This window comes from Acidiphilium sp. C61 (genome assembly GCF_905116885.1).
GTDB lineage: Bacteria > Pseudomonadota > Alphaproteobacteria > Acetobacterales > Acetobacteraceae > Acidiphilium.
Window position 1 is genome coordinate 1200196 of record NZ_CAJHNI010000005.1, and the last position, 112794, is coordinate 1312989.

Here is a 112794-nt window from a genome sequence, read left to right on the forward strand (position 1 = left end):
GCCCCGATGCCAGCCTCGCCGCGCTGACCGGATCGGTGCGCCGCGCCGTCCCCGCCGTCTTGAACGCTGCCGGCACCGGCGGGCTCATCGCCATCGGCCATTCCGCCGGCGCCCATCTCTCCGCCGAGCTCGCGCTGACCGACTGGGACGGTCCGAGCCCGGTCACCGCCATCATCGGTCTCAGCGGCGTCTATGATCTCGACCCGCTGCGCGCGACACCGCTGAACGACCGCCTCGGGCTCGACGCCGCCGCCGCCCGCGCCGCCTCGCCGGTGCATCGCGTGAAGCAGCTCATGCCGCCGGCGATCTTCGCCGTCGGCGGCGACGAAACCCCCGCCTTCCGGGCGCAGACCGGCGCGATGCACGCGGCCTGGCGCGCCGCCGGCAACATCGCCCACGAGATCATCGTCCCCGGCGCCGATCATTTTTCTCTCCTGCGCCACCTGGCCGATCCCGCGTCGCCGCTCTTCGCCGCCATCGCGCCGCTCGCCGCTCGCCGCTCGCCGCCCCGGGCCGCTGATCCGCCCCGCCGCGCAATGATCGAGATCAATGCGCCGCCGACCATCCCCTGTCGTCCTTCCGGCCTCATGCTTTAGGGGAATGTCCAATGATGAGAGCCGATCTCCTGGCCGAGGCGCCACCAGCCGATGACGGCCGCGCGCCCTGGTCGCACGCCGAATTCGAGGCGAAGCTGCGCGAGGCCGGCAGCGCCTACCACATCCACCATCCGTTCAACGTGATGCTCAACACCGGCAAGGCGACGCCGGAGCAGATCCGCATGTGGGTCGCCAACCGCTTCTATTACCAGATCGCGATCCCGGTGAAGGATGCGGCGATCCTCTCCAACTGCCCCGACCGTGAGATCCGCCGCGGCTGGATCCGCCGCATCCTCGACCATGACGGCTTCGACTACGAACTGCCCGACGGCACCCATCTGCGCGACGATGGCGGCATCGAAGCCTGGCTCCGCCTCGGCATCGCCACCGGCCTTCCGCGCGAGGAGATGCTCGACCTGCGCCACCTCCTGCCCGGCGTGCGCTTCGCGGTCGACGCCTATGTCAATTTCGCCCGCCGCGCGCCCTGGCAGGAGGCCGTCTGCTCCTCGCTGACCGAGCTTTTCGCGCCGGACATCCACCGCCAGCGCCTCGCCACCTGGCCCGGACACTATCCCTGGATCGAGAGCGAGGGGCTGGACTATTTCCGCAACCGCACCAGCCAGGCCCCGCGCGACGTTGTCCACGGCCTGCAGATCACGCTTGCCCATTTCGCGACGAGGCCAATGCAGGAGCGCGCCCTGCAGATCCTCAAGTTCAAGCTCGATATCCTGTGGACGATGAACGACACGATGGGACGGCATTACGGCGTCACCGCCTGAGCCTGCCTGCAAGCCAGAGCACGGCCCGATCCCGATGGATCGGATATGGCGCCCTATCATACTGATAAAACAGAATCTTTATCCGATCAGACAACCCCGTCTGATCGGACGATGCTCTGGCGCCGGGGGCCATTGCCGCGAGGCCGGGCGCATCCTTAGAGCACTTTCCGATCCGGCTGGATCGGATGTAGTGCTCTAGGGTTTGTGGGGATTCATCGTGAGTTGATGACGGCTGCGGCGAGGTAGATCATTGCCTGGAAGCTCTGGTCTGTTTTGCAGGCGCGCAGGGCGATGCGTTTGAACTCTTTGAGCTTGCAGAAGAAATTCTCGACCAGATGACGCCATTTGTAGATTTCGCGGTCGATTTTCAGCTTCAGTGCCCGGGCCGGATGCTGGGAAATGACGACCCGGGCGCCTCTTTCGTTGAGTTCTGCGACCAGAGCGTTGCTGTCGAATGCCTTGTCTGCGATCAATCCACCGAATTCGACGTTGTCGATCAGTGGCGGGACCTCGATGCCGTCATGGCGATTGCCCGGCATGAGACGAAAGCGCACAAGGTTGCCCAGGGCATCCGTCAGCGCCAGGATTTTGGTTGTCATGCCACCTTTGGAACAGCCTATGGCCTGGCTTTGAGTCCCCCTTTTGCGCCCTGGCCGTGACGGTGGACCTTGACGATCGTGGCGTCGACCATGGCGTATTCCATATCGGGTTCATCAGATACCGCGTCGAAAATCCGTTTGAAAACATCAGCGCGGCGCCAGTCGTTGAACCGGCGGTAGGCCGTGCTCCAGTTGCCAAACATCGAAGGCAGATCACGCCACGGACTGCCAGTGCGGACAATCCAAAGTACCGCTTCCAGAAACAGCCGATTGTCCCGCCCGCTGCGGCCAGGGTCACTCGCCTTGCCAAGACAATGCGGTTCCATCCTCGCCCATTGGGCGTCCGTCAGTACAAATCGTTCCATTCACAGCTTGAATCACAGCAACACCCAAATGGGAATCCCAAATCCCCACAAACCCTAGTATATTGATAAATCGAGCATCTTTATCCGATCAGATGGTTCCATCTGATCGGATGATGCTCTAGCAGCCGCACCCAATCCCGTATTCCGAACTTTCGCGCGTGAATGAATAATTGTATGGAAAAATTAAATGCGTATAAGGAATTGATCATCTTTTGTCTGGACTTTCATATTTCCGGGCGCAAGGCGCTGCACGAAACGCAGGGATGGGGATGCTATGAGCAGAATTCACATGATCGCGCGGACGATGCTCGGTGGGCTGGGTTTTGCCGTTATGATCCAGGGGGCGGCAGACGCCGCGACGCCAGAGACCGCCGCCCGAATCCGTGAACTGAACGACCGGCTGAACCATCAGGCTGCGGTGTTGCAGAAACAGAAATCGAGCCTGGTCGCGCAGATGGATGCGATCCGCACCGAACTCGAGTCGATCCGGCGTGAGCGCGCCGAACTCGCGGCACTCAACGGCGGCGCGCCGCCACCCGCCCGCCGGCGCGTCGCACAAGCCCCGGCTACTACGGTACCGGCCGCGGCGCCGCGCGAGACAACAGCCCCGGCCGCCGAGGCTGCCGCCTCGAACCAGCGCGAGCAGGCCGACGCCAACCGTAAGGCGCGGGCCAACCTCGTGCTGCAAACAAACTCGTCCCTCGCCCAGTCCGGCGGTGTGCTGACGCCGAAGGGGACGCTCGTGATCGAGCCGTCGCTGCAATATTCCTATTACAACAGCAATCAGGTGAACGTCAGCGGGTTCACCATCGTTCCCGGCATCACCTTCGGGAACATCAACATCAACAAGGTATACGAAAATCTGCTCACCGAGCAGCTCACCCTGCGCTACGGCCTCACCGGACGGTCTGACATCTATGTGCGGATTCCCTTCGACACCGGGTATAACACCACGATCACCTCGCCGGTCCTGGTCGGCCAGAGCGTCGGGCCGCTGACCGTTTCGGCGCACGCCTTCAACCTCGGCGATGTCCAGTTCGGCGGCAGCTACCAGCTCAACAGCGGCTCGGAATCGGTGCCGACCTTCGTGGCCAACCTCAACTTCAAGACGATGACCGGAACGAGCCCGTTCAGCGTGCCGATCTTCACCACGAACTCGCCCCAGGGGATCTATCTGCAAGGCGTGGACAAGCGCCTGCCGACCGGCACTGGCTTCTATCAGCTCCAGCCGAGCCTGACGATGCTGTATCCGACCAGCCCGGTGATCCTGTTTGCCAATCTGAAATACGTCTATAATTTCGGCCGCACCGTCAGCATCCAGAACCCCGGTGGCGGCGCACCGATAAAGGCGAAGCTGCAGCCGGGCAACGGTATCGGGCTGTCCTTCGGCATGGGCTTCTCGCTCAACAACCGCGCGTCGTTCAGCGTCGGCTACGAGGAAGACCAGTATTTCGACGAGCAGCAGAACGGCCAGAGCATCAAGGGCACGGCGTATGACGCGGGCGCCTTCGATTTCGGCCTCGGCTACCAGATCACCCATAATGCCAGCCTCAATGTCGGGGTCAGCATCGGCGTTGGCCCCAATTCGCCCGCCGCACAGATCGTCGTCCGCCTGCCGATCAGCCTGAACATTCTCTGACCGCCGCCGCCGCGAAACGCGGCGGGGCATTTCGGCTCCGGGCGGGTTAAACCCTCGCTTGACCGTGATCGGCGAATGGTGTTTGCTCCGCTGGTCTGCTGGCTGGGCCAGTGGACAAGCGGGAGGATAACAGACGTGCCGCAAGGCGCCTTTTCCGTGATCGGGCATCTGCCGGATCTGCGCGATTCCGTCATGCGGCGGACGACGCGCGAGCTGGTTGCCGAGAAGATCGCCGGGCTGATCGCTGCCGGGATCGTCAGGGTCGGGGATCCGCTGCCAAGCGAACGCGACCTTGCCTCGGCGTTTCAGGTCAGCCGCGAAACCGTTCGCGGCGGCATCCAGATCCTCGCGGCACGCGGCGTGATCGAGGTATCGCAAGGCGCGCGGACGCGGGTGATCAGCACCGAACTCGGCCCCATGGCGCCCGGCGTGACCGAAACCCGGCGGATCAACGAATACGATATCGAGACCGTTCATGCAGCGCGCATGCTGGTCGAGCGCGAAGTGGTCGCGGCGGCGGCGCGGGAAATCACGCAGGACGATCTCAACTTCCTGCGCCGCTGCCTCGAGACGCAGAAATCGGCGGAGACCGACCCGGTCCGGTTCCTGATTTCCGACCGCGAATTCCACCTCGCGATCTATCGCGCCTGCGGCAATCCCGCGCTCGCCGATTTCGTCAGCGATCTCTACACGCACATGATGGAAATCCGCCGCCGCGCGGTGGCACAGGAGCAGGCCGTGGCCCGGAGCGTTGCCGATCACGAGGCGATCCTCGACGGGCTGACACGGCATGACGAGGCGGCGGTGGTCGCCGCCTTCGACGTGCATCTCGACCGGATCTACCAGACCACCCGCCACGTGATCGAGGGCGGCAGGCCGCCGCCCCGCGCCCGAACGGGTAACAGCTGAACCGACAATCCCAAACAAACCGGAGGAAACCATGACCGACGACATCATCATCCACGCCAAACCTCGCCTGATCACGAGGCGAACCCTCGGCAAACTCGCCGCACCGACGGTCTTTGCCGCGGCAATGGCGCCCGGCCTTGCCTTCGCCAAGGGCAAGCGCCTCGCCTACATCACCCCGGGGCTCGACCTGCCCTACTGGCGCACCCTCTCCAACGGCATCGCCGCCGAGGCAAAGAAGCACGGCGCGAGCTCGGTCACCTATGACAGCCACAACTCGGCGCAGACCCAGCTGACCAACGCGCAGGACGCGATCGCCAAGAATGTGGATGGCATCATCCTCTCGCCGACCGATACCTCGACCGCCCCCTCCGTCCTCGCCGCCGCCGCCCGCGCGCGCATCCCCGTCGTCATCGCCGATATCGGCACTTCGGGCGGCGAGTATCTCTCCTTCGTCATCTCCGACAACCGCAAGGGCGCCTACGGCATCGGCAAGGTGCTGGCCGCCGAACTCAAGGCGACCGGCCGCAAGCAGAACACGGTGGGTCTGGTGACGATCTCGCTCGCCCGCCAGAACGGCAAGGACCGCACCGCCGGCTTCATGCAGGCGATGGACGAGGCCGGGATCAAGCGCGTCGCCCTCTCGCAGATGCAGACCTATACGGCCGATGAAACCTTCAAGTTCGTGCAGGACATGCTGACCGCGCATCCCGAGATGGACGGGCTCTTCGTCGAGACCGACGAGCCGACCATCGGCGCCCTGCGCGCGATCCACGCCGCCCACCGGCAGAAGACGATGAAGGTCGCCGCGTTCGATGGCATCCCGGAATTCATCAAGATGATCGAGGACGACACCATCGTCGGCTCCGGCATGCAGCAGCCCTACCTGTTCGGCACCGAATCGGCGAAGGCGCTGTTCCAGCATTTCGCCGGCACGACCCCGCCGAAGCGGATCGAAATCCCGATCATCGTGGTCGACAAGTCGAATGTCGCCAAGGAAGCGCCGATCGTCCGCAAGACGACATTCGGCCTGAGCTGAGCGATCGCCGTGGCCCTGCTCGAACTGCGCGACATCTGGAAGCGTTTCGGGGTTACCCAGGCGCTTTCCGGTGCCGCGTTCGATCTCCGCGCGGGAGAAATCCACGCTCTTGTCGGCGCCAACGGCGCCGGCAAGTCGACCCTTTCACGGATCATCTCGGGCCATATCAGGCCCGATTCCGGAGACATCCTGCTGAACGGGGCACGGCTGCGCCATGCCGGCGCGCGCGATGCCATCCGCGCCGGCATCACCATGGTGACGCAGGAAACCTCGCTCGCGCCCGATCTATCGGTGCTCGAAAACATCATGCTGCCGCGGATCGCGATGCCCGGCCGGCTCGACTGGCGCGCCCTGCGGCGGCAGGCGCAGGCGCTGATCGGCGAGATCGGCCAGAGCGAGGTGCTGCGGCCCGACATGAAGGTGAGCGAGCTGAGCATCGGCCAGCGCCAGCTGGTCGAAATTCTCAAGGCACTGGCGCTGGACAGCCGGATCATCATTTTCGACGAACCGACCGCTTCACTCTCGCCACACGAGGCGGAGCAGCTGTTCGGGCTGATGCGCAGCCTCGCCACACGGGGGCACGGGCTGATTTTCGTGTCGCACCGGCTGGAGGAGATTTTCGCCGTCACCGACCGGGTGACGGTGCTGCGCGAGGGGCGGATCGTCGCCAGCGGCCTTGCCACCGAAACCTTGCAGCAGGGCGAGCTGGTGCGCCTGATGGTGGGGCGCGAGCTGCAGGACATCTACAACCGCGGCGGCCGGAGCCGGCGGCGCACGGATGGCGCGGTCGTCCTTCGGGTCAACCATCTGAGCTGCCCGCCGATGGTCCGCGATGTCTCCTTCGAGGTTCGCGCCGGCGAGGTGCTTGGTCTCGCCGGGCTGGTCGGCGCCGGACGCTCGGAGACGATCGAGACGATTTTCGGCCTGCGCCAGCCGGTCTCCGGCACGATCGAGCTCGACGGCAAACCATTCCGGGCTCGCTCGCCGCGGGATGCGATAAGGGCGGGTATCGGCCTCATCCCGGAAGACCGGCGAGGCCAGGCGATCGTGCCGGATTTCTCGGTGCGCGAGAACCTGCTGCTCGCGCATCTCGGCGCGCGCTCCGCCGTGACGCTCGGCTATGGCACGCGCGGCGCCGCGGTGCGCGCGCTGCTCGAACGGCTGGAACTGCCGGAACGGCGCCTGCTCGACGCCAACATGCTCAATTTCAGCGGCGGCATGCAGCAGAAGGTGATCCTGGCGCGCGGTCTCGTGCTCGCGCCACGGTTGCTACTGCTCGACGAACCGACACGCGGCGTCGATATCGGCACCCGCAGCAGCATCTACGCAATGTTGCGCCGGATCGCCGATGAGGGTGTGGCCTGCGTCGTGGTATCGTCGGATTTCGAGGAAGTGATCGGCGTGTCGGACCGCATCGCCGTGCTCAGCGATGGCGCAAGCGTCGCGGAACTGCCCGCGGAACTGATTGATATCGAAAAGCTCGGCATGTTCGCCGCACCGCGCAGCTCGGCGGAAAAGACCCACACCGTGCTCGCGGAACTGGTGGCGCGGTATGGCGGCACGGCCTACTGGATGGCCGCCGAGGGCGGCCGGCTGTTCTGCTTCGACAGGGTGGGCGACGATCCGTCGGCCGATCCCGGCTTCGTCACCGGTGGCTTTCCGGAAATCGCGGCAACGGCAATCGCCCATGCGGTGGGCGCGCCGGCCGGCGCACTGCACCGGGCCGCGGATGGCGCGCGCCCGACCCTGCTGGTGCCGATTTCCGGCAAGCGCGGCCACAGCCTCGGGATTGTCGGGCTGACCTTCGGGCGGGCGCCGGCCGATTTCGACGCTGCCGCGGTGACGCAACACATTCTCGCAGCGCTCGGCGAGCGGCGGGACGCTCCAAACGAGACCAGGATCGAGGCATGACCCCCATGAACGGACCCGCCACTTCCCTCACCGGGCAGACCGGTACCGCGCCGCGCCGCACGCTGCTCACCCTGCTCGCGACCCAGATCGAGCTGCGCATGTCGCTCGTCGTCGTCGCGGTGATGGCGGTGCTGTCGCTGATCTCGCCGTATTTCCTCACCCTCAACAACATGCTGAACCTGCTGAGCCAGTCGGTCGTGGTCGGGCTGCTGGCACTCGGGCAGACGCTGGTGATCCTGATCGGCGGCATCGATCTGTCGGTAGGCTCCCTGGTGGGGGTGACGGGGATCGTGCTCGGCCTCTCGCTGCACCATGTCCCGATGCCGGTTGCGTTCCTGTTCTGCCTTGCGGCGGGCGCCGCGGCCGGGCTGGTCAACGGCCTGATCATCACCTACGGGCGGGTGGCCGCCTTCGTCGTCACGCTCGGAATGATGTCGATCGGGCGCAGCCTTGCCTATGTGCTGAGCGGGGCGAACTCGATCAGCGGATTGCCGGCCGGCCTCGGCGCGCTTTCGGCGGACTCGCTGTTCGACATTCCGGTGGACTTCCTTGTGCTGATCGCGTGTTACGCGCTGTGCTGGTGGTTCCTGAACCATACCAAAGGCGGGCGGACGCTGTACGCGCTCGGTTCGAACGCCGAGGCGGCGCGGGTCGCGGGGCTGCGGATCGGGACATGGAGCGTGCTGGCCTATGTGATCTCGGGCCTGATGAGCGGGGTTGCGGCGATCTTCATGGCGTCGCGAATTCTCTCGATCGACCCGATCGGCGGCCAGGGCCTGGAACTCGACGCGATCGCAGCGGTCGTGATCGGTGGCGCCAGCCTGTTCGGCGGCCGCGGCTCGATCATCGGCACCCTGTTCGGCGTGTTCGTCATGCTGTTCATCCGCAACGGGCTGAACCTGCTCAACGTCTCGCCCTACTGGCAGGGCACAGCGATCGGATCGGTCATCATCGTCGCGGTGCTGGCGGAGCGGCTGCTGAGCGGCGCCCGCCGCCGCGGCTGAACCGCTCAGAACCGATAGTGCAGGCCCGCGGAAATCAGGTTTTCGGATTCCATGCCACCGGTGCGGTCTTCGGTTGCCGTGAAGTACGTATCCTGCAAGCGAACGAACCAGGAGCTGCCGAGCGGCAGATCGACCCCGAACCCGCCGTCAAGCCCGTATTTCCCCCAGCCGGCCACCGCGCCGAACTTGGCGAAGAGCGGATACCCCGGAAGATAGACCAGGCCGTCGAGGCTGAATTCTGGCCCCGGCCGCACCGCCCGCTCTTCCTTGCCGGTGGTGATCAGGAAAGCGTCGAGGCCGAACGTGGTCAGGCCAGGAACCGTATGGCGGTAGCCGAGCGAGACATAAGCGGAGCCAGGAATGAAATTATACCCGGCGCCGACGTTGAGGTTCCGCGCCTGTGCGACAGAACCGAGCGACGCCGCGAGCAGGATGCCGGCAACGGAAAGCCAGCGGCAGGCTTTCGATGCGATTGTTTGCATTATCAGTCCAAGCGCCTCCTGAGCCGGATCGTTTTGCTGATGCCCGCAGCCCCGGAGCGCGGCCGGCATGCGCGGACGGGAGGCTTCGAACGGCAGGGTAACCTTGGGGACAGGCTCAATCAAGCGACCCATCAAGCGTTCCGGGATATCTTTGAGGGGCGGGCCGGCTGTCTTGCCCGGGAAGACCCGGCATCATTATTTGCATGAACGAATATATTGTACGACGCGCGGCGCGAGGCAAATATTGCGATTAGGTAAATTTTTTGCTAACAAAAGAGCTGGTTGCTTTTTTGAGAAATTGACAGCGGAGAAATATCTTTTTGATTTAAAATTCTCAAAATAATTCTCTTGATCTTTTATTTACACAAGTCCGATGCAGTGATGGAAATACCCGCTAAACTCGCCATTAACGATTCTGATATAGTCAATCCGTAGCGGCGGCAGGTTCGTCCATGTTTCTCAGGTCGGCTGATTTTACCGGATCATTCTCGAAGCTTTCTGATTTGTCACCGTTCAAGAATGCCATGACTGTCATCGTCCAGGCCGCGCGCTTCCGGAACGAAGCGCCTGTGCGGCAACGCGACCCGGCTTCATGCTGAGTGCGCATCCCCTGCTGGATCTGATGAAGGCGCCGCTGCTCGGCATCGGCGCCGCAGGGGTTGTTTACGCGATTGCAGCACGCACCGGGCGGATGCCGCCGCGGGGACGAATTGTCCTCGTTGGCCTTCTCGGCACGGTGGCGGCGGTCGGTGGCTGGCTGGTGTTCCTGGTCAGTCTGCATATCTACTTTCCGCATGTCCGCGATGCGATCCCCCTCGCGGCACGGCTCGAATCCTTCAGCTTCATGGCGGGCGGCGCGTTTATCGCACTGTTCATCACGCTGTTCCTGACGCGCAACAGCCGGAACATGGCGCTCGCCAGTTCGACGATTGCCGCGGGGGCGTCGTGCATGGTGTTTGCCGCCGTCAGCGGCATCGCGCAGCCCTTCACCCTCGCATACGAACTCAGCCGGGTCGTCGTCACGATGCTGGCCGGCGGCCTGTTTGCCGCAGTCGGAATCCGGTTTGCGAATCGCCCGGACAGTTTCCCCCTGCTCAGCATTCCCGCACTGGGATTTTCGGTCGTGGTGCCGATTTTTGGCGCGCTCTCGGCGATTCTGCCATTTGCCGACTGGGTAACGGCAACACGCCAGCAGAACTCCTTTGCACTGCACCCGCTGCAACTCGTGTTCGTTTCAGAACTCGTCGTGATGCTGACATTCGCATTGGCCGGCGCCGGCGTCGACCGGCAGAACGCGCTCAGGGTCGCCAGCGAAAACACCCGCCTGCGCGAACTGACGGACAACATGTTCGAGGCGCTGCTGATTCATCGCAAGGGCGTCATCGTCGAAATCAACCAGGTATGTTCGAAGCTGTTCGGCTGGCCCGCCGAGGTGCTGGTCGGCAGCCCGATCGACCGCTTTCTGCCAGGACTCGCAACGATCGACCGGGCCGATCTGGAGGGACCGCATGCCGGCGAGACCACGATCATGACGGCAGGCGGCGAATCCATTCCGGTCGAAACACTGTCGCAGATGATCAGTTTCGGGGGCAACAAGGCGCAGGTCACTGCGCTGCGCGACATCAGGAGCCGACGCGCCGCGGAAGAAAAAATCCGGTTTCTTGCGCATCATGACGCGTTGACGAAACTGCCGAACCGGCTGTTGCTGCAGGAGGCGCTGGCACGGGAGATCGCGGCAATTCGTGCCGGTGGCCCCGGACTTGCAATCTTCTACATCGACCTCGATCGCTTCAAGTCGGTGAACGACACGCTAGGGCACCAGATCGGCGATAAGCTGCTCCAGATGGCCGTGGCCCGTATTCTGTCCAATATCCGGGACATCGATCTGCTTTGCCGGATTGGCGGCGATGAATTCGTGCTCCTCCAGCCGCGCGTCGAGAATCCCGAGATCGCGGGATCGCTGGCAACGCGCATCAATCACGCGATCAGCCAGCCCTATCAGATCGACGGTCATGCAGTGAATATCGGGGCCAGCATCGGGATCGCGCTCGGACCGCAAGATGGCACGGAAGCCGACAAGCTGATCGGCAAGGCCGATGTCGCGCTCTACCGCGCCAAGGCAGACGGGCGAAACCGGCACTATTTCTTCCGGCCCGGCATGGACACCGTGCTGCGCCGACGGCGCGTGCTTGAACAGGAACTGTCAGCCGCAATCGAGCACGAAGATCTCACCATCAACTACCAGCCCGTGGTGACGGCAGACTGCCAACTGGTTGGGTTCGAGGCGTTGTTGCGCTGGACATCTCCGACGCGCGGCAGCATCTCGCCTGACGAGTTCATTCCGATTGCCGAAGAAACCGGACTGATCGTGAAGCTCGGCGCATGGGTTCTCGATGCCGCGTGCCAGCAGGCGGTGAGCTGGGGTGGGCGATACTGGGTGGCCGTCAACGTGTCTCCACGGCAACTCACCGAGGAGGACTTCCCTCGACTGGTGGCGGAAACCATGACCCGCGCCGGGCTAGCCGCGCATCTTCTCGAACTCGAAGTCACCGAAGGCGTGCTGCTGCATGACAACGCCCAGGCGCTCAAAGCGCTTGCGGAGCTGAAACATCTCGGACTGCGCATCTCCCTCGACGATTTCGGGACCGGGTATTCCGGACTGTCCTCCCTGCACCACTACCCGTTCGACAAAGTCAAGATTGACCGCTCCTTCATCGCCAGGATCGCGGATGGCGACCGTGCGCGGGCAATCGTGGCGGCCGTGCTGGCGATGAGCCGCCAGCTCGGCCTTACCGTGACCGCCGAGGGGATCGAGACGGCGACCGAATTCACGGTGATGCGCGACAGCGGATGCGATCTCATGCAGGGCAATTTCCTGAGCCCGCCGATCTGCGACAACGACCTCGACCTCTACATCAAAGCCCAGGGATGCCGCGATGCCGCACATGCTTGAGCGCAGAGACCGGCGACCAGCACGGGACCGCAAATCTGCCGTAGCTGTGCAGCTTGTCTGCGCACTGACCCTCGGACTGGCGCTTGTTGCCGGGACTGCCCATGGCCAGACCCCATCGTCCGTGCCGTCCTTTACCGCAACGGATATCAAGGTTCTCAACAAGCTGTTGATATTCCTGCGCCCGGCAGTAAAAGCCAACGGAATCATTGCAATCGCGTATCGCTCGGGCAATGCAGCGTCGAAAGCCGACGCTGAAGCGATCGCAGCAATGATCGGCCATGGCTTCATGACAGGCACCGCCCATCTCCGACCGGTTCCGGTCCCGGCAAACCGGCTGTTGGCAGACAAGTTCGAGATCATAATCCCGGCCGATGAAACGCCGATGCAGGAGGTGGCAGCGGCATCGGCGTCGCATCACGCGCTTTGTGTTACCTCGCACGTTGCGCGGGTGCGGGCCGGAACATGCACGCTTGGTATCGTGTCGCAACAACGGGTGACAATCGTCCTGAACACGAAAGCCGCACATCGCGCCGGAGTGAGTTTCGCTGCCGCGTTGTTATTGATGATCGAGGAAGTATGATGCGGCAGCAACATCGCAGATCGGCTCGTGCGATCATTCAGGTAGCCCTGCTCGCCTCTCTGGCTCTCATGGGACGGGCCCATGCGCAGATCTTCCCCTATGGCCAGCTGGAACAGGTATTCGGCGCACCCGTGACCGCGGCTGCAACAGGCACACCTCAGCTCGCGAGCGATGCTCCCGCCAATGTAGTGATTATTACCCAGCGACAGATCAGGCATTCGGGAGCGATTTCGATCCCCGGGGTTCTGAAATATGTCGTCGGACTCAACGTGCGCCCCTATACCATGACCTCACCCGAAATAGGGGTTCGAACCTACAACCAGCCATACAATCCGCGCCTCCTCGTGCTGCTGAATGGCCGACAGGTTTATCTCGACGATTTCGGCCACGTCGTCTGGAGTTCGATTCCGGTTCAACTCTCGGAAATCCGGCAGATCGAGGTTATCAAGGGGCCGGCGACGGCACTGTATGGGTTCAACGCCGTTGACGGCGTGATCAATATCGTGACCTACGACCCTCTCGACGATCGGGTGAACAGAGCCGACGTATACGGCGGTACCCAGAGCCAATACGGAGCCTCCCTCGTTGGTACTGCCCATGTCGGGCGAATGGGTATTCGCCTCTCGGCTGGAAGCTATCTGGCCGAACCAAAATACAGTTCCGCCCTGCAACGTCCCGACACCGTCTCGCTGCTCAAGCCCCAGAACGAAGAGGTTCACCTTTCGACGCGCACGGCGCTCAGCCCCGGCGTCAGTCTTTATGCCAGCCTGAGCTACAGTTACGGCAAGATCCCGAGCGAGACTGTCGCGCCGATTTTCAGCACGCTCTTCCTCTATACAAATTCGCAGAGGGTCGAGCTTGATGCGGATACCAGGATCGGGCGGATCAGCCTGAATGCCTATCGCAACGGATTGCAGGCAAATATCGCAATTCCGTTATTTGTTTTGCCCAACAATCTGATGCAGCAGCGCGTCTATGTCCTGCAAGCGACTGATTTGATCAGGGCATCCCGCAATCACGTCATCAGGCTGAGCCTCGAATATCGAAACAACGCCGCGCATTCCCTTGGCTTTCTCGGCGGGACAGTCCGCTACCAGGACATCGCCGCCGACGCGACCTGGACATGGCACCTCGCTCCCTCAATCTCCCTGACGAACGCGGTACGGGTTGATGATCTCTGGCTGGGATATGATGGCGTGCCAATCCCGACTTCCGGCCTGACTGCACAGCAGATCGGCCACGGCGGTTTCACGGCACTCAGCTTCAATTCCGGCCTCGTTTACAAGCCGACGACGGTTGATACGCTCCGCCTCCTGCTCGGCCAGGGTGTACAGGCGCCAAGCCTGGTCGATTCCGGCCTGCAAATAGGCACGGGGCCGCTAGGTCTGGTGGGAGCGACCGGCAATCCATATCTAAACCCGATGATCGTCGATAACGCCGAACTCGATTGGACCCGGGAGCTTCCCGCCCTGCATTCGGCGCTCCATACCGCGCTTTTCATCGAGCGTGACAACAACATCATCAGTTCGCCGGCCAGCGGTGTCATTGCGCCGATATCCTCATCCTCGGTGATCCTCGCGGCCGAGAATACCGGCTGGTCCGAAGCGGGGGGTGGGGAAATCTCGCTGAAGGGCCATACGAGATCGGGCTGGCGCTGGTCGCTTGGATTCGCCTACGAAGACACGTTCGCCCGAAAGATCGGTAACTACCACATTGCATTCGCGAGCAACAGCAATCTGTTTTCGACCGTTCCACGTGACAGCGTGGTCGCCCATCTCGGGCGCACATGGGGCCGCTTCGATTTCGATGCCTACGGAAGCTGGCAGTCTTCCTATCGCGACATCACCTTAACAACGACGATGACGCCTTTCGTCCCGGTAACGATCGGAAGCAATTTCACCTTCGACGCGCGGGTGGCCTATCATCTCACCAACCATGTCACCCTGTCGGTCGTCGGACAGCAGCTCAATGCGATCCGCATTGCCTCGACCCCGGGGCCTTACACAAACCGCCAGGTTATCGTTCAGCTGACAGCCCGTTATTAACGCTTCATCCGATCAGATGGAGGCACCTGATCGGATAAAGATGCTTTGTTTATCGATGTGGAAGAGCACGACATCCGGCCCAGCAGGATCGGAAATTGCTCTAACTCCCTGCCCCCGATATTCGTTCGTGAACATCAGGGGCGGACCGGCAGAGGCAGGTCGTTTGCATGCCCCGGCCTTACTGCCGAGGCGGCGTCAGAGTTGAGCCTCGGCGAAAATGCGGGTGGTGTCGCCGTGCCAGGCGCCGTGATAGCGACCTAGCCAGTGTTCGGCCTGGGTCGGCCCGCCATGGGCGATCGCATCGAGCGGGGCAAGATAGATGCGCTCGTCCTCGCCCGCCGCATTGGTTCGCGCACGCGATTTCAGCCCCTCGGCGGCGATGGCGACAACGTCGCGCGCGAGGTCGCGCAGGGTGCCGGCACCGAGCGCGATATCCAATCCATGCCGAGGAACCTCGTCACGCAGATGGATCATCTGCTCGTAGGAGAGATCCCGGATCAGGGCGCAGGCCGCATCGAGTGCCGCGGCGTCGTAGAACAGGCCGGTCCAGAGCGCAGGCTGGGCCAGCAGCATCGCCGGGTTTCCGGCATCGGCACCGCGGGTCTCGATGAAACGCTTGAGACGGACATCGGGGAAGGTGGTGGTGGTATGATCGGCAAAGTCGCCGATCGTGGCAGGCTCGGTGCCGAGCCCCTCAAGTCGCCCGGCGATGAAATCGCGGAAGGACTTGCCCGAGACGTCGATATATTTTCCATCGCGGTAGACGAAATACATCGGGATATCGAGCATGTAGTCAGCGTAGCGCTCGAAGCCGAAGCCCTCCTCGAAGACCATGCGGGGAATGCCGGCGCGGGCGTTATCGGTATCGAGCCAGACAAGGGCGCGATTGGACAGCAGGCCGTTCGGCTTGCCTTCCATGAAGGGACCATTGGCAAACAGCGCGGTGGCCAGCGGCTGTAGCGCAAGGCCGACGCGCATCTTCTTCACCATGTCGGCTTCGGAGGAAAAATCGAGATTGGCCTGAACGGTGCAGGTGCGCAGCATCATGTCGAGCCCGCGCGTGCCGACTTTCTGCATGTAGGCGCGCATGATCGCGTAGCGGCCCTTGGGCATCCAGGCAAAATCCTCGCGCCGGGCCGTCGGGTGAAAGCCGAGCGGCGCGAAACCGAGACCGAGTTTCGCACCGACACGGTGGACGCGGGCGATATGATCGTCGATCTCGCGCTTTGTATCGTGGATCGAGGCGAGCGGCGCGCCGGACAACTCGAACTGACCGCCGGGCTCGAGGGAGATCGAGAACCCGTCGCCCTTCAGCCCGATCGGGTTGCCGGAATCGTTGATCGGCTCGATGCCCTCATCGGCGGCGATGGTCTCGAGCAGCGCGCGGATTCCGCCCGGTTCGTAGGGCGGCGGAGCAAACGTATCGCGGCGAAAGCCAAAGCTTTCATGCTCGGTACCGACGCGGAACGCATCGCGCGGCTTGCAGCCCGCGGCAAACCAGTCGGCGAGTTGCCGGGCTGCTGGCTGCGCGGGATCGATCGGGGTGGCGTCGGCCTCTCCGGGGTTGGACAAATTCGGCTCCTGAACTCAGCTGGGCGCGGAACCCGCGAGCAGGCGCGCGAGCCCGGCGATGGCGGCAGTCTCGGCGCGCAGGATGCGCGGCCCGAGTGTTACCTGTGACACAAACGCATGGCGGGCCATCGCGTCAAGCTCTTCCGGTGCAAAGCCGCCTTCGGGACCGACCAGCAGGGCATGGGGTTGAAGCGGATCGGCCGGCCACAGGGGAGCGGCATCGCGACGCTCGGCGGCGACAAACAGGCGGCGCGCCGGCGGAAAGGCGGCGAGAAAGCCCGCGAGCGGCAGCGGCTCGGCGATTGCGGGGATGGTCAGGCGCTCGGATTGCTCGGCCGCCTCGGTCGCGATGGCGGCAAGACGGTCGCCACGCAGCCGGGCGGGCTGGGTGCGGGCGGTGAGCACCGGAACGAGGCGGGAGACGCCCAGTTCGGTGGCCTTCTCGACAACGAGTTCAGTCATGTAGCGCCGGATCGGGGCGAAGCAGAGCCAGCAATCAGGCTCGGGCGCGGGGGCGCGTATGCGCTCGCCAAGAACGAGGTGGGCGGCGCGGCGGTCGAGCGCGTCGATCGTCGCGGCAAATTCGCCGGAATCGGCGTTGAAGACCAGCAGGGGATCGCCGGCGCGGCGGCGCATCACGGCGCCGAGATAGTGCGCCTGAGCCGCGGATGTGGCAAGGATCGCGCCGGGCGACAAGGGCAAGGGAAGGTGCAGACGGATGAGCGAGGCCATGGCTGACCCTGTAGCAGGCGGAACGGGTTTTACCGATATCCAGGCCGGGGGATGGGTCGCGCGGCTGCCGGCGCGGCTCAGACCCTTCGCGCTGCTGGCACGGCTGGACCGGCCGATCGGCGTATGGCTGCTGTTCCTGCCGGGCCTGTGGAGCATCCTGCTGGCACGGGCGGGGGTGTGGACGACACTCGGCCTCATCGTTCTGTTCGCATTTGGCGCCGTGGTAATGAGGGCCGCGGGGTGTGTCGTGAACGATTTGTGGGATCGCAAGCTCGACCGGAAGGTGGCACGGACGGCGGCGCGCCCGCTTGCCTCCGGCGCCGTGTCGGTCCCCGCAGCGCTCGGGTTTCTGTTCCTGCTGCTCCTGGCGGGGCTGGCGGTGCTGCTGATGCTGGGGCGGACGGCGCAGATCCTCGGCGTCGTCTCGCTGGTGCTGGTGGCCCTCTACCCGGCGGCGAAGCGGGTAACCTGGTGGCCGCAGGTGATGCTCGGCTTCACCTTCGGCTGGGGCGCGCCGATGGGCTATGCCGCGGCGCACGGCGCGCTCGGCTGGCCGGTGCTGCCGCTCTATGCCGGGACGATTTTGTGGATTCTCGGCTATGACACCATCTATGCGCACCAGGACCGCGAGGACGACGCGCTGGCGGGCATCAAGTCCTCGGCACTCAGGCTTGGCGGGCGGACGCGGCTGTTCGTCGCGCTGTGGTATGCCGGGATGCTGGCGCTGCTCGCCGCCGCGATGGCGATGGCAGGGATCGGGCGGGAGGGGCTCGCCGCGCTCGCGCTGCCGGGGGCGCTGCTGGCCTGGCAGGTGGTACGGCTCGATATCGACGAGCCCGCGCGTTGCCTCGCGCTGTTCAGGCTGAACCGATGGGTCGGGCTGCTGGTGGGGCTGGCGATCCTGATCGGACGATGAAGGACGCATCCGCCTTCATCCGCGCGAGCACGGCGCGGACGACGCCGGCACTGGTGCCGGAAATCGAACTGCATCTGGCCACCGAGATCACGCCGATCTGGCAGGCGACCGAGGCATTCCTGGCGGAAAGCGGCATCGCGCCGCCCTACTGGGCCTTTGCCTGGCCGGGCTCGATCGCGCTGGCGCGGCACGTGCTGGACCACCCGGAGAGCGTGCGCGGCAAGCGGGTGATGGATTTCGCCGCCGGGTCGGGACTGGCCGCGATCGCCGCGGCAAAGGCGGGGGCGGCGCATGTGACGGCCGTGGAGATCGACGCGATGGCCGGTGCCGCGATCCGGCTCAACGCGGCGGCGAACGACGCCGGAGTCGAGATCGTGATCGGGGATGTCACCGGCAGCCTGCCGGCACAGGATCTCATTCTCTGCGGGGATGTCTGCTATGAGAAACCGATGACCTCGCATATCTGGCCGTGGCTGCAGCGCTGCGCGACGACGGCCGAGATATGGATCGCAGATCCCGGCCGCGCCTACGTCCCGCGCGCAGGGCTGGTTGAATTCGGACGCTGCACGGTTCCGACCCTGCACGAACTCGAAAGCAGGGCCGCGCGCGAGACCGTATTGTACCGGATCGCGAACGCTTGACAGTGAATTGACCCTCGCCACCTCGGGGACTAAGCAAGTGCAGCATTTCAATTTCGTCATGTGGCGATATTCGGTTCCCGTCATGCGACGACCGTCAGAAAGGTGATGACGAACATGCAGGATGTGCGTGAGGCGCTCATGCAAGGGCGCAACTCTGCAGGCGGAACGGTCCGCCGGCCCCTGTCGCCCCATCTTCAGGTCTATCGTCCGCAGATCACCTCCACCCTGTCGATCCTGCACCGGATCACCGGAGTTGCGCTGTCCGCCGGGGCCATCCTGCTGTCGCTCTGGCTCGCGGCGGCGGCGACCTCGTCCGGCGCGTTTTCCGTGGCACAGGCGGTCGTCGGCTCGGTGCTCGGCATGATCGTGCTGTTCGGCTTCACGCTCGCCCTCTTCTACCATTTCTGCAACGGCATCCGGCATCTGCTCTGGGATGCCGGGTTCGGGTTCGATCTGCCGAGCGTGCACCGCTCGGGCACCGCCGTGATGCTGGCGGCGGCAGGGCTGACGGTTCTAGTGTGGCTGATCGGGCTGGTGGTGCTGTGAGCGCCGGGGGACCTGCTGGTGAAGGAGTTTCATCGATGAAGATCATGCGGTCCGCACTCGGCCGCGCCCGGGGCATGGGCGCCGCCAAGGCCGGCGTGCATCACTGGTGGGTGCAGCGGCTCACCGCCCTGGCCCTGCTGCCGCTCGCCCTCTACGCCGTGCTCTCGGTGCTGCTGCTCAAGGGGGCAACCCAGGCCGAAATGCTGCGCTATATGGCCGAGCCCTGGAACGGGGTATTGTTCCTCGCCCTGGTCATCGCGCTTTTCTATCACCTGCAGCTGGGTTTGCAGGTCGTGATCGAGGACTACATCCGCTCTGAAGGCAAGCGGCTCACGGTCATGCTCGCGATGCGGGCAACGGCCGGGTTCTTCGGGCTGCTGGCCGTCATCTCGGTTCTGAAACTGTCCTTCTGATCCGCCTGGGGAAATCATCGTCATGAATGCAATGTCGAAGCCGTCGCTCGGCGCCTACACGATCATCGATCACACCTATGACGTCATCGTCGTCGGCGCCGGCGGCTCCGGCCTGCGGGCGACGCTCGGCATGGGCCAGGCCGGGCTCAAGACCGCCTGCATCAGCAAGGTGTTCCCGACCCGCAGCCACACCGTCGCCGCACAGGGCGGCATCGGTGCCGCACTCGGCAACATGGAGCCGGACGATTGGCGCTGGCACATGTATGACACGGTCAAGGGCTCGGACTGGCTCGGCGACCAGGATGCCATCGAATACATGTGCCGCGAGGCGATTCCGGCGATCCACGAGCTCGAGCATTTCGGCGTGCCGTTCAGCCGCACCGAGGATGGCAAGATCTACCAGCGGCCGTTCGGCGGGCACATGAAGGATTTCGGCCAGGCTCCGGTGCGCCGCGCCTGCGCCGCGGCCGACCGCACCGGCCACGCCATCCTGCACACGCTCTACCAGCAGAGCCTGAAGGCGGATGTGGAGTTCTTCGTCGAATATTTCGCCACCGACCTCATCATGGACGACGAGGGCGCATGCCGCGGGGTGATGGCCTGGTGCCTTGAGGACGGGACGATCCACCGCTTCCGCGCCCAGCTCGTGGTGCTGGCGACCGGCGGTTATGGCCGCGCCTATCTCTCCTGCACCTCGGCGCACACCTGCACCGGCGATGGCGGCGGCATGGCGCTGCGCGCCGGGCTGCCGATGCAGGACATGGAGTTCGTGCAGTTCCACCCGACGGGCATCTTCCCGGCCGGCTGCCTCATCACCGAGGGTGCGCGCGGCGAGGGCGGATACCTGACCAACGCCGAGGGCGAGCGCTTCATGGAACGCTACGCGCCGACGGCGAAGGACCTCGCCTCGCGTGACGTGGTGTCCCGCTCGATGACGATCGAGATCATGGAAGGGCGCGGCTGCGGGCCGAACAAGGACCACATCCTGCTCCATCTCGAAGGGCTGAAGCCGGAGCAGCTGCATGAACGGCTGCCGGGGATTTCCGAAACGGCGCGGGTGTTTGCCGGCGTCGACGTGACCAAGGCGCCGATCCCGGTGCTGCCGACCGTGCATTACAACATGGGTGGCATTCCGACGAATTATCGCGCCGAGGTGCTGCGCCCGACCAAGGACAATCCGGACGCGACCGTGCCCGGCCTGATGGCGGTTGGCGAGGCGGCCTGCGTTTCCGTGCACGGCGCGAACCGGCTCGGCACCAACTCGCTGCTCGACCTCGTGGTGTTCGGCCGCGCGGCGGCGCATCAGGCGGCAAAGGTGGTCACACCGGGCGCCACCCAGCCGGCCCTGCCCAGCCGCGCCGGCGAGGCCTCGCTCGACCGTCTGGACGCGACGCGCCACGCCAAGGGCGGCACCACCGTCGCCGCTCTCCGCGACCAGATGCAGCGGACGATGCAGAACCACGCCGCGGTGTTCCGCAACTCCAAGACCCTGAAGGAAGGCGTCGCGAAGATGTCCGGCCTCTGGCAGGGGCTGAAGGACATCTCGATCGCCGATCGCGGGCTGATCTGGAATTCGGACCTGATGGAAGCGCTCGAGCTGCACAACCTCATGGGCAACGCCATCACCACCATGGCCTCGGCCGAGGCCCGGCACGAGAGCCGCGGGGCGCACGCGCATGACGACTTCCCCGAGCGTGAAGACGCCGAGTGGATGAAGCATTCGCTCGCCCATTGCACGGATGAAGGCGATGTGGCGCTCGATTATCGCCCGGTGAGGATGCAGACGCTGACCAACGACGTGTCGGTGTTCCCGCCGAAGAAGCGCGTCTACTGAGAAAGGGTTTCGAACCATGGCCGAACTGACCCTCCCGAAGAACAGCCGCGTCACCCAGGGCAAGACCTACAAGGCCGAGCCGGGGGCGACCCGGGTGAAGAGCTTCAAGGTGTATCGCTGGAACCCCGACGAGGACGCCAATCCGCGCGCCGACACCTATGAGATCGACCTCGACAAGTGCGGGCCGATGGTGCTGGACGCGCTGATCAAGATCAAGAACGAGGTCGACCCCACCCTCACCTTCCGCCGCTCCTGCCGCGAGGGGATCTGCGGCTCCTGCGCGATGAACATCGACGGGACCAACACGCTCGCCTGCCTCAAGCCGATCGAGGAGGTGAAGGAGGCGGTGAACATCAACCCGCTGCCGCACATGCCGGTGGTCAAGGACCTCGTGCCCGACCTCAACCAGGCCTATGCGCAGTATCGCTCGATCGAGCCGTGGCTGCAGGCCGAAACCCCGCCGCCGCCGGATGGCGAGCGCAAGCAGAGCGTCGAGGAACGCGCGGAGCTGGACGGGCTGTGGGAGTGCATCCTGTGCTTCTGCTGCTCGACCTCCTGCCCGTCCTACTGGTGGAACGGCGACCGCTATCTCGGCCCGGCCGTGCTGATGGCGGCGTATCGGTGGATCGCGGATTCGCGCGACGAGGCGACCGGCAAGCGGCTCGATGCGCTGGAAGATCCTTTCAAGCTCTATCGCTGCCACACGATCATGAACTGCACGCAGACCTGCCCGAAGGGGCTGAACCCGGCGAAGGCGATCGGGAAGATCAAGCAGATGATGGTCGAACGCCAGGGGTGACCCCGGCACGCCTTCGGATCGGAAAAGGGTCGGCATAGCGTGCCGGCCCTTTTTTATGGGCGGAATTATCCCCGCGGCAGGCGGATGACGAAGCGGGCGCCGATGACCGCGCCCTCGGGGTCGCGGCGGTTCTCGGCGGTGATGCGGCCCTGATGGGCCTCGATGATCTGCCGGGAGATCGACAGGCCGAGGCCGGAATGGTTGCCGAAGCCCTCGCCCTGCGGGCGCTCGGAGTAGAAACGGTCGAAAACGTGGTCGAGCTTGGCGTCGGGGATGCCGGGGCCTTCGTCCTCGACGGCAAGTTCGACGATGCTGCCGGTGACGCGGCCGCGCAGCCAGATCTTGCCGCCCTGCGGGCTGAAGGAGATCGCGTTGCCGAGCAGGTTTCGCAGCACCTGGACAAGCCGTCCCTCGGCGCCGCGGACAACGAGGCCGGTCTTCGGCGCGTCGAGCACCATCGCCGGCGCGTCGTCCTCGCGGGTGGACTGGTGGATCTCGGCGAGGGCGGCGAGGATGGGGGCGAGGTCGACCGGTTCCAGCGCGGTGCGCGACATTTCGGAATCAAGGCGCGAGGAATCGCTGATGTCGGAGATCAGCCGGTCGAGCCGGCGGACATCCTGCGAAATGATGTCGAACAGGCGGGCGGCGCGGGCGGGATCGTCCATCCGGCGGACGGTCTCGACGGCGGAGCGGATCGAGGAGAGCGGGTTCTTGATCTCGTGCGCGACATCGGCGGCGAAGCGCTCGATCGCGTCCATCCGCGCCCAGAGGGCATGGGCGGATTCCTCCAGCGCGCGGGCGAGGATGCCGATCTCGTCATCGCGGGCGGCGATCGGCGGGGGCACCGGCTCGGTCATCGCGCCGCGGCCCTCGCGCAGGCGGCCGGCCGAGGCGGCAAGGCGGAGCAGCGGGGTCGCGATGGTTCGGGCGAGATAGACCGAGAGCAATACTGTCAGCACCAGGGCGAGCACGAACAGGCCGAGGATCGACACCCGCACGGCAAAGACCGCGCGGTCCACTTCGGTCGCCTCACGGGTGAGGAGTACCGCGCCAACGGTGTTCTTGGCGCGGACGATGGGCTCGGAAACCGTGATCAGCAGCCGGCCATCGGCGGCGCGGCGGATGAAGGGCGGCGCCTCGCGCGCCGGCTGGGCGCTGGTGAGTTTCAGCACCTCCCGCACGCTCGGCTGCCAGCCAAGACCGGAAGCGCCCGGATCGTGCCCGGCGGAAGTTACCTCCGCGCTGGGGAGAAAGGCCACGAACTGGTCATAGAGAAAGCTGACGGCGCGGGCGAAATCGCCGCGCGGGCGGACCGGCGGCAGCGGTTCGGTGATGATGGCGCCGCCCGGCCCCTGGCGGATGCGCGAATTGGCGATCACCCGGCCATCCGGCCCGTAGACCAGCGCCTGTGCGTTCGGCGTCGGCTCGATCAGGCGGTAGAGCAGCGGGCGGGCGAGATCGGGCTTGAGTGCCGGCTGGTTGGCCACATCGGTTTGCACCGCCGATTCGGCGAGCGCGCCGGCATAGATCCGTGCCTGCTCGCGCAGCGCGGTCACCTCGGCGGTCAGCAGACCGTGCTGGTATTGGTCGAGATAGAGCAGGGCGGCGACGATGAGGGCAAGCGGCAGCGCATTGACCAGCAGGATCCGGCGCAGCAGCGGCGAGATCCGCCGCCAGCCGAGCATGGCCGCACCCGGACTGGCGAGGCTCATGCTTCCTTGTAGCGGTAGCCGATGCCGTAGAGCGTCTCGATCTGGTCGAACTCGTCATCGACGGCGCGGAACTTGCGGCGCAGGCGCTTGATGTGGCTGTCGATCGTGCGATCGTCGACATAGACGCTCTCGCCATAGGCGGCGTCGATCAGCTGGTCGCGCGACTTGACCATGCCGGGGCGGGCGGCAAGCGCCTTGACCAGCAGGAATTCGGTGACGGTGAGCTGGATATCCTGCCCCTTCCAGAGACATTGATGCTTGGTCTCATCGAGCGTGAGATCGCCCCTGCCGATGACGCCGGTGGGCGCCGCACCGGAACCTTCGGCGCGGCTCGTCTCGTTGCGACGCAGCAGGGCGCGGATGCGCTCGATCAGCAGGCGCTGGCTGAAGGGCTTGGTGATGTAGTCATCAGCGCCGAGACGCAGGCCCATAAGCTCGTCGAGCTCGTCATCCTTGCTGGTGAGGAAAATGACCGGCATCGCCGAGCGGGCACGCAGACGCTGGAGCAGTTCCATCCCGTCCATGCGCGGCATCTTGATATCGAGCACGGCAAGATCGGCCGGGCGGGTCAGCAGGCCCTGCAGGGCCGACTCCCCGTCGGTATAGGTACGAACGGCATATCCCTCCTGTTCCAGTGTCATCTGCACCGATTCGAGGATGTTCCGGTCGTCGTCGACAAGAGCGATGGTCTGTTTCATGAAAATTTTTGCCTTGCAGCGGACTTCGTCGCATTATCCCGACATGACGTGACGGGAATATGGCGCCAAATGCAAGAGCACCGTGAAATCCAGAATGACATCCACCGCGATGCGCGGCTCCTGCTGCGGGCGGCGCGGTCAGCCAGCCTCGCAGTGATCGAGGATGATTACCCCGCAATCGCTCTGGTCACCCCGGCCGTGCTTCTGGATGGTGACGTGGTGGTGCTGCTCTCGCAGCTTTCCGCCCATACCAGGGCGCTCGACCGCAATCCCGCCTGCGCGTTGATGGTCAGCGGCGAGGCCACCGAGGCAAACCCGCAGACCAGCCCGCGCCTGTCGCTGGTATGCGACGCCGAGCGGTCGGACGCGCCGGAGGACCGGGAGCGCTATCTGACCCTCCATCCCTATGCCCGCCCCTATGCCGGGTTCAGCGATTTCGGAATCTACCGGCTGACACCCGTTGCGGCGCGGTTCGTCGGCGGCTTCGCAAGGGCTGCGACGCTGGATGTCGACCGGCTGACGCCGCGCACGCCGGCGCTGCAGGACGAACGGGCCTGTATCGAGGCAATGGCGACCGTGAACCGAACCCTCGGCGCGCGGCTGGACGAAGCGGCGTTGGCCGCGGGCGGCCAGGGCACCGGATGGACGATGGTGACGCTCGACCCGGACGGGTTCGATCTGGCGCGGGAGGACATCGTGCTGCGGATCGGCTTCGAGCGGATGCTCCGCGTCTATGCAGATGTGTTCACTGTTCTGGCCGATAGCGCGGCGCATGGTTGAGTTTCGCTGAACGCGGTCATATTTTCGCTTTTCAGGTTTGGAAAAACCCGAAAGGGACGGCATAAGGCTTAAATCGAACATCAAAGCCGAGCCAAGAAAGATCAGAGCCGTGACGCCAACGACGACGAACACCGACTCCGCCGCCCGCAACGCGGCGATCCTGGCCCATGCGGGCATTACCCGCGCCGCCACCGTGCATGCGAACCTGACCGCGCCGGCGCTGGTGACCCATGCGCTGCGCCGCGGCGAAGGCCGACTTTCCGCAGATGGTGCGCTGATGGTCGAAACCGGCGTGCATACTGGCCGGTCGGTCGCCGACAAGTTCGTGGTGGATGAGCCGGAAACCACCGCCGAGATCTGGTGGGGCAGCGTCAACCAGAAACTGTCCGCTTCGCATTATGCGACGCTGCGCGGCCGGGTGCAGGCCTTCCTGCAGGACCGCGAACTGTTCGTTCAGGACCTGTTCGCGGGCGCTGATCCGAAAAACCGCATCCGCGTCCGGCTGGTCACCACCAATGCCTGGCAGGCGCTGTTTGCCCGCAACATGTTCATCCGCCCCGCCGAGGCGGAGCTGGAGGGGTTCGAACCTGATTTCGTGATCCTGCACGCGCCGGACTTCGAGGCCGACCCGGCGATCGACGGGGTGCGCTCATCGACGGCGATCGCCCTGTCCTTCGCCGAGCGGCGGATCGTCATCGCCGGAACGCAATATGCCGGCGAGATCAAGAAATCGATCTTCACGGTGATGAACTGGCTGTTGCCCGCCCGCGGCGTGCTGCCGATGCACTGCAGCGCCAATATCGGCCGGGATGATGACGTAGCCCTGTTCTTCGGCCTGTCGGGCACCGGCAAGACCACCCTCTCCTCCGATCCAGCGCGCCGGCTCATCGGCGATGACGAGCATGGCTGGGGGCCGGATGGCGTATTCAACTTCGAGGGCGGCTGCTACGCCAAGGTGATCGATCTCTCCGCCGAGGCCGAGCCGGAAATCCATGCCGCAAGCCATCGCTTCGGCACCGTGCTGGAGAACGTGGTGGCAGATGCGCGCGGGGTGGTGAACCTCGCCGATCGCAGCCTGACCGAGAACACGCGCTCGTGCTACCCGATCGAGTTCATCCCCAATGTCGAGCGCAGCGGCCGTGGCGGCATGCCGCGCAACGTGGTGATGCTGACGGCGGATGCCTTCGGCGTGCTGCCGCCGATCGCGCGGCTCACGCCAGCCCAGGCGATGTATCATTTCCTGTCCGGCTATACCGCCAAGGTGGCCGGTACCGAGAAGGGGCTCGGAAAGGAACCTCAGGCGACGTTCTCCACCTGTTTCGGTGCGCCGTTCCTGCCGCGACCGCCGCGGGTTTACGGCGAATTGCTGGCGAAGCTCATCGCCGAGCATGGAGTGTCGTGCTGGCTGGTGAACACCGGCTGGACCGGCGGCGCGTTCGGCACCGGTCATCGGATGTCGATCCGTCACACGCGCGCCTTGCTCAATGCGGCATTGTCCGGCGCGCTCGATGGCACGAGCTTCCATCCCGACCGGGCGTTCGGGCTGATGATCCCCGATGCGGTCGAGGGCGTGCCCTCTTCGGTGCTCGACCCGCGGGAAGCCTGGGCCGACAAGGCAGCCTATGACCGTCAGGCCGCCGAGCTGGTTGCACGGTTCGAGGAGAATTTCGCCCGTTTCGCCGAAACGGTCGATGAGGATATCCGCGCCGCGGCAATCCGCACGGCGGCCTGACACGGCCAAATCAGGGAGCCCCACCGTCTCCGAAACAACGGAGACGGTCAGCCTTACCGTCTCCCGAACAACCGAGACGGTCGTGACGCAAACAAAACGCCCCTGAAATTCGTGGAAGAATTTCAGGGGCGTCGTTCAGCTTATCGTCACCGGCCTTGCCGCCCGCCGCATGCAGCGGGGGGCAAGATCGGTCAAGTTGCCTCAGTTGTTATGCTGGGCCTCGGCAGGAGCCGTCTGGCCAGCCGTATGGCCGGTCTTGAACTGGGTGCCATAGGCGTTGTTGATCTTCTGCACGAGCTGGTCGTGGGTATTGCCGAAATTGGCGGCATTGGCAGCGGCCGGGGCAATGGCGCCAAGGGCGGCGATGATGGCGATGGTGCGGGTCAGCTTCGTCATGGGAGTCTTCCTTTCTGATCTGGCTTTTCAGCCTTGCTATTCCGGAGCCTCGCTCCGTCTGACCCTCCATATAGACCGTTTGCTGCACCGCAATAACGGGGCGGGAACACCTATCACCCATACGTCAGGCGCATGAAACCTCTCGCCGGCGCGGGTCGGAGCGAAAATCGCGGCATGGGTGACGGCGCCGTGGTTTTGGCCTTATTCTTCCCGCCATGACGATCGACGAGCAGCTCCTGGCCTGGGCGCCGGAATTCTCCGCCTGGCGACGCGACTTCCATGCCCATCCGGAACTCGGCTACCAGGAACGCCGCACCGCGGCGCTGGTGGCGGAACGGCTGACGGCGTTCGGCCTTGACGTCACCACCGGTGTGGGCGGCACCGGGGTCGTCGGCACGCTGCGGGCGGGGTCCGGGAACCGGGCGATCGCGCTGCGCGCCGACATGGATGCACTGCCGATCGAGGAGGCGGGCGATGCGCCCTGGCGCTCGACCACGCCGGGGACGATGCATGCCTGCGGGCATGACGGGCACACCACGATGCTGCTTGCCGCGGCGCGCTACCTCGCCGCGACACGGCGGTTTTCCGGCACCATCCATTTCATCTTCCAGCCTGCCGAGGAAGGCGGCGCCGGCGCGCGGGCAATGCTGGAGGACGGGCTGCTGGAACGCTTCCCCTTTGATTCGGTGTTCGGCGCGCATAACGACCCGCTCCTGCCGATCGGCGTGGTTTCCGCATCCCCGGGCACGGTGAATGCGGCGTCGGACACGCTGATGATCCGGCTGAGCGGCAAGGGCGGGCACGCGGCCCGGCCGCACCAGGCGATCGATCCGATCGTCGCCGGGGCGCAGATCGTGGTCGGCCTGCAGAGCCTGGTGGCCCGGCATGTTGCACCGCTCGAATCGGCGGTCGTCTCGGTCTGTACCTTCCATGCCGGCAGCGCCACCAACGTGATTCCCGAAACGGCGACGCTCTCGGGCACTGTGCGGACGCTGACGCCGCAGGTGCAGGACCAGATGGCGCGCGAGATCCCCGTCCTGGTGCGTGGCCTTGCCGCCGCCGCCGGCGTGGGCGTGGAGGTGGGCTACGAGCGGGGCTATCCGCCGGTCGTCAACGATCCCGCCGCCGCTTCCGCCTTCGCCGAGGCCGCGCGGGCGGTGGTTGGCGCCTCGCAGGTGCGGACCACCATGCCCGCCTCGATGGGTGGAGAGGATTTCGCCTTCTACGCGCTGGAGCGGCCGGGCTGCTTCTTCCGCATCGGCCAGGCGGATGGCGCGCGCGGCGCGGTGCCGCTGCATCATCCGCGCTACGATTTCAACGATGCGATCATCCCGCTCGGCGCGGCGCTGTTCGCCGCGATCGCCGTGCGGGAACTGCCAGCTTGAGCCTGTTCGGGCCTGGGCTGCACGCCTTCCTGCTCGGGTTTCCGGCGCTGCTGTCGATCGTCAATCCGCTGGCCGGGGCGATCATCTTCAACGAGATCACCAGCAATGCGAGCCGGCCGGTGCGGGCGACGCTGGCGCGCAAGGTAGGGCTGAACAGCGCCGCGGTGATGCTCGTCTCGCTCTGGGCAGGCAGCTATATCCTGAATTTCTTCGGCATCACGCTGAACGCCCTGCGACTGGCCGGCGGCGCCGTGGTGGCGAGCCGGGCGTTCCAGATGCTGAACGCACCGGAAGTGACCGAGGCGCGGAAACAGGCACAGGCGGCCAGTTCCCTGCCAGCACCGGACCAGGACCCGGACGATATCGCCTCGATGGCATTCTTTCCGCTCACCCTGCCCTTCACCACCGGGCCGGGAACCATTGCGGTCGCGGTGACGCTGGGGACGGAGCGCGGCGCCTATGGCACGCCGCTCGGCGCGTTCTTCGCCGGCATGTCGCTCGCGGCAATCGCGATCGCGGCGATCACCTGGATCAGCTATGCGGCGGCCGACCGGCTGGACGTGATTCTCGGCGCGAACGGGCGGCGCGTGCTGTCGCGGCTCGCGGCGTTCATCCTGCTGGGAATCGGCGTACAGATCATGATGACCGGCGCCATTCCGGTGTTGCACGAAGCGCTGGCTGGGTGAGCACCCGAACCCGGCGCGGGACGCGCAAGGGCATGAAACGGGGACCGGCCTCTGCGAAAAACGCAGAACTGCGGCAGTAGCACTTACTCGTAACGCACCTTACTATCTCAGGTGCTATGTCCCAATTGCCCACCGAACCCGACCTGCTACTGCTGCTGCACGATGTGGCGCGGCTGCTGCGGCTCGAAACCGATCGCCGCGCCAGGCTGCACGGCATGAACCGCGCGCAATGGGCGATGCTGATCAAGCTGTCCCGCCATCCCGGCCTATCGCAAAAGGATCTAGCCGAATTGCTCGAGGTCGAGCCGATGAGCGTCGCGCGGCTGACCGACCGGCTGGCGGCGCGCAACCTGGTGGAGCGGCGGGCCGACCCGCGTGACCGGCGGATCTGGCGCCTGCACCTGACCGAAGCGGCGCAGCCGCTCCTCGCCGAGATCGAAACCCAGCGCGGCGCGGTCGCCGCACTGATCGGCAACGGCATCCCGCCCGAGACGATGGACACGCTGGTTACGGGATTGCTGCGGATCAAGGCGACCCTGCTCGGCGCGGGCCGCTGCGGGGCCGCGACACATGACGAGACCGGCGCGGCAGATCACGGCACGATGGCCGGCGACGCGCCTTCCGAAAATACCACGGCAGACGCCGAACAGGAGATGGTTTGATGTCCCATACGAGTACAGCCACCGGCCCTGTGGCCCGCGAGGCCGAGACCCGCGAGGGGGCGACGCGGAGTCGCCGCTCGGGCCGGATGCTGCGGCCCTTGCTCATGATCGGCGGCGTGGCGGTGATCCTCGGCGCCATCCTTGTCTACTGGCTGGTGAGCGGTGGGACGGTGAGCGTGACCGACACCTATGTCCAGGCGGGCAAGGTGGCGCTGTCCACCGACGTGTCGGGCCTGGTGGAAACCATCGATGTTCACGATAACGAGGCGGTGACGAAGGGCCAGAAGCTGTTCACCCTCGATCCCTCGCGCTTCGAGGTGGCAATCGCGCAGGCGAAGGCCAATCTCGCCGAGGTCACCCAGCAGGTCGAGGCAACGCGGGCCGGGTACAGCGCCGAGATCGCCAAGATCCGCACCCAGCAATCGGTGGTCGATAATGACAGGCTGAACTTCAAGCGCTACGCCGCGCTGGTGCATACCGGCGGCGTGACGCGCACCGCCTATGACGATGCGAAATACAAGCTCCAGGGCGACGAGGCGACGCTGGATGCGATGACCGCGCAGGCGGGGGTCGATCTCGCGAAACTGTCGGGCAATCCGAAGATCAAGGTGGAAGACACGCCGCAATACAAGGCGGCGAAGGCAGCTTTGGCCACCGCCGAGCTGAACTACCGCCATTCCATCGTGCGCGCGCCCTTCGCCGGGGTGGTCACCGAGACCGACAAGTTGCGTCCGGGCATGTTCCTGCCGGCCGGCACCGCCGCCTTTGCCCTGGTCTCGAACACGGATGTATGGATCCGCTCGCAGCCGAAGGAGACCTCGCTGACCTGGGTGAAGCCGGGGGACAAGGTGAGCGTGCATGTCGATACCTATCCGGGCCGGACCTGGCAGGGCGTCGTCGCCAGCATCGCGCCGGCCAGCGGATCGAGCTTCTCGATCCTGCCGGCAGAGAATTCCTCGGGCAACTGGGTGAAAGTCGTGCAGCGCATTCCGCTGCGGGTGAACATTACCGGCGGGCCGAAGAACCTCGTGCTGCGCAACGGCATGACCGCCGAGATCACGATCCATACCGGGCATCAGAACCGGCTTGCGGACCTGTTCTGAGCCGGATTGACCGAGGAGCGCTGAACCATGGCAGGGCCGGCTGCGCACGAGGAGGAAATGCAGCTCAGCGGGCTGCCACGAGCGATCGTGACGATCGGCTGCATGATCGGCACGCTGATGCAGGCGCTGGACGCGACCATCGCCAACGTCTCGCTGCCCTACATGCAGGGCTCGCTCTCGGCCTCGTATGACGAGATCACCTGGGTTCTGACCTCCTACGTGATCGCCGCCGCGATCATGACCGCGCCGGTCGGCTGGCTCGCCGCGCAGTATGGGCGAAAGAACATCTTCCTGATCTCGCTGATCGGCTTCACCGTCAGCTCGATGATGTGCGGCGTTGCCACCTCGCTCGGCGAGATGGTACTGGACCGGCTGCTGCAGGGCATGTTCGGCGCAGCACTGGTGCCGCTCAGCCAGTCCACCATGCTGGACATCTACCCGGTCGAGAAGCGCGGCTCGGCAATGGCGATCTGGGGCGTCGGCGTGATGATCGGGCCGATCCTGGGGCCGACGCTGGGCGGCTATCTCACCTATTTCTATGACTGGCGCTACGTGTTCTTCGTCAACGTGCCGTTTGGCATCGCCGCCCTGCTGGCGCTCGGCGCCTTCATGCCGAAGCGGGCGAAGCGGCCGGCAAGCGGGCATTTCGACTGGACCGGCTTTGCCGTGCTGTCGCTCTTTCTCGGCTCGCTGCAGATCATGCTTGACCGCGGGCAGGAAAAGGACTGGTTCGGCTCGCCGGAAATCGTCACCTTCGCGGTGCTGGCTGTCATCGGGCTCTACCTCTTCATCGTCCACATGATGACGGCGAAGGCGCCGTTCATCCCGCGCGGCGTGTTCGCCGACCGCAACCTTAATGCCGGACTGATCACCATGTTCGCGGTCGGCTCGGTGCTGCTCTCCTCGGCAACATTGATGCCGCCCTTCCTGGAAAAGCTCGGCAACTACCCGGTGGAGACCGCAGGCCTCGTGATGGCGCCTCGCGGCATCGGCACGATGGGGGCGATGATGCTGGCCGGGCGGCTGGCCAACAAGATCGATCCGCGGGCGCTGATGGCGGCGGGCTTTGCGCTGCTCGTCATTTCCTTCTGGATGATGCAGCAATGGCTGCCATCATCGCCGCAGGGCTACATGATCGAAACGCTGATCGTGCAGGGAATGGGGCTCGGCTTCGTGTTCACGCCGCTTCAGGTGGTCGCCTTCTACACCCTACCGCAGGCGCTGCGCACACAGGGAACTTCGCTGCTCAGCCTGATGCGCAATATCGGCATGGCGGTCGGTATTTCCGTCACCGAGGCGGTGCAGGTGCAGATGGCGCAGGTGAACCACGCGACACTGGCCGACCACGTGACACCGTTCAGCCGCAACCTTCAGGTTGGGGGCGCGGTATCGCACATGCTCAATCCCCTCACCCATGCCGGCGCCGCGCTGCTCAACGCAACCCTTGACCAGCAGGCGCAGATCATCTCGTTCATCGACTCGTTCAAGTTCATGATGATCGTGAGCATTCCAACCATGTTCTGCCTGTTGCTGATGCGCCGCCCGCCGCGCGCCGCCATGGCCGGAACGGTGGAAAAGCCGGAAATGGCGGTCATGGAATAGAGCAGGTTCCGATCCATCCGGATCGGATGCCGTGCTCTATCTTGCTGGTCATTTCGTGCCGAACAGACGGTCCCCGGCGTCGCCAAGGCCAGGGCGGATATAGGCATGCTCGTCGAGCTGCCGGTCGATCGCCGCAGCAAAGATCGGGACATCGGGATGGGCGGCGCGCAGCGCGGCGATGCCTTCCGGGGCTGCGATCAGGCAGACGAACTTCATCGCCCCCGCTCCTGCCCGCTTCAGCCGTGCGAGGGCCGCCGCCGCCGAATGGCCGGTGGCGAGCATCGGGTCGACCACCACGGTCAGGCGCTGGTCCATGTCGTCCGGTACCTTGAAGTAATATTCGATCGGCTCGTGCGAGATCGGATCGCGATAGAGGCCGATATGGCCGATCCGCGCCGAGGGAACGAGATCGACCATGCCATCGAGAATGCCATTGCCGGCGCGCAGGATTGAAATGAAGCAGAGTTTCTTGCCGGAAACCTGCCGGGCCGTCATCGGTTCCAGCGGCGTTTCGATATGGACCGGCTCGGTCGGCAGATCGCGCAGCACCTCATAGCCCATCAGCAGGCTGATCTCGCGAACGAGCCGGCGAAAATCGCCGGTTGGCGTTGCCGCGGCGCGCAGCAGGGCCAGCTTGTGCGCGACCAGCGGATGGTCGATCACCATGACATCGTCAGGCTTGGCCTGCATCGCGGACTCCTGCCGCCCGGAGGTTCAGCGCCGGTGCGCGGCCGCCCGGGGCTTCGCGGCCGCCGCTTTCCTTACGGCGGTCGGCCTCGCTGGGGAAGCTTTCGCATCGGCTGGCTTCCCCTTGGCGACCTTCGCGACGCGCGCAGGCTTGGCGCCAGAGCGCGGCGAACGCACCTCCGGCACGATCTCACGGCCGGCGATGCGGGCCATCTCGGCGCGGAAATCACGCAGATACTGGGCGAGATCGAGATTCGCGACCGCATAGGCATGGGCGTTTTCGCCAAGGCGCGCGGCAAGATCGCGCTCCTCCAGCATACGCAGCACACTGTCCGCCACCGAATCGGGATCTAGATTCCCGGCAACGAGGCCGGTCTGCCCGTCATCGATGAATTCGGTGATGGTTCTGGTGTCGCCGCCGATGATGGGCGCGCCGATCGCCATCGCCTCGCGCAGGCTCCAGGACGCGACGAAGGGATACGACAGATACACGTGCGCATCCGACCGGCGGAGCAGCGCGACATGATCCTCGTAGGGAACGCGACCAAGGAAATGCACCCGCGACAGGTCGATCCGGTCGCCAAGTTCGTTCATCATGACGCTGCGCCAGGTGCCCTGCTGCGGCGGCGCGCCATAGCTGATCTCGTCACCGCCGACGAGGGAAACCACCACGTCCTTGCGGGCTTCGAGGATGCGCGGCAGGGCGCGCATGAAGGTATGATAGCCGCGATAGGGCTCGAGATTGCGGGCGACATAGGTGACGAGTTTCTGCCGTGGCGAGACGCTGAGCGGGCCGACCTTGAGCGTGCGGCGACGCTGCGCCGGATCGGGGCGGCAGATGTCGAGATCGACCCCCTCGCGCACGATGGACAACCGCCCCTGCATCCAGTCGGGGTAGGTGCTGCGCTGCCAGTCGGTCGGGGTCTGACCATGCTGGCCAAGGGCGAAGGCGAGGTGGTTCACCCCGTTTTTCGCCCGCACCATGCCGAAGCGCTCGGGCGGCATCGGGAATTCGGGATCGTAATTCACGTCGGTCCCGTCGATCCGGTAATAGAATTCGAAATAGCCAAGAATCGGTACGCCGGGAAAGACATCGCAGAGATTGAGCATCTCCCCCCAGCCGTGATGGCCGACGATGATGTCCGGCTGGAAGCCGAGGTTGCGGATCTGCATCGCCCCGGCATAGCCGGCCTCGGCGCGGCGCATCGCCATGTCGTATTCGCGGGCGGCGGGATGCACGATGTCCGGGCTTTGGGGCGGCAAAGCATAGGTGACCTTGCGCACGCCGGATATCTGATTCCGGTTCGGTTCGGTCATGAACACGATCTCGTGCCCGCCCTCGGCCAGGAGATCACGCACGATGTGCAGGTACTGGCCCGGAAAATTCTGGTGGACGAAAAGGAACTTCACGTCACTCCCCCAGTCAGCGGCGGGCGCGCGTGGCTGATTTCGCCGATTGTCGGGGCAGCAGGGTGATGCGCACGGCCTCGAGGGCTGACAGGCTCTCGGCCTCGCAGGTTTCATCGCTGCCGAGCGGACCGGCTTTGGAACCGTCAACGAAGCTGGCCTCGCATTTCAGGTCGAACTGCTTGGCTGCCTCGCCCTGCAGGCGCACGCGGAAGCCGAGCAGCGGCAGAGCCATGCCGCGGCTGCCGCAATACTGGCCAGCATCGACCCAGGGCGAGAGCCAGCCGCGGCCGAGCACCGCCTGATACGACAGATCGGCCGGATCGAATCCCTCGGGTGCCGCGATGGCGATGCCTTCGATCCAGGCGCCTGACCCCGCCTCGCCCAGCCAGTCGCCAAAGCGGGCGCCGACATCGCCGCGGGTCTGGATATGGGCGAGCAGATCCATGCGTTCCGGCGCGGCCGGCGTGGCAGGCTGGGAGGCGGCAGGCGCGGGAGCCGGCGCAGCGACGCCGCCGGCAAGGCGCAGAACCTGTAACCGGGGAGCGGAATCGGCCTGGCCGGCCTGCTGGTAGACCGTCACCATCACCTGGGCGGGGCCGCGCGACACACGGATGAGGGCAGCGTCACCCACGCCGGACAGCCAGCCATCCGGGCGAAAGGCGAGGATTTCGACGGTATCGGGTGCCTGCGGCGGCGGCGAAATCCGCACGCCCGGCAGTCCGCCGCGCTGCGCAGCGCCGGGACTGGCCTCGTTGACGAGACAGAACAGACCGGCATCCAGCGTCATCATATGCGCGGATACCTTGAGTTCCTCGATCCCCGCGGCACGCGCGCTGGTGGGGTCCGGGGCAGCCTGCTGCTGCGGCGCGGCTGGCGCGGCGGCGCGGGAAGGGGTTTTGCGGGCAGGCGCCAAAGGCTTGGACGGCTTGGACGGCTTGGACATTCTGGGTCTCTCCATGGTCAGAACGGTCGGAAAAGAGGCGATGGCAGCGCCGGGGCACCGATGGTCCGGGGCGGCGGCTGCCAGGTCAGGAGCACATCGTTGATCCGAGCCGGCGGAAGGCCGAGCGGCAACACGGCACCCCAGCCGGTGGCGCGGATCCGATCGGCCGGGGCACCGATATCGAACCCGATGACGTTCAGGCCGGCGCGCCAGAGCTCGCCCAGGGCGAAGCACCAGGTTTCCGGCCAGATCGAGGGAAGAAAGCCCAGCACGGCACCCGAACCGCGCAGCAGCGCCTGCGCTTCGCCCTCGCGATATGTTCCGGTGATACGCACCCGGCCGGTGGCGATCAGCGCGGTGTCGTCCTCGCTTGCCCCGGCGAGCAGGAAGGAGAGCGGCAGGTCGCGGGCAGCGGCGTCACGCGCGCAGTCGATCAGCAGGTCATACCCCTTGGGCGCGCCGATCCCCCCCGCGAGCGCGACCAGGCGGGGCACGCCACGGGGCGGCGGCGCCGGCGGCGGCAGGCCGGCATCGTCTTCCCATGGGCTTATAGTGATGGCGATCCCCGGGAAATGGCGGCGCAGCCGGGCAGCGGTATCGGCGGAAGGCACGATGATCTGCCGCGCGGTGGCGAACTCCCTGGCCGATCGGGCGCGCAGGGACGCGGGTGCGATCGGGTCGTTCAGATCGCTGCCCGCGGTGGCGACACAATCGGCACAGCCCGCAGCATCGGGCTCGCCGCAATAGCGGCGATGCGGGCCGACGAGATGAACCCGCTTGCAGAAGGGGGAGTAGTCGTGAACCACATGATCGGTCGGAACGCCGAGGCGCGTTGCGAGGGTGCGGATCGCCGGTGCATGCCCGAGCGTGTGGTGGAACTCGACGTGACGCACATCTTCCCGGCGGAGCAGGTCGACCAGCCCGGCCATTTCACGGCTGAGGTCGAACGTCAGGTTCGGATAGGCTGCGGAACTGCCATCGGCGAGGCGCGTGGGGCCGGTCTTGCTGATCGTGCCGTCAGGACCGACCAGGTCTGGGCTGAGCAGGATGGGCCGCAGCCCCGCCTCCCGCAGTGCGGCCACCCGAGCGTCGACGACACGGGCGATGCCGCCGCCATGATCATGGGTGACCAGCGCCACGGCGCCGCGTCCGCAACGCCCGGCGGCGAAGCGGGCGATATCGAGGCGCCGCCGCGCGCCGTGCAGCGGATCCGTCGTCTCATGTGCGGCGACCAGCGTGGCATAGCCAGGATGACGGCGCTCGAGCAGCGCGAGGTTACGGGCGCGCAGGCCCGCCGCACCTGGCCCGAAAGATACGCTGCCGCGATGCGCGACGAAAATTCCGGGCGCGCCGACATGACGCCATCCCCGGCGCGCCGCGCGGCGGCACCAGTCGTTCTCCTCGCCATAGCCCTGGGCGAAAAGCGTGGCGTCAAACCCGCCGACGGCATCCAGAGCGTCATGACGGATCGCCATGCAGAAACCGATAGCGGTGGGGATGTCGATCAGGGTGCGCCCATTGGTGCGGCGGCACAGCGCGTCGAACTCAACGGTCGCGGCTTCGTCGGGTACGGGATTGCCGCCCGTACGGGCCGGATAGCTCATGATCGTCGCCTCGTTCGAGAGCGGCGTGACGCTGGCGATATCGGGGGCGCGATACAGCGCGTCATGCAGTCGAGCTGGGGCGGATGGCGGCAGCAGGATGTCGGCGTTGAGCAGCAGGATGTCACAGCCGGCAGCAAGGCGCCGGGCAATGGCGATGCCGGCATTGGCGGCAGCGGGAAAACCGCGGTTGCGGCGGTGGCGCCGCAGCACGATGCGTCCGGCGGCGGCCTCCCTATCCAAAAGGCAAACAAGCGCGGGTTCGGGCGATGCGTCATCCACCACAACCAGCGGGCATCGCGGAGCTGCGCGTCGGAACGTGGCAATGGCGTCGGCCGTTGCCACGGCGTCACGATAGGCCGGCATTACGGCGCAGAGCGGAGCGCGGGGTGGCAGGACGGGAGCGCGCCGGCGAGCCCGGTCCGGCTTCAGGGCAGCGAGGGCTGCGGGATCGATCGGCGTGCCGGCCAGGACGCCGCCATACTCGGTCTCGATCGTGAAGGGCGGAACAAGGCCGGCAAGGCGGGCAGGGCCGATGCGAAAGCCATGGCGCTCCCCGAACGGCATGTGCTCCGAAGGGCCGAGGCGACGACCTGGCGTGACGGTGCGGCGGGCACCGTTCCGATCCACAAGGGTGAGGCGCGGCACCCGCCACGCCGCTGCGGGATAGGCAACCCAGCCCTTGATCCCCTGCCCCGCCGGCAATGCGACGCCTTCATGGCGGCAAATCGCGACGAGGTCCGGCGCGCCGAGAAGGCCAGCACCATCCGGACCTTCGCCGACGATCTGGCCTCCGGCGGCGCCGCGCCAGCCGGCACGGCCGGCGCCAAACGCAATGCCGCGGGCAAATGCTTCGAAACTGCCCCCGTCCTTGAGGACCGGCGGCACCTCATGACGGGACAGCAGGGCGGCCAGAGCGGCGGCAGCCTCCTCATGCGCGCCTTCGGCGTAACGAAGGCGGGCCAGGGCAATCCATGCATCGGCGTGATCGAAGCGCTCGGCGATCTCGGCGAGGGCGGTGGGGGCGGCAGAATCCCCGGTCGCGGCCAGAAGGAGGGCGCGCTCAAACCGCGGCCGTCCATCATCGGGCGCCAGGCGACAGACGCGATCGAGCCAGAATGCCGCGCCAGCGGCATCCCGCGCGGCAAGGGCGAGGCCAGCCCGGCGCCACGCGTCGACCGCCTCCGCATTGCGGCGGCGGCGTATATCCGCAAGGGGGGACTTAGCCGCCTGCGGCACGGACGGAAGCGGGGTCTGACCCGGCAGGCGTGGAGGCGTCGGAGGCGTCTGCAAGGGCTTCGAGGTCAGCGCGGGCATCCTCGATGCCCTGGGCGAGGGCACGGACCAGCCAGGCTTCGGCTTCTACCGGATCGGGCGGACCGGCCAACCCCTTGCGGAGCCAGCGGCCAAGCATCAGCTGCGCGATCGGATGGTCTGCCTCGGCGGCGCGGCGATACCAGTACAACGCCGCCGCGCGGTCGACCGGGATGTCATGCCCGCCGCCATGCAGTGCGCCGAGCGCGAACATCGCGCCGGAATGGCCGGCTTCGGCAATCCTCAGAAAAATGTCGCGCGCGCCCTCATGGTCGCGGGAAGTGCCGCGGGCATGCAGCTTCATTTCGGCCTGCTCGGCGAGAGCATCGACCATGCCGGTGTCAGCAGCGCGGCTGATCCACTCATAGGCCGCAACCGGATCGGCGGCGACACCCCTGCCCTGAAGCAGCATCACCCCGTACAGGTACTGGGCATTGACAATATTGTCGGCGGCACGGCGCAGCCACGTCATCCCCTTCGTGTCGTCGCGGGCGATTCCGACACCCTCGAGGAGACAGACCGCGTAGTTGAACGCGCCGATCGCGTCGCCGGAACTCGCGGCACGTTCGAACCATTCATGGATCGGCAGACCATCGACCGAGGCGTTGCGGACCTGCCGGCGCAGAACAAGACTCGCAAGATCGATCTGGGCATCGGTATCGCCGCCGCTGGCCGCGCGGGCGAGCCAGCGGGAAGCTTCATCGGCATCGCGCGCCACGCCGGCGCCGGTCAGGTAAAGCATGCCGAGGGCGCGTGCGGCGGTGCGGTGGCCGGCTTCGGCCGCGGCGTGGAACCAGATCGCGGCTTCGGCGTAGTTCGGCGGCAGATCTCCGCCGCGGGCGTAGAGGTCGCCGACGAGGGCGGCGGCTTCCGGATCGCCGGCAACGGCGGCCCGACGCAGCCAGGACTCCCCCTCGACAGGGTCCGGCGCGCAGCCCTGCCCGGACAGCAGCATCACACCCAGCTTCGCCTGCGCGTTGCGGATGCCGTGGATCGCCGCCTTGCGGTAGTGGGCCAGGGCGCGTGGCAGATCGGGCAGGATGCCGACCGCCTGCTCGTTGATGACACCGAGCAGGAAATGCGCGCTGGGCAGCCCCGCATCGGCGGCACGCTCGATCGGCCGGATCGCCTCGACCGTCTTTTCCGCCGTATCCGCGCGGTTCATCAGCAGCATGCCATAGCCGAGATGGCCGGATGGCCAGTCCTGCGCCGCGGATTTGCCATACCATTCGAGGGCGGCGTCCCGGTCGAGAATGCCATCGGGGCCGTTGGCCAGGATGAAGCCGAGGAGCGACTGGCCGTCGGCGGAGCCAGCCTCGGCCGCCTTGCGGGCCCAGACGAGTGCCGCCGGATAATCCGCAGCGGCGGTGTCCGTCGTCCAGTGATCGTCGGGGAACAGGCCGACGCCGGAAGCAGGCGCCGAAACGCCAATCAGATACAGGCTGGCAAGACGGCACATGCTCGGAACATGCCCGGCCTCGGCGGCGGCAAGAAACCAGCGCGCGGCCTCGCCGGGGTTGCGGGGAAACAGGGTGCCGGCGAGATAGGCGTGAGCCACCTCGTGCTGCGCCTCGACAAGGCCGGCAGCTGCGGCTGCGCTGAGGAGCCGCGCAGCTCGGACGCTCTGCCCGCCGGCAGCCAGCCGGCGCGCCCGCCGCAGCGCGCGGGCCGGCGAGCGGGACACAAGGTGGTCGATGAGCTTCATCGCCGCAACGGCCTCACGGTTCGCGCATGCTGTCGGTTGCGACGGGAAGCAGCTTGGTCAGGAAATATGACAGGACGGTGCGTTTGCCGGTCTTGATGTCGGCGGTGATCGGCATCCCGGGGGTCAGCCGCAAGCCAGACGGAACACCATGCAGCTTGAGCCGGTCGATCGAGATGCGGGCCTTGTAGTAGAGAACATGTGGCCGGTTGGGCAGAGGCGAGGTGCCTTCGGCGGGGAGCTGCTCGGGGCTGAAACTGTCCGCACTGACCGAACGCAGCGTACCAACGGCAGTGCCGTAGCGCAGATAATTGAAGGTGGCGAATTTCACCGTGACCGGATCGCCGACATGAACATGGCCGGATTCCGTGCCGCTGATATCGGCCTCGACTTCCAGCGGTGCATCCATCGGAACCAGGGTGATGAACTTTCCGCCGGATGGCAGCACGGAGCCGACCGAAACACCGGCGATGGTCAGCACCACCGCGGCGCGCGGCGCGCGCATCACCACCAGCTGGCTTTGCAGCCGGGCCTTCGCGAGGTCCTGCTGGGCAGCAATCAGTTTGCTCGACGTCTCGACGAGTTTCTGCTCGACATCGGCAGCCCATTTCTTCTCATACGCATCGCGCTCGGCCTGCTGGGCGGCGAGGTCACGCTCGCCGGCGGCCGCGGTGGCAACGGCGCCGGACAGCGAATTCGATACGGAAAGCCGGTCGTTCATCGCCAGCAGCGAGTTGAGCTTGCTGCCGACCTGCATGTGCTGGAGCTGGTTACGCATATGCTCGACATCGGTCGCGACGCCAACCTGCTGGCGATAGATGTGGGCCGCCTGCTCGTTCTTGGCGACGACCATGCGCAGCTCGGCGATCTTCTGGTTGAAATTCTCGATCGTGTAGGTGCGCTCGGCCTTGCGGCTCGCAAAGATCGCCGCCTGCAGCCGCTGGGGCGCGTCGGGATGCGCGGGGGCGTAGGTGGTGCCACTGGCTTCGGCGGCAAGGCGGTCGCGCTGGGCGGACAGCTGCACGACCTCCGCGTTGAGGGCCCGGAAATTCGCCCGGGCGAAGGTGGGGTTCAGCGTTGCAAGGATCTGCCCCTTGTGGACGATCTCGCCCTCATGGACATCGATCGACTGGACGATCGAGGTGCCGAAGGGTTGCAGCAGGATATTGGGGGAGGTGGAGACGAGTCGGCCGGGCGCCGCCACCACCTTGGGAATGCGGACCACGGCCGAAACCACCAGCATTGTTGCGACAAGCAGCGTGACAATGAGCATGGTCTGGCGCGCCACCGGCGTGACCGGCGAGGCAACGATTGCGGCCGTGGGCGACTGGAATTCCAGAAGCGGCATCGGCATGTCCGCCAGTGCGGCCGAATCGGCCAGAGCGAGATTGCCGCCGGCAGGCGGCCGGCGCTCACGCCCCTTGGGCGAGGGTCGGGGTTGGCGCATGGCGACCTCCTTCGGGATTCATGTGACGGTTTTGCTGCAGCCAGAGATGGCGGTAGATGTCGCAGCGCTCGATGAGGTCGCCATGCCGGCCGATATCGACAACCCGGCCGGCATCCATCACCAGGATCTTGTCGCAGTCGACCAGAGAGGCGAGGCGATGGGAGACGATCACCATCGTCCGGCCACGGGCGATGCGCAGCAGGTTGGCATTGATGAGCGCCTCGCTCTCGGGATCGAGCGCGCTGGTCGCCTCGTCGAGGATCAGCAGGCGTGGATCGGCGACGAGCGCGCGGGCCACCGCCAGGCGCTGCTTCTGCCCGCCTGAAAGGTTGGGAGACCCTTCTTCGACAAAGGTTTCGTAGCCCTGCGGCAGACGCTCGATGAATTCCTCGGCGCCGGCAAGGCGGGCGGCGCGGATCGCGTCCTCGAACGTGAGGCCGGGGCGGCCGGCAATGATATTGTCGCGCACCGAGCCGCGGAACAGGAAATTGTCTTGCAGGACAACACCGAAACTCTTGCGCAGGTGACGGAGATTGATCTCGCGCAGTTCGGTATTGTCGATCTTCACCGCCCCCTGATAGTCGCGGTTGATCCCCTGGAGCAGGCGGGTGATCGTGGATTTGCCTGAGCCGGAACGGCCGACGATGCCGAGCATGGTGCCCTCAGGCACCGCGAAACTGACTTTGTTCAGCGCCGGTGTCTTGGCACCTTCATAGGTGAACGTCACATCCTCGAACGCGATGGCGCCGCGAAAGGCGGGACGCAGGCCGGTGTTCATTGCGCGGCGTTCGGTCGGTCGGTTGAGCACCTCGCCGACGATGGCAAAGGCGGCGCGGGCTTCCTGCGCATCCTGCACAAGACGGGCGAAAGACACCAGCGGACCCGCAACGCGCCCGCCAAGGAGCATGAACCCGACTAGCGATCCGGCGGCGAGCGGGTTCTGCGAGGTGAGCGCGACATAGCCGCCCAGCAGCAGAACGCCGGTCGTGGCATAGCGGTCGAACGGCAGGGAAAGCACCTGCGGCCAGGCAGAGAGTTGCCCCATTCCCAGGTTCAGCCGGCTGGTGAGCGCGACGCGGCCATCCCAATCATCCGCGCGGACCTTTTCGAGCGCCAGCGATTTCACCGTCCGCACACCGTAGAGGCTCTCGACGAGAACCGCGCCCTTTGCGCTCTCGGCCTCGATGATGCGCCCGGTCAGGCGGGCGATCGCGGGGAGGAAGGCGGTGATGATGATGGCGATGATTGCCGAGGCGATCAAAACCGTCCAGGCGAGGAAGGCATTGAGGTAGAACAGGATCGGCAGGACCAGCGCGATCATGAATATGTTGATGAACGTCGTCAGCAGGCGGCCGGTGATGAAGTCGCGCACACGGTAGATCTGGGAAACCTTGTAGGCGATCTGACCCGCCTGGTTGCGCTCGAAGAATTCGATCGGGATTGTCATCAGCCGGTCGAAGATCATCAGGTTCAGCCGGGCATCGATCCTGGTCGAAAGCGTGACCAGCATCATCTGCCGGCCCCAGGTTAGCAGCGCTTCCCACAGGACGCTGACGCCGAAGATGATCGACATCAGCGCCAGCGTGTTCATCGCGTGGTATTCGATGACGCTGTTGAGCACGACCATGACGAGAAGCGCCGGAATGATCTGCAGGATCGTCAGGGTGATGGAACTCACTGCGATGTCGCGCAGGAGGCGCTTCTCGTGCCAGACCATCCGGAACAGCAGGGAAAAGTTGAAGACCGGATCAGCGTCTTCTTCGGCGCGCTCGCCACGGATCAGCAGCACCGCACCGTCCCAGATCTGAGCAAGCTGCAACTCGTCGATCGGGACCGGCGCCGCTCCCTGCGGGGCTCGAGGGTCACGCAGGAGGACAACGGCACGCTCGCGGTCGCTGGCGATCATCAGCGCGGCGCCGCCATCCTTCATCAGGAGGATTACAGGAGCGGTCGTGTCGGTCTTGAGGAGTTGGCGGAAACCGACCCGTATGGCCCGGGCCCAGAGCCCGGCTTCGCGCGCCCATTCGACAAGGGCGGGAGACCCGGGTGCGGCGGCGGGGTCCGCGTCCTTGCGCAGCAGTTCAGGGTCGAGATCGACCCCGTGAAAGCGCGCCGCCGCCCTGACCGCGAGGATACGGACGTGAGGAATCACGCCGCTCTGCGGCGCAGCGTCGATCGGCTCGCTGGTATCGTGCATCAGACAAGTTCTTTCCCCGTTGCGATGGATCTTTCGCCCGGGGCGTACGTGCCGGTCTGCTGCGCCGATAAAAGACGCCGCGGGGTGCAAAAAACGCACCCGGTTACGAAATAAAATATCCAATCAAACATCTAACGATTGTCTACCACAAAATCTGATCATTTGCCATAGATCGTTCTCTCCGGTGAACGGGTCTTGCGTTTCCGAACCGGCGGTGCTGGATCAGGGACCGACCTGCCAAGGAATCGCGCCGATGGATATCCGCCCCGCCACGCTGGAAGACCTGCCCGCCTGCCAGGCGATATACGCCCACCATGTGCTGGAAGGGACCGGCACGTTCGACGAGGTGCCGCCTGCGCTCGAAGCGGTGACAGCACGGCACCGCGAGATCACCGGCAGGGGGCGAAGCTGGGTGGTCGCCACGGATGCGACGGGCATTCTCGGATATGCCTATTTCGACCAGTATCGCGACCGCTCGGCCTATCGGTTCACGGCCGAGGACAGTGTCTACGTCCGCGAGGATGTCAGGGGCCAGGGCGTGGGCAAGGCGCTGGTGGCACGGTTGCTCGATGAAGCGCGCGAAGCAGGGTTCCGGCAGATGCTTGCAGTGATCGGAGATTCCGACAATGTCGGCTCGATCGGCGTGCATGCGAGTCTCGGCTTCCAGCGCGTCGGCACGCTCCGCGATGTGGGGTTCAAGTTCGGCCGCTGGATCGACGTGGTTCTGATGCAACGGCATCTCGTCGGTCCTGGCTAGAGCATCATCCGATCGGATGGAGCCATCTGATCGGATAAAGGTGCTCTGTTTATCAATAGGATAGAGCACGACACCCGATCCAATCTGATCGAATGTCGTGCTCCAGGATCAGTGATTGCTCCCGTGACGATCAGGTTGCGATCTTGAGGGATTCGATCGACTCCTCAAGCTCACTGAATGTCGGCATCAGGGGGTTCGGTACCATTTTCCGGCCAACCTCGACGCTGACCTGTGGCGCGTTGCCGTGCAGATGGGCAACCAGAACCGCGCGTATCACCTCGAGATAGCGAGCTTCCTCCTCGACCACGCCACGCAGCCGCGTGGAGAGCGGCCCAACCACGCCATAGGCCAGCAGCACACCCAGAAACGTGCCTGTCAGGGCATCGCCGATCATCTCGCCGAGCACGGCGGGTGGCTTGCTGATGTCGGCCATGGTCTTGATCACGCCGAGAACGGCGGCGACAATGCCAAGCGCGGGCAGGCCGTCCGCCATGTTCTGCAACGAATGCGCGCCGTGCAGTTCCTCGGCGAGGGTCTTGCGCAGTTCACGGGCCATCACGTCCTCGATCTGGTGCGGATCGTCAGCATTCATGCCAACCATCCGCAAATAATCGCAGATGATGCCTGTAGCTTCGTGATTTTTCAGGATCGTGGGGAAATGCTTGAAGACCGGACTTTCATCTGGACGCTCGATATGCGGCTCCAGCGCCATTGCGCCGCGTGTCGCCGCGAGGCGAACAAGGTAGAACAGCAGGCACAGCAGATCGGTATAGTCGTTCTTCTTGAAGGCGCTGCCGCGCAACACCTTCTTCAAGCCAACCAGCGTGTGTTTGATGTTGTGCATCGAGTTGCTGGCTACAAACGTGCCGATTGCAGCGCCGCCGATCGTGATGAGTTCGAAGGGCATCGACTTGAGCAGCGGGACGATGGCCCCGCCAGTTACGATGAAGACTCCAAACACACAGACGAGCAGGAACGCAACGCCTCCCAGAGTGAGCATAAATCACCGAAATTCCAGAATATTGCTTCTCCGGTCGGGTCATGGCGCCGCGGCACCAGCTGTTTTGACCCCTTGAGGCAGTGCCGGACGCACCACCAGTATCCCCACCCGCCGATTGGCAGCCGCCATAGGGTCGGATGAGATGAGCAGCTTATGGTCGGCATAGCCGCTCACGCGCGCGATCAGCCGCTTCGGAAAACCGGCCTTGACGAGAACCTGCCGCGTCGCGTTGGCACGCTCGACAGAGAGATCCCAGTTGTCTTTCGGACCGGCAACGTACGGTCTCGCATCGGTATAGCCGGCGATGCGGATGTTATCGCCAAGGCCACTCAGGATCGGTGCGATCTTGGTGAGCAGTCGAAGTGTCATGGGGTTGGGTTGAGACGAACCCAACGCGAACATCGGCCGCTTGTGCGCGTCCATGATCTGGATGCGCAGGCCTTCCGGCGTGACGGTGACGCTGATCTGTTTGGACAGCGAGGCAAGATTGGGATCCTGCGCCACAATATTCTTGATCTCGGTGCCGGCGATTTTCAGCTTGGCGATCCCGAGATTGCCGGGCGCAACCCCGCCGAACGCGCCCTGCATGGCAGAGCCGGCCGAGCCGGCCGGCTGCGGCTTCTGCAAGACAGTTGCGGGAGGGGACGTGGATGACGATGCCGCGCTGTCGGCTCGGGGCTGATGGCCGGAACCCGGCGAGGTATTCACCATGTCTTTCCCGGTCGGATGATCGGGACGGATTTGACGGCCCTGCGGGGTGTGCGGCACCCGATAGGAGACTGGATTGTGCCCGACGGTCACACGCACCGCACCGAGATCGGATGCGAGCGACCCCTTGTCGAACGGAGTCTTGCCGCCAAAGGGCTTGCCCTCGCCGGAAGCACCGCGATTGAGCACGTTGGCCTGGCTGAAATAGTCGGCAAGGCCAATGCGCTGCGCCTTGGTGGTGGCGCTGATCAGCCACATCAGCAGGAAGAATGCCATCATGGCCGTCACGAAGTCGGCATACGCGATCTTCCAGGCCCCGCCGTGATGGCCGGCCTCAATGATCTCTTCGCGACGGATGACCAGGTTGACCGCCTGATCGCCACCCTTGCCGCCTTTCTTCTTGCGCTGCGCCATGAACTCCAAGCTGCCTTTCGGAGCCGGAGTATCGGGGGTAGGGGTTAAAAAAGCCTGAATCAGACCGTCAGGAGGTGACTCCAAGGACGCGGGTCAGAAGTTCCGGATCGGCGTTTCCGCCCGACAGCACAACACCGACCGACAATCCCTCGAGCGGCAGCGCCTCGGATAACACCGCCGCCAGCGCCACGGCGCCGCCGGGCTCGACCACCAGCTTGAGATGGCGCAGCGCGAAGCTCATGGCGGAAAGCACTTGCGACTCGCTGACCGCGAGGGCACCGGCAAGGCGCGGCGCGTTGAGCTCGAATGTCAGTTCGCCGGGGGTCATCGCCATCAGCGCGTCGCAGAGCGCGGAGCCCGTGCCATCATTCGCAAGCCGCACGCCGGCGGCGAGCGAACGGCCGGTATCGTCCCACCCCTCGGGCTCGACGGCAATCAGCCGGGTCTCAGGCGAGGCGTGTTCGAGAGCGAGGGCGCAGCCGGCAGTCAGGCCGCCGCCGCCGGTGCAGACGAAGACGAGATCGAGCGCAGCACCCGCCGCCCGCGCATCCTCCACCAGTTCGAGCGCGAGCGTGCCCTGCCCCGCGATCACGTCAGGATGGTCGAAAGGCGGGATCAGCGCGGCACCGGTGCGCGCGGCGATCGTGGCGGAGATTGCGACGCGGTCTTCGGTGCGGCGGTCGTACTGGACGATTTCGGCGCCCCAGGCGGCGGTCGACTCGCGCTTGATGGCAGGCGCGTCGCGCGGCATCACGATCGTCGCCGGAATTCCGAGAGCCGCCGCAGCGCAAGCCACCGCCTGGCCATGATTGCCCGAGGAATAGGCGACGACGCCTGCTTCACGCGCCGCGGGGGCAAGCCTCAGGATGGCGTTTGTCGCGCCGCGCAGCTTGAAGCTGCCGGTGCGCTGCAGCGGTTCGGCCTTGATGAAGACCTCCGCGTCGGTCCGGTCGTCGAGCGCGGGAGAGCGCAGCGTCGGGGTACGGACGATATGCGGGGCGATCAGGGCGCGGGCGGCGAGAACATCCTCGGCGGTGGGCTGGCGGGTCATTGCTTGGGCCTCATGAGTGCGGCGGGGGCGGGGGCGAGCCGGGCGGTGGACAGGACGTAGGATTCGATCGCGATGCCGGCGCGGCGGCGGGCGACGTGGCCCGCGGGAACGGCGGCGGCGACCTCGCTTGCGGCGAAGCCAGCGAGCCAGGACGGTTGGACCAGCAGGACCCGCGTGCCGGGCGCGGCCGGCGGGGCGGCGAAGAACCGCCAGCGCGGGCCAAGTCCGACCACGGTGAAGCGGGGCGGCAGGTCGTGCGCGAGTTCGGACAGGGTGCTGTAGTCGGTGCTCGCGATCACGGTGAGATGGCGCGACGCGGCGGCGCGGGCAACATCGCGCGCCAGCGCCTTCCAGCCGGCGAGGCGGATCGCGGTCGGGTCGCGGTGCGGGGGCAGCGGAAATGGTGCGGCGGCGGCCTGGAGCCAGACGATCGCGGCCAGCAGGAAACCAAATGCCGCGGCGGCGCGCAGCCAGGCGCGGCCGATGCGCGGGGCGATGGCGCCGGCGGCAAGCGCGGCTCCCGGGTAGAGAATGGCGGGCCAGTTCGCCTGCACCGGGCCGGAGAGCGTGTGCTCGACGAACACGGCGGCAGGCACCAGCACCGCAAGCAGGACGAGGCGGGCGGCAGCGGAGCGGTCGCGCCGCAACGACCAGACACCCCACGCCATCAGGCCAAGGACGAGCGGAGTGGCAAGGCCCATCTGCCCGCCGACCAGCCCGAGCAGGTGGCCGGGCATACCGGCAAGATCGAGATGCGCGGAGCGGCCGCCCTGCTTGGCGAAGCTCGCCCAGCCATGCGCCGCGTTCCACATGACGACGGGCAGCATCGCCAGCAGGCCCATCAGCAGCCCGAGCCAGGGCAGCTTCCGGCGCAGCCCCGCCCTGCCCTCGCTGGTGACGAGCACGAACAGGCCGATGGCAACGAAGATCAGGGCAGCGGTGTATTTGGCCTCGAAGCCGAGCCCGGCGGCGAGGCCGGCGGCGAGGACCCAGCGATCGTCGCCGGTGGCGAGCCAGCGCGCCATCGCCCAGAGCGAAGCCGTCCAGAACAGCAGGAGCGGCGTGTCCGGCGTGGTGATGATGGCGCCTGCGTTCAGCACCAGGGTGGCGTTGAGCAGGAGCGCGGCGGTGAGACCGGCACGGCGGTTGGGAAAGAGATCCTCACCGGCCCGCCAGATCAGCAGCGTGCCGATGGCGGCGGAGAGCGGCGAGAGCAGGCGAATGCCGAGCGCGCCGTTGCCAGCAATCAACGTGCCCGCCCGGATCCAGAGCGCGATCAGCGGCGCGTCGTCATAATAGCCGGTGGCGAGGTGCTTCGACCACAGCCAGTAATAGGTCTCGTCCGGCGAGAGCGGAATGAGGCCGGCGAGAACAAGGCGAAGGAAAGTGAGGCCGCCCAGGGCCGCCAGCCAGGCCCGGCGGCTCATCGCCCGGACCGGTCCGGCACGCTCATCGCACGCATCGACCTGGCGCGCTCATCGCACGCATGATTTGTGCGCGCTCATCGCACGCGCCACACCAGCGTGGCGGAGACCGCGTAGTTCCAGACCACGCCGATCGCCGAGCCGGCGGCGCTGGCGGCGAGGCCGTTCGCATCGGCGCCACGATAGAGCGCGCCGGCGATGCCGATATTGGCAATCGCGCCAAGGCCGCAGACCAGCATGAAAAGCACGAGCCCCTGCCAGTAGCGCGCCCCGCGCAGCTTCATCGTGCGGTAGGTCAGGCGATTGTTCATCTCGAAATTGGCGACCATCGCGACGATGGTGCCGAGCGTCTGCGCCGGGCCGAAATCGAGCCCGGCGGCGCGGCTCGCCTGCATCGCGGCAAGATTCACGAAAATGCCGAACAGCCCGACCAGCGCGAAGGCGATGAAGCGCAACGGCACCACGCCCCCCAGCGCGCGGTCGACGAACTGGCCGGCGAACTGGACCATCACCAGGATGTCGAGCTTGCTCTCGCCGGCGGCGCGGGGGCGGAAGCGATAGGGAAGTTCGGCAACTTTCAGCGGTACCGGCGCGGAAAGCAGCAGATCAAGCAGGATCTTGAAACCCTGCCCGTTCAGCCGATGCGCCAGATCCTCGAACAGCGCCTGGCGGAGCAGGAAGAAGCCGCTCATCGGGTCGGAGATCGCCACACCGGCGAGTTTCTGGGCAAGGCCGATTCCGGCGCCGGAGAGGCGCTGGCGCAGCGGCGAGGCGAGGCCGGCGGCGTCGCCGCCGCCGACATGGCGGCTGCCCACCGCGATATCCGCCCCTGCGCGCACCGCGTCGAGCATGGCGGGGAGGATGGTCTCGTCGTGTTGCAGGTCACCGTCGATTACCGCGACGAAGGTCGCGGAACTCGACAGCGCCCCCTCGATCACGGCCGAGGACAGGCCACGCCGGCCGATGCGGCGGATGCAGCGCACCCGGGTATCGGTGCGGGCGAGCGCGCGTGCCGCAGCGGCCGTGCCATCGGGGCTGTCGTCATCGACAAAGATCACCTCCCAGTCGATGCCGGCGAGTGCGGCATCGAGGGCGGCGACCATGGGCGCGACATTCGGCTCCTCACGGTAGCAGGGGACGACGACGCTCAGCGTCGGGCCGCAGCGTGGCGTCACGCGGAAAGGCTCAGCCGCCGAGCGACTCCAGCACCGCCTCGGCACGGCTGACGTCGAAGCCGCCGGGCTGCTCGATGGCGAGATGCGTCACCACGCCATCCTTGGCGACAAGCGCATAGCGCTGGCTGCGCACGCCGAGGCCGCGGGCAATGAGGTCAAGTTCGAGGCCGATGGCGCGGGTGAAGGCACCGGAGCCGTCGGCGAGGAAGGTGATCTTCCCGGCGGCTTTCTGGTCCTCGGCCCAGGCGGACATCACGAACACGTCGTTCACCGCGATGCAGACGATTTCATCGACGCCCTTTGCCTTCAGCGCATCGTGATGCTCGAGGAAGCCGGGCACATGCTTCGCGCTGCAGGTGGGGGTGAAGGCGCCAGGAACGGCGAAGAGCGCCACCGTCTTGCCGGCGAACAGCTCGCCGGTGTCGATCTCCTGCGGCCCCTCGGCGCCGGGGGTCATCAGCTTCATGGCCGGGAGCTTGTCGCCCACCTTGATCATCGAGTTTCTCCTGAGTTGGATACCCTGTTCGAGCCGACTGGTAGCCGAAGCCGGGGCCCGCGTGAAGGCGGGGGGGCTCAGGCGTAACGTTCCTCGGCCCAGGGGTCGGCATTGTTGTTGTAGCCACGGGTTTCCCAGAAGCCCTTGCGGTCGGCCACGGCGAAGGTGATGCGGCGGACCCATTTGGCGGATTTCCAGAGATAATAGCGCGGCACCAGCACCCGCACCGGCCCGCCATGCTGGCGGGTCAGCGGCTTTCCCTCCCAGCTGTGCACCAGGTAGCAATCCTCGGCCGCGAACTGGTCGAGGCGGAGATTGGTCGTGTAGTCGTCATAGGATTCGAAGAGAACGTGGGTCGCCTCCGGGTGCGGCTGCACGAGGTCGAGAACGGTGGCGATCGACACGCCGCGCCAGTGATTGTCGTAGCGCGACCAGGTGGTGACGCAATGCATGTCCGACACGCTGTCCTGCTGCGGCAGCGCCATGAACCCGTCCCAGTCGAGGGCGACCGGGTTGGCGACGGCGCCGTCGATGGCGAGGCGGAAGGCGGATTTCGGCACTTCGGGCTGGACGCCGAGATCGAGCACCGGCCAGTCGGTGACGAGGCGCTGGCCGGGCGGAAGGCGCTGCGCCGGCGGCGCGGTGGTGCCGGTCAGGCCCCGCCCCTCACGCGACCAGTCCTGCTTGCGGCCGATCAGCTTGTCGCGGATCTGGCCGATCAGGCTGATGTCCGATCCGTCTTTGCCTTGCTTGTCCGCCTCGTCCATCGCCGTTCTCCTTCCGGGGTGGGGGATGATAGAGGGGGAACGGGCGCGCGGTCCAGCGCGCGATGAGGTCAGCGGTTCTTGAGGATGCGGGCCTTGTCGCGTTCCCAGTCGCGCTTGGCGATGGCCTGGCGCTTGTCATGCTGCTTGCGGCCCTCGGCGATGCCGAGCGTGACCTTGGCGAGCCCGCGCGGGTTGAAATGCACGTCGAGTGGGACGACGGTCGACCCCTGCCGGGCGATGGCGCCGAGCAGCTGGTCGATCTGCTTGCGCTTGAGCAGCAGCTTGCGCGGGCCCTTGGTGTCGAAGCGGGAGAGCACGCCGCCCTGATATTCGGGGATATACATGTTGAAGAGATACATCTCGCCATCGCGCTCGCCGGCAAACGCCTCCGTGAGCGTGGCACGGCCCATGCGCAGCGACTTCACCTCGGCGCCGCGCAGCACAAGTCCCGCCTCGACCGTATCCTTGATCGTGTAGTTGAAGCGGGCCTTGCGGTTCTGTGCGGCGATCCCGTGGGAGATCAGCCCGGATTTCCGGGGCTCGGCCATCAGGCGATCAGCCCGAGCCCGGTCATCGCGGCCCGCATCTGCGCCTTCGTCGCCTCGGCCAGCGGGGCGAGCGGCAGGCGGCAGAATTCCGAGCCGAAGCCGAGCAGCGAGGCGGCATATTTCGCCGGGGCGGGATTGCTCTCGGCGAACATCGCATCGTGCAGCGGCAGCAGGCGGGACTGGATCGCCATCGCCGCCTTCAGGTCGCCGGCCCGCCACGCCGCCTGCATCTCGGCGCAGAGGCGCGGGGCGATGTTGGCGGTCACCGAAATACAGCCGACCCCGCCAGAGGCGAGGAAGGCGAGTGCGGTGTGATCCTCGCCCGAGAGCTGGCAGAACGACGCGCCACAGGCGGCGGCGGTATGCAGCGGCCGGGTGAGGCTCGCGGTCGCGTCCTTCACGCCGACGATGTTGGGGTGCCGGGCGAGGCGCGCCATCGTCGCCACGCTCATGTCGATCACCGAGCGGGGCGGGATATTGTAGATGATCAGCGGAATGCCGATCGCATCGGCAACCGCGGTGAAGTGGCGGAACAGCCCGTCCTGCGTCGGCTTGTTGTAATACGGGGTGACGACGAGAACGCCATCGGCGCCGACGGATTCGGCGTGCTTCGCCAGGCCGATCGCCTCGCGCGTGGCGTTCGAGCCGGCGCCAGCGATCACCGGAACGCGTTTCCTCGCCACCTCGATGGTAATTTCGACCACACGCTTGTGCTCGTCATGGCTGAGCGTGGGAGATTCGCCGGTGGTGCCGACCGGGACGAGGCCATTGGTGCCCTCGGCGATCTGCCATTCGATGAAACGTTCGAGCGCTGCCTCGTCGATGCGACCGTCTTCGTGCATCGGGGTAACCAGCGCGACCAGTGAGCCGTGAAACATTGTAATCTCCGTGAGTGGACGTAACCTATTCGCAGCATTCGGCGGCGACAAGGTATGGGAGCGCGGGAGCAGTCCTGCTATTGATTCGGGCATGATCCGGATGCTGCTGCTGACGTCACTGCTCGCTCTCGGCGCCGCACCCGCGCCGCTGGGCGCGATCGCCATCGCCGCCCCGCTGCAGCCCGACCCCGCCCTCGCCCGGATCATGAACGACATCCGCGCCAATCACTGGACCGAGGCCGAAACCCTCGCCGCCGCGGAGCCGGACCGGCTGGTGGCGCGGCTGGTGACCTTCTACCGGCTGCTCGACCCCGGGGCGGCGAACGAGACCGAGATCGCCGCGTTCATGGCGAAATATCCGGACTGGCCGGAGCAGGGGATCCTTGCCCGCCGATGGAATGAGGCGCTGGCCGCCGACCCGGACGACGCCACGGTGCGGCGCGAATGCAGCACCCGGCTACCCGAAACCGCCGCCGCCAATGCGCGCTGCGCCGCAGCCATCGACAAGGTGGCCCCGCGCGAGGCGGCCCGCTTCGCCCGGCGCGCCTGGATCGAGGGCTTCGACAGCCCGGCCAGTGCGGCGATTTTCGAGGCCAAATACGGCGCGCTGCTGACGCCGGAGACGAACTGGGCGCGATTCTCACGCCTCGCCATCGCTGGAAAACTGAACATGGCGACCATGCTGCTCGGCCAGTTGCCGGCCGGCAAGCTAGCCACCGCCCATGCCTTCATCGCGTTCGCACATGGCGCCACGCGGGCACAGCCGGCGGTAGCGGCGCTGACCACGACCGAGCGGGCGACGCCGTTCCTGTTCTTTGCCGAACTCGCCGCCGCGCCCGACCAGGCCGCGCGGCTCGCGCTGTGGCAGGCGCTGGGCGCGGATGCGGCAAAGCAGGCGACGGGGCTGGCGCGTGCGCTGCTCTGGCGGCGACGGGAGAGTTTCGCGCGCGACCTGCTCGCTGCCGGCGATGCGAAGGACGCCTATGCGCTGGTCGCCGCCGGGCAGCCGCCGGGCGAGGATTCACGGGCCAGCCGCGATTTCCTCGCCGGGTTCATTGCCCTGCGCATGCTGCACGACCCGGCCGAGGCGCGGCCCTGGTTCGTCAAGTTGCAGGGGCTCTCAACCGCGGTGATCACCCGTGCCCGTGCCTTCTACTGGCTGGCGCAGACCGAGAGCGGCCGGACGGCGCGGGCCGACCTGCTGCGCGCCGCCGCCTATCCGGATACGTTCTATGGCCAGTTGGCGGCGCTTCAGGCGGGCGAAACGCCGACGCAGTTGGCGGCACGACTGCGCGTCCTCGGCGAGCCGCGGCTGACGGCGGGACAGGCCTCCGCCTTCGCCGCCCGCGAATTGCCGCAAGCAGCGGTCCTGCTCGCCGAAATGGGCGCGCCGCGCCGGGCCCGCGCCTTCCTGCTGCGCATGGCCGAACTCAGCCCGGGGCTTGTCGACCGCTATCTCGACGCCCGGCTCGCCGACGGGATCGGCCAGGTTTCGGCCTCGGTCATGGTGGCGCGGATGGCAGGAACAGCGGGAGACATGCTGGTGCGTATCGGCTGGCCGATCCCGCCGGGGCTGCTGCCGGCACGCGGCCAGCCGCGCATCGAGCCCACCGCGGCAACCGTTCCGCCGCCCCCGCCGCCGCCGCCGCGCAGCGCGATCCTGTCGCTGATCCGCCAGGAAAGCAGTTTCGATCCCCGCGTGGTCAGCCCCTCCGGCGCCGCAGGGCTGATGCAGCTGATGCCGGGAACGGCACGGCAGGTGGCGCAGCGCTCCGGTCTCGCCCTGCCGCCGGGCGCGCTGCTCGATGATCCGTCGCGGAACATTGCGCTCGGTTCCGCCTATTTTGCCCATCTGCTCCAGCGCTTCGGCGATTGCCTGCCGCTCGCGATCGCAGCCTATAATGGCGGGCCCGGCAACGTGACGAAATGGATCGCCGCCAATGGCGATCCGCGCATGCCGAAGGCGGAAGGCGGGGTCGACCTCGTGACCTGGATCGAGGAGATCCCGTTCGGGGAGACGCGCAACTATGTGGAACGGGTGACGGAGGGGATCGTGATCTATCGCGCGCTGGAGGGAGAGCCGGCGACCGACCCGGTGGTACGGTGGACCGCGTCGCGGTGAGCGCCACGACTGTGCTGGGCCGTGCGCTGGCCTCGGGCCTCGGCGTCGGCTTCGTGCCGCGCGCGCCGGGCACCGCCGGCGCGCTGCTCGGCCTGCTCCTTGGCTGCGTGCTCTACAGCCACGGCATCGGCGCGCTCGCCGGCGGGATCGTGGTGTCCAGCGCCGCGGGGCTGATTGCGATCCCCGGAACCGGCATGGCGCGGCGCGATCCCGGCTGGATCGTGATCGACGAGATCGCAGGCCAGATGATCGCCCTGCTCGGCCTGCCCTGGCTGACTGGCTCGGGCGTGCTGCTCGCCTTCCTGCTGTTTCGGCTCTTCGATATCCGCAAGCCCTGGCCGATCAGCCTCGCCGATGCCCGGCACGACGCGCTCGGGATCATGGCTGATGACTGGATCGCCGGAGCCTTCGCGGCGATCGTGCTCGTGATCCTGCGCTTCATCTGGCCGGGAACGGGGCTGTGAACCAGAAAGCGGCGCTGGTGATCGAGCGCGCGAAGCAGGCGCAACGCACGGTCGCGACGGCGGAAAGCTGCACGGGTGGGATGATCGCCGCGGCATTGACCGACATTGCCGGCGCTTCCGCCGTGTTCGGCTACGGCTTCGTCAGCTACGCGAACGAGGCAAAAGCGACAATGCTCGGCGTCTCCCCCGCGCTGATCGCGCGGGATGGAGCGGTGAGCGAGACGGTGGCGCGGGCAATGGCCGAAGGTGCGCTGGCCCGCGCGACGGCTGACCTTGCGGTGGCGGTGACCGGCATTGCCGGGCCGGAGGGCGGGACGGTGGAAAAGCCGGTCGGCACGGTCTGGTTCGGCGTTGCGCGCAAGGATGGCGTGACGCTGGCCGAACGGCGCGTCTTCGCCGGCAACCGGGCCGCGGTGCGGCGGGCGACAGTCGACCACGCGCTCGACCTGCTGGCCGCTTCGTTGGGATGAAGCCGTCCAGTTAACCCTTGCTTAATCAACTCATCCCATATTTGGACAATTCCGCTGCGTGAGGCGGTGGTTATCGTTATTGGCAGGGTATGGATGCGGCCATCCAGGCAGGCCGGGTTCACGACATCGTACGGAGACTGAAACGGGATGTCGAAAGCCGACACCGTGGTAAACGGGTTGCGGCAGGATCGGGATCGGTATGCGCTGCTGGCATTCTGCTGGGGCGACCTGCTTCTGACGCTCGACCGCGATCTGCGGATCGAGACCATGTCCGGCGCGAGCGAGGCGCTGACCGGCCGAACCGTAGCGTCCTGGACCAACCGGCCATTGGACAATCTGATCGACCGGGCAGATCGCGGGCGGATCGCCGGCATGCTCGAAGCGCTGACGCCGACGCGCCGGGCAATGGCCGGAACCGTCCGCCTCGACGGTCCCCGCGGCATGGGCACCCGGGTCAGCGTCGCGGCGCACCGGCTCGAGAGCGGCAGCGACCGGATCTACGTCGCCATGCGCAGGCTGCCGGAGGATGCGCCCGAGACCGCACCTCCGCCGGATGCGGTCGAGGAGGCGCGGCATCTTGCCGGTCGTCTCGCCGCGGCGGGGTCCAGCGGCGCCGAGATGACCTTGCTGGCGATCCCGCCGATGGGCGGCGCGACTGATCCCGACAGCAAGCGCCTCGGTGACACGCTGGACAACCTGCTCAAGGCCCATTCGCTCGGCGGCGATACCGCGACGCGGCTGCACAGCGGTCATTATTCGGTGTTGCACGAGGCGGGACAGAATTTCAGCGCGTTGGTCGGCCGGATCGAGGCCATGATCCACGCGGCCGACCCAGCCGCGCCGCGCGTGGAAGCCGTGACCCTGCCGATGCGCGAAGCGAGCATGAGCGAGGACGATCTGGCGCGCGGGCTGGTCTATGCCATGCACCGTTTCGGCGAGGGCCAGGGCATGACGCTGCAGGAGGCGGGAGAGCGCCTGCGCACGACGCTGAGCGATGCGATGGGAGCGGTGACGCGGCTGCGTCGGGCGATCGATAACGGAGCCTTCGACCTCGTCTTCCAGCCGATCGTCAACATCGCGGATGGCTCCGTCCACCACTACGAAGTGCTGACCCGCTTCGAGCACGCCGGCACGACATCGCCCTTCGAGACGATCCTGCTGGCCGAGGAGACGGGGCTGATCGCCGATTTCGACCTGGCCATGGCGCGCAAGGCGGTGGGGTGGCTCGCCGCCCGGCCGTTGAACGAATCGCAGGTGAATATCGCGATCAACATCTCCGGCCGTTCGATCGTCGACCCTGCCTATTCCAGCGGGCTGCACCGGCTGCTCGACGAAAACGGATGGCTGGGCCGTCGCCTTTCATTCGAGATTACCGAAAGTGCCCAGATCGCCGATCTCGATTCCGCCAACGGCTTCATTCAGGGGCTGCGCAACCGCGGCTTCGCGGTGATGCTCGACGATTTCGGCGCCGGCGCCTCGTCATTCCGGTATCTCTCGGTGCTGGAGGTCGATGCGGTGAAGTTCGACGGCGATGCGATCCGCCACGCGCAGCGGGCGCAGAAGGGCCGCGCCTTTCTCTCGGCGCTGACCGAATTGTGCCGCCGGATGGGGATCAGCACCATCGCGGAAATGATCGAGACGCCGGAGGCACGGGATTTCGTGCGGGAGTGCGGCTGCCACTATGCGCAGGGATATCTTTATGGCGCACCGGCACCGGATATCAGCCGCTTCGCGCGCCTGCCCAAAGCGGGGCTGCCGGTCGCACTTCGGCTCGGCTGAACCTCGTCCGGCGGGTCAGAGCACGTTCCGATCCATCAGGATCGGATGTCGTGCTCTGTTTTTTTGATAAATATAGCATCTTTATCCGATCAGATGATCCCATCTGATCGGATAAAGATGCTCTAGAACAGCGCGGCCCCGAGGGCGGCGGCGGCAGCGAGCAGAACCAGCGGATGCAACCGGACGCGAAGCGAAACAAGCATGACCGCGAGCGTGATCGCCCAGGCTCGCAGACCATGATCGGCCGCGCGGACGACGACGAGGGCGGCGGCGAGGATCAGCCCCCCCGAAACCGGCGTGATCGCCGCCTGCAGAACCAGCCGCCAGCGCGCGGCGCGGAACCGTTCCCACACCCCGGCGACCACAACCGTCAGCACGCTCGAAGGACCGATCATGCCGAGCGTGGCAACCAGCGCGCCGGCAATCCCTGCCACATGCAGGCCGATCAGCGTCGCGATCAGCATGTTCGGGCCGGGGCTGGTCTGGGCGAGGCCGAACAGGGCGGCGAATTGTGGCGCGCTCATCCAGTGATGGGCGACAACGGCGCGCGCCATCGCCGGCAAGGTGCTGGCAACCCCGCCGATCGCGATCAGCGACAGGCCGGCGAACAGGCCGAGCAGGACAAGCAGGATCATCGATGCTGCCGCCACGCGACGAACACGGACAGCGGTGTTACGACGACGATGACCGCCGGCAGCGGCAGGTGCAGAACGCCGAACAGGGCAAAGGCAAGGCCAACAACGGCAGCGCGCGCGGGAAGGCGCGCGGCAGGCCAGGCGATGCGCAGCGCGGCCGCCGCGAACAGGCCCGCAGCACCGGCGGCAAGTCCCTGCAACGCGTGATGAACCGGCGGGATCGAGCCGATCCGCTCATAGACGGTGCCGAGCGCGATCACGATGGCGACCGGCGCGGCAAGCAATCCGACAATGGCGACCATCGCGCCGGCGAAGCCACGCTGCCGGGCGCCGAAGGCGGCGGCGAGATTCACCACGTTGGGGCCGGGCAGGAACTGGCACAGGCTGAACAGATCCGAGAATTCCGCCGCGGTGAGCCACCCGCGGCGCTCGACCATGATGCGCCGGGCAAACGGCAGCACGCCGCCGAAGCCGGACAGCCCGGCGACGAAGAAGCCGGAGAACAGCGCGGCGAGGCTGGGACGGGGCGATTCGGCGGTCATTGAAATCACTATGCCCCGGCGCCGATGATCGACAAACCTGACCCGCTCGGGCAGGGTAGCGGCATGAACGATGACGACGGCGATCGCGCCGCACAACCGGGCGGGGAACTCGCGCTGCGCGCCGGTCCGGCGCGGCCCAATCCGCCACTGCCGATCGCATTGATGATCCTGCTCCTTGGCCTCGCCGCCCCCTTCGTGTTCGTGCGGACGGCGCAGCCAAGCCCGTTCCTGACCATGATGGCGCTGCTGCTGCCGCTTGCCGGCACGATCGCGGTGATCGGCGCGGTCGAGTCGATGCGGCGGCTGCGCGCCGACAGGGCGATACGCGCGCGCGCGGTCATCGGGGTGGAGGGCATCACGCTGCACCGCAAGCCGGCGGATGCCGAGCATCACGCCTGGACGGACATCGCCAGCGCCGATGTGACAGCGACGGTCCTTACCCTGATCCTGCGCGGCGAGGGCGGGAAGCGGGTGCGCCGGGCAGTGCGCTACGGCAGGCTGGAGACGCCGGTAGAAATGCTGCGCGGGCGGATCGCGCAGGGGTTGCGTACGGGCGGAAGCGTCACAGAGGCGGATCAGTTGTCATAAAAGCTTCACCGACAACCGGTCGCGTTGTCACACTGGATCATCTAGATGGCGCGGCAGGACGTAGTGATGCGTTCGAGTATGAATTCGCCATCGCAACCGAAAGGGAGATCCATCGTGCGATCAGATTCCAAACTGCGGCGTTCCGTCATCATGGGTGCCGGTGCTGCCGCTCTGCTGGTCGCCGGCCTCGGCGCTGGCGCCGCATCGGCCGCCCAGACCGTGACCCTGACCGAGACCGGCTCCTCGCTGCTCTACCCGCTGTTCAATATCTGGGTGCCGCATTTCGAGAAGGCGCATCCGGGCATCCGCGTCACGACGCAGAGCACCGGTTCGGGCACCGGCATCGCGCAGGCGATCAAGGGCCTCGTGCAGATCGGCGCGTCCGACGCGTACATGTCGAACGGCCAGCTGAAGCAGAGCCCGGGCATCCTGAACATCCCGCTCGCGATCTCGGCGCAGTCGATCAACTACAACCTCCCCGGCCTGAACGGGCACCACCTGGTGTTCTCCGGCCCGGTGCTCGCCGGCATCTATTCCGGCACGATCAACAACTGGGATTCGCCGGCGATCGCGAAGCTGAACCCGGGCGTGAAGCTGCCGAACCACAAGATCATCCCGGTGCACCGCACCGACGGTTCGGGTGATACCTTCATCTTCTCGCAGTATTTGAGCTTCTCCACCCCCGACTGGAACAGCAAGATCGGCTACGGCACCAGCATCTCCTGGCCGGCGGTGCAGGGCGGGCTCGGCGCGCAGGGCAATCCCGGCATGGTCGAGGCGCTGAAGGGCAACAAGTATTCGATCGCCTATGTCGGCGTCAGCTTTGCCCAGCAGATCGACGCTGCGAAGCTCGGCACCGCGAAGCTGGTGAACCGCGCTGGCAAGGCCGTTCTCCCGACCGCCAAGACCGTGAGCGCCGCGGCCGCTGCGCTGGGCGACAAGACCCCGACCGATGAGCGCATCAGCCTGATCTTCGCGCCAGGTGCGAACAGCTACCCGATCATCAACTATGAATATGCGATCGTGAACAAGAAGCAGGCGAACAAGGCCACTGCCGATGCGGTGAAGACCCTGCTGACCTGGGCCTCCAACCAGGGCAATGCCGAGCAGTATCTGAAGCAGGTGCACTTCAAGGCCCTGCCGAAGAAGATCCGCGAGCTGTCCGCGAAGCAGATCGCCCAGATCGAGGGCTGATCCACGGAGAGCCGCAAGGCTTGACGAGACGACCCCTGCCCTTCCGGCTTCGCCGGAGGGGCAGTTTCGTGTAAGGGGTGCCGCATGTCGAAGGTGAAACCGTTCAGGCTGACCATGGCGGCGGTCGCGCTGCTGATCCCGCTGGCGCTGGCTGCCATCGTCTTCTTTCTCGCGCGCTATTCGTGGCAGGCGATCGGGTTCAACGGGCTGCGCTTCCTGTGGACGATCAACTGGAATCTCGGGAATCTCTACGGCAACACGGTGATCCACCACGGCTACGAGGTCCCGCCCGGTGCGAATTACGGGATACTCGCCTTCATCGTCGGCACTCTGTTCTCCTCCTTCCTCGCAATCCTGTTCGCCGTGCCGGTGAGCGTCGGCACCGCGATGTTTCTTTCGGAAAAAGCGCCGGCGCGGATGCGACCCTGGCTGACCATGCTGGTCGAGCTGGTCGCCGTGGTGCCGAGCGTGGTTTTCGGCCTGTGGGGCATTTTCGTGCTGGTGCCGCTGATCGCGAACTGGATCAGCCCGGCGATCACCGCGGTGTTCGGCTTCATACCCTTCTTCAACATGAACAACAGCACCGGCAGCGGCTACGGGCTGCTCGCCGCCTCGATCGTGCTGGCCCTGATGATCACGCCGATCATCACCACGACGCTGTACGACGCGCTCAACCAGGTGCCGCGCGAATTGCGGGAATCGGCCTATGCGCTGGGAGCGACGCATTTCGAGGTCGTTGCCAGCACCATGCTGCCGACCGCTCGCGTCACGCTGATCGGCGGCATCGTGCTGGCGCTTGGCCGCGCGCTGGGCGAGACGATGGCGGTGCTGATGGTTTCGGGCGGCGCGCTCAACTACCTGCCGGGGACGATCTTCACCCCGATCAGCACGATGGCCGCCTTCATCCTCTCGCAGCTCGACAGCGCGCTGCAGGACCCGAGCAACATGGCGGTGAAGTCGCTTGCTGAAATCGCGCTCGTGCTGTTCGTCATCACCGTGCTGGTCAACGCGGCCGCACGCCTGCTGGTCAGGAGGACGATCAATGTCCGCAACGCATGATGCCACGCCGGCGCGGCTGACGACGCTCGAACGGCGGCGCTACGCGACCAACATCATCGGCTGGGGGCTGTGCACCCTCGCCTTTCTGCTGATCGCCGTGCCGCTGCTCGATCTCGTGCTGACGGTAACGCTCAAGGGCGCCTCGGCATTCTCGGTCGCGCTCTTCACCACCTCGACGAACGGGGTGACGGGCGGGCTGCAGAACGCGATCATCGGCACGCTGGTGCTCTCGCTCGGCTCGCTCCTGATCGCCGCGCCGATCGGGATCGGCGCCGGGATCTATCTCTCGGAATATGGCGCGAACCGCTTCGGCGCGACCGTGCGCTTCCTGGCCGACACGTTGACCGGCACGCCCTCGATCGTACTGGGCTATTTCTCCTACATCACCATGGTAATCGGGCTCGGCTGGAAATTCTCCGCACTGGCCGGGGCGATCACGCTGGCCATCATGGTCGTGCCCTATCTGGCGCGGATCACCGAAATGTCCCTCCGGCGGGTGCCGATCAGCATGCGCGAGGCGGCCTATGCGCTGGGCGCGCGGGATCATACCGTGGCCTCACGCATCGTGCTGGCAGCGGCAGCACCGGGCGTGATCACCGGCGTGCTGCTGTCGCTCGCGATCTCGGTCGGCGAAACGGCGCCACTGATCTATACTGCCGGGTGGTCCAACTATCTCTGGTCCGGCAAGCTCACCAACGAGCCGATCGGCTACCTGACCTATGTCATCTGGACCTTCATCAACGAACCGAACCCACAATCCCACGCCCTTGCCTTCGCCGCGGCGCTGCTTGTGATGCTCGTCGTGCTGGCGATCAATATCGGCGTGCGGATGATCTTGCGGCGGGATCCGTGATCAGCTCTCACGCCTGATATCGGCGACCAACCCGCCCACAAGGCGGGCTAGTCCTGCGGGCGCGATCGGAAAGACGTTGCGCTGACGATCGCTCATCGCAGCCGCGCCAGCAACAGAGCAGCCTCCGCACCGAGGACAAGCCAGGTGATGAGCGCGCCGGGCGCGCGGCAGAGGAATTGCTGAAGGGAATTCTCCGGCGCGATCATGCCGAACGGGTGGATGATGCGCGCGATCAGCAGCGGGAAGAGCAGCGCGTTCATCTCAAGCCGCCCTGCCCCGCTTGCCTCGAGACAGGCCGCAAGCAGCAGGATCAGCGGAACATATTCAGCGAAATTGGCATGCGCGCGGATGCGCCGGGCAAGGCGCGCATTGCCGCCATCGCCGTGAATCACCCGGAACCCGACCCGGCCAAAACCAACCCAGAGCGAGAGCGCGAGATAAATCAGGGCGAGCAGGGCGCCGTACCCGGCGGTAACGGTGGGGAAGGTCATGATTCAGTGCTCTATCATGTTGATAAATTGAGCATCCTTATCTGATCCTATGACGCCCTAGAGATCAAGCGCCTGTGCTGCGGCGCGCACCACATCGCGCAAGGCGCCCGGGGTAAAGGGCGAGACGAGGCCCGCCGCGGCAACGAGCCCGCCGAACGGGCGCGAGCCGCCAAGCGTGCAGAGCGTGGCGTAGGTATCGAAGGCAGCGCGCTCGTCGCGCTGTGCCGCGAGCCAGAATTGCAGCGCACAGCACTGCGCCAGAGTGTAATCGATATAATAGAAGGGCGAGCGATAGATGTGCATCTGCGCCTGCCAGCGACCACCTTTCGCCGGATAGTCAAGGTCGCCCCAGTCCCGCCAAGGCAAATAAAGCTGTTCGAGACGACGCCAGAGCGCGTGGCGATCGGCCGGTGTGAGGTCGGGATCGGCATAGACCTCATGCTGGAAATGATCGACACACACGCCATAGGGCAGGAATTCGAGCGCGCCGATCAGATGCATCCGCCGGTAGCGTTCGGTTGCAGCGCCGAACATCGGCTCGATATGCGGATGGGCAAGGAATTCCAGGCTCATCGAATGGATTTCTGCCGCCTCCATCGTCGGCCAGAAATAATCCGAAAGCGGCAGGTGCCGGCTCATGTAGTTCTGGAAGGCGTGACCCATCTCATGCGTGAATACATCGACATCGTGATGCGTGCCGTTGAAATTCGCGAAGATGAACGGCATGCCCACGCTCGGGAAGCTGGTGCAGAAACCGCCGCCTGCCTTGGCGGGCCGGTTGTCGAGATCCATGAAGCCGCCATTGCGCATCGCGTCGTAGAAGTTGGCAAGGCGTGGGTCCATCGCCGCGAACATCTCCGCCGCGGCACCTTCCAGCACCGCACGCCCGCCGACCGGCTTCGGGTTGCCCTCCGGGTCGATCATCGGTTCGTCCCACGCCATCAGGCGGTCGAGCCCGTTTTCCACCTTGCGGCGCTCCATCAACCGGGCAACGAGTGGCACGACATGGCGGCGGACCTCCTCGCGATAGGTCGCGACCTCGGCGGGTCCGTAATCGAGCCGCCCCATCCGCCGATAGGCGAGCGAAATGAAATTCTCATCCCCGAGGGTGCGGGCAATGCCGTGGCGCAGCTTCACCAGCTTGTCATAGAGCCCGTCCAGCGTGTCGCCATGCTGGGCAAAGAACGCCCAGCGCGCAGCGGCGGCGTCGTGGCGAACCGAACGATCCGGGCTTTCGGCATAAGGACCGAGGCCCGAGAGATTGAGCGTTTGCCCATCGAATTCGATCCACGCGCTGGCAAGCAACGCGGTATATTCGGCCGCGAGACGGGACTCGACTTCCAGATCCGCGGCAATTTCAGGCCGGAAGGTCGTAATGTCATTGCGCCACATCGCCAGCGCGTGGGGGCCGAACCGGGCTTCGAGCGCAGCCGTGTCGAGCCCCAGCAATCGGGTCTTGAACGCGGTTTCATGATTGGCGACCACCGGGTCGAGCGCGTCGGCATATTCCCGTGCCGCATTGCGGCCGGGATCGGCAGTATCCTGCGAGAACCGCAGATGGACGAGGCTCGACCACGTACCATAATCCCGACGAAGTGCTTCCCATCCGTCGATCGCGGGGCCGATCGCCCCGGCGTCAAGATGCGCATGCAGCGTGCCATAGCCAGCCGCAAGCCCGGATTCAGAGGGGGTTTCAGCGGTGATCTGGTCGAATTGCATCGTCACTCCCTGGAGTACTCACCGATCCGTCACGGTCGGATGATGCTCAAGCATGGCATGCTGTTGTGGTGTGCCGACAGAACGAAAAAAGGCGCGGCAGATGCCGCGCCCTTCATTCAATCAAACGCGGCGGAAGCGTTCAGGCAGCAGCCGCTTCGTCGGACTCGGTCTCATCGGTGGCGAGCTCCGGCTTCGGGCCGCTATCCTGCCCCTTCGCGGCCGGATCGCGATCGACAAGCTCGATGACAGCCATATCGGCGGCATCGCCATACCGCATGCCGGCCTTCAGAACGCGAGTATAGCCGCCCTGGCGTTCCTTGTATCGATCGGCAAGCGCCGCAAAGAGCTTGGAGACGATGACATCGTCTCTCAGCATCGCATGCGCCTGACGGCGGGCGTGCAACCCGCCGCGCTTGCCAAGGGTGATCAGCTTCTCGGCAACCGGCCGGAGCTCCTTCGCCTTCGGCAGCGTGGTGGTGATCTGCTCGTGCTTGAGCAGGGCGACCGCCATGTTGCGGAACATGGCCGCGCGGTGGGACGCGGTGACGCCAAGTTTACGTCCTGCAAGGCCGTGACGCATGGGAGTAACTCCGGATCAGTAAAGACGAAAAGCGATGGGTTGAAAGGCGATCAGAACGGATTGTCGGAGCGTTTGACCAGCTCCTCGATATTTTCAGGCGGCCAGTCCGGCACAACCATGCCAAGGCCAAGGCCCATGGCAGACAGGACTTCCTTGATTTCGTTCAGCGATTTGCGACCGAAATTCGGCGTGCGCAGCATTTCCTGCTCCGACTTCTGAACGAGATCGCCGATATAGACGATATTGTCGTTCTTCAGGCAGTTCGCCGAGCGGACGGAAAGCTCCAGCTCGTCCACCTTGCGCAGCAGATTCGGGTTGAACGGCAACTCCGGGCGCGGCTCCTCGGCGCGGAGGCGCTGCGGCTCCTCGAAATTGATGAACATGCCGAGCTGGTCCTGCAGAATGCGGGCGGCAAGCGCCACCGAATCTTCAGGAGTGACGGCGCCGTTGGTCTCGATGTTCAGGATCAGACGGTCATAGTCGGTGACCTGACCGACACGAGTCGGCTCCACGCGATACGACACGCGGCGCACCGGCGAATAGATCGAATCGACGGGGATGAGCCCGATCGGCGCATCCTCGGGGCGATTCGCCGCGGCCGGAACATAGCCACGGCCGGAATCGACCGTCAGTTCCATGCCGAGCGTCGCACCGTCGTCCAGCGTGCAGATCACGAGCTCGGGGTTCATCACCTCGATATCGTGACCGGTCTGAATCATCCCGGCAGTCACCTCGCAGGGACCGGTCGCCGACACGGTCATCCGCTTCGGGCCATCGCCATGCATGCGCACCGCGATCTGCTTGATATTGAGGACGATGTCGGTGACGTCCTCACGGACGCCGGCGATCGACGAGAATTCGTGCAGCACGCCATCGATCCGCACCGATGTCACGGCTGCGCCATGCAGCGAGGACAGCAGGACACGGCGCAGGGCGTTGCCGAGAGTAAGGCCGAAACCGCGCTCCAGCGGCTCGGCGATGATCGTCGCCACGCGCATGTCATCAGCGCCGGGCTCGATATCCAGCTTCTCGGGCTTGCGCAGCGACTGCCAGTTCCGCTGCAATGCCAAATGCGTATCTCTCAACATCAGTCCCTCCGGTCAGGCGGGCGTGCCGCCCTCACCATCCAAAAACGTTCCGACCCCGGCGCGGCATCAGCCCTTCGGGGTGCGGCCGGGCCGCGTCAGCGGCCGGCGCCGTCAGACGCGGCGACGCTTGCGCGGACGGCAGCCGTTGTGCGGAATCGGCGTGAGGTCACGGATCGCGGTGATCGAGAAACCGATCGTCTGCAGTGCGCGCAACGCGCTCTCACGACCAGCCCCCGGACCGCTAACCTCGATTTCCAGCGTCTCCATGCCGTGCTCGCGCGCCTTGCGCCCGGCATCCTCGGCAGCCACCTGCGCCGCATACGGGGTCGACTTGCGGCTGCCCTTGAAACCCTGGCTGCCGGCCGACGACCACGAGATCGCGTTGCCCTGCGCGTCCGAAATGGTCACCATTGTGTTGTTAAAGCTCGCGAGAACATGCGCGACACCGGAGGAGATGTTCTTGCGTTCCTTGCGGCGGGGACGCGTGGAGGCTGCTTTGGCCATGAATAATCCTGTCTCTGTCTCGATACGCCGACCCATGGTCGGCCGGCGTTGAAAGTCGGGTAGGCGCGAAGCCGCAGCTTAGCGGGTCGCCTTCTTCTTGCCGGCAATCGCCACGGCCTTGCCCTTACGGGTGCGGGCGTTGGTGTGGGTGCGCTGGCCACGAACTGGCAGACCCTTGCGATGCCGAAGCCCGCGATAGCACCCAAGATCGACGAGGCGCTTGATGTTCATGGCGACTTCACGGCGGAGATCACCCTCGACGCGATAATCCTTGTCGATCAGCTCGCGGATCTTCATGATCTCGTCTTCGGAGAGCTGATTGACACGCTTCTCGTCGGCGATCTCGAGCGCCTGGCAGATTTCGCGCGCCTTGGCCGGCCCGATACCATAAATATACCGCAGGCTGATCAGCACGCGCTTGTTCGAAGGGATGTTTACGCCGGCAATACGCGCCACGGTCTGCTCCTTGGATCGCCGCCGGGTGCGGCCGGCGGCATTGAAGGTCATCGAATGGAGGCTCAGACCAGTTAAACCAGCCTTCGCACCTCAATAAAGTGCGGCGCCCCACCAGGGAGCGCCGCAGATGTGGTTCTCTAATGCCCGGCCGGTTCCGAGTCAATCGAGATGGATCAATTTTTCGTGATCTGATCCATTATCACACTGTCGCCGGACGGGCGACACCCGCCTCACGCAACGCCGCCTCGATCTGGCCGGTGACGTCGTCCATCGCCGCCATGCCATCGACGGAGTAGAGCCGCCCGCCAGCTTCGTAATAGGGCAGGATCGGCGCAGTCTGCGCGTTGTAGGCCGAGAGACGGTCTTTCACGACCTCCGCCTTGTCGTCCGGGCGGCGAACGAAATCGTGCCCGCCACATTTGTCGCAGACGCCATCGGCCTTCGTGGGATGGAACCGGTCATGATACCCGGCGCCGCAAGTCCCGCAGGTGAAGCGCCCGGAGATACGCTCGACCAGCACGGCCTCATCCACCTTCAGCAGGATCACGGCATCGAGATCGAATTTCTGTTCCGCCAGCATCGCATCCAGCGCCTCGGCCTGGGGAACTGTGCGGGGAAAACCGTCGAGGATGAAGCCGTTACGGCAATCCGGCCGGGACAGCCGATTCCGCAGCATGCCGATGATGATGTCATCCGACACCAGTGCGCCGGCTTCCATCACCGCCTTCGCGGCAAGCCCGAGTTCGGTGCCGGCCTTCAGTTCGGCCCGCAGCATGTCGCCGGTGGCAATCTGGGCAACGCCGTAGCGCTCCTCTAGAATTTTCGCCTGCGTGCCTTTGCCGGCTCCCGGAGGCCCCAAAAGAATAATGTTCATCGACCGCGTGTCCTCCCTCGACCCTTGCGAATCAGGCCTTCATATTGATGGGCAAGTAGATGAGACTGAATTTGCGCTACCGTGTCCATCGTGACCGAAACGACGATCAAAAGCGAGGTGCCGCCGAAATAATATCCCGCTGCCAGATCGAATTGTCCGATCAGGAATTGAGGTATGAGACAGACGATGACGAGGTAGGCGGCGCCGATTGTGGTGAGCCTGGTCAACACCGAGTCGAAATATTTAGCCGTGTTTGCCCCGGGACGGATGCCGGGAACAAAACCGCCGTATTTCTTGAGATTATCCGCGGTTTCCTCAGGATTGAACACAACGGCCGTGTAAAAATAGGAAAAGAAGATGATCAAACCGGCATACAGCAACATGTAGCCCGGCTGTCCGTTCGACAACTCGCGGGCGAGGAACTGCAGCCAGCCAGGGCCGGTGCCGTGGCTGAACCCGATCACGGTGGCCGGGATGAGCAACAGTGAACTGGCGAAAATCGGAGGAATAACGCCCGACGTGTTCACTTTCATCGGAAGGTGAGATGAATCGCCACCGAACATGCGGTTCCCCACCTGGCGCTTCGGATACTGGATCACGACCTTGCGCTGCGCGCGTTCCATGAACACCACAAAGGCGACGACCGCGAGCGAGAGAACAAAAAAGCCAATTACAAACCCGGTCGAGAGCCCACCAGAAGCACCGAGCTGAAGCACGCTCGCGATTGCTCCCGGAAACGCTGCAACGATACCGGCGAAAATGATCAGGCTCGACCCGTTACCGATACCCCGCGAGGTAATCTGCTCACCGAGCCACATCAGGAACACGGTGCCGCCCGTCAAGGTGATCACGGTGGTGACAATGAAGAAGAGCCCTGGATCCATGACGGCAGGGCCAACAGTCGAGGTGATGCTCTCAAGCCCGATGGCGATGCCGTAAGACTGGGCGAGAGCAATCACGACCGTGAGGTAGCGTGTATACTGGTTGATCTTCTGCTGCCCCGTCTGACCTTCCTTCTTGAGCGTCTCAAGTTGCGGAACGGCCGCCTGGAGCAGCTGCATGATGATCGACGCGGAGATGTAGGGCATGATGTTCAGCGCGAACACCGTCATGCGACCAAGAGCGCCGCCGCTGAACATGTTGAACATGCCGAGAATGCCGCCGCCATTCTGCGCCAGCATATGCTCCATCACCGTCGGGTCCACCCCGGGAATCGGGATATAAGTGCCGAGGCGGAAAACGATCAGCGCACCGAGGGTGAACCAGATCCGCTTCTTGAGATCGGTCGCCTTCGACAGGGTTTCGAGGTTGAAGCTCGAAGCGAGTTGCTCAGCGGCGGACGCCATGAATATCCCTCATCCAACGGCAGCGTGCCGTATCTCCGGAAACCGGAACGGCGCCGCGGGTCTGTGAAAACTCACGACCTGCAGCGCCGTTCGTCAGGCTTTATTGTGCCGCAACCTTGGTGGTCACGGCAAGTGGGTCAGGCAGAAGCCGCCTCAGCGCGGACGACCGTCGTCGTCACGCTGCCGCCAGCCTGTTCGATGGCAGCGATGGCAGTGGCCGATGCGCCAGACACCTCGATCTCAACCTTCTGCGAGATCTCGCCGCGGCCAAGCAGCCGCACGCCGGCAAGCTTCGAACCGGCATAGACACCGGCGGCGCGCAGGGTCGCCTCGGTGATCTTCTGCCCCGCATCGATCTTGCCCGCCTCGATCAGCGCGGCAAGTGTGCCGATGTTCAGGGGGGCATAGTCCTTGCGGTTCACATTGCTGAAGCCGCGCTTCGGTAGACGCCGGTAGATCGGGAGCTGACCGCCCTCGAACCCGTTCAGCGATACGCCCTCACGCGCCTTCTGGCCTTTGACGCCCTTTCCGGACGTCTTGCCCTTGCCCGATCCGATGCCGCGCCCAAGCCGCTTCGACTTCGGGCGCGCACCGGGATTATCGCGCAGTTCGTTCAGTTTCATTACGACAGCTCCTCGACCTTCAGGAGATGCTTGACCTTGCGGATGCGGCCGAGCGTTTCCGGGGTGGCGGCGAGTTCACGGCTCGCATTCATCCGGCGCAGACCGAGACCGACAAGAGTCTCCTTCTGGCCCGGCTTGCGGCCAATCGGCGACCCGACCTGGGTGACGCGCACCCGCTTCACCTGATCAGACATCGGCCTGGACCTCCTTCTCGCGCTTCGGGCCGAACAGGTCAGCGACCTTCTTGCCACGACGAGAGGCAACACTGCGCGGACTGGCGCATTGCGAGAGCGCCGCAACCGTTGCCTTCACCATGTTGTGCGGATTGCGGCTGCCGAGCGACTTCGCCACGACGTCGCCGATGCCGAGCGTCTCGAAAACGGCGCGCATCGGACCGCCAGCGATGATACCGGTGCCCGGAGGCGCTGCGCGCAGCACGACATGCCCGGCGCCGAAACGGCCCTCGATGTCATGATGCAGCGTGCGGCCTTCCTTCATCGGAACGCGGATCATGCCGCGCTTTGCCCGCTCGGTCGCCTTGCGGATGGCTTCCGGAACTTCCTTCGCCTTGCCAGCGCCGAAGCCAACCCGGCCCTTCTGGTCGCCAACCACCACAAGGGCGGCAAAAGCAAAACGACGGCCACCCTTCACCACTTTCGCGACGCGGTTGATGGTGACGAGCTTGTCGATCAGCTCGTCGCCATCGCGATCCCGCTCGCGCTCGCGGCCCCGGCCTTCTCTCGGTTCGCGTGCCATGCCCTGCTCCTCAGAAATCCAGACCGCTCTCGCGAGCGGCTTCGGCCAGGGCCTTCACCCGGCCATGATACATGTAGGCGCCACGGTCGAACACGACCTGGGTGACACCGGCCTCTTTCGCCCGCTCGGCCACAAGCTTGCCCACCGCAGCGGCGGCCTGCTTGTCGGCCCCGGTCTTCAGCGCCGCGCGCAGGCCGGCATCCAGCGACGACGCGGCAGCGAGCGTGCGCCCCGCGGTATCGTCGATCACCTGGGCATAGATGTGCTTGCCCGACCGGAACACCGAAAGGCGGGGACGGCCATGTGCCTTGAGGCGGATCTGGTAGCGGAGGCGCTGGCGGCGCCGCGCCTCGTTTTCGTGTACAGCGCTCATTACTTCTTCTTGCCTTCCTTGCGACGGATCGCCTCGCCCTCGAACTTCACACCCTTGCCCTTGTAGGGCTCGGGCGGACGGAAGGCGCGAAGCTCGGCGCAAACCTGCCCCACCAGCCGCTTGTCGATACCCTCAACCTTGATCGATGTCGGCTTTTCGCAGGTGATCTTGATGCCCTGCGGCACCGGATAGACCACATCGTGCGAGAAGCCCAAATTCATGACCAGGTTGCTGCCCTGGACCGAGGCGCGGAAACCGGTGCCGTTGATCTCGAGCGTCTTCGCATAACCCTGCGAGACGCCCTGGACCACATTGGCGACATTCGCGCGCGTCGTGCCCCACATCATGCGGGATGCGGCTTCCTTGTCGCGCGGGGTTACGGTGACCTTGCCATCCTCGAACACGGTCTCGACGCGCTCGGAAAGCGGCATCTTCAGCTCACCCAGCTTGCCCTTCGCGGTCAGGAAACCATCGACGATGGTGATCGACACACCCTGCGGAACAGCAACCGGATACTTACCAACTCGTGACATGATGCTGCCTCCTCAGAAGACGCGGCAGAGCACTTCACCGCCAACATTGGCAGTGCGCGCTTCGACGTCGCTCATGACCCCGCGCGGGGTCGACAGGATCGACACACCAAGGCCGGCATAAACCCGCGGCAACTCCTTGATCTTGGAGTAGACGCGACGACCGGGACGTGAGACGCGGGTGATTTCCTTGATCACCGGCTCACCCTCGTTATACTTCAACTCGATGCGGAGTTGAGCAACACCGGGGCGAAGCTCCTCCTTCGAGAAACCGCGAATGAAACCCTCGCGCTTCAGCACGTCAAGGACATTGGCCCGCAGGTTCGACGCGGGGGCCACGCAAACTGCGTGACGGGCGCGCTGCGCATTGCGGATGCGGGTGAGCATGTCACCCAGGGGATCGGACATCGACATGTTATATCCCCCTTACCAGCTCGACTTGACCATGCCAGGAATCTGCCCGGCGCTCGCGAGATCGCGCAGAGCGATACGGCAGAGCTTGAACTTGCGATAGTTGCCGCGGGCGCGCCCGGTCAGCTCGCAGCGCAGCCGCACGCGGGTCTTGGCGCCATTGCGCGGAAGCTGCGCGAGCTTCAGGGTCGCGTCAAACCTGTCCTCCACCGGGAGGGTACGGTCCTTCACAATTGCCTTCAGCGCAGCGCGCTTCCCCGCATCACGCGCGGCCATCTTCTCGCGCCGCTTATTCCGATTGACCTGTGAGGTCTTCGCCATCGTCTTCTATCCTCCGGAACCTGCCGGCACGTCCCGGCGGTTTTCCAATAAATCCGTTTACGCGCTCAAAATGCCGTTCAGTTCACGAACGGAATTTCAAACCCCTTGAGAAGCGCCTTCGCCTCGGCATCGGTCTGCGCGGAGGTCACGAACACGATGTCCATGCCGCGCATCTCGTCAACCTTGTCATACTCGATCTCGGGGAACATGATCTGTTCCTTGAGACCCATGGCGAAGTTCCCGCGCCCATCGAAACCCTTGCCCGAGATGCCGCGGAAATCGCGGACGCGGGGGAGTGCGATGGTCACCAGACGGTCGAGAAATTCATACATCCGCGCCCGGCGGAGCGTCACCTTGCAACCGATCGGCAGACCCTTGCGGATCTTGAAGCCGGCGATAGCCTTCTTCGCCACCGTCTTCACCGGCTTCTGGCCGGCGATGAGGGTGAGCTCGGCAACGGCCGCGTCGAGCTTCTTCTGGTCCGCGGCGGCTTCGCCAACGCCCATGTTGATCACGATCTTCTCAAGCTTCGGCACCTGCATCGGGTTCGTATAGCCGAACTCCTTCTGCAGAGCAGCGCGCACAACCGATTCGTAGTGCAGCTGGAGCCGGGTCTTGGCAATGGCCTCGCTCATCGCTCTATCCTCAACCATCGATCACGGAATCGCTTTTGCGCGCGACCCGGACCTTGCGACCGTCCTCGAGAATCCGGAAGCCCACGCGGGTCGGCTTCTTCGTCTCCGGATCGATCAGTGCAATATTCGACAGATGGACCGGCATCTCCTTCTGGATGATGCCGCCCTGCTCACCCATCCCGCGAGCCTTGGTGTGCCGCTTCGCCACGGCCACACCAGAGACGACAGCCTTGTTCTCGGCGGGCAGAACGCGAAGGACTTCGCCCTCGCGACCCTTGCTTGCGCCAGAGATGACGACAACGCGGTCGCCCTTACGGATACGTGCGGCCATATTACAGCACCTCCGGCGCCAGGCTGATGATCTTCATGAACTTGCGTGCGCGCAGTTCGCGGGTGACCGGCCCAAAGATGCGGGTGCCGATCGGCTCCATCTGCTTATTGATCAGCACGGCCGCATTGCGGTCGAACCGGATCACGCTGCCATCCGCACGGCGCACCGGATAAGCGGTGCGAACGACGACGGCCTGGTGCACGTCGCCCTTCTTCACCTTGCCGCGGGGAATCGCATCCTTGATCGACACGACGATGACATCGCCGACCGACGCCGTGCGACGCTTCGAACCGCCCAGCACCTTGATGCACTGCACGCGGCGCGCACCGGAATTGTCGGCAACGTCGAGATTGGATTCGACAATGATCATCTCACGCTCCCTGGGCTTCGACGGTAGCGCCGACCGGCTCGCCGTTGCGCGCGGTCACGAGCCAGGCCTTGCGCTTGCTGATCGGGGGGCATTCCTCGATCCGCACCAGGTCGCCCATTTCGCAGACGTTGCCTTCGTCATGCGCCGCGTATTTCTTCGAGCGGCGGATGAATTTCTTGTACAGCGGATGCATGACGCGACGCTCGACAAGAACCGTAACGGTCTTGTCCATCTTGTCACTCACAACCCGCCCGGTCAGGACGCGCTTCGGCATAACTCTAAACCCCTCAAGCCTTGGCCGCGGCGCGGGCGCGCTCGGCCTGAATCGTCTTCACACGTGCCACGTCGCGACGCGCCTTGCGGATCTGGCTGGTGTTTTCCTGCTGGCCGGTGGCCCGCTGGAACCGCAAATTCAACTGCTCGCGCTTCAGCTCGAGCAGGATATCGCCCAGCTCGTCAGACGTCTTCGCGCGAATATCACTTGCCTTGGTCATCTCAGGCCTCCCCGATACGGGTGACGATCTTGGTCTTGATCGGCAGCTTCGCAGCCCCGAGCTTCAAGGCCTCCCGCGCGATGCCTTCGGCCACACCGTCGATCTCGAACATGATCCGGCCCGGCTGCACGCGGGCAACCCAGAATTCCGGGCTACCCTTGCCGGAGCCCATGCGGACTTCGGCCGGCTTGGTCGAGACTGGCAGATCCGGGAAAATACGGATCCACACGCGGCCGGCACGCTTCATCTGACGCGTGATGGCACGACGGGCCGACTCGATCTGCCGCGCAGTGATCCGTTCCGGCTCGAGCGCCTTCAGGCCGAACTGGCCGAAATTGAGCTGCGTGTTTCCCTTGGCGGTGCCGTGGATGCGACCCTTGTGCGCCTTGCGGAATTTCGTACGCTTTGGTGACAACATGTTATCTGCTCCGGCTCAGCGCTGCGGCGCCTGTTCGGCGATGCGCCGGTCCTGCGCCAACGGATCGTGCGCCATGATCTCGCCCTTGAAGATCCACACCTTCACGCCACACGTGCCATAGGTGGTCTTCGCCGTGGCAACACCGAAATCGATGTCGGCCCGGAGCGTGTGCAGCGGAACGCGGCCCTCACGATACCATTCCATCCGCGCGATCTCGGCCCCGCCGAGACGGCCGCCGCAGTTGATCCGAATACCCTGCGCGCCGAGGCGCATCGCGGACTGAACAGACCGCTTCATCGCACGGCGGAACGCCACGCGGCGCTCCAGCTGCTGCGCGATGTTCTGCGCAACGAGCGTCGCATCGATTTCCGGCTTGCGGATTTCAACGATGTTCAGCGAGACATCGGCGCGGGCCATCACCGACAGCTCTTTCTTGAGCACGTCGATATCCTGGCCCTTCTTGCCGATGACAACGCCAGGACGCGCGGCATAGATCGTCACGCGCGGCTTCTTGGCCGGGCGCTCGATCAGCACCTTCGACACGCCAGCACCGGCGAGCCGGGTGAGCAGATGCTCGCGCAGCTTCAGGTCATCATGCAGGAGCGACGCGTAATCCGCGCCGGCAAACCAGCGGCTGTCCCAGGTGCGATTGATGCCGAGCCGCAGCCCGATCGGATTGACTTTGTGACCCATTACGCAGGCACCCCTTCATTCGCCGCCGGGCTGGCACTCGCCGCCGGCTTGGCCGTCGCGCGCCGGGCGCGGCGGTCGGCCTTAGTCTCGATGTCACGCTCGGCCACGACAATGCGCAGATGGCTGAACCACTTCTCCACGCGCGCCGCACGGCCGCGGCCGCGAGCGTGGAACCGCCGCATCACGATCGAACGACCGACATCCGCAGTCGTGACGACCAGACGATCGACATCCAGCTGATGATTGTTCTCGGCATTGGCGATGGCCGATTCCAGCAGCTTCTTGACGTCCTTCGCGATGCGCCGCTTGCTGAAAGCGAGATCGGCGATGGCCTTGCCAGCCGGCTGGTTGCGGATCGACGCCGCGACGACGTTGAGCTTGCGCGGGCTGCAGCGCAGATTGCGCAGCACCGCCTCGGCCTCGGAGTCCGCGAGCGTGCGCGGATAATTCGGTTTGCTCATATCAGCCTCGCTTCGCCTTCTTGTCGGCCGCGTGGCCGTTGAACGTGCGGGTCGGTGAGAACTCGCCGAATTTGTGCCCGACCATATTCTCGGACACCTGAACCGGGAGGAACTTCCGGCCATTATAGACGCCGAAGGTAAGACCGACGAACTGGGGCAAGATGGTCGAGCGGCGCGACCAGATCTTGATGATCTCGTTGCGGCCCGACGCACGGGAAGCCTCGGCCTTGTTCAGCATGTACCCGTCGACGAACGGGCCTTTCCAGACGGAACGTGTCATCTCGATCAGCCCTTCCCGACTTTGCGACGGCGGATGATAAGGCCGTCAGTCCGCTTGTTCGCACGCGTCTTCGCACCCTTGGTCGGCTTGCCCCACGGGGTAACCGGGTTGCGACCACCGGAGGTGCGACCCTCGCCACCACCCAGCGGGTGATCGACCGGGTTCATCGCGACGCCGCGGTTATGAGGACGACGACCCAGCCAGCGCTTGCGTCCAGCCTTGCCGAGCTGCTGGTTGGAGTGATCGGGGTTCGACACCGCACCGATCGACGCCATGCACTCGCCACGGATCAACCGCAATTCGCCGGACATCAGCTTGACCTGGGCATAGCCCTGGTCCTTGCCGACGAGCTGAGCGAACGTCCCGGCGGACCGCGCGAGCTTGCCGCCAGCGCCGGCCTTCAGCTCGATATTGTGAATGATCGTGCCAACCGGAATGGCCGCGAGCGGCATCGAGTTGCCCGGCTTCACGTCGACCTTTACGCCGGAGACGACCTGATCGCCAACCTTGAGGCGCTGTGGCGCGAGGATGTAGGCGAGCTCGCCATCCTCGTACTTAACGAGCGCAAGGAAGGCCGAACGGTTCGGATCATATTCAAGACGCTCGACCGTCGCCGCCATATAGAATTTGCGGCGCTTGAAATCGACGACGCGATAGGCGCGCTTGTGTCCGCCGCCACGGAACCGGACCGTGGTTCGGCCATGGTTGTTGCGCCCGCCCGAGCTGCTCAGCCCCTCGGTCAGACCCTTGACCGGCTTGCCCTTCCAGAGCTCGGACCGGTCAACCAGCACGGTGCCGCGAAGGCTCGCCGTAACCGGTTTAAAATGCTTGAGTGCCATGTTTCAGTCTCGCCTTACGCCAGCCGCGTCGTGAAATCGATCGACTGACCCTCGGCCAGCGTCACGAACGCCTTCTTGAAATCCGAACGGCGACCCGGGCGGCCCTTGAACCGCTTAGTCTTGCCCTTCTGAACCAGCGTGTTCACGTTCAGCACCTTCACGCCGAACAGGGTCTCGACCGCCGCCTTGATGCCGGGCTTGGTCGCGTCGAGCGAAACCTTGAAGCCGACCTGGTTCTTTTCCGACAGCGCCGTCGCCTTCTCGGTGATCAGCGGACCACGGATGATGTCGAACATCGCCTCGCGCGACAGCACAGGCTTCTTCGCACCGGACTTGTTTTCAACAGTCTCGCTCATGCCGCAATCTCCTCGTTGGCGGCGCCCGACTTCACGCCGTCGAGACGCGCCTTCAGCCCCTCGAGCCCGGCAGCCGTGATGGCCAGCGTATCGTGCTGAAGAATGTCATAGACATTGGCGCCAACAACCGGCAGCACGTCGATCCCGATCAGGTTGCGGCTTGCACGCGCAAAGTCGGCGTCAACGACGGCATCGACAACCAGCGTGCGGCCCCAGCCAAGCTTCTTCAGCTTGACATTCAGCTCGCTCGTCTTCGAGACACCGGACACCGTGTCGAGCACGACAAGCTTGCCCTCGGCCAGCTTCTGCGACAGCGCCGAGATCAGCCCCAGACGGCGAACTTTCTTGTTCAGCGAATACCCGTGATCGCGGACAACCGGGCCATGCACTGCGCCGCCGGTGCGGAACTGCGGCGCACGCAGCGAGCCCTGGCGAGCATTGCCGGTGCCCTTCTGGCGATACGGCTTCTTGGTCGTGCCGCTCACCTCGCCCATGCCCTTCACCTTGTGGGTGCCGGCGCGGCGCTTCGCGAGCTGCCAGTGAACAACACGCGCCATGATGTCGGCACGCGGCGTTGCACCAAAATATTCCTCGGGCAGTTCAGCCTTGCCGGCGTTACCGGCATCGAGGGTGGAAATATCGATCTGCATGTCGGACTCCTCAGGCCTTCAGTGCCGCAGGATAGGCCGCGTCGGCGGGACGGGCCTTCTTCACTGCATCGCGCACCAGGACGTATCCGTCCTTGGACCCCGGAACGGCACCCTTGATCATGATCAGGTTGCGCGCCTCGTCGATCGCGGCCACTTCCAGGTTGAGAGTGGTGATGCGCTCGACGCCGAGATGCCCGGCCATCTTCTTGTTCTTGAAGGTCTTGCCCGGATCCTGACGGTTACCCGTCGAACCGTGCGAACGGTGGCTGATCGAGACGCCGTGCGTGGCTTCAAGGCCGCTGAAGTTCCAGCGCTTCATCGCGCCGGCGAACCCCTTGCCCTTGCTGATGCCAGCAACGTCGACCTTCTGCCCAACGGTGAAATGCGCCGCCGAAAGAACCTGGCCCGCTTCCAGAACCGCATCATCGGCAACCCGGAACTCGACGAGTTTCATCGCCGGCTCGACCTTGGCTGCCGCGTAATGACCCTTCATCGGCTTGGTCACGTTCTTTGTCTTCGCGTGACCGAAGCCGAGCTGGACGGCTGCGTAGCCATCACGCTCCTGGGTGCGGGCAGAGACCACGCGCACATCATCCATGTGCAGCACGGTCACCGGCACATGCGTGCCGTCTTCCCTGAACAGCCGGGTCATCCCCAGCTTCTTTGCAATAATACCGGTGCGCATCACACTCATTCTCTGCTCAGATCTTGATCTCGACGTCGACGCCGGCCGCGAGGTCGAGCTTCATCAGCGCGTCCACGGTCTGCGCGGTCGGTTCGACAATGTCGAGCAGGCGGCGATGGGTCCGGATTTCGAACTGCTCGCGGCTCTTCTTGTCGACATGCGGCGAACGGTTCACGGTGAACCGCTCGATATGCGTCGGCAGCGGAATCGGTCCGCGCACCTGGGCGCCCGTGCGCTTCGCCGTGTTCACAATCTCCCTGGTGCTGTTATCGAGCACCCGGTGATCGTACGCCTTCAGGCGAATGCGAATATTCTGACTGTCCATCGTCGAAACCTGCAATCTTTACACGGAACGCCCGGTCCGCCCATTCGGGCCGCGCGCTAGTCCGAAACAAATCTGGCGGCCGCCACCCGGTTCAGACCGGATGGCGGCCGACCAACTCAACCAGGCAAGCGGTTACTTCGTGATGCTCGCGACGACGCCCGAACCAACCGTCCGGCCACCTTCGCGGATCGCGAAGCGGAGGCCTTCATCCATCGCGATCGGCGCGATGAGCTCGACGGCAACGGTCACGTTGTCACCCGGCATCACCATCTCGACACCTTCCGGCAGGCTCACCACACCGGTCACGTCGGTAGTGCGGAAGTAGAACTGCGGACGGTAGTTGGTGAAGAACGGCGTGTGACGGCCACCTTCTTCCTTGTTCAGGATGTAGACCGAACCGGAGAAGTTGGTGTGCGGGGTGATCGAGCCCGGCGCGGCGAGAACCTGGCCACGCTCGACATCTTCACGCTTGGTGCCACGCAGCAGCGCGCCGATATTGTCGCCGGCCTCGCCCTGGTCGAGCAGCTTGCGGAACATTTCGACGCCGGTCACGGTCGTCTTCACGGTGGCCTTCAGACCAACGATCTCGACTTCGTCACCAACCTTGATGATGCCGCGCTCGACACGGCCGGTCACCACGGTGCCACGGCCAGAGATCGAGAACACGTCTTCGACCGGCATCAGGAACGGCTTGTCCTTCGGGCGCTCCGGCTGCGGGATGTAGCTGTCCACCGCTTCCATCAGCTTCAGGATCGCATCGCGGCCGAGTTCAGCGTTGCTGTCCTCGAGAGCGCACAGCGCCGAACCCTTGATGATGGGGATATCGTCGCCCGGGAACTCGTACTTGCTCAGCAGGTCGCGGACTTCCATCTCGACCAGCTCGACGAGATCGGGATCGGCCATGTCCATCTTGTTGAGGAACACGACGAGCGCCGGCACGCCGACCTGACGGGCGAGCAGGATGTGCTCGCGGGTCTGCGGCATTGGGCCATCGGCGGCCGAAACCACCAGGATCGCGCCGTCCATCTGTGCCGCGCCGGTGATCATGTTCTTCACATAGTCGGCATGACCCGGGCAGTCGACATGCGCGTAGTGACGGTTCGCGGTCTCGTATTCGACGTGAGCGGTCGCGATCGTGATGCCACGAGCGCGCTCTTCGGGCGCCGCGTCGATGCTGTCATACGCGCGGAAGGTCGCGCCACCGGACTCGGCCAGCACCTTGGTGATCGCCGCGGTGAGCGAGGTCTTGCCGTGGTCGACGTGACCGATCGTGCCGATATTGCAGTGTGGCTTCGTGCGCTCGAATTTAGCCTTGGCCATGGGTATCTCCGTAACGTATCTGCTTCAGCGCCGTGCTGGCGTGATGGGGTGGAGTATGACGGTTGGTTACCAGCGGTAGTGGCTGAACGCCTTGTTCGCCTCAGCCATGCGATGCGTGTCCTCACGCTTCTTCACGGCCGCTCCGCGATTGTTCACCGCATCGAGCAGCTCGTTGGAGAGACGGTCTTCCATCGTATGCTCGCCGCGCTTGCGGGCCGACTCGATGATCCAGCGGATCGCGAGAGCCTGCCGGCGTTCGGTACGAACCTCGACGGGGACCTGATACGTCGCACCGCCGACGCGGCGCGAACGGACCTCGATGGCCGGCTTCACGTTGTCGAGTGCCTCATGGAAGAGGCGCACCGGATCGGCATTCTGGCCGCCGCGCTTCTTCAGGCTGTCAAGCGCGCCGTAGACGATGGATTCGGCAACCGATTTCTTGCCGTCATACATAAGCACGTTCATGAAACGGCTGATCACGACATCGCCGAACTTGGGATCCGGCAAAACTTCGCGCTTGACGGCGGAATGGCGTCTGCTCACGGAAACTCTCCTTACTTCGGCCGCTTGGCGCCATAGAGCGAACGGCGCTGACGACGCTTGGCAATGCCCTGCGTATCCAGCACGCCGCGCAGAATGTGATAGCGCACGCCCGGAAGGTCCTTCACGCGGCCGCCGCGGATCAACACAACCGAGTGCTCCTGCAGGTTATGCCCTTCACCAGGAATATAGCTCACAACCTCGTAGCCGTTCGTCAGGCGCACCTTGGCAACCTTGCGGAGCGCCGAGTTCGGCTTCTTCGGGGTCGTGGTGTAGACGCGGGTGCAGACGCCACGCTTCTGCGGGCAACCCTGCAACGCGGGCACCTTGTTACGCTTGGCCCGAACTTCGCGCCCCTTGGCGATCAACTGGTTGATAGTCGGCATGCTCGATCCTGATCCTTCTTGCCGGTTACGCTTTGCCGCGCGCTCATAACAATGCCGCAGGCCGAGGTAATCCCCGTCTGCGGAAACCCAGACCTGCGACCTAAGCCACCCAATTCGCGGGGTAGCGGCGCCGCAAGCGTGAGAGTAAATGAGCCACGCGACCGGGCGAACCCGGGCCTCGCTGAGGTCGCCATCCTTAAGAGGGGATCACCGGCAAGTCAAGCGCCGCGAGGGCATTTTCGGCCGGTCCCGCGACATGCGGCACGTGGCCATGCGCCGCACACAGGGTTCCGGTCCCGTGCCGACACCCGAATCCATCCGCCCCCTCTCTGGAAGGCATCGCTCATGTAGGAATGAAGATTGGCGCCCGCCACCAGCCACCGGCCTCATGCAACAGGCCGATACGCCGCCGTTCGGACCGAGACCCATCGGCACTCAAGCCGGAACAAAGGAAAACGCCCTCCAACCCCTTGGGACTGGAAGGCGCTCGTCTTGCCATATCGCTCCGTGCAACGGGACCAACCGGCCCCATGCCTCCGAACCCTGAAAACAGGGTCGGGGGAAGGTCCACCGCCCCCTGAAATCCACGCGCGAATTTCAGGGGTCGGCGATATATCGACCTGGAGCCCAGCACCTTTATCCGATCAGATGTTTCCATCTGATCGGATGATGCTCTAGTCCGCCGCCGGCAGTGCCGTGCGGGTGGAGGCCAGGGTCGAGCGGTCGCGGCCAGCCGCGATCGAACGCAGGCGGCTCATCACGCTGCCGGTGCCGGCAGGAATGAGGCGGCCGACGATGACGTTCTCCTTGAGGCCCAGCAGCTGGTCGGTCTTGCCGGCCGTCGCCGCCTCGGTGAGAACGCGCGTGGTCTCCTGGAACGACGCCGCGGAGATGAAGCTGAGCGTCTGCAGGCTGGCCTTGGTGATACCCTGCAGCACCGGCAGGCCACCGGCCGGCCGTTCACCGGCATGGAGACGCCGCTCGTTTTCTTCCTCGAACTCGATCCGGTCCACCAGCTCGCCGATCAGATACGTCGTATCGCCGGGCTCGGTGATCTCGATTTTCTGCAGCATCTGGCGAACGACCACCTCGATGTGCTTGTCGTTGATCTTCACGCCCTGCAACCGGTAGACGTCCTGGATCTCGTTGATGAGATATTCGGACAGCGCCTCGACGCCCATGACCCGCAGGATGTCGTGCGGAACGCGCGGCCCGTCGACCAGCGGATCGCCGCGATGCACGTAGTCGCCTTCCTGCACCGAAACGTGCTTGCCCTTCGGCACCAGATACTCGGTCTCCTCGCCCGTCTCGTCATTCTTCACGATGACGCGGCGTTTCGCCTTGTAATCCTTTCCAAATTCGACGCGGCCATCGGTTTCCGCGATGATCGCGTGGTCCTTCGGACGGCGGGCCTCGAAAAGTTCGGCGACGCGCGGCAGACCGCCGGTGATGTCGCGCGTCTTGCTGCCCTCGCGCGGAATGCGGGCGAGAACGTCGCCGGCATGCACGGTCGCACCGTTTTCCACCGACAGGATCGAGTCGGGGCTGAGGAAGTAGCGGGCTTCCGCACCGTTCGCCAGGCGCAGCACCTCGCCGCGTTCATCCTTCAGGATGAGGCGCGGGCGCAGATCCGCCCCCTTCGCCGACTGCTTGTAGTCCACCACGACCTTCGAGGTCAGGCCCGTCACCTCGTCAACCCGTTCGACCAGCGTGACGCCCTCGAGCAGATCGGCATATTCCACGTTACCCGCGCGCTCGGTGATGATCGGCAGGGTATACGGATCCCACTCCGCGAGCTTCTGGCCGCGCGCCACCGTCTGGTCCTCGTCGACCAGCAGCCTTGCGCCATAGGGCACACGGAAGCGGGCACGCTCGCGGCCGGACGCGTCATTCAGCGCGATCTCGCAGTTGCGGCTCATCACGATTGGCGCGCCGGCCGAGTTCGACACCACGTTGCGGTTGCGGATCGTCACCGTGCCGTCATGGCTGGCCTCGACGCTCGACTGCTCGGCGCCACGCTGCGCCGCACCGCCGATATGGAAGGTGCGCATGGTCAGCTGCGTGCCCGGCTCGCCGATCGACTGGGCGGCAATCACGCCGACGGCCTCGCCGATATTGACCGGCGTGCCGCGGGCGAGGTCGCGCCCGTAGCACTTGGCGCAAACGCCCACCTTGGCCTCGCAGGTCAGGACCGAGCGGATCTTCACGCTCTCGACGCCGAGCTTCTCGATATGCATCGAGTCGACCTCGCCGATCAGCTCATTCGCCCGGACGATGACCGTCTCGTCCGTCGGGTCGAGGACGTCTTCCGCCGCGGTCCGGCCGAGAATCCGCTCCGAAATCGAGGAGACGACCTCGCCGCCATCCATCACCGCCCGAACGGTCAGGCCGCGCTCGGTGCCGCAATCGGTGCTGACGATGATGCAATCCTGCGCCACGTCCACCAGACGGCGGGTGAGGTAGCCGGAGTTCGCCGTCTTCAGCGCGGTGTCCGCGAGACCCTTGCGGGCGCCGTGGGTCGAGTTGAAGTATTCGGCGACGGTCAGGCCTTCCTTGAAGTTCGAGAGGATCGGCTGTTCGATGATCTCGCCCGACGGCTTGGCCATCAGGCCGCGCATGCCCGCGAGCTGGCGCATCTGGGTCGGCGACCCACGCGCGCCCGAATGGCTCATCATCCAGACCGAGTTGGTCGGCTTGCCGGGATCCTGCCGCGAGATCTCGCGCATCATCGCCGCGGCAACCTCGTCGTTACAGCGCGACCACGCGTCGATCACCTTGTTGTAGCGCTCGCCGGCGGTGATGAGACCGTCGTGATACTGCGCCTCGTATTCCTTGACCTCGGTCTGGGTCTTTTCCAGCAGATCGTATTTCTCGGCCGGGATGACCATGTCGTCCTTGCCGAAGGAGATGCCGGCCTTGGCCGCCTGGCGGAACCCGACACCCATCAGACGGTCGCAGAAAATGACCGACTCCTTCTGCCCGCAATGGCGGTAGACGGCATCGATCACGTCCGACACCTTCTTCTTGGTCAGCAGCTGGTTGACCAGGGCGAAGGGCACGTCGTGATGCTTGGGCAGAAGCTGGCCGATCATCATGCGGCCCGCCGTGGTCGGAACCACTTCGGTCGTGCGCGTGCCATCCTGATGGGTGCGGACGACACGGGCGCGGATCTTGTCGTGCAGCTTGAGATAGCCGGAATCTAGCGCGTGCTCGATCTCGCCCATCGTGCCGAACAGCGGCGCTTCCTTGTCCTCGACCGCGGTGAAAGCCGGGGTTTCGAGCGAGAGGTAATAGAGGCCGAGCACGATATCCTGGCTCGGCACGATGATCGGCTTGCCGTTGGCCGGGTTGAGGATGTTGTTCGTGCTCATCATCAGCACGCGGGCCTCGAGCTGCGCCTCGATCGAGAGCGGCACGTGAACCGCCATCTGGTCGCCGTCGAAATCCGCGTTGAAGGCGGTGCAGACCAGCGGATGCAGCTGGATCGCCTTGCCCTCGATCAGGATCGGCTCGAACGCCTGGATGCCGAGGCGATGCAGCGTCGGCGCGCGGTTGAGGAGCACCGGATGCTCGCGGATCACCTCCTCGAGAATGTCCCAAACCTCGGGGCGTTCCTTCTCGACCATCCGCTTCGCCGCCTTGATCGTGGTGGCGAGACCGTATTTCTCCAGCTTGGCGTAGATGAAGGGCTTGAACAGCTCCAGCGCCATCTTCTTCGGCAGGCCGCACTGGTGCAGCTTCAGCTCAGGCCCGACCACGATCACCGAACGGCCGGAATAGTCGACGCGCTTGCCGAGCAGGTTCTGGCGGAAGCGGCCCTGCTTGCCCTTCAGCATGTCGGAGAGCGACTTGAGCGGCCGCTTGTTGGTGCCGGTGATGGCACGACCGCGACGGCCGTTGTCGAACAGCGCGTCCACCGATTCCTGAAGCATGCGCTTCTCGTTGCGCACGATGATGTCCGGCGCGCGCAGCTCGATCAGCCGCTTCAGGCGGTTGTTGCGGTTGATGACGCGGCGATAGAGATCGTTCAGGTCAGATGTCGCGAAGCGGCCGCCATCCAGCGGCACGAGCGGGCGCAGTTCCGGCGGGATCACCGGGACGACATCCATGATCATCCATTCCGGACGAGTGCCGGATTCGATGAAGGCCTCGACCAGCTTGAGCCGCTTGACCAGCTTCTTGCGCTTCGCCTCGGAGGTCGCTTCCTTCAGATCGGCGCGCATGATCGCGCGCTCGGCCTCAAGGTCGACCCCAGCGAGGATCGACTTCACCGCCTCGGCGCCGATGCCGGCCTTGAACCCGTCCTCGCCGAACTCGTCCTGCTTGGCGTAGAGCTCGTCCTCGGTGAGAAGCTGGTAGCGCTTGAGATCGGTCGTGTAGGGGTCGAGAACGATGTAGCTCTCGAAATAGAGAACCTTCTCCAGATCCTTCAGCGTCATCTCGACCATGGTCGCGATGCGGCTCGGCAGCGACTTCAGGAACCAGATATGCGCGACCGGCGAGGCCAGCTCGATATGCCCCATCCGCTCGCGGCGCACCTTGGCCAGCGTGACCTCGACGCCGCATTTCTCGCAGATGATGCCGCGGAATTTCATCCGCTTGTACTTGCCGCAAAGGCACTCGTAATCCTTGATCGGCCCGAAGATGCGGGCGCAGAACAGGCCGTCGCGCTCCGGCTTGAAGGTCCGGTAGTTGATGGTCTCGGGCTTCTTGATCTCGCCATACGACCAGGAGCGGATCTGCTCCGGCGAGGCGATCTGGATGCGGATCTGGTCGAACGTGGCGGCCTGGCCGGTCTGGCCGAGAATCTTCATCAAATCGTTCATGCGATAGTCCCTTTCATCAGCGCGGAACGGGGTCGCCGCCCCGCGCCATGACAAATCCGAACGGTCCTGCTCAGTCCGCTGACTGGTTGAGATCGACGTTGAGGCCGAGCGACTTCAGTTCCTTGGTCAGGACGTTGAAGCTCTCGGGCACGCCGGCCTCGAAATTATCCTGCTCGCGCACGATCGCCTCATAGACCTTGGTGCGGCCGGAAACGTCGTCCGATTTCACGGTCAGCATCTCCTGCAGCGTATACGCCGCGCCATAGGCCTCGAGCGCCCAGACCTCCATCTCGCCGAAGCGCTGGCCGCCGAACTGCGCCTTGCCGCCCAGCGGCTGCTGGGTAACGAGGCTGTAGGGACCGATCGAGCGGGCGTGGATCTTGTCGTCCACCATGTGACCGAGCTTGAGCATGTACATGTAGCCCACCGTGACCTTGCGCTCGAACTGCTCGCCGGTGCGGCCGTCGAACACGGTCATCTGGCCGGAAACGTCGAGACCGGCCTTGGCCAGCATGTCCTCGATATCGGTGATGCGCGCACCATCGAACACCGGGGTCGCGATCGGCACGCCCTTGCGGATGTTGCCGCACAGTTCACGCACCTCGGCTTCCGACATCGAAGCGATCTGCTGCTCGTAGATCTCCTCGCCATAGGCGCTCTTGAGCATCTCGTGCAACCGTGTGCGCTCGGACGCATCGCGGCGATACGCCTCGACCGCCTCGCCGATCTGCTTGCCGAGATTGGCGCAGGCCCAGCCGAGATGGGTTTCGAGAATCTGCCCCACATTCATGCGCGACGGCACGCCGAGCGGATTGAGCACGACATCGACCGCGGTGCCGTCTTCGAGGAACGGCATGTCCTCGATCGGGACGACGCGCGAGACCACACCCTTGTTACCATGCCGGCCAGCCATCTTGTCACCCGGCTGCAGCTTGCGCTTCACCGCGATGAACACCTTGACCATCTTCATCACGCCCGGCGGCATTTCATCGCCACGCTGCAGCTTCTCGACCTTGCTCTCGAAACGCTGCTGCAGCTTGTGCACGGCAGCATCGAACTCGCGCTTCAGCGTCTCGATCTCCGCCATCACCCGGTCGTCCTGAACCGTCAGGTTGCGCCAGGCGCCACGCGGCACCTCGGCCAGCAGCTCGGTGGTGATTTCGGTGCCCGAACGCACGCCCTTGTAGCCGCTCCCGGCCACCTGGCCGAGCAACTTCTCGCGCAGGCGGTTGAGGAAGGCGCGTTCCTGGATGGCGCGCTCGTCGTCGCGGTCCTTGGCCAGACGCTCGATCTCGGCGCGTTCGATCGCCAGCGCACGCTCGTCCTTGTCGACGCCGCGGCGGTTGAACACCCGCACATCCACCACCGTGCCATTCACACCCGGCGGCAGCTTCAGCGACGTGTCGCGCACGTCCGACGCCTTTTCGCCAAAAATCGCGCGGAGCAGCTTCTCCTCCGGCGTCATCGGGCTCTCGCCCTTCGGCGTCACCTTGCCGACCAGGATATCGCCCGGATTCACCTCGGCCCCGACATAGACGATGCCGGCCTCGTCGAGATTGCGAAGCGCCTCCTCGCCGACATTCGGAATGTCGCGGGTGATCTCCTCCTGCCCGAGCTTGGTGTCGCGGGCCATCACCTCGAATTCCTCGATATGGATCGAGGTGAACATGTCCTCGCGGGCAACACGCTCGGAAATGAGGATCGAGTCCTCGAAATTATAGCCATTCCACGGCATGAACGCGCAAAGCACATTGCGCCCGAGCGCGAGTTCGCCCAGCTCGGTCGACGGCCCATCGGCAATGATGTCGCCGGCGCCGACACGGTCGCCCACGCGCACCAGCGGACGCTGGTTGATGCAGGTGGACTGGTTCGACCGCATGTATTTGCGCAGCCGGTAGATATCCACACCCTGCGTCGTGCCGTCCTCGCCGGTGGCGCGCACCACGATGCGCGCGCCATCGATCTGGTCGATCACGCCGGCGCGGCGGGCCACGATGGTCGCGCCGGAATCGCGGGCCACCGGCGCTTCCATGCCGGTGCCGACCAGCGGCGCATCGGAGCGGATCAGCGGCACCGCCTGGCGCTGCATGTTCGAGCCCATCAGCGCGCGGTTGGCGTCGTCGTTCTCAAGGAACGGGATCAGCGCCGCCGCAACCGAAACGAGCTGGCGCGGCGAGACGTCGATCGCCGTCACCTCCTCCGGCCGGACGAGACGGAAATCGCCATTGCGGCGCACCGAAACCAGATCCTCGGTCAGCGTGCCGTCGGTCAGCTTCGGCGCATCGGCCTGGGCAACGGTGAGGCGCTCTTCCTCCATCGCGGAGAGGTACTTGTAGTCGTCAAGCACCTTGCCGTCCTTCACCAGGCGATACGGCGTCTCGATGAAACCGTACTTGTTCACCTTGGCGAAGGTCGCGAGCGAGTTGATCAGGCCGATATTCGGGCCTTCCGGCGTCTCGATCGGGCAGATGCGGCCATAATGCGTCGGGTGCACGTCGCGCACCTCGAACCCGGCCCGCTCGCGGGTAAGACCGCCCGGCCCAAGCGCCGAGAGGCGGCGCTTGTGGGTGACTTCCGAAAGCGGATTGGTCTGGTCCATGAACTGCGAAAGCTGCGACGAGCCGAAGAACTCCCTCACCGCCGCCGCCGCCGGCTTGGCATTGATCAGGTCGTGCGGCATCACCCCGTCGATATCGACCGAGCCCATGCGCTCGCGAATGGCGCGCTCCATGCGCAGCAGGCCGACGCGATACTGGTTCTCCATCAGCTCGCCGACCGAGCGGACACGACGATTGCCGAGATTGTCGATATCGTCGATCTGGCCGCGGCCGTCCTTCAGCTCGCACATGATCTGGATGGTGCGCAGGATGTCTTCCTTGCGCAGCACCCGCATCGTGTCCTCGCATTCGACGCCGAGGCGCATGTTCATCTTCACGCGGCCGACCGCCGAAAGGTCGTAGCGCTCGGAATCGAAGAACAGGCCGCGGAACAACGCCTCGGCGGTTTCCGAGGTCGGCGGCTCGCCGGGACGGATCACCCGGTAGATGTCGATCAGCGCGTCCTCGCGGCTGCTGTTCTTGTCGGTGGCGAGCGTGTTGCGGATCCACGGCCCCTTGGCCTGGTCGATCGCAAGCGTCGGGATCTCGTCGAGCCCGGCATCCTCGAGCACCTTCAGCTTGGCATCGGAAATCTCCTCGCCCGCATCGGCGAAAATCTCGCCGGTATTCGGATCGAAAAGGTCTTCCGCCACGAAACGGCCAATGAGATCGGCGCGGCTGACCAGCACGGAGCGGGTCTTGGTCGCGATCTGCCGCGCGGTGCGGGCGGTCAGCTTGTCATCGGCCTTGGCCACGACCTCGCCGGTCTCGGCGTCCACCAGATCCTCGACCAGCTTGGCGCCGCGGAAGGTTTCCGGCTCGAACGGGCGCGCCCAGGCGGCCTCGCCGCCCGCATTGCGGGTGCGGGTGAACGGCACCTTGCCATAGAAGAAACCGAGGATTTCCTCGGCATCCATGCCACGAATCTCGCTGATCTCCAGCGTTTCGCCCTTGGCCTCGCGGGCGGCACGCAGCGCCTCGGTGGCGCGGCCTTCCAGCGCGTAGAGCAGCGTCGTGACCGGCAGCTTCCGCTTGCGGTCGATGCGGACATAGATCAGGTCCTTGGCGTCGAATTCGAAATCGAGCCAGGAACCGCGATAGGGAATGACGCGGGCGGCGAAGAGATACTTGCCGGAGCTATGGGTCTTGCCCTTGTCGTGATCGAAGAACACGCCGGGGCTGCGGTGCATCTGGCTGACGATGACGCGCTCGGTGCCGTTCACGACGAAGGTGCCGTTATCGGTCATCAGCGGCATGTCGCCCATGTAAACGGGCTGCTCCTTGATGTCGCGGATCGAGCGCGCACCGGTGTCTTCATCGACATCCCAGACGATCAGGCGCAACACCACCTTGAGCGGCGCGGCATAGGTCATGCCCCGCTGGATGCATTCCTCGACGTCGTATTTCGGCTCCTCGAGCTCGTAATACACAAACTCAAGACGGCCACGACCGGCGAAATCGTCGATCGGGAAGACCGACTTGAAGACTTCCTGCAACCCCGAATTGGTGCGGGAATCGGGCGAGACGTGCATCTGCAGGAAAGCGTCATAGCTCGCGCGCTGCACGTCGATCAGATTCGGCATCGGCGTGGTTTCAGGGATACGCCCGAAGCTCTTGCGGATGCGCTTGCGATTGGTGAAGGAAACTTTGTTCAGGCCACCCGAAATCGCATTCATGCTCAGACCCCGATCTTCATTCCAGTGACCGCGCCGCGGCCCGGGGCTACCATCAGCCCGGGCGTCGCCGCGTCAGCGGCGGGAAACCCCGCCAGTCGTCAACCACCGCTCCGCCCTCACCCGAGGCACGCAACAGCAAACGGGCGGAGTGCCATGGGGCACCCCGCCAGTTTCAGTCCTGTCGCGCCGCCGGCCCGAAAGCCGCGCGGCGCGATGCAACATCACTCGATGCCGACAGATGCGCCCTGCTCTTCCAGAACCTTCTTGATCTTCTCGGCCTCGTCCTTGTTCACGCCTTCCTTCACGGTCTTCGGCGCGCCCTCGACCAGATCCTTGGCTTCCTTCAGGCCAAGACCGGTGATCGTGCGGATTTCCTTGATCACGTTGATCTTCTTGTCGCCGGCGGACTTGAGGATCACGTTGAATTCGGTCTTCTCCTCGACCGCCGCGGCAGGAGCGCCGGCAGGCGCCGCCGCTGCGACCGCGACCGGAGCCGCAGCCGAAACGCCCCACTTGTCCTCGAGCAGCTTGGAAAGCTCCGCCGCTTCGAGAACAGTCAGGCTCGAAAGCTGTTCAACCAGATTTGCCAGATCAGCCATTGTTCAATTCCTTAGAATAGTCGTTCAGTTGGTTCCATGCAAGCCGGACATGCCGGCTCGCCTCATCTCGTCTCAGGCCGCGTCGGCCTCATCCGCCTTGGCATAGGCCGCAAAGACCCGCGCGAGCTGGCCGGCCGGAGCCTGCAGCACGCCCGCCACCTTCGTTGCCGGCGCCTGGATGAGACCCAGGAGCTTGGCGCGAAGCTGATCGAGCGACGGCAGTTCGGCGAGCGCCCTGACGCCGGATGCATCGAGCATCTGCGTCCCAAGCGCGCCACCGACCAGCACGAACTTCTCGTTGGTCTTGGCGAACTCGACGGCCACCTTCGCCACCGCCACCGGGTCCTGCGACCACGCAATCGCGGTCGGCCCCTTCAGCATCGGCTTAAGTCCGTCGAATCGGGTCCCTTCCAAGGCGAGGTGAGCCAGACGGTTCTTCGCCACCTTGTACTGCGCGCCCGCTTCCCGCATCTTCACACGCAGTGCCGTGACATCGGCCACGGTCAGACCATCATTGCGGCTGACCACGACCATTGATGTCTCGGCGAACACCGCGGCGAGCTGGTCCACGAATTCACGCTTTTGTGCGCGATCCACGTCGATCTCCACTCGTCAGGCGAAATACGTTTGGACCGTATCCCGCCGGGTTGCCCAAGTGGCCGGGACCATCCCGGCCACCGTTCGCCTGTCCTCAGACCGGAACCATCGGAACGAAACGCTCCGATCCCCGTCTCCGGCGTGCGGGAGATTTCCCTTCAAGGCTTGCGCCACATGCCGTCTTGGACAGGTCCGGAACCGCCGGCACACGCCGGCAGATCCCGTCATGGCCGGAGCCGAAGCTCCGGCGCATCTCGTCAGGCGGAAAGACTGCCTACATCCACGCGCACGCCCGGCCCCATCGTGGAGGACAGCGCGGCTTTCTGCAGATACGTCCCCTTGGCGCCGGCCGGCTTGGCCTTCTGGATCGCATCGACCAGGGCCTTCGCATTTTCCACCAGCTTCTCGACCTCGAAGCTCGCCTTGCCGATACCGGCATGGATGATGCCCGCCTTCTCGGCGCGGAACTCGATCTGGCCGGACTTGGCCGCGGTGATCGCGCCCTTGACGTCCATCGTGACGGTGCCGAGCTTCGGGTTCGGCATCAGGCCGCGCGGGCCGAGAATCTTGCCGAGCCGCCCCACCAGGGCCATCATGTCCGGCGTCGCGATGCAGCGGTCGAAGTCGATCGTGCCGTTCTGCACCAGCTCCGCGAGGTCTTCGGCGCCGACCACATCCGCACCGGCCGCCTTCGCCTCCTCGGCCTTCGGGCCGCGCGCGAACACGCCGACGCGCAGCGTCTTGCCGGTGCCGTTCGGCAGGCTCAGCAGGCCGCGCACCATCTGGTCAGCATGACGCGGATCGATGCCGAGATTGAGCGACAGCTCGACCGTCTCGTCGAACTTCGCCGTGGCGTTGGACTTCACCAGCGCCATCGCCTCGATCACCGGATAGAGCTTCGCGCCATCGACAGTGGACTGCGCCTTCACCAGCCGCTTGTTCTTCGCCATGATCAGCCCTCCACCACCGAAAGACCCATCGAGCGGGCCGAACCGATCAGCATGCGTACCGCGCCGTCGACGTCGTTCGCGTTCATGTGCACCATCTTGGTCTGCGCGATCTCGCGCAGCTGGCTCATCGTCACCTTGCCGACCGTCGCACCCTTGCCGGTTGCGGTCGAGCCCTTCTGGATGCCCGCGGCCTTCTTGAGGAAATAGGTGTTCGGCGGCGTCTTGGTGATGAAGCTGAAGGTGCGGTCAGCAAAGGCGGTGATCACCACCGGGACCGGCATGCCCACTTCCATACCCTGGGTCGCCGCGTTGAAATCCTTGCAGAACTGCATGATGTTGAGGCCGCGCTGGCCGAGCGCCGGACCGACGGGCGGCGACGGATTGGCCTTGCCCGCAGGGATCTGCAGCTTGATATAGCCGACAATTTTTTTCGCCATGAGGCGCACTCCTGATCCGAAGGCGTGCGGCGGGACGAGCCCGAAACACGCCAATGGACCGCGGTTCAACCGGCCCGGCCACCCGTGGCCGAACCTCCCGCGTTCCAATTGAGCGCTGGCCTATACAGCGCCGCGGCCCCGCTGTCGAGTCGCGCGAGACACGTCGCGCCCGGCCCCGGTGGATATGGCAACGGGGCTGCATCACCGCAACGTACGCCCCATATGGGCAGCAACCCAACAGATGGAGACACGCATGAAGACAAGGAAACTCGGCACGCTCACGGTTTCCGCCCTCGGCCTCGGCTGCATGGGCATGTCCGATTTCTACGCCGGGCGCGACGAGGCGGAAGCCCGCGCCACGCTGGACCGCGCGCTGGAACGCGGCATCACCTTCTTCGATTCGGCCGACATGTACGGCTTCGGGGACAACGAGCGCCTGCTGTCGAATTTCGTGAAGGCGAACCGGAGCAGGATCGTCCTCGCCACCAAGTTCGGCAATGAATTCAGCGAAGACCGCCAGCGTCTCGGCATCAACGGCCGGCCGGACTATGTGCGCCGTGCCTGCGACGCCTCGCTGCAGCGGCTCGGGATCGACACGATCGACCTGTATTACCAGCACCGCGTCGATCCGAACGTGCCGATCGAGGAGACGGTGGGCGCGATGGCCGACCTCGTGAAGGCCGGCAAGGTGCGGCATCTCGGCCTGTCCGAGGCGGCGCCGGCCACCATCCGCCGGGCGCACAAGATCCACCCGATCACCGCGCTGCAAACCGAATACTCGCTCTGGTCGCGCGAGCCGGAAGGCGACATCTTCGCGACCGTGCGCGAACTCGGGATCGGCTTCGTGCCCTATTCGCCGCTCGGCCGCGGCTTCCTGACCGGGGCGATCCGCACGCCGGACGATCTCGCCGCCGATGACTGGCGCCGCCACGCCCCGCGCTTCCAGGGCGATAATTTCACCAAAAACCTTGAACTCGTCGGCAAGGTGAAGGCGCTGGCGGCGGAAAAGAACTGCACCGCCGGGCAGCTCGCGCTGGCCTGGGTGCTCGCACAGGGCGAGGATATCGTGCCGATTCCGGGCACCAAGCGCCGGGCCTATCTCGACGAGAATATCGGCGCGATCGACGTGACGCTGACGCCGGAAGACCTCGCCGCGATCGAGCGGATCATGCCGGCCGGCACCGTCGCCGGCACGCGCTATCCGGAAGCGGGGCTGAAGGCGGTCAATCGCTGATCTTCGGTTCGTCTCACTGCTGAAAGCATGAATGGCGGGCGCCCTTGCGGCACCCGCCATTTTTTCAGCGCACAACAGAGGCTCTGTTTTACCAATAGGATAGAGCACCCATCCGATCCGAAAGGATCGGAAACTGCTCTATTCGCCGAGGGCGGCGAAAATCCGCTTGCGCACCTCGATCGGCCCCAGCGCCTCCATCACCGCGTCGATCGGCGGGCTGACCGTGCTGCCGGTCAGCGCCGCGCGCAGCGGCTGGGCGACGGCGCCGAGCTTCTTCTCCTCGCGCTCGGCATAGGCCTTCATCGCCTCGTGCAGCGCCGCCTTCGAGAAATCGGTGTTGTCGAAATCGAGCAGCAGGGCGGCGAGGTCGTCGCGCGCGGCCTCGGTGAGCAGGGCGGCCGCCTTCTCGGTCATCGGCAGCGGTGCCTCGCGAGCGATGAACAGGGCGGATTCCGCCAGTTCGGCGAGGGTGCGGGCGCGCTCCTTCAGCCCCGGCATCAGCACCGCGATGCGCCCCGCCGCCTCGGTGCCGACCGCGACGCCATGATCGCGTTCCAGCCGGGCGACGACATCGGCAGCAAGGCGTTCGTCCTCGGCCGCGCGGAGGAAGACCGCATTCACATGGAGCAGCTTGGCATAATCCATCCGGCTCGCGGCGCGACCGACGCCATCGAGGTCGAACAGCGCAACCTGCTCCTCGCGGGGCAGGATCTCGGCATCGCCATGGCCCCAGCCGAGGCGGAGCAGGTAGTTGCAGAGCGCCTCGGGCAGGTAGCCCTCGTCGCGGAACTGCAGGACCGAGACGGCGCCGTGGCGCTTCGAGAGCTTTGCGCCGTCGGCGCCGTGAATGAGCGGAATATGAGCGAAATTGGGCCGCGCCCAGCCCATCGCGTCATAGATCTGGGCCTGGCGGAACGTGTTGGTCAGATGATCGTCGCCGCGGATGACATGGGTGATCCCCATGTCATGGTCATCCACCACGACGGCGTGCAGATAGGTCGGCGTGCCGTCGGAGCGCAGCAGGATCATGTCGTCCAGCTCGGCATTCTTCACCCGCACCTCGCCCTGGACGAGATCGTGGATCACGGTCTCGCCCTCGCGTGGCGCCCGCAGGCGGATGACGGGGTCGACCCCGGCCGGCGCTTCGGCCGGGTCGCGGTCGCGCCAGCGCCCGTCATAACGAAACGGTTTTTTGCTTCGCTCGGCCTCGGCCCGCATCTCGGCAAGTTCCTCGCGCGAGCAGTAGCAGCGATAGGCCTGGCCGGCGGCGAGCATCTGCTCGGCCACCTCGCGATGGCGGGCATAGCGGGTCGATTGATAGACCGGCGGTTCGTCCGATTTGAGATCGAGCCAGTCGAGCGCGTCGAGGATCACCTTCGTCGCCTCGGGCGTGCTGCGCTCGCGGTCGGTATCCTCGATGCGGAGCAGGAACTGACCGCCATGGTGGCGGGCGAAGAGATAATTGAACAGGGCGGTGCGGGCGCCGCCGATATGGAGCATGCCGGTGGGCGACGGGGCAAAACGGACGCGGATTGTCATGCTCCCGGCGCTATCACGAAACGGCGCGGGGATGAACCCTTACCAGCGGAACCCGCCGATGATGGCGCGCGGATCGAGCCCGGCGGCCGCGCAATCCGCGCGCGCCTCCGCCGGCGTGGCGACATGGATGCCGGACAGCACGAGCACCGAGGCGATGCCGGCCGCCTTCGCGCCGGCGATGTCGGTGCGCAGCGAGTCGCCGAACGCGATCGTCCGCCCCGCCTCGGTGCCGAGCATGTCGAGGGTCGGGCGATAGACGGCGGGATCGGGCTTGCCGCGCCAGATCACCCGCCCGCCCCAGGCGGCGTAGCGCTGCGCCAGCGCCCCGGCACAGATGATGCGGCGCCCGTCGCGGATCACCTCAAGATCCGGATTGGCGCAGATCATCGGCAGCCCGGCGCCGAGCGCCTCGCGGAGCAGCGGATCGAAGGCGGCCGGGTCGTCGGGCGGTGCGAGATCGTCGGGGCCGGTATTGAGCAGGAAATCCGCCGCCTCCGGCCGGTCGGCCTCGGCGAGGCCGAGATCATCGAACAGGTTGCGGTCACGCGGCGGGCCGAGATGGAACAGCCGCTCGCCAAGCCCCGCGAAATCCGGCTCGGTGCGCGACACCAGGGCGGTGCGGACGGCCTCGCCGCTGGTCATGATCCCGTCGTAAAGCTCGGGGCCGATGCCCATCGCGGCCAGGGCGGCGGCAACCGGTTCCCTGCGGCGCGGCGCGTTCGAGAGAAAGACGACGCGCTTGCCGGCCTCGCGCAGATGACGGAGGCAGGCGGCAACGCCGGGATACGGCCGCACCCCGTCATGCACCACCCCCCAGAGATCGACGATGAAGCCATCATGATCGCGGGCAAGGGCTTCGACGCTCATCGGGGCTTCGGTCATGGCGCGATCTCCGCGAGCCGGTCGGCATCGCGGCCGACAAGCCCGGCCAGTGTCGCCGCGCCATACTGGTCGAGCAGGGCGGACAGCCCGGCGGCAAGGCGGTGCAGCACCGCCGGTCCCTGATAGACGAAGGAGGTATAGACCTGGACGAGGCTGGCGCCGGCGCGGAACTTGGCAAGCGCCTGCTCTGGCGTCGCCACACCGCCGACCCCGATCAGCAGCAGCCGGTCGCCGGCAAGCAGGCGCACCCGCGCCAGCATCCGTGTCGCGCGGTTGAACAGCGGCGCGCCGGACAGGCCGCCCGCCTCGCCGCGCGCCACGCCGCGCAGGCTGTCGGGCCGGGTGAGCGTGGTGTTGCTGACGATCAGCCCGGCAACGCCCCGGCCAATCACCATCTCCACCAACTCCGGCAGAACCGCCTCGTCGAGATCGGGCGCGAGCTTGACGAACAGCGGCGGCGCGCCCGGCGCCGCGGCGCGGATCGCATCGAGGATCGCGGCCAGCCGGTCGGTCGCCTGCAGGTCGCGCAAGCCCGGCGTGTTCGGCGAGGACACGTTGATGGCGATGTAATCGGCATGCGGCGCCACCGCCTGGACCAGGGCCGGATAATCGGCCAGCGGGTCCGCACCTTCCTTGTTGATCCCGAGATTGGCGCCGATCGCCGCTTGCGTGCGGTCGGCGCCGGCGAGGCGGGCGGCGAACCCCTCGATGCCGCCATTGTTGAACCCCATCCGGTTGATCAGCGCCCGGTCCTCGGCGAGGCGGAACAGGCGCGGCTTCGGATTGCCCTGCTGCGGCCGCCGAGTCACCGTACCGGCCTCGATGAACCCGAACCCGAGGCGGGACAGCCCGGCAAGGGCGACGGCGTCCTTGTCGAACCCCGCGGCAAGCCCGACTGGCAGCGATATCGTCCGCCCGAAGGCCGACATCGCAAGGCGCGGATCTGCGGGAATCTGGCGCCGCCCGGCGAGGCCGAGGCGCAACCCGGTCAGCGCGACGTCATGCGCCGTCTCGGGTTCCAGCAGACGGAGCGCAGCCGCGGCGATATCCGCGACAGGCATTACTTCGCGAAGACCACGATCTCGGGAGCCGAAGGGGCGGGAACGCCGGCGAGCGGTGCCGCGGCACCAAGCGAGACGCGCTGCGCCGCCACCCCGTCGGCCACGATCGCATCCGCGACCTGGGCCGCGCGTGGCGCGAGGCGGGCCATCGCCCGCTCGGCTTCGGCCGGGCCACGCGCGGCAGGTGCGGTGACGACCACCCGGAATTCCGCCTTGGGGTTGATCTTGAGTGCGGCATCCACGGCATATTTCACCGAGGGAGACCATGTCTCGACCGCCTCGGGAATGGTCACCAGCGGAAGCCGCCCGTTGAACGCGGTGAGTGCCGCGACATCCACCAGCGACGGCGCGCCGGCATACGGCCCGGGCACATGACGGCCAGGCACAGCGCACCCGGCGAGGATAGCTGGAAGCACGAAAAGCATGAGGGTGGAGCGACGCATGATCGGCCTTTACTGGAGCTTGTCCGTGGCCTCAATGGCAGGGGGATTAACGAAAGTCTAGATTGCGCGGCGCGGCCGGAAAATCGCCCGGCCAACCGCCGACGGGTTGTTCCTAACCCGCCGGCAGCGCCCGGCAATCCGGCCTTTCGGCTCAATCCCGGCGGCGGATCAGCCGCCGATGGTCTTCTGCGTCTGCTCGCCAAGCCCGGCGATGCCGAGACGCACGGTCTGGCCCGGCCGCAGAAACACAGGCTCCGGCTTGATGCCCATGCCGACGCCGGGCGGCGTCCCGGTAGCGATCACGTCGCCGGGTTCGAGATGGATGAAGCGGCTCACATAGGACACCAGCGTCTTCACGCCGAAGATCATCGTCCGCGTATTGCCGTTCTGCATCCGCTTGCCATCGACCTCGCACCACAGATCGAGCGCCTGCGGGTCCGGCACCTCGTCGCGGGTGACGAGGAACGGCCCCGTCGGGCCGAAGCTCGGGCAGCCCTTGCCCTTGTCCCAGGTGCCGCCACGACGGATCTGGTATTCGCGCTCGCTGACATCATTGACGATGCAGTAGCCGGCAACGTGGTCGAGCGCCGAATCCTCGGCGATGTGCGACCCACCGGTGCCGATGATCACGCCAAGCTCCACCTCCCAGTCGGTCTCCTTCGAGCCGGGCGGGATCACGATGTCATCGTTCGGCCCCGAATAGGCGCTGCCGGCCTTGATGAAGATGATCGGCTCCTCCGGCACCTTGAGCCCGGATTCGGCCGCATGGTCGGCATAGTTGAGGCCGATGCAGATGAAATTCACCGGCCTCGGCACTGGTGCGCCGATCCGCGTGCCGGCGGGCACCAGCGGCAGCGTCGCGGCATCGAGCGCGGCGAGGCGCGCAAGCCCGGCATCGGAAAGGGTTGCGGCGTCGATTTCGGCAATGACACCGGAGAGATCGCGCAGCGCGCCGGACCCATCGACAATTCCTGGACGTTCGGCGCCGACGGCGCCATGCCTGAACAGTTTCATATATTTAAACTCCCATTATACTCGTGCTCCGCTTGTAGTCCGCGCGGCGGCGCCGGCCAAGAGGACCGGCAAGCACCGTGTGATGTTCAGGATAATCGACATCCCATGTTGAACTTGCGCCGTTTCCGCCCGACTTGCTCCTGTCGTGCTTAAAATAATAGGCTAGAGCATCACCCGACCGGATGGTGTCATCTGATCGGGTGAAGATGCTCTGTTTATCAATATGATAGAGCACGACATCCGATCCGAAAGGAGCGGAACGTGCTCTAGTGAGATCTGCTTCATTCAAGGACCGAGCCATGACCCAGCCCGCGCCGCGCTCCAACGAGCCGCTGATCCATCACTGGATGCCGTTCACCGCCAACCGCCAGTTTCATGACGCGCCGCGAATCATCGCCCGCGCCGAGGGTGTGCATTACTGGAACACCGCGGGCGAAAAACTGCTCGACGCGGTCTCCGGCCTCTACACCACGCCGGCCGGGCATGGCCGGCGCGAGATCCGCGATGCGGTGGCGCGGCAGCTGGAAGAGCTGGATTACGCGCCGGCCTTCCAGTTCGGCGTGCCCGGCTCGTTCCGGCTGGCCAACGAGCTGGCGCAGATGCTGCCGGCCGGGCTGAACCGCGTCTTCTTCGCTGGCTCCGGTTCGGAGGCGGTCGAATCCGCCCTCAAGGTCGCCATCCAGTATCATCGCGTGCGCGGCCAGGGGCAGCGCCAGCGCTTCGTCGGCCGGGCGCGCGGCTATCACGGGGTCAATTTCGCCGGCTGGTCGGTCGGCGGCATGGTGAAGAACCGCGAGGCATTCGGCCTCGGCCTGCCGGGTGTGGCGCATATGCGGCACACGCACATCCCCGAGAACCGCTTCCAGATGGGCCAGGGCGAGCATGGCGGCCTCGATCTCGCCGACGACCTGCAACGCATGATCGACCTGCATGGCGCCGACACCATCGCCGCCTGCATCGTCGAGCCGATCGCGGGATCGACGGGCGTTCTGGTGCCGCCGAAGGGCTATCTGGAGCGGCTGCGCGAAATCTGCACCAGGCACGGCATCCTGCTGATCTTCGACGAGGTGATCTGCGGCTTCGGGCGCACCGGCGCGCCCTTCGCGGCGGATGCGTTCGGCGTGGTGCCGGACATGCTGACCATGGCCAAGGCGATCACCAACGGCAACATCCCGATGGCCGCCGTCGCCGTGCGGGAAGACGTGCAGCAGGCGATCCTCGATGCCGCCGGACCCGATGCGGTGGAGTTCTTCCACGGCTATACCTATTCGGCGCATCCGGTGGCCTGTGCCGCCGCGCTGGCGACGCTGCGGATCTACCGCGAGGATGACCTGTTCGCCCGCGCCGCGGCACTGGCGCCGAAATTCCTCGAACGCATCGCCGCCCTGCGCGACGTGCCGATCGTCATCGACACCCGCGGTTTCGGCCTGCTCGGCGCGGTCGATCTCGCGCCCGAGGGCGGGCCGGGCAAGCGCGGCTTCGCCGTGCTGCGCCGGGCCTTCGAACAGGGGCTGGTGCTGCGGGTCGCCGGCGATACGGCGATCTTCGCCCCGCTCTTCATCACCACCGACGACCAGCTCGACGAGATGTTCGACAAGCTGCGCAAGGTGCTGGCCACGGTCTGACCCGGCGGCCAGCCAGGACACGGAGACAGGATCAAAGATGTACAAGAACGTTTTGCTGCATATCGGCGGGGAATGGACGAACGCCGCCTCGGGCCGCACGCTCGACGTGATCAACCCGGCGACCGAGGAAGTCATCGGCACGGCCGCCCATGCCGGCCGCGCGGATCTCGACGCCGCGATCGCAGCGGCCGAGACGGGCTATGCGACCTGGCGGGCGACGCCGGCATTCCAGCGCGCGGCGCTGCTGCGCAAGGCCGCCGAGCTGATCCGCGCGCGGATCCCCGAAATCGCCACCATCATGACGATGGAACAGGGCAAGCCGCTCGCCGAGGCGAAGGGCGAAACCACCGTCGCCGCCGACGTGATCGACTGGTTCGCCGAAGAGGCCAAGCGCACCTATGGCCGGGTGATCCCGGCGCGGGCGGCGGGCGTCTACCAGCTCGTGGTCAAGGAGCCGGTCGGCATCGTCGCCGCCTTCACGCCGTGGAACTTCCCGATCAACCAGGCGGTGCGCAAGGTCTCCGCCGCGCTGGCCGCCGGCTGCGCGGTGATCCTGAAGGGGCCTGAGGAAACGCCGGGCGCCTGCGCCGAGCTGGTGCGCGCCTTCGCCGATGCCGGGCTGCCGCCGGGCGTGCTCAACCTCGTCTACGGCGTGCCGGCCGAGATTTCCGAATATCTCATCCCGCACCGCGCGGTCCGCAAGATCTCCTTCACCGGTTCGACCGCGGTGGGCAAGCACCTCGCCGCCCTCGCCGGGGCGCACATGAAGCGGGCGACGATGGAACTCGGCGGCCACGCGCCGGCGATCGTCTTCGAGGACGCCGATCTCGACGCGGCGGCAAAGATCCTCGCCGCCAACAAGTTCCGCAATGCCGGCCAGGTCTGCGTCGCGCCGACGCGCTTCCTCGTGCAGGAAAGCGTCTATGACGGGTTCATGGAGCGCTTTCTCGGCGCGGTCCGGAACATCAAGGTTGGCAACGGGCTCGATGCGGGCACCACGATGGGGCCGCTCGCCAACGAGCGCCGCATCCCGGCGATCGAGGGCTTCATCGCCGACGCGACGAAGCACGGCGCGAAAGTGGCCGAAGGCGGCGAGCGGATCGGCAACAAGGGGTATTTCTTCCAGCCCACCGTGCTGACCGACATTCCGACCACGGCGCGGGTGATGAACGAGGAACCGTTCGGCCCGCTCGCGCTGGTCAACCGGTTCTCCACCTTCGAGGACGCGGTGACCGAGGCCAACCGGCTTGAATACGGCCTCGCCTCCTATGCCTATTCGCGGTCGGCCAGGACGGTGACGGCGCTGGGCGACCGCATCGAGGCCGGGATGATCTCGATCAACCATCACGGCATCGCCCTGCCCGAGACGCCGTTCGGCGGCATGAAGGACAGCGGCTATGGCTGGGAGGGCGGCGCCGAGGCGATCGAAGCCTATCTCGCCACCAAGTTCGTGACCCAGGCGTCGTAAGACGCCGAAGCGACCGGGGCGCTTAGAGCATCATCCGATCAGATGGAATCATCTGATCGGATAAAGATGCTCTGATTATCAACAAGATAGAGCACGACATCCGATCCGGATGGATCGGAACGTGCTCTAGCCGAGTTTCGGCGTGAGCGCCTCGGCCTCCATCGCATTGGCGAGTTCGATCAGGCTGGACCGGCCGACCAGCCGCAGCAGCGAGAATTTCCGCTTCGGCCCGAGAAACACCGGCTTCGCCCGCTTTCCGCAGCGCGCGGCGATCAGGCCGCGCACATCGCCGAACCCGTCGATCAGGCCGCGTTCGCTGGCAGCACTGCCCAGCATGTAGGAGCCGTCGAACACCGTGTCGTCGCCCTTCAGCGCGCCGCCGCGGCGCTCGCGCACCCACGCCTTGAAGGCGGCGTGAATGTCGTCGAGCAGCGCCTGGTTGAATGCCGCGTCCCCCGGCCGCTCGGGCGAGAACGGGTCATTGCGCAGCTTGTTAGCGCCGGCGGTGACGACGCGGCGCTCGATGCCGAAGCGGCGGATCAGGTCATGCACGCCGAAACCGCCGCCGACCACGCCGATCGAGCCGACGATCGACATCGGATTGGCAAAAATCTCGTCGCCCGCACAGGCGATCCAGTAGCCGCCGGAAGCGCCGACATCGCCGATCACCGCAAGAACGCGCACGCCGGTCTCCTCGGCCTTGCGGCGGATATGCCTGCCAATCAGGTCGGATTGCACCGGCGAGCCGCCGGGGCTTTCGATCGCGAGGATCAGCAGCTTCGTCCCGCCTTTCGCGAGGTCGAAGCCACGGTCGATGGCGGGGGCAAAACGTTCGAGATTGACCGCCCCCTCGCGGGGCGAAATCAGCCCGGCAAGCCGGATCACCGGCACGCACGGGCGTGACCACGGCAGGCGCAGCGTCATGGCAGCAGCGCCAGGGCGCGCAGGTCGCGCCGCAGCGCCGGCGGCAGGTCCTCGATGCCGGAGGTGCGGCCGCCATCCGGCAGGTCGGCGGGCGCATCGTCCGGCGCGAGGTAGCGCCAGCCCTGGAAGGGCTTCATCGGCCGCGCCTCGACCCGGACGAGCGTGGGGTCGAGCACGAGGCCGGTGCAGCGCGTCCCGTCATCCCAGACATCCTCGATCACGTCGAGAATCCGCTGGCGAACCAGCACGGCGCCGGTGATGACCCAGTAGATCGACCCGCCATCGGCAAGCTCCGCCGCGCGCTTGGGAAAGCTGCGGGTCTGGTGGCGCAGCGGCGGATCGGCCACCGCGCGGCGGCGCTGGATCTCGGCCAGATGGCCGGGATCCTTCACGCCGACCGCGAGCTTGACCAGATGGATCAAGCGGCCTGCCGCGCCGCGATCGCCTGCCAGACGCGCTCGGGCGTCGCTGGCATGTCGATCTCGCGGATACCATCCGCGGCAAGCGCGTCGATCACCGCGTTGATCAGCGCCGGCGGCGAGCCGACCGCGCCGGCCTCGCCCGCACCCTTCACGCCGAGCGGGTTCGAGGCGCAAGGCACCGAGACGAACTCCACCTCGATATCCGGCAGGTCGTCGGCGCGCGGCAGCGCATAATCCATCAGGCTGCCGGCGACGAGCTGGCCCGATTCTGGATCATAGGCGGTGTTCTCCAGCAGCGCCTGCCCGAGCCCCTGGGCGACGCCGCCATGCACCTGGCCGCGCACGATCATCGGGTTCACGATGGTGCCGACATCGTCGCACACGAGATAGCGCAGCACCGAGGTGACGCCGGTTTCCGGATCGATCTCGACCTCGGCGATGTGGCAGCCATTCGGGAAGGTGTGCTTCTCGATCTTGGCGATCTCGGCGGTGTCGAGCGCGTTGCCCTGCTCGCCGTGCAGCTCCGCCGCCAGGGTGATGACGTCGACCATCCGGTCGGTGCCGACGATGCGGAAGGCGCCATCCTGGAACACGATGTCCGCTTCCGCCGCCTCCAGATGATCGGCCGCGGCCTTGCGGCCCTTCTCGAGAATGGTCGCGGTGGTCAGCGCGATGGCCTGGCCCTCGGAATAGAGGCTGCGCGCGCCGCCGGTGCCGCCGCCCTGCGGAATTGTGTCGGTATCGCCCTGGCGGACGCGGATCTTGTCCGGGTCGATGCCGAGCCGGTCGTTGACCAGCTGCACATAGGCGGTTTCATGGCCCTGCCCGGTGGACTGGGTGCCGACATAGACATCGACATACCCCTCCTTGGTGAAGCGGATCTCGGCGCGCTCCTCCGGCGCGCCGCCGGTCGCCTCGAGGTAATAGGCCATGCCGATGCCGCGGCGCTTGCCGGCGGCGGCCGACTTCGCGCGGCGGGCGGGGAAGCCCTTCCAGTCGATCATGTCGAGCGCATGGTCGAGCACCTTGTGGAAATCGCCCGAATCATAGGTCTGCGCCATCGCGGTGGTGAAGGGCATGGCGCTCGCCGGCACCATGTTGATGCGGCGCAGCTCGGCGCTGTCGATCCCGAGTTCGCGGGCGGCGGCGTCGATCAGCCGCTCGACGAGATAATTGCTCTCCGGGCGGCCGGCGCCGCGATAGGCGTCGACCGGCACGGTGTTGGTGAACACGCCGAACACCCGCGCATGGATCGCCTTCATACCATAGACGCTGGCCAGCACCTTGGTGCCCGCGAGGGTCGGGATGAAGGGGCCGAAATTCGAGAGATAGGCGCCCATGTTCGCCGTGTCCGTCACCCGCATGGCGGTGATCCGGTGATCGGCGTCCAGCGCCAGCTCACCGATGGTGATGTGGTCGCGCCCATGCGTGTCGGAGAGGAACGCCTCGCTGCGCTCGGAGGTCCATTTCACCGGCCGGCCCAGCTTGCGGGCGGCGTGGCAGACCATGACATGCTCGGGATAGACGAACAGCTTCATGCCGAACCCGCCGCCGACATCCGGGGTGATGACGCGGAACTTCGCCGGCTCCACCTTGAACACGGCGCCGGCGAGGCAGTCCTTCAGCAGCCAGCCGCCCTGGGTGTTGGTGGTCAGCGTCCACCGGCCGGAAGCCGCGTCGAATTCGGCGCGGGCGGCGCGGGCCTCCAGCGAGTTGACGACGATGCGGTTGTTGACGATGCGCAGCTTCGTCACGTGCGCGGCGGCGGCGAACAGCTCGTCCACCTTCGCGGCGTCGCCCACCGCCCAGTCGAACACGCGGTTGGCCGGCGCATCGTCATGCACGCGCGGCGCGCTGTCGGACATCGCGCTGGCCAGATCGGTGATCGAGGCCTTCATGTCGTAGCGCACATCGACCAGCTCGGCGGCATCGCGCGCGGCCTGCGCGGTTTCGGCGACGATATAGGCCACCGGCTCGCCGACATGGCGCACCGTGCCCTGGGCGAGGGCCGGGCGATCGGCCTGGGCGCGCGGCGTGCCGTCCTGGTTCTTGATCGGCACCATGCAGGGAATCGGCGCGATGCCCTCGGCGGCGAGATCAGCACCGGTGACGATGGCAACCACACCCGGCACCGCGCGGGCGGCCGCAGTGTCGATTCCCGTGATCGTCGCGGCGGCGTGCGGCGAGCGCAGCACATGAAGGTGCAGCGCCCCCTCGGCCGGAACGTCGTCGGTATACTGGCCAGCGCCGCGCAGCAGCCGCGAATCCTCGACGCGCTTGACCGGCTGGGCAAGACCGAATTTCACCATGATCGATTCCTCATCTTCCAGTTGCTGACGGCGGCCGCAGCGCGCCTTCCCTGCGCTCAGGATATGGGCCGGTCGGGAAAATACAATAGACCGGCGCGGCAACAGCGGTTTGCCCTCGGCGCGAAACCGACCATATGCAGGCGAGAGAATGTGTTCGAAGACCGGCCACGGGCCGAAAAGGAGCAGACATGCAGATCAACGCCGATCTTCGCCAGCCAGCCCTCGTCGATGCCGCGGCGCTCGACTGGATCGCCTCGCCGATGGCCGGCGTCGAGCGCCGGATGCTGGAGCGCGACGGCGGCGAGGTGGCGCGGGCGACCTCGCTGGTGCGCTACGCGCCGGGCTCCGCCTTCAGCCCGCACCGGCATGACGAGGGCGAGGAATTCCTCGTGCTGGAGGGCGTGTTCTCCGACGAGACTGGAGATTTTCCGCGCGGCCACTACGTGCGCAACCCGCCCGGCTCGCGGCACACCCCCTCCAGCGCGCCGGGCGCGACAATCCTGGTGAAGCTGCGGCAGATGCCGCCGGAAGAGGCCGCCCCGGTGCGGATCGACACCACCGATCCCGGGCTGTGGCGCGAGCGTGCGCCGGGCTGGTCGGAAGCGCTGCTGTTCTCCGCCCCGTGGGAGCAGGTGGACATGATCCGCCTCGCCGCCGGCATCGAAACGGTGGAGCAGGCCTATCCGCGCGGCGTCGAGATCTTTGTGGTGGAGGGATCGATCACGCGGGACGGCGCGGTGCACGGCGCCGGCACCTGGCTGCGGCTGCCCGCCGGCAGCCGGCTCGCGCTGGCCAGCACCGACGGGGCGCTGCTCTACCGCAAGAGCGGCCATCTGCCGACGGTCGCCTGACGCCATGCACGACCTGATCGTGGTCGGGGCGGGCCTCGCCGGCCTCGCCCTCGCGGCGCGGGCGCAGGAGGCGGGCCAGCATGTCGCAATCATCGAGGCGCGTTCGCGAATCGGCGGGCGAAGCCTCGCGCATCGCACCGAATCAGGCTGCTACGATCTCGGCCCGGCCTGGATCTGGCCTTCCATGCAGCCGCGCGTGGCGCAGGCCGCCGCCGCCTTCGGCCTCCTTCTGCACCGCCAGGCCGATGCAGGCGGCTTCGTGTTCCAGGACGGCGACGGAACGGTCCAGCGCCTGCCCCACGGCTTCGCGCAGGAGCCGCCGAGCATGCGGATCGAAGGCGGGACCACCGCCCTCGCCGAAGGCTTCGCCGCCCGCCTCGCCCCCGGCACGATCCGGCTCGGCACCCGGGTCGAGCATCTGGTGCTGGAATCGGACGCAGTCAGCGTCGAGGCCGGGGAGACACGGCTACGGGCGCGGCGCGTGGCGCTGGCGCTGCCGCCCCGGCTGGCGGCTGCCATCGGCTTTGCGCCCACCCTGCCCGCCGCTTCACTGCGGCAGCTCGAGGCGGTGCCGACCTGGATGGCCGGGCATGCCAAGGCGCTGGCAATCTACGACGCGCCGGTCTGGCGCGATTCCGGCCTGTCCGGCGGGGCCTTCAGCCGCTGCGGACCGCTGGGCGAGATCCACGATGCCAGCCTGCCAGGTGCCTCCGGCGAGGCGGCGCTGTTCGGCTTCTTCGCCTGGCCGGCCGCGATGCGCGCGGCGCGCCGGGCAAGGCTGGAGGATGCGGTACGCGCCCAGCTCGCCGCCTTGTTCGGCCCGGCGGCCGGATCGCCCCGCGCGCTGCTGATCCAGGACTGGTCGGCCGACGAGCTGACCGCAACGCCGGCCGACGCCGCGCCGCTGGCCGGGCATCCGGCCTATGCGCCGCTCGCCCTGCCCGCGCCGTGGCGCGACCGTGTCCTGCTTTCTGGGTCGGAGAGCGCGCCGCAATTCGGCGGTTATCTCGAAGGGGCGCTGGAAGCCGCCGAGGCAGCCGCCGCCATGAATGCGCAACATGGCGGCGGCCTTCCCGCGGCGGGCGTGGCAGCCGGGTTCTAGAGCACGACATCCGATCCTGATGGATCGGAACGTCCTCTAGGCCCGGCCGCTGCGCATCCGCCGGAGGCGGAGGATGGTGTCGATGGTGATCGCGGCCAGCAGGATCAGCCCCTCGACGATGAAACGCACGGACGAGGCAGCACCGAGCAGGTTCATCCCGTTGCTGACACTCGCGATCACCAGCGCGCCGAACAGCGCGCCATAGACGCTGCCGCGCCCGCCGAACAGCGACGTGCCGCCGATCACCGCCGCGGCGACCGCGTTCAGCATGATGTCGCCATTGCCCACCGAGGCGGAGGCGACACCGAGGCGCGCCGCATCGAGATAGCCGGCAAGGCCGACGAGGAAGCCGGCGATGACGAAGACGGCGAGCTGGATCCCCTTCACCGAGATGCCGGCGCGCCGCGCCGCCTCGGCATTGCCGCCGACCGCGTAGAGATGCCGGCCGAAGCGGGTCGACTTCGTCACGAAGGCCGAGGCGAACAGCGCGATCAGGAACAGCATCAGCAGGAATGGCACGCCGCGATAGGCATTCAGCATGAACACCGCGCCGAACAGCATGATGGCGACACCGACCAGCCGCATCGTCGCGGCGAACCCGCCCTCATGGCCGCTCGCCGTGCGCTTGCGGATGCCGTTCAGCGTCACCGCCGCATAGGCGCCGAACAGCAGCAGGCTCAGCACCCACGACCATAGCGGATCGAGATTGAGCGTGCCGATCGCGGTGGTGAAATCGTCCGCCAGCGGCACCGAGCCGCCATGCGGCGTCAGGATCGCGAGCGTCAGACCCTCGGCGATCATGCCGCCGCCGAGGGTGACGACGAAGCTCGGCACGCCGATCCGCGACACCACCATGCCCTGGAGAAAGCCGATCCCGGTCGCCAGCGCGATTCCAAGCGCGATGCCGACGCCGACCGGCAGGTGAAAGAACACCGTGGCCAGCGAGAACACCGAGGCGGCGAGCACCGAGTTCCAGCCGATCGACAGGTCGATCATGCCGAGCAGGATGATGTAGATTTCCGCCAGCGCCAGCGTGCCGGTGACGACGATCTGCGCCGCGAGATTGGAGAGGTTGCGCGGGGTCAGGAAGTTGGCGTTCAGCGTCTCGAACACGATCCAGATGACGATCAGCGCCGCGATCACCGGCAGCATGCCGAGATCGGTCGATTGCGCGACCCCGGTCAGCCAGCGCGTGAACGGTGATTTCTGCTCGGATTCCTGCCCGGATTTCCGCTCTGGGGGCTGCACGGTGCTACTCATGCCAAGGCTCCTGCCGCGCCGGTTCCGGGTATCGCGAGCGTGCCGGTGATGGCGCCGACCACCTGCTCCGGCGTAACCTCGCTCTTGCGGGCCTGCATCACCGTGGCGCCGAGGCGCAGCACGGCGATATTGTCCGCCACCTGAAACACGTTCTGCATGTTGTGGGTGATGAGAATGACGCCATAGCCCTGCTCGGCGAGGTCGCGCACGAGGCGAAGCACCTCCGCCGTCTGGGCGACGCCGAGGGCCGCGGTCGGCTCATCCATGATGACGAGCTTGGAATCCCACAGCACGGCGCGGGCGATGGCCACCGCCTGGCGCTGCCCGCCGGAGAGCGAGGCCACCGGCGTATCCAGCGCGGGCAGGTTGATCCGCAGCGTCTTCAGCACCCGCCGCGCTTCAAGCTCCATGTCGACATCGCGCAACACATGCGGGCCAACCGCGGTGGGCGAGCTGACGAGCTCGCGGCCGAGATAGAGATTGGCGCAGATGCCGAGATTATCGCAGAGGGCGAGATCCTGATACACGGTCTGGATGCCCAGCGCCGTCGCCTCGGACGGGTGGCGGATCGAGACCGGCCGCCCCTCCAGCAGGATATCCCCCTCGTCGATCGGCGCGACACCGGCGATCGCCTTGATGGTGGTGGACTTGCCCGCGCCGTTGTCGCCGAGCAGGGCGGTCACCTCGCCACGGCGGACGGTGAAATTCACGTCGCGCAGGGCGACCACGGCGCCGTAGCGCTTTTGCAGGCCGCGCACCTCAAGCAGGGGTGCTGCGGCGGGTTCAGCCGCGATTGCCGCACTCATCTCTCGTCCTCCCAAGCAAACGGCGGACGCGCGGGGCGTCCGCCGCGCCGTCAATGGTCCCGGATCAGGCGCCGTGAGCCTTGCAGATCTTGCCCTTGGCAGCCGGACCGACGCAGATCGCCTTCCAGGTCGTATAGCCCGACTTGATCACCGAACCGGCGATATTCGCCTTGGTCACCACCAGCGGCTTCAGCAGCACCGACGGAACGTCGATCATCTTGTTGTTCACCTTGCCGTTGACGAGGCCGGCCGGCGGCTTCGTGCCGGTCGCCACCGCAACCGCGAGATCGGCCGCCGCCGCCGCTTCCTCGGGGACGTATTTGAACACCGTCATCGATTGCAGGCCTTCGAGAATGAAGGTCAGGCCGCCATTGGTCGCATCCTGGCCGGTCACCGGCACCTTGCCGGCAAGGCCCACCGCCTGCAACGCGCGGATCACGCCCGAAGCGGTGCCGTCATTCGCGGCAAGAACGCCATTGACCTTGTTGTGCAGCCGGGTCAGCGCCTGCTGGCTTTCCTCGAACGCGTTCTGCGGGCTCCAGTTCGGCGTCATCACCGAATAGGCGAGATGCAGCTTGCCCGACTTGAACAGCGGGCCGAGCACGTTCATCGCGCCCTTGCGGAAGTCGAACGCGTTCGGATCGGTCGGCGCGCCGTTGATCATCATCACGCTGCCGCCGGGCTTGGTGTGCTTCGCGATATACTCGCCCTGCAGCTCGCCGACCTTCGTGTTGTCGAACGAGACATAGTAATCCGGCTTCGAATCCTGGATCAGCCGGTCATAGGAAATCACCTTCACGTGGTTGCGCGTGGCGTAGTTCACCACCGCGGCACCGGCCTTGCCGTCGACCGGATCGACGACGAGAACGTCAGCACCGTTCGAGATCGCGGATTCGGCCTGGTTGAGCTGGGTGTCCGGGCTCGAATTGGCGTTGCTGACGATCAGCTTGGCGTTCGGATCGGCCGCATGCGCCATCTTGATGAACCAGGGCCGGTCGACCTGCTCGTAGCGGGGGGAGGAATTCTCCGGCAGCAGGAAGGCGATCGTCGTCTTCTTGCTGCTGATCTGGTGCACCGAGGGCTGGGCGACGGACTGGGCGTGCGCGGCCGTCAGGCCGAAGGCGGCAACCGCCAGCGCGGACGCGGCAATGATCGTCGGGAACGCGATTTTCATGGTGTTTCCTCTTCCAAGATATGGTGGATCGAATTCTGGCCCCGGCGTGCCGCGAGGTTCCAATTAATTTGACCCTTGTAGTAAATCGGTTGCTATCGTGAAGCCCGAACCATTGTCAAGCGGGAAATGCAGACCTGCCCCGACTGCGGGGCCGGCGCGGTCTATTGGCGGGGTTCGTCGAGCTCGCGCAGGGCGCCGGAGCGCACGCTCTGCATGGCGTTGTCGAGGATTCTCAGGATCGCCTCGTCGGGCAGTTCCGCCCCCAGCAGGTTGAGCGCGCCGCCAAGCAGGGCCGAGGCGATGGCGATGGTCGGGATCTCCTTCTCGACCATGCGATGAACCAGCTGGTCGATGACCTGGCCGGCTTCGAGAATCTGCGCCTCGGTGGCTTGATGCTGCATCGGCTTGCTTCCTTGTGTCATGAAATCGTGATGTCGTCCGGCCGCATCAGGCCGGGGTTGCCGCGGAGCCGAGCGGCAGCTCGCGGGTGCGCGGGCCGGTCGCCAACCCCTGCTCGGCCGAGGCCGCCTCGATCTGCTCGGACTGCGCCGCCCACATCGCGGCATAGATGCCGCCCGCGGCGAGCAGCGAGGCATGGGTGCCGCGCTCGACGATGTTGCCATCGCGCAGGACAAGGATCTCGTCGGCGTCGATCACCGTGGACAGGCGATGGGCGATCACCAGCGTGGTGCGGTCGCGCGCGACCTGCCGCAGCGCGGCCCCGATATCCTGCTCCGTCGCGGTATCGAGGGCGCTGGTCGCCTCGTCGAGGATGAGCAGGCGCGGGTCCTTGAGGATGGTGCGGGCGATG

113 protein-coding genes (2 of these 113 cut by a window edge) are annotated in these 112794 nt (G+C 65.8%); 37 read left to right on the forward strand and 76 right to left on the reverse strand.

The annotated features are described in order from the left end of the window. Both HUW10_RS08415 and pqqC read left to right on the forward strand, forming a co-directional pair. Positions 1-596, forward strand: the 3' portion of a protein-coding gene (locus HUW10_RS08415) for an alpha/beta hydrolase (protein ID WP_236656297.1). It extends 310 nt beyond the left edge of the window; only the last 596 of its 906 coding nucleotides appear in the window; its start codon lies off the left edge, out of view; it ends in the stop codon at positions 594-596. A 14-nt stretch (positions 597-610) separates the two neighbouring features. Continuing rightward, positions 611-1375 carry a pyrroloquinoline-quinone synthase PqqC gene (gene pqqC, locus HUW10_RS08420; protein ID WP_236656298.1) on the forward strand — a complete coding sequence of 255 codons (765 nt, stop codon included), beginning with the start codon at positions 611-613 and terminating at the stop codon, positions 1373-1375. 212 nt (positions 1376-1587) lie between these two features. Here pqqC and HUW10_RS08425 read toward each other — a convergent pair. Next, a protein-coding gene (locus HUW10_RS08425) for an IS5 family transposase (RefSeq protein ID WP_174502420.1) occupies positions 1588-2339 on the reverse strand; the annotation gives its coding sequence in 2 pieces (ribosomal slippage) (positions 1588-2009 and positions 2009-2339; 753 coding nt in all). A 274-nt stretch (positions 2340-2613) separates the two neighbouring features. On the opposite strand from HUW10_RS08425, the gene HUW10_RS08430 reads away from it, so the two are divergent. The 5 genes from HUW10_RS08430 to HUW10_RS08450 all read left to right on the forward strand — a co-directional run bounded on the left by HUW10_RS08430 (position 2614) and on the right by HUW10_RS08450 (position 8838). Beyond that, the gene (locus tag HUW10_RS08430) at positions 2614-3978 is read left to right on the forward strand and encodes a transporter (protein ID WP_174503087.1); all 1365 of its coding nucleotides are present in this window, start codon (positions 2614-2616) and stop codon (positions 3976-3978) included. Between the two features lie 135 nt (positions 3979-4113). After that, positions 4114-4887 (forward strand): FadR/GntR family transcriptional regulator, encoded by a 774-nt coding sequence (locus HUW10_RS08435; protein ID WP_201712600.1) that lies wholly within the window; start codon positions 4114-4116, stop codon positions 4885-4887. A gap of 31 nt (positions 4888-4918) precedes the next feature. Next, positions 4919-5923, forward strand: a complete 1005-nt coding sequence (locus HUW10_RS08440; protein ID WP_201712601.1) for a substrate-binding domain-containing protein — start codon at positions 4919-4921, stop codon at positions 5921-5923. Between the two features lie 9 nt (positions 5924-5932). Then, the gene (locus tag HUW10_RS08445) at positions 5933-7834 is read left to right on the forward strand and encodes a sugar ABC transporter ATP-binding protein (protein WP_174503089.1); all 1902 of its coding nucleotides are present in this window, start codon (positions 5933-5935) and stop codon (positions 7832-7834) included. After that, positions 7831-8838, forward strand: a complete 1008-nt coding sequence (locus HUW10_RS08450) for an ABC transporter permease (RefSeq protein WP_201712602.1) — start codon at positions 7831-7833, stop codon at positions 8836-8838. The genes HUW10_RS08445 and HUW10_RS08450 overlap by 4 nt, the downstream gene beginning before the upstream one ends. A gap of 5 nt (positions 8839-8843) precedes the next feature. Here the strand turns inward: HUW10_RS08450 and HUW10_RS08455 are convergent, their stop codons facing one another. Beyond that, positions 8844-9452, reverse strand: coding sequence for a hypothetical protein (locus tag HUW10_RS08455; RefSeq protein ID WP_174503090.1), 609 nt, complete (start codon positions 9450-9452; stop codon positions 8844-8846). A 490-nt stretch (positions 9453-9942) separates the two neighbouring features. On the opposite strand from HUW10_RS08455, the gene HUW10_RS08460 reads away from it, so the two are divergent. Genes HUW10_RS08460 through HUW10_RS08470 form a run of 3 tightly spaced genes read left to right on the forward strand, consistent with a single transcriptional unit; the run spans position 9943 to position 14898 of the window. Beyond that, complete coding sequence (locus tag HUW10_RS08460) at positions 9943-12273, forward strand: bifunctional diguanylate cyclase/phosphodiesterase (protein ID WP_174503091.1); 2331 nt, start codon at positions 9943-9945, stop codon at positions 12271-12273. Next, complete coding sequence (locus tag HUW10_RS08465; RefSeq protein ID WP_174503092.1) at positions 12257-12853, forward strand: hypothetical protein; 597 nt, start codon at positions 12257-12259, stop codon at positions 12851-12853. Before HUW10_RS08460 ends, HUW10_RS08465 begins: the two co-directional genes overlap by 17 nt. Beyond that, positions 12853-14898 carry a TonB-dependent siderophore receptor gene (locus HUW10_RS08470; RefSeq protein WP_217425392.1) on the forward strand — a complete coding sequence of 682 codons (2046 nt, stop codon included), beginning with the start codon at positions 12853-12855 and terminating at the stop codon, positions 14896-14898. Before HUW10_RS08465 ends, HUW10_RS08470 begins: the two co-directional genes overlap by 1 nt. Before the next feature lie 195 nt (positions 14899-15093). Here HUW10_RS08470 and HUW10_RS08475 read toward each other — a convergent pair whose 3' ends face one another. Together HUW10_RS08475 and HUW10_RS08480 are read right to left on the reverse strand one after the other, a co-directional pair. Continuing rightward, the gene (locus tag HUW10_RS08475; RefSeq protein ID WP_174503094.1) at positions 15094-16470 is read right to left on the reverse strand and encodes a glutamate--cysteine ligase; all 1377 of its coding nucleotides are present in this window, start codon (positions 16468-16470) and stop codon (positions 15094-15096) included. A 15-nt stretch (positions 16471-16485) separates the two neighbouring features. After that, positions 16486-17202, reverse strand: coding sequence for a 16S rRNA (uracil(1498)-N(3))-methyltransferase (locus tag HUW10_RS08480; RefSeq protein WP_174503095.1), 717 nt, complete (start codon positions 17200-17202; stop codon positions 16486-16488). Here HUW10_RS08480 and ubiA point away from each other — a divergent pair. The 6 genes from ubiA to HUW10_RS08510 all read left to right on the forward strand — a co-directional run bounded on the left by ubiA (position 17201) and on the right by HUW10_RS08510 (position 22351). Further along, positions 17201-18118, forward strand: a complete 918-nt coding sequence (ubiA, locus tag HUW10_RS08485; RefSeq protein WP_174503096.1) for a 4-hydroxybenzoate octaprenyltransferase — start codon at positions 17201-17203, stop codon at positions 18116-18118. The two genes, HUW10_RS08480 and ubiA, sit on opposite strands and share 2 nt — an antisense overlap. After that, positions 18115-18759 carry a methyltransferase gene (locus tag HUW10_RS08490; RefSeq protein WP_174503097.1) on the forward strand — a complete coding sequence of 215 codons (645 nt, stop codon included), beginning with the start codon at positions 18115-18117 and terminating at the stop codon, positions 18757-18759. The genes ubiA and HUW10_RS08490 overlap by 4 nt, the downstream gene beginning before the upstream one ends. A 114-nt stretch (positions 18760-18873) precedes the next feature. Further along, positions 18874-19305: a succinate dehydrogenase, cytochrome b556 subunit gene (gene sdhC / locus HUW10_RS08495; RefSeq protein ID WP_174503098.1), complete on the forward strand. Its 432-nt coding sequence runs from the start codon at positions 18874-18876 to the stop codon at positions 19303-19305. 35 nt (positions 19306-19340) lie between these two features. Continuing rightward, complete coding sequence (sdhD, locus tag HUW10_RS08500; RefSeq protein ID WP_174503099.1) at positions 19341-19718, forward strand: succinate dehydrogenase, hydrophobic membrane anchor protein; 378 nt, start codon at positions 19341-19343, stop codon at positions 19716-19718. Positions 19719-19740: 22 nt separating this feature from the next. Beyond that, complete coding sequence (gene sdhA, locus HUW10_RS08505; protein ID WP_174503100.1) at positions 19741-21552, forward strand: succinate dehydrogenase flavoprotein subunit; 1812 nt, start codon at positions 19741-19743, stop codon at positions 21550-21552. Positions 21553-21568: 16 nt separating this feature from the next. Continuing rightward, positions 21569-22351: a succinate dehydrogenase iron-sulfur subunit gene (locus HUW10_RS08510; protein ID WP_174503101.1), complete on the forward strand. Its 783-nt coding sequence runs from the start codon at positions 21569-21571 to the stop codon at positions 22349-22351. A 65-nt stretch (positions 22352-22416) separates the two neighbouring features. On the opposite strand, the gene HUW10_RS08515 is transcribed toward HUW10_RS08510, so the two are convergent. Beyond that, positions 22417-24063, reverse strand: coding sequence for a stimulus-sensing domain-containing protein (locus HUW10_RS08515; RefSeq protein WP_174503102.1), 1647 nt, complete (start codon positions 24061-24063; stop codon positions 22417-22419). Further along, positions 24060-24761, reverse strand: a complete 702-nt coding sequence (locus tag HUW10_RS08520; RefSeq protein WP_174503103.1) for a response regulator transcription factor — start codon at positions 24759-24761, stop codon at positions 24060-24062. The genes HUW10_RS08515 and HUW10_RS08520 overlap by 4 nt, the downstream gene beginning before the upstream one ends. A 69-nt stretch (positions 24762-24830) precedes the next feature. Between HUW10_RS08520 and HUW10_RS08525 the strand changes: the two genes are divergently transcribed. Beyond that, positions 24831-25541: a HugZ family protein gene (locus tag HUW10_RS08525; RefSeq protein WP_174503104.1), complete on the forward strand. Its 711-nt coding sequence runs from the start codon at positions 24831-24833 to the stop codon at positions 25539-25541. A gap of 109 nt (positions 25542-25650) precedes the next feature. Further along, positions 25651-27273: a phosphoenolpyruvate carboxykinase gene (locus tag HUW10_RS08530; RefSeq protein ID WP_174503105.1), complete on the forward strand. Its 1623-nt coding sequence runs from the start codon at positions 25651-25653 to the stop codon at positions 27271-27273. A gap of 201 nt (positions 27274-27474) precedes the next feature. Here the strand turns inward: HUW10_RS08530 and HUW10_RS08535 are convergent, their stop codons facing one another. Continuing rightward, positions 27475-27669: a hypothetical protein gene (locus tag HUW10_RS08535; RefSeq protein WP_174503106.1), complete on the reverse strand. Its 195-nt coding sequence runs from the start codon at positions 27667-27669 to the stop codon at positions 27475-27477. 215 nt (positions 27670-27884) lie between these two features. Here HUW10_RS08535 and HUW10_RS08540 point away from each other — a divergent pair, with 215 nt between their 5' ends. From HUW10_RS08540 to HUW10_RS08560, 5 genes are all read left to right on the forward strand, one after another. Beyond that, entirely contained in the window at positions 27885-29054 is a 1170-nt protein-coding gene (locus tag HUW10_RS08540) for an amidohydrolase (protein ID WP_174503107.1), read from the forward strand. Continuing rightward, positions 29051-29740, forward strand: coding sequence for a MarC family protein (locus tag HUW10_RS08545; protein ID WP_174503108.1), 690 nt, complete (start codon positions 29051-29053; stop codon positions 29738-29740). Before HUW10_RS08540 ends, HUW10_RS08545 begins: the two co-directional genes overlap by 4 nt. 116 nt (positions 29741-29856) lie before the next feature. Continuing rightward, on the forward strand, positions 29857-30402 hold the full coding sequence (locus HUW10_RS08550; RefSeq protein WP_174503109.1) for a MarR family winged helix-turn-helix transcriptional regulator: 546 nt from the start codon (positions 29857-29859) through the stop codon (positions 30400-30402). Then, positions 30402-31505 carry an HlyD family secretion protein gene (locus tag HUW10_RS08555; RefSeq protein WP_174503110.1) on the forward strand — a complete coding sequence of 368 codons (1104 nt, stop codon included), beginning with the start codon at positions 30402-30404 and terminating at the stop codon, positions 31503-31505. The genes HUW10_RS08550 and HUW10_RS08555 overlap by 1 nt, the downstream gene beginning before the upstream one ends. A 27-nt stretch (positions 31506-31532) precedes the next feature. Beyond that, positions 31533-33107, forward strand: a complete 1575-nt coding sequence (locus HUW10_RS08560) for a DHA2 family efflux MFS transporter permease subunit (RefSeq protein ID WP_174503111.1) — start codon at positions 31533-31535, stop codon at positions 33105-33107. Positions 33108-33155: 48 nt separating this feature from the next. Here the strand turns inward: HUW10_RS08560 and upp are convergent, their stop codons facing one another. The 7 genes from upp to HUW10_RS08595 are packed head-to-tail and all read right to left on the reverse strand — an operon-like array spanning position 33156 to position 44408. Further along, positions 33156-33797: a uracil phosphoribosyltransferase gene (gene upp, locus HUW10_RS08565; protein WP_174503112.1), complete on the reverse strand. Its 642-nt coding sequence runs from the start codon at positions 33795-33797 to the stop codon at positions 33156-33158. Between the two features lie 24 nt (positions 33798-33821). Further along, positions 33822-35204: a glycosyltransferase gene (locus tag HUW10_RS08570; protein WP_174503113.1), complete on the reverse strand. Its 1383-nt coding sequence runs from the start codon at positions 35202-35204 to the stop codon at positions 33822-33824. 13 nt (positions 35205-35217) lie between these two features. Then, complete coding sequence (locus tag HUW10_RS08575) at positions 35218-36147, reverse strand: hypothetical protein (RefSeq protein ID WP_174503114.1); 930 nt, start codon at positions 36145-36147, stop codon at positions 35218-35220. Between the two features lie 17 nt (positions 36148-36164). After that, positions 36165-39065, reverse strand: coding sequence for a glycosyltransferase (locus tag HUW10_RS08580; RefSeq protein WP_174503115.1), 2901 nt, complete (start codon positions 39063-39065; stop codon positions 36165-36167). Continuing rightward, on the reverse strand, positions 38971-40767 hold the full coding sequence (locus tag HUW10_RS08585) for a tetratricopeptide repeat protein (RefSeq protein ID WP_174503116.1): 1797 nt from the start codon (positions 40765-40767) through the stop codon (positions 38971-38973). The genes HUW10_RS08580 and HUW10_RS08585 overlap by 95 nt, the downstream gene beginning before the upstream one ends. A gap of 13 nt (positions 40768-40780) precedes the next feature. Then, on the reverse strand, positions 40781-42211 hold the full coding sequence (locus HUW10_RS08590; protein WP_174503117.1) for an HlyD family type I secretion periplasmic adaptor subunit: 1431 nt from the start codon (positions 42209-42211) through the stop codon (positions 40781-40783). Continuing rightward, positions 42177-44408, reverse strand: coding sequence for a peptidase domain-containing ABC transporter (locus HUW10_RS08595; RefSeq protein WP_174503118.1), 2232 nt, complete (start codon positions 44406-44408; stop codon positions 42177-42179). The genes HUW10_RS08590 and HUW10_RS08595 overlap by 35 nt, the downstream gene beginning before the upstream one ends. Before the next feature lie 253 nt (positions 44409-44661). Between HUW10_RS08595 and HUW10_RS08600 the strand changes: the two genes are divergently transcribed. After that, positions 44662-45165 carry a GNAT family N-acetyltransferase gene (locus HUW10_RS08600; RefSeq protein ID WP_174503119.1) on the forward strand — a complete coding sequence of 168 codons (504 nt, stop codon included), beginning with the start codon at positions 44662-44664 and terminating at the stop codon, positions 45163-45165. Positions 45166-45295: 130 nt separating this feature from the next. Here HUW10_RS08600 and motA read toward each other — a convergent pair whose 3' ends face one another. The 9 genes from motA to dapA all read right to left on the reverse strand — a co-directional run bounded on the left by motA (position 45296) and on the right by dapA (position 53626). Further along, positions 45296-46165, reverse strand: a complete 870-nt coding sequence (gene motA / locus HUW10_RS08605) for a flagellar motor stator protein MotA (protein WP_174503120.1) — start codon at positions 46163-46165, stop codon at positions 45296-45298. A 39-nt stretch (positions 46166-46204) separates the two neighbouring features. Continuing rightward, positions 46205-47287 (reverse strand): flagellar motor protein MotB, encoded by a 1083-nt coding sequence (locus tag HUW10_RS08610; protein ID WP_174503121.1) that lies wholly within the window; start codon positions 47285-47287, stop codon positions 46205-46207. Positions 47288-47354: 67 nt separating this feature from the next. Beyond that, positions 47355-48338, reverse strand: a complete 984-nt coding sequence (locus tag HUW10_RS08615) for a threonine/serine dehydratase (protein WP_174503122.1) — start codon at positions 48336-48338, stop codon at positions 47355-47357. After that, positions 48335-49765, reverse strand: coding sequence for a glycosyltransferase family 39 protein (locus tag HUW10_RS18535; protein WP_174503123.1), 1431 nt, complete (start codon positions 49763-49765; stop codon positions 48335-48337). Before HUW10_RS18535 ends, HUW10_RS08615 begins: the two co-directional genes overlap by 4 nt. 74 nt (positions 49766-49839) lie before the next feature. Then, positions 49840-50937, reverse strand: a complete 1098-nt coding sequence (locus HUW10_RS08625) for a glycosyltransferase (RefSeq protein WP_174503124.1) — start codon at positions 50935-50937, stop codon at positions 49840-49842. 10 nt (positions 50938-50947) lie between these two features. Then, positions 50948-51433 carry a peroxiredoxin gene (locus tag HUW10_RS08630; protein ID WP_174503125.1) on the reverse strand — a complete coding sequence of 162 codons (486 nt, stop codon included), beginning with the start codon at positions 51431-51433 and terminating at the stop codon, positions 50948-50950. 77 nt (positions 51434-51510) lie between these two features. Then, complete coding sequence (locus tag HUW10_RS08635; protein ID WP_174503126.1) at positions 51511-52200, reverse strand: sulfite oxidase-like oxidoreductase; 690 nt, start codon at positions 52198-52200, stop codon at positions 51511-51513. A 68-nt stretch (positions 52201-52268) separates the two neighbouring features. Further along, positions 52269-52748 carry an SsrA-binding protein SmpB gene (smpB, locus tag HUW10_RS08640; protein WP_174503127.1) on the reverse strand — a complete coding sequence of 160 codons (480 nt, stop codon included), beginning with the start codon at positions 52746-52748 and terminating at the stop codon, positions 52269-52271. After that, the gene (gene dapA / locus HUW10_RS08645; protein WP_174503128.1) at positions 52748-53626 is read right to left on the reverse strand and encodes a 4-hydroxy-tetrahydrodipicolinate synthase; all 879 of its coding nucleotides are present in this window, start codon (positions 53624-53626) and stop codon (positions 52748-52750) included. The genes smpB and dapA overlap by 1 nt, the downstream gene beginning before the upstream one ends. A gap of 91 nt (positions 53627-53717) precedes the next feature. Between dapA and HUW10_RS08650 the strand changes: the two genes are divergently transcribed. The 4 genes from HUW10_RS08650 (at position 53718) to HUW10_RS08665 (ending at position 58461) form a co-directional block, all read left to right on the forward strand. After that, positions 53718-55748, forward strand: a complete 2031-nt coding sequence (locus HUW10_RS08650) for a lytic transglycosylase domain-containing protein (RefSeq protein ID WP_174503129.1) — start codon at positions 53718-53720, stop codon at positions 55746-55748. Then, positions 55745-56212 carry a phosphatidylglycerophosphatase A gene (locus tag HUW10_RS08655; protein WP_371808621.1) on the forward strand — a complete coding sequence of 156 codons (468 nt, stop codon included), beginning with the start codon at positions 55745-55747 and terminating at the stop codon, positions 56210-56212. Before HUW10_RS08650 ends, HUW10_RS08655 begins: the two co-directional genes overlap by 4 nt. Further along, positions 56209-56682, forward strand: a complete 474-nt coding sequence (locus HUW10_RS08660; RefSeq protein WP_174503131.1) for a CinA family protein — start codon at positions 56209-56211, stop codon at positions 56680-56682. Before HUW10_RS08655 ends, HUW10_RS08660 begins: the two co-directional genes overlap by 4 nt. Before the next feature lie 147 nt (positions 56683-56829). Beyond that, positions 56830-58461, forward strand: a complete 1632-nt coding sequence (locus tag HUW10_RS08665; RefSeq protein WP_174503132.1) for an EAL domain-containing protein — start codon at positions 56830-56832, stop codon at positions 58459-58461. Between the two features lie 122 nt (positions 58462-58583). On the opposite strand, the gene HUW10_RS08670 is transcribed toward HUW10_RS08665, so the two are convergent. Both HUW10_RS08670 and HUW10_RS08675 read right to left on the reverse strand, forming a co-directional pair. Then, positions 58584-59096, reverse strand: a complete 513-nt coding sequence (locus HUW10_RS08670) for a chromate transporter (RefSeq protein ID WP_174503133.1) — start codon at positions 59094-59096, stop codon at positions 58584-58586. Then, positions 59093-59638, reverse strand: coding sequence for a chromate transporter (locus HUW10_RS08675; RefSeq protein ID WP_174503134.1), 546 nt, complete (start codon positions 59636-59638; stop codon positions 59093-59095). The genes HUW10_RS08670 and HUW10_RS08675 overlap by 4 nt, the downstream gene beginning before the upstream one ends. 24 nt (positions 59639-59662) lie before the next feature. On the opposite strand from HUW10_RS08675, the gene HUW10_RS08680 reads away from it, so the two are divergent. From HUW10_RS08680 to pstA, 4 genes are all read left to right on the forward strand, one after another. Next, a complete protein-coding gene (locus HUW10_RS08680) occupies positions 59663-60226 on the forward strand; it encodes a hypothetical protein (protein WP_174503135.1) in 564 nt (187 codons plus the stop codon). A 114-nt stretch (positions 60227-60340) separates the two neighbouring features. Then, positions 60341-61420: a phosphate ABC transporter substrate-binding protein PstS gene (gene pstS / locus HUW10_RS08685; RefSeq protein ID WP_174503136.1), complete on the forward strand. Its 1080-nt coding sequence runs from the start codon at positions 60341-60343 to the stop codon at positions 61418-61420. Positions 61421-61504: 84 nt separating this feature from the next. Further along, a complete protein-coding gene (gene pstC / locus HUW10_RS08690; RefSeq protein WP_174503137.1) occupies positions 61505-62479 on the forward strand; it encodes a phosphate ABC transporter permease subunit PstC in 975 nt (324 codons plus the stop codon). After that, on the forward strand, positions 62463-63332 hold the full coding sequence (pstA, locus tag HUW10_RS08695; protein ID WP_174503138.1) for a phosphate ABC transporter permease PstA: 870 nt from the start codon (positions 62463-62465) through the stop codon (positions 63330-63332). Before pstC ends, pstA begins: the two co-directional genes overlap by 17 nt. A 92-nt stretch (positions 63333-63424) precedes the next feature. On the opposite strand, the gene HUW10_RS08700 is transcribed toward pstA, so the two are convergent. The 38 genes from HUW10_RS08700 to rplK all read right to left on the reverse strand — a co-directional run bounded on the left by HUW10_RS08700 (position 63425) and on the right by rplK (position 93869). Further along, positions 63425-63823 (reverse strand): MAPEG family protein, encoded by a 399-nt coding sequence (locus HUW10_RS08700; RefSeq protein ID WP_174503139.1) that lies wholly within the window; start codon positions 63821-63823, stop codon positions 63425-63427. A gap of 57 nt (positions 63824-63880) precedes the next feature. Next, positions 63881-65542, reverse strand: coding sequence for a M3 family oligoendopeptidase (locus tag HUW10_RS08705; protein WP_174503140.1), 1662 nt, complete (start codon positions 65540-65542; stop codon positions 63881-63883). Between the two features lie 139 nt (positions 65543-65681). Then, positions 65682-66122, reverse strand: a complete 441-nt coding sequence (gene rplQ / locus HUW10_RS08710; protein WP_174503141.1) for a 50S ribosomal protein L17 — start codon at positions 66120-66122, stop codon at positions 65682-65684. Between the two features lie 50 nt (positions 66123-66172). Further along, positions 66173-67192 (reverse strand): DNA-directed RNA polymerase subunit alpha, encoded by a 1020-nt coding sequence (locus HUW10_RS08715; RefSeq protein WP_174504810.1) that lies wholly within the window; start codon positions 67190-67192, stop codon positions 66173-66175. A 129-nt stretch (positions 67193-67321) separates the two neighbouring features. After that, positions 67322-67714, reverse strand: coding sequence for a 30S ribosomal protein S11 (gene rpsK, locus HUW10_RS08720; protein ID WP_007424196.1), 393 nt, complete (start codon positions 67712-67714; stop codon positions 67322-67324). A 78-nt stretch (positions 67715-67792) separates the two neighbouring features. Further along, positions 67793-68170, reverse strand: a complete 378-nt coding sequence (gene rpsM, locus HUW10_RS08725; RefSeq protein WP_174504811.1) for a 30S ribosomal protein S13 — start codon at positions 68168-68170, stop codon at positions 67793-67795. 199 nt (positions 68171-68369) lie between these two features. Beyond that, the gene (locus HUW10_RS08730) at positions 68370-69044 is read right to left on the reverse strand and encodes an adenylate kinase (protein WP_174503142.1); all 675 of its coding nucleotides are present in this window, start codon (positions 69042-69044) and stop codon (positions 68370-68372) included. Continuing rightward, positions 69041-70390 (reverse strand): preprotein translocase subunit SecY, encoded by a 1350-nt coding sequence (gene secY / locus HUW10_RS08735; protein WP_174503143.1) that lies wholly within the window; start codon positions 70388-70390, stop codon positions 69041-69043. The genes HUW10_RS08730 and secY overlap by 4 nt, the downstream gene beginning before the upstream one ends. 137 nt (positions 70391-70527) lie before the next feature. Beyond that, positions 70528-71013, reverse strand: coding sequence for a 50S ribosomal protein L15 (gene rplO / locus HUW10_RS08740; protein WP_174503144.1), 486 nt, complete (start codon positions 71011-71013; stop codon positions 70528-70530). Further along, a complete protein-coding gene (gene rpmD, locus HUW10_RS08745) occupies positions 71013-71207 on the reverse strand; it encodes a 50S ribosomal protein L30 (RefSeq protein ID WP_174503145.1) in 195 nt (64 codons plus the stop codon). Before rpmD ends, rplO begins: the two co-directional genes overlap by 1 nt. Next, on the reverse strand, positions 71200-71769 hold the full coding sequence (rpsE, locus tag HUW10_RS08750; RefSeq protein ID WP_174503146.1) for a 30S ribosomal protein S5: 570 nt from the start codon (positions 71767-71769) through the stop codon (positions 71200-71202). The genes rpmD and rpsE overlap by 8 nt, the downstream gene beginning before the upstream one ends. Positions 71770-71779: 10 nt before the next feature. Further along, positions 71780-72142, reverse strand: coding sequence for a 50S ribosomal protein L18 (gene rplR, locus HUW10_RS08755; RefSeq protein WP_174503147.1), 363 nt, complete (start codon positions 72140-72142; stop codon positions 71780-71782). Beyond that, positions 72142-72675 carry a 50S ribosomal protein L6 gene (rplF, locus tag HUW10_RS08760; RefSeq protein WP_174503148.1) on the reverse strand — a complete coding sequence of 178 codons (534 nt, stop codon included), beginning with the start codon at positions 72673-72675 and terminating at the stop codon, positions 72142-72144. Before rplF ends, rplR begins: the two co-directional genes overlap by 1 nt. 12 nt (positions 72676-72687) lie before the next feature. Then, a complete protein-coding gene (gene rpsH / locus HUW10_RS08765) occupies positions 72688-73086 on the reverse strand; it encodes a 30S ribosomal protein S8 (protein WP_174503149.1) in 399 nt (132 codons plus the stop codon). Positions 73087-73098: 12 nt separating this feature from the next. Then, on the reverse strand, positions 73099-73404 hold the full coding sequence (gene rpsN / locus HUW10_RS08770) for a 30S ribosomal protein S14 (RefSeq protein ID WP_174503150.1): 306 nt from the start codon (positions 73402-73404) through the stop codon (positions 73099-73101). A gap of 77 nt (positions 73405-73481) precedes the next feature. Next, on the reverse strand, positions 73482-74039 hold the full coding sequence (gene rplE / locus HUW10_RS08775; RefSeq protein ID WP_174503151.1) for a 50S ribosomal protein L5: 558 nt from the start codon (positions 74037-74039) through the stop codon (positions 73482-73484). Positions 74040-74049: 10 nt separating this feature from the next. Beyond that, positions 74050-74370 carry a 50S ribosomal protein L24 gene (rplX, locus tag HUW10_RS08780; RefSeq protein WP_174503152.1) on the reverse strand — a complete coding sequence of 107 codons (321 nt, stop codon included), beginning with the start codon at positions 74368-74370 and terminating at the stop codon, positions 74050-74052. Position 74371: 1 nt separating this feature from the next. Next, entirely contained in the window at positions 74372-74740 is a 369-nt protein-coding gene (gene rplN, locus HUW10_RS08785) for a 50S ribosomal protein L14 (protein WP_007424183.1), read from the reverse strand. Position 74741: 1 nt separating this feature from the next. Next, complete coding sequence (rpsQ, locus tag HUW10_RS08790; protein ID WP_174503153.1) at positions 74742-75014, reverse strand: 30S ribosomal protein S17; 273 nt, start codon at positions 75012-75014, stop codon at positions 74742-74744. A gap of 13 nt (positions 75015-75027) precedes the next feature. Next, positions 75028-75234, reverse strand: coding sequence for a 50S ribosomal protein L29 (gene rpmC, locus HUW10_RS08795; RefSeq protein ID WP_174503154.1), 207 nt, complete (start codon positions 75232-75234; stop codon positions 75028-75030). Between the two features lies 1 nt (position 75235). Continuing rightward, positions 75236-75652, reverse strand: a complete 417-nt coding sequence (gene rplP, locus HUW10_RS08800; RefSeq protein WP_174503155.1) for a 50S ribosomal protein L16 — start codon at positions 75650-75652, stop codon at positions 75236-75238. Between the two features lie 15 nt (positions 75653-75667). Continuing rightward, positions 75668-76345, reverse strand: coding sequence for a 30S ribosomal protein S3 (gene rpsC / locus HUW10_RS08805; RefSeq protein ID WP_174503156.1), 678 nt, complete (start codon positions 76343-76345; stop codon positions 75668-75670). Then, entirely contained in the window at positions 76345-76806 is a 462-nt protein-coding gene (gene rplV, locus HUW10_RS08810; protein ID WP_174503157.1) for a 50S ribosomal protein L22, read from the reverse strand. The genes rpsC and rplV overlap by 1 nt, the downstream gene beginning before the upstream one ends. 1 nt (position 76807) lies before the next feature. Further along, on the reverse strand, positions 76808-77086 hold the full coding sequence (gene rpsS / locus HUW10_RS08815; protein ID WP_174503158.1) for a 30S ribosomal protein S19: 279 nt from the start codon (positions 77084-77086) through the stop codon (positions 76808-76810). Between the two features lie 5 nt (positions 77087-77091). After that, on the reverse strand, positions 77092-77925 hold the full coding sequence (gene rplB, locus HUW10_RS08820) for a 50S ribosomal protein L2 (protein WP_174503159.1): 834 nt from the start codon (positions 77923-77925) through the stop codon (positions 77092-77094). A gap of 14 nt (positions 77926-77939) precedes the next feature. Further along, positions 77940-78236, reverse strand: a complete 297-nt coding sequence (locus tag HUW10_RS08825) for a 50S ribosomal protein L23 (RefSeq protein WP_174504812.1) — start codon at positions 78234-78236, stop codon at positions 77940-77942. 41 nt (positions 78237-78277) lie between these two features. After that, the gene (gene rplD / locus HUW10_RS08830) at positions 78278-78931 is read right to left on the reverse strand and encodes a 50S ribosomal protein L4 (RefSeq protein WP_174503160.1); all 654 of its coding nucleotides are present in this window, start codon (positions 78929-78931) and stop codon (positions 78278-78280) included. Positions 78932-78941: 10 nt separating this feature from the next. Beyond that, positions 78942-79616 (reverse strand): 50S ribosomal protein L3, encoded by a 675-nt coding sequence (gene rplC / locus HUW10_RS08835; RefSeq protein ID WP_174504813.1) that lies wholly within the window; start codon positions 79614-79616, stop codon positions 78942-78944. Between the two features lie 16 nt (positions 79617-79632). Beyond that, the gene (gene rpsJ, locus HUW10_RS08840) at positions 79633-79941 is read right to left on the reverse strand and encodes a 30S ribosomal protein S10 (RefSeq protein ID WP_174504814.1); all 309 of its coding nucleotides are present in this window, start codon (positions 79939-79941) and stop codon (positions 79633-79635) included. Positions 79942-80073: 132 nt separating this feature from the next. Then, a complete protein-coding gene (gene tuf / locus HUW10_RS08845) occupies positions 80074-81261 on the reverse strand; it encodes an elongation factor Tu (RefSeq protein ID WP_174503161.1) in 1188 nt (395 codons plus the stop codon). 66 nt (positions 81262-81327) lie between these two features. Next, entirely contained in the window at positions 81328-81804 is a 477-nt protein-coding gene (rpsG, locus tag HUW10_RS08850; protein ID WP_174503162.1) for a 30S ribosomal protein S7, read from the reverse strand. 11 nt (positions 81805-81815) lie between these two features. Continuing rightward, the gene (gene rpsL / locus HUW10_RS08855) at positions 81816-82187 is read right to left on the reverse strand and encodes a 30S ribosomal protein S12 (RefSeq protein ID WP_007424169.1); all 372 of its coding nucleotides are present in this window, start codon (positions 82185-82187) and stop codon (positions 81816-81818) included. Between the two features lie 674 nt (positions 82188-82861). Further along, positions 82862-87013 carry a DNA-directed RNA polymerase subunit beta' gene (gene rpoC, locus HUW10_RS08860; RefSeq protein ID WP_174503163.1) on the reverse strand — a complete coding sequence of 1384 codons (4152 nt, stop codon included), beginning with the start codon at positions 87011-87013 and terminating at the stop codon, positions 82862-82864. 70 nt (positions 87014-87083) lie between these two features. After that, complete coding sequence (gene rpoB, locus HUW10_RS08865; protein ID WP_174503164.1) at positions 87084-91286, reverse strand: DNA-directed RNA polymerase subunit beta; 4203 nt, start codon at positions 91284-91286, stop codon at positions 87084-87086. 221 nt (positions 91287-91507) lie between these two features. Beyond that, on the reverse strand, positions 91508-91885 hold the full coding sequence (rplL, locus tag HUW10_RS08870; protein ID WP_174503165.1) for a 50S ribosomal protein L7/L12: 378 nt from the start codon (positions 91883-91885) through the stop codon (positions 91508-91510). 72 nt (positions 91886-91957) lie between these two features. Beyond that, on the reverse strand, positions 91958-92482 hold the full coding sequence (gene rplJ / locus HUW10_RS08875; protein WP_174503166.1) for a 50S ribosomal protein L10: 525 nt from the start codon (positions 92480-92482) through the stop codon (positions 91958-91960). A gap of 257 nt (positions 92483-92739) precedes the next feature. Next, entirely contained in the window at positions 92740-93432 is a 693-nt protein-coding gene (gene rplA, locus HUW10_RS08880) for a 50S ribosomal protein L1 (RefSeq protein ID WP_174503167.1), read from the reverse strand. 2 nt (positions 93433-93434) lie between these two features. Then, the gene (gene rplK, locus HUW10_RS08885) at positions 93435-93869 is read right to left on the reverse strand and encodes a 50S ribosomal protein L11 (protein ID WP_174504815.1); all 435 of its coding nucleotides are present in this window, start codon (positions 93867-93869) and stop codon (positions 93435-93437) included. Positions 93870-94122: 253 nt separating this feature from the next. Here rplK and HUW10_RS08890 point away from each other — a divergent pair, with 253 nt between their 5' ends. Beyond that, positions 94123-95103 (forward strand): aldo/keto reductase, encoded by a 981-nt coding sequence (locus HUW10_RS08890; RefSeq protein ID WP_174503168.1) that lies wholly within the window; start codon positions 94123-94125, stop codon positions 95101-95103. Between the two features lie 138 nt (positions 95104-95241). Here the strand turns inward: HUW10_RS08890 and gltX are convergent, their stop codons facing one another. The 5 genes from gltX to HUW10_RS08915 all read right to left on the reverse strand — a co-directional run bounded on the left by gltX (position 95242) and on the right by HUW10_RS08915 (position 100042). Continuing rightward, complete coding sequence (gltX, locus tag HUW10_RS08895; protein WP_174503169.1) at positions 95242-96642, reverse strand: glutamate--tRNA ligase; 1401 nt, start codon at positions 96640-96642, stop codon at positions 95242-95244. A 39-nt stretch (positions 96643-96681) separates the two neighbouring features. Further along, positions 96682-97524, reverse strand: coding sequence for a TIGR01459 family HAD-type hydrolase (locus HUW10_RS08900; protein ID WP_174503170.1), 843 nt, complete (start codon positions 97522-97524; stop codon positions 96682-96684). Beyond that, a complete protein-coding gene (locus HUW10_RS08905; protein WP_174503171.1) occupies positions 97521-98585 on the reverse strand; it encodes a quinone-dependent dihydroorotate dehydrogenase in 1065 nt (354 codons plus the stop codon). The genes HUW10_RS08900 and HUW10_RS08905 overlap by 4 nt, the downstream gene beginning before the upstream one ends. Further along, the gene (locus tag HUW10_RS08910) at positions 98585-99028 is read right to left on the reverse strand and encodes a hypothetical protein (RefSeq protein WP_174503172.1); all 444 of its coding nucleotides are present in this window, start codon (positions 99026-99028) and stop codon (positions 98585-98587) included. The genes HUW10_RS08905 and HUW10_RS08910 overlap by 1 nt, the downstream gene beginning before the upstream one ends. 168 nt (positions 99029-99196) lie before the next feature. After that, positions 99197-100042, reverse strand: coding sequence for a fumarylacetoacetate hydrolase family protein (locus HUW10_RS08915; RefSeq protein WP_174503173.1), 846 nt, complete (start codon positions 100040-100042; stop codon positions 99197-99199). A gap of 299 nt (positions 100043-100341) precedes the next feature. Here HUW10_RS08915 and HUW10_RS08920 point away from each other — a divergent pair, with 299 nt between their 5' ends. Continuing rightward, positions 100342-101667 carry an aspartate aminotransferase family protein gene (locus tag HUW10_RS08920; RefSeq protein WP_174503174.1) on the forward strand — a complete coding sequence of 442 codons (1326 nt, stop codon included), beginning with the start codon at positions 100342-100344 and terminating at the stop codon, positions 101665-101667. A gap of 37 nt (positions 101668-101704) precedes the next feature. After that, complete coding sequence (locus HUW10_RS08925) at positions 101705-103135, forward strand: NAD-dependent succinate-semialdehyde dehydrogenase (RefSeq protein WP_174503175.1); 1431 nt, start codon at positions 101705-101707, stop codon at positions 103133-103135. A 126-nt stretch (positions 103136-103261) separates the two neighbouring features. On the opposite strand, the gene HUW10_RS08930 is transcribed toward HUW10_RS08925, so the two are convergent. The 3 genes from HUW10_RS08930 to HUW10_RS08940 are packed head-to-tail and all read right to left on the reverse strand — an operon-like array spanning position 103262 to position 106790. Continuing rightward, positions 103262-104059, reverse strand: coding sequence for a S49 family peptidase (locus HUW10_RS08930; RefSeq protein WP_174503176.1), 798 nt, complete (start codon positions 104057-104059; stop codon positions 103262-103264). Beyond that, positions 104056-104481 carry a DUF1489 family protein gene (locus HUW10_RS08935; RefSeq protein ID WP_174503177.1) on the reverse strand — a complete coding sequence of 142 codons (426 nt, stop codon included), beginning with the start codon at positions 104479-104481 and terminating at the stop codon, positions 104056-104058. Before HUW10_RS08935 ends, HUW10_RS08930 begins: the two co-directional genes overlap by 4 nt. Further along, a complete protein-coding gene (locus HUW10_RS08940) occupies positions 104478-106790 on the reverse strand; it encodes a xanthine dehydrogenase family protein molybdopterin-binding subunit (RefSeq protein ID WP_174503178.1) in 2313 nt (770 codons plus the stop codon). Before HUW10_RS08940 ends, HUW10_RS08935 begins: the two co-directional genes overlap by 4 nt. Before the next feature lie 188 nt (positions 106791-106978). Between HUW10_RS08940 and HUW10_RS08945 the strand changes: the two genes are divergently transcribed. Together HUW10_RS08945 and HUW10_RS08950 are read left to right on the forward strand one after the other, a co-directional pair. Next, positions 106979-107641 carry a cupin domain-containing protein gene (locus tag HUW10_RS08945; protein WP_174503179.1) on the forward strand — a complete coding sequence of 221 codons (663 nt, stop codon included), beginning with the start codon at positions 106979-106981 and terminating at the stop codon, positions 107639-107641. 4 nt (positions 107642-107645) lie between these two features. Next, a complete protein-coding gene (locus HUW10_RS08950; RefSeq protein ID WP_174503180.1) occupies positions 107646-108743 on the forward strand; it encodes an FAD-dependent oxidoreductase in 1098 nt (365 codons plus the stop codon). 36 nt (positions 108744-108779) lie between these two features. Here HUW10_RS08950 and HUW10_RS08955 read toward each other — a convergent pair whose 3' ends face one another. The 5 genes from HUW10_RS08955 to HUW10_RS08975 form a co-directional block, all read right to left on the reverse strand. Beyond that, positions 108780-110003 (reverse strand): sugar ABC transporter permease, encoded by a 1224-nt coding sequence (locus tag HUW10_RS08955; RefSeq protein ID WP_174503181.1) that lies wholly within the window; start codon positions 110001-110003, stop codon positions 108780-108782. After that, positions 110000-110809, reverse strand: coding sequence for an ATP-binding cassette domain-containing protein (locus tag HUW10_RS08960; RefSeq protein WP_174503182.1), 810 nt, complete (start codon positions 110807-110809; stop codon positions 110000-110002). Before HUW10_RS08960 ends, HUW10_RS08955 begins: the two co-directional genes overlap by 4 nt. A gap of 64 nt (positions 110810-110873) precedes the next feature. After that, on the reverse strand, positions 110874-111983 hold the full coding sequence (locus HUW10_RS08965) for a sugar ABC transporter substrate-binding protein (RefSeq protein WP_174503183.1): 1110 nt from the start codon (positions 111981-111983) through the stop codon (positions 110874-110876). A 161-nt stretch (positions 111984-112144) separates the two neighbouring features. Next, positions 112145-112384 (reverse strand): hypothetical protein, encoded by a 240-nt coding sequence (locus tag HUW10_RS08970; RefSeq protein WP_174503184.1) that lies wholly within the window; start codon positions 112382-112384, stop codon positions 112145-112147. A 46-nt stretch (positions 112385-112430) separates the two neighbouring features. Beyond that, positions 112431-112794, reverse strand: the end of a protein-coding gene (locus tag HUW10_RS08975; RefSeq protein WP_174503185.1) for an ABC transporter ATP-binding protein/permease. 1508 nt of this gene lie beyond the right edge of the window; the window shows 364 of its 1872 coding nt (coding positions 1509-1872); the start codon falls outside the window, past its right edge — the gene reads right to left on this strand; it ends in the stop codon at positions 112431-112433.

Bases quoted from the DNA above. Each gene is read 5' to 3' on its own strand.
- HUW10_RS08460 (WP_174503091.1), top strand. From the start codon at position 9,943: ATGAAGGCGCCGCTGCTCGGCATCGGCGCCGCAGGGGTTGTTTACGCG.
- HUW10_RS08890 (WP_174503168.1), top strand. From the start codon at position 94,123: ATGAAGACAAGGAAACTCGGCACGCTCACGGTTTCCGCCCTCGGCCTC.
- rplP (WP_174503155.1), bottom strand. From the start codon at position 75,652: ATGTTGTCACCAAAGCGTACGAAATTCCGCAAGGCGCACAAGGGTCGC.
- sdhD (WP_174503099.1), top strand. From the start codon at position 19,341: ATGAAGATCATGCGGTCCGCACTCGGCCGCGCCCGGGGCATGGGCGCC.
- HUW10_RS08440 (WP_201712601.1), top strand. From the start codon at position 4,919: ATGACCGACGACATCATCATCCACGCCAAACCTCGCCTGATCACGAGG.
- HUW10_RS08965 (WP_174503183.1), bottom strand. From the start codon at position 111,983: ATGAAAATCGCGTTCCCGACGATCATTGCCGCGTCCGCGCTGGCGGTT.
- HUW10_RS08595 (WP_174503118.1), bottom strand. From the start codon at position 44,408: ATGCACGATACCAGCGAGCCGATCGACGCTGCGCCGCAGAGCGGCGTG.
- HUW10_RS08665 (WP_174503132.1), top strand. From the start codon at position 56,830: ATGTCGAAAGCCGACACCGTGGTAAACGGGTTGCGGCAGGATCGGGAT.
- smpB (WP_174503127.1), bottom strand. From the start codon at position 52,748: ATGGCCGAGCCCCGGAAATCCGGGCTGATCTCCCACGGGATCGCCGCA.
- gltX (WP_174503169.1), bottom strand. From the start codon at position 96,642: ATGACAATCCGCGTCCGTTTTGCCCCGTCGCCCACCGGCATGCTCCAT.
- HUW10_RS08560 (WP_174503111.1), top strand. From the start codon at position 31,533: ATGGCAGGGCCGGCTGCGCACGAGGAGGAAATGCAGCTCAGCGGGCTG.
- HUW10_RS08555 (WP_174503110.1), top strand. From the start codon at position 30,402: ATGTCCCATACGAGTACAGCCACCGGCCCTGTGGCCCGCGAGGCCGAG.
- motA (WP_174503120.1), bottom strand. From the start codon at position 46,165: ATGCTCACTCTGGGAGGCGTTGCGTTCCTGCTCGTCTGTGTGTTTGGA.
- tuf (WP_174503161.1), bottom strand. From the start codon at position 81,261: ATGGCCAAGGCTAAATTCGAGCGCACGAAGCCACACTGCAATATCGGC.
- pstC (WP_174503137.1), top strand. From the start codon at position 61,505: ATGTCGAAGGTGAAACCGTTCAGGCTGACCATGGCGGCGGTCGCGCTG.
- HUW10_RS08455 (WP_174503090.1), bottom strand. From the start codon at position 9,452: ATGGGTCGCTTGATTGAGCCTGTCCCCAAGGTTACCCTGCCGTTCGAA.
- rpmD (WP_174503145.1), bottom strand. From the start codon at position 71,207: ATGTCTGATCAGGTGAAGCGGGTGCGCGTCACCCAGGTCGGGTCGCCG.
- HUW10_RS08600 (WP_174503119.1), top strand. From the start codon at position 44,662: ATGGATATCCGCCCCGCCACGCTGGAAGACCTGCCCGCCTGCCAGGCG.
- HUW10_RS08920 (WP_174503174.1), top strand. From the start codon at position 100,342: ATGACCCAGCCCGCGCCGCGCTCCAACGAGCCGCTGATCCATCACTGG.
- HUW10_RS08585 (WP_174503116.1), bottom strand. From the start codon at position 40,767: ATGAAGCTCATCGACCACCTTGTGTCCCGCTCGCCGGCCCGCGCGCTG.
- HUW10_RS08705 (WP_174503140.1), bottom strand. From the start codon at position 65,542: ATGCAATTCGACCAGATCACCGCTGAAACCCCCTCTGAATCCGGGCTT.
- HUW10_RS08575 (WP_174503114.1), bottom strand. From the start codon at position 36,147: ATGTCCAAGCCGTCCAAGCCGTCCAAGCCTTTGGCGCCTGCCCGCAAA.
- HUW10_RS08610 (WP_174503121.1), bottom strand. From the start codon at position 47,287: ATGGCGCAGCGCAAGAAGAAAGGCGGCAAGGGTGGCGATCAGGCGGTC.
- upp (WP_174503112.1), bottom strand. From the start codon at position 33,797: ATGCAGGCCAAGCCTGACGATGTCATGGTGATCGACCATCCGCTGGTC.
- rplN (WP_007424183.1), bottom strand. From the start codon at position 74,740: ATGATCATTGTCGAATCCAATCTCGACGTTGCCGACAATTCCGGTGCG.
- HUW10_RS08630 (WP_174503125.1), bottom strand. From the start codon at position 51,433: ATGATCAAGGTGGGCGACAAGCTCCCGGCCATGAAGCTGATGACCCCC.
- HUW10_RS08550 (WP_174503109.1), top strand. From the start codon at position 29,857: ATGTCCCAATTGCCCACCGAACCCGACCTGCTACTGCTGCTGCACGAT.
- pstA (WP_174503138.1), top strand. From the start codon at position 62,463: ATGTCCGCAACGCATGATGCCACGCCGGCGCGGCTGACGACGCTCGAA.
- rplF (WP_174503148.1), bottom strand. From the start codon at position 72,675: ATGTCACGAGTTGGTAAGTATCCGGTTGCTGTTCCGCAGGGTGTGTCG.
- rplB (WP_174503159.1), bottom strand. From the start codon at position 77,925: ATGGCACTCAAGCATTTTAAACCGGTTACGGCGAGCCTTCGCGGCACC.
- HUW10_RS08700 (WP_174503139.1), bottom strand. From the start codon at position 63,823: ATGACCTTCCCCACCGTTACCGCCGGGTACGGCGCCCTGCTCGCCCTG.
- HUW10_RS08580 (WP_174503115.1), bottom strand. From the start codon at position 39,065: ATGCCCGCGCTGACCTCGAAGCCCTTGCAGACGCCTCCGACGCCTCCA.
- pqqC (WP_236656298.1), top strand. From the start codon at position 611: ATGAGAGCCGATCTCCTGGCCGAGGCGCCACCAGCCGATGACGGCCGC.
- HUW10_RS08910 (WP_174503172.1), bottom strand. From the start codon at position 99,028: ATGCGTCGCTCCACCCTCATGCTTTTCGTGCTTCCAGCTATCCTCGCC.
- rplO (WP_174503144.1), bottom strand. From the start codon at position 71,013: ATGAAACTGAACGAACTGCGCGATAATCCCGGTGCGCGCCCGAAGTCG.
- rpsH (WP_174503149.1), bottom strand. From the start codon at position 73,086: ATGTCGATGTCCGATCCCCTGGGTGACATGCTCACCCGCATCCGCAAT.
- rpsE (WP_174503146.1), bottom strand. From the start codon at position 71,769: ATGGCACGCGAACCGAGAGAAGGCCGGGGCCGCGAGCGCGAGCGGGAT.
- sdhC (WP_174503098.1), top strand. From the start codon at position 18,874: ATGCAGGATGTGCGTGAGGCGCTCATGCAAGGGCGCAACTCTGCAGGC.
- rpsL (WP_007424169.1), bottom strand. From the start codon at position 82,187: ATGCCGACTATCAACCAGTTGATCGCCAAGGGGCGCGAAGTTCGGGCC.
- rpmC (WP_174503154.1), bottom strand. From the start codon at position 75,234: ATGACCAAGGCAAGTGATATTCGCGCGAAGACGTCTGACGAGCTGGGC.
- HUW10_RS08680 (WP_174503135.1), top strand. From the start codon at position 59,663: ATGATCGACAAACCTGACCCGCTCGGGCAGGGTAGCGGCATGAACGAT.
- HUW10_RS08515 (WP_174503102.1), bottom strand. From the start codon at position 24,063: ATGAGCCTCGCCAGTCCGGGTGCGGCCATGCTCGGCTGGCGGCGGATC.
- HUW10_RS08940 (WP_174503178.1), bottom strand. From the start codon at position 106,790: ATGGTGAAATTCGGTCTTGCCCAGCCGGTCAAGCGCGTCGAGGATTCG.
- HUW10_RS08675 (WP_174503134.1), bottom strand. From the start codon at position 59,638: ATGACCGCCGAATCGCCCCGTCCCAGCCTCGCCGCGCTGTTCTCCGGC.
- HUW10_RS08430 (WP_174503087.1), top strand. From the start codon at position 2,614: ATGAGCAGAATTCACATGATCGCGCGGACGATGCTCGGTGGGCTGGGT.
- HUW10_RS08540 (WP_174503107.1), top strand. From the start codon at position 27,885: ATGACGATCGACGAGCAGCTCCTGGCCTGGGCGCCGGAATTCTCCGCC.
- HUW10_RS08670 (WP_174503133.1), bottom strand. From the start codon at position 59,096: ATGATCCTGCTTGTCCTGCTCGGCCTGTTCGCCGGCCTGTCGCTGATC.
- HUW10_RS08480 (WP_174503095.1), bottom strand. From the start codon at position 17,202: ATGGCCTCGCTCATCCGTCTGCACCTTCCCTTGCCCTTGTCGCCCGGC.
- HUW10_RS08590 (WP_174503117.1), bottom strand. From the start codon at position 42,211: ATGCGCCAACCCCGACCCTCGCCCAAGGGGCGTGAGCGCCGGCCGCCT.
- HUW10_RS08945 (WP_174503179.1), top strand. From the start codon at position 106,979: ATGCAGATCAACGCCGATCTTCGCCAGCCAGCCCTCGTCGATGCCGCG.
- rpsS (WP_174503158.1), bottom strand. From the start codon at position 77,086: ATGACACGTTCCGTCTGGAAAGGCCCGTTCGTCGACGGGTACATGCTG.
- rplV (WP_174503157.1), bottom strand. From the start codon at position 76,806: ATGAGCAAACCGAATTATCCGCGCACGCTCGCGGACTCCGAGGCCGAG.
- rpoB (WP_174503164.1), bottom strand. From the start codon at position 91,286: ATGAATGCGATTTCGGGTGGCCTGAACAAAGTTTCCTTCACCAATCGC.
- HUW10_RS08955 (WP_174503181.1), bottom strand. From the start codon at position 110,003: ATGAGTAGCACCGTGCAGCCCCCAGAGCGGAAATCCGGGCAGGAATCC.
- sdhA (WP_174503100.1), top strand. From the start codon at position 19,741: ATGAATGCAATGTCGAAGCCGTCGCTCGGCGCCTACACGATCATCGAT.
- HUW10_RS08960 (WP_174503182.1), bottom strand. From the start codon at position 110,809: ATGAGTGCGGCAATCGCGGCTGAACCCGCCGCAGCACCCCTGCTTGAG.
- HUW10_RS08915 (WP_174503173.1), bottom strand. From the start codon at position 100,042: ATGAAACTGTTCAGGCATGGCGCCGTCGGCGCCGAACGTCCAGGAATT.
- rpsK (WP_007424196.1), bottom strand. From the start codon at position 67,714: ATGGCCAAAGCAGCCTCCACGCGTCCCCGCCGCAAGGAACGCAAGAAC.
- rpsJ (WP_174504814.1), bottom strand. From the start codon at position 79,941: ATGGACAGTCAGAATATTCGCATTCGCCTGAAGGCGTACGATCACCGG.
- HUW10_RS08970 (WP_174503184.1), bottom strand. From the start codon at position 112,384: ATGCAGCATCAAGCCACCGAGGCGCAGATTCTCGAAGCCGGCCAGGTC.
- rpsC (WP_174503156.1), bottom strand. From the start codon at position 76,345: ATGGGTCACAAAGTCAATCCGATCGGGCTGCGGCTCGGCATCAATCGC.
- HUW10_RS08510 (WP_174503101.1), top strand. From the start codon at position 21,569: ATGGCCGAACTGACCCTCCCGAAGAACAGCCGCGTCACCCAGGGCAAG.
- HUW10_RS08465 (WP_174503092.1), top strand. From the start codon at position 12,257: ATGCCGCACATGCTTGAGCGCAGAGACCGGCGACCAGCACGGGACCGC.
- rplX (WP_174503152.1), bottom strand. From the start codon at position 74,370: ATGGCCGCACGTATCCGTAAGGGCGACCGCGTTGTCGTCATCTCTGGC.
- secY (WP_174503143.1), bottom strand. From the start codon at position 70,390: ATGGCGTCCGCCGCTGAGCAACTCGCTTCGAGCTTCAACCTCGAAACC.
- HUW10_RS08615 (WP_174503122.1), bottom strand. From the start codon at position 48,338: ATGACCCGCCAGCCCACCGCCGAGGATGTTCTCGCCGCCCGCGCCCTG.
- HUW10_RS08930 (WP_174503176.1), bottom strand. From the start codon at position 104,059: ATGACGCTGCGCCTGCCGTGGTCACGCCCGTGCGTGCCGGTGATCCGG.
- HUW10_RS18535 (WP_174503123.1), bottom strand. From the start codon at position 49,765: ATGAGCCGCCGGGCCTGGCTGGCGGCCCTGGGCGGCCTCACTTTCCTT.
- rplK (WP_174504815.1), bottom strand. From the start codon at position 93,869: ATGGCGAAAAAAATTGTCGGCTATATCAAGCTGCAGATCCCTGCGGGC.
- HUW10_RS08450 (WP_201712602.1), top strand. From the start codon at position 7,831: ATGACCCCCATGAACGGACCCGCCACTTCCCTCACCGGGCAGACCGGT.
- rplA (WP_174503167.1), bottom strand. From the start codon at position 93,432: ATGGCGAAGAACAAGCGGCTGGTGAAGGCGCAGTCCACTGTCGATGGC.
- HUW10_RS08950 (WP_174503180.1), top strand. From the start codon at position 107,646: ATGCACGACCTGATCGTGGTCGGGGCGGGCCTCGCCGGCCTCGCCCTC.
- HUW10_RS08535 (WP_174503106.1), bottom strand. From the start codon at position 27,669: ATGACGAAGCTGACCCGCACCATCGCCATCATCGCCGCCCTTGGCGCC.
- rpsQ (WP_174503153.1), bottom strand. From the start codon at position 75,014: ATGCCGAAGCGCGTCCTGACCGGGCGGGTTGTGAGTGACAAGATGGAC.
- rplC (WP_174504813.1), bottom strand. From the start codon at position 79,616: ATGCGCACCGGTATTATTGCAAAGAAGCTGGGGATGACCCGGCTGTTC.
- HUW10_RS08650 (WP_174503129.1), top strand. From the start codon at position 53,718: ATGATCCGGATGCTGCTGCTGACGTCACTGCTCGCTCTCGGCGCCGCA.
- rpsN (WP_174503150.1), bottom strand. From the start codon at position 73,404: ATGGCGAAGACCTCACAGGTCAATCGGAATAAGCGGCGCGAGAAGATG.
- rplR (WP_174503147.1), bottom strand. From the start codon at position 72,142: ATGAGCGCTGTACACGAAAACGAGGCGCGGCGCCGCCAGCGCCTCCGC.
- HUW10_RS08925 (WP_174503175.1), top strand. From the start codon at position 101,705: ATGTACAAGAACGTTTTGCTGCATATCGGCGGGGAATGGACGAACGCC.
- HUW10_RS08525 (WP_174503104.1), top strand. From the start codon at position 24,831: ATGCAAGAGCACCGTGAAATCCAGAATGACATCCACCGCGATGCGCGG.
- HUW10_RS08490 (WP_174503097.1), top strand. From the start codon at position 18,115: ATGAAGGACGCATCCGCCTTCATCCGCGCGAGCACGGCGCGGACGACG.
- rplE (WP_174503151.1), bottom strand. From the start codon at position 74,039: ATGAGCGAGGCCATTGCCAAGACCCGGCTCCAGCTGCACTACGAATCG.
- HUW10_RS08730 (WP_174503142.1), bottom strand. From the start codon at position 69,044: ATGAACATTATTCTTTTGGGGCCTCCGGGAGCCGGCAAAGGCACGCAG.
- rplQ (WP_174503141.1), bottom strand. From the start codon at position 66,122: ATGCGTCACGGCCTTGCAGGACGTAAACTTGGCGTCACCGCGTCCCAC.
- rplD (WP_174503160.1), bottom strand. From the start codon at position 78,931: ATGCAGATCGATATTTCCACCCTCGATGCCGGTAACGCCGGCAAGGCT.
- ubiA (WP_174503096.1), top strand. From the start codon at position 17,201: ATGGCTGACCCTGTAGCAGGCGGAACGGGTTTTACCGATATCCAGGCC.
- HUW10_RS08635 (WP_174503126.1), bottom strand. From the start codon at position 52,200: ATGGACGAGGCGGACAAGCAAGGCAAAGACGGATCGGACATCAGCCTG.
- rpoC (WP_174503163.1), bottom strand. From the start codon at position 87,013: ATGAACGATTTGATGAAGATTCTCGGCCAGACCGGCCAGGCCGCCACG.
- HUW10_RS08900 (WP_174503170.1), bottom strand. From the start codon at position 97,524: ATGACCGAAGCCCCGATGAGCGTCGAAGCCCTTGCCCGCGATCATGAT.
- HUW10_RS08520 (WP_174503103.1), bottom strand. From the start codon at position 24,761: ATGAAACAGACCATCGCTCTTGTCGACGACGACCGGAACATCCTCGAA.
- rplL (WP_174503165.1), bottom strand. From the start codon at position 91,885: ATGGCTGATCTGGCAAATCTGGTTGAACAGCTTTCGAGCCTGACTGTT.
- dapA (WP_174503128.1), bottom strand. From the start codon at position 53,626: ATGTTTCACGGCTCACTGGTCGCGCTGGTTACCCCGATGCACGAAGAC.
- HUW10_RS08470 (WP_217425392.1), top strand. From the start codon at position 12,853: ATGCGGCAGCAACATCGCAGATCGGCTCGTGCGATCATTCAGGTAGCC.
- HUW10_RS08905 (WP_174503171.1), bottom strand. From the start codon at position 98,585: ATGCCTGTCGCGGATATCGCCGCGGCTGCGCTCCGTCTGCTGGAACCC.